This window comes from Streptomyces sp. CBMA152 (assembly GCF_014596475.1).
In the GTDB taxonomy this organism is placed as follows: Bacteria; Actinomycetota; Actinomycetes; order Streptomycetales; family Streptomycetaceae; genus Streptomyces.
Map to the genome: position 1 here is coordinate 1 of NZ_MECJ01000024.1, position 115,343 is coordinate 115,343.

Annotated in this window: 30 protein-coding genes (1 of these 30 running past the window's edge); 7 read left to right on the plus strand and 23 right to left on the minus strand. The window is 71.7% G+C overall.

Annotation, left to right across the window (positions count from 1 at the left end):
* From BG418_RS20320 to BG418_RS20345, 6 genes are all read right to left on the minus strand, one after another.
* Positions 1–9,591, minus strand: a 9,591-nt coding sequence (locus tag BG418_RS20320; RefSeq protein ID WP_398999697.1) for an SDR family NAD(P)-dependent oxidoreductase, incomplete at its 3' end; no start/stop codon positions are given.
* Between the two features lie 91 nt (positions 9,592–9,682).
* Positions 9,683–25,165: a type I polyketide synthase gene (locus tag BG418_RS20325; protein WP_188275357.1), complete on the minus strand. Its 15,483-nt coding sequence runs from the start codon at positions 25,163–25,165 to the stop codon at positions 9,683–9,685.
* A gap of 330 nt (positions 25,166–25,495) precedes the next feature.
* On the minus strand, positions 25,496–30,424 hold the full coding sequence (locus tag BG418_RS20330; protein WP_188275358.1) for a type I polyketide synthase: 4,929 nt from the start codon (positions 30,422–30,424) through the stop codon (positions 25,496–25,498).
* Between the two features lie 98 nt (positions 30,425–30,522).
* On the minus strand, positions 30,523–50,655 hold the full coding sequence (locus BG418_RS20335; RefSeq protein WP_188275359.1) for a type I polyketide synthase: 20,133 nt from the start codon (positions 50,653–50,655) through the stop codon (positions 30,523–30,525).
* 24 nt (positions 50,656–50,679) lie between these two features.
* A complete protein-coding gene (locus BG418_RS20340) occupies positions 50,680–60,873 on the minus strand; it encodes a type I polyketide synthase (protein WP_188275360.1) in 10,194 nt (3,397 codons plus the stop codon).
* 89 nt (positions 60,874–60,962) lie between these two features.
* The gene (locus BG418_RS20345; RefSeq protein WP_188275361.1) at positions 60,963–85,484 is read right to left on the minus strand and encodes a type I polyketide synthase; all 24,522 of its coding nucleotides are present in this window, start codon (positions 85,482–85,484) and stop codon (positions 60,963–60,965) included.
* Between the two features lie 248 nt (positions 85,485–85,732).
* On the opposite strand from BG418_RS20345, the gene BG418_RS20350 reads away from it, so the two are divergent.
* Positions 85,733–86,863 carry a nucleotide disphospho-sugar-binding domain-containing protein gene (locus BG418_RS20350; RefSeq protein ID WP_188275362.1) on the plus strand — a complete coding sequence of 377 codons (1,131 nt, stop codon included), beginning with the start codon at positions 85,733–85,735 and terminating at the stop codon, positions 86,861–86,863.
* Between the two features lie 215 nt (positions 86,864–87,078).
* Here the strand turns inward: BG418_RS20350 and BG418_RS20355 are convergent, their stop codons facing one another.
* The 3 genes from BG418_RS20355 to BG418_RS20365 all read right to left on the minus strand — a co-directional run bounded on the left by BG418_RS20355 (position 87,079) and on the right by BG418_RS20365 (position 89,737).
* Entirely contained in the window at positions 87,079–88,623 is a 1,545-nt protein-coding gene (locus tag BG418_RS20355) for a PH domain-containing protein (RefSeq protein WP_188275363.1), read from the minus strand.
* A complete protein-coding gene (locus BG418_RS20360) occupies positions 88,620–89,111 on the minus strand; it encodes a PH domain-containing protein (protein WP_188275364.1) in 492 nt (163 codons plus the stop codon). Before BG418_RS20360 ends, BG418_RS20355 begins: the two co-directional genes overlap by 4 nt.
* 65 nt (positions 89,112–89,176) lie before the next feature.
* Complete coding sequence (locus BG418_RS20365) at positions 89,177–89,737, minus strand: hypothetical protein (protein ID WP_188275365.1); 561 nt, start codon at positions 89,735–89,737, stop codon at positions 89,177–89,179.
* A gap of 272 nt (positions 89,738–90,009) precedes the next feature.
* Between BG418_RS20365 and BG418_RS20370 the strand changes: the two genes are divergently transcribed.
* Positions 90,010–91,260 (plus strand): sensor histidine kinase, encoded by a 1,251-nt coding sequence (locus BG418_RS20370; protein ID WP_317453704.1) that lies wholly within the window; start codon positions 90,010–90,012, stop codon positions 91,258–91,260.
* Positions 91,250–91,891 (plus strand): response regulator transcription factor, encoded by a 642-nt coding sequence (locus BG418_RS20375; RefSeq protein WP_188275366.1) that lies wholly within the window; start codon positions 91,250–91,252, stop codon positions 91,889–91,891. The genes BG418_RS20370 and BG418_RS20375 overlap by 11 nt, the downstream gene beginning before the upstream one ends.
* Positions 91,892–91,910: 19 nt before the next feature.
* Here BG418_RS20375 and BG418_RS20380 read toward each other — a convergent pair whose 3' ends face one another.
* From BG418_RS20380 to BG418_RS20420, 9 genes are all read right to left on the minus strand, one after another.
* Complete coding sequence (locus BG418_RS20380; protein ID WP_317453705.1) at positions 91,911–94,787, minus strand: AAA family ATPase; 2,877 nt, start codon at positions 94,785–94,787, stop codon at positions 91,911–91,913.
* Positions 94,788–95,021: 234 nt separating this feature from the next.
* Positions 95,022–95,897: a thioesterase II family protein gene (locus BG418_RS20385; protein ID WP_398999556.1), complete on the minus strand. Its 876-nt coding sequence runs from the start codon at positions 95,895–95,897 to the stop codon at positions 95,022–95,024.
* A 451-nt stretch (positions 95,898–96,348) separates the two neighbouring features.
* On the minus strand, positions 96,349–97,896 hold the full coding sequence (locus BG418_RS20390) for an MFS transporter (RefSeq protein ID WP_188275367.1): 1,548 nt from the start codon (positions 97,894–97,896) through the stop codon (positions 96,349–96,351).
* A gap of 133 nt (positions 97,897–98,029) precedes the next feature.
* Complete coding sequence (locus BG418_RS20395) at positions 98,030–98,740, minus strand: GntR family transcriptional regulator (protein WP_188275368.1); 711 nt, start codon at positions 98,738–98,740, stop codon at positions 98,030–98,032.
* A gap of 61 nt (positions 98,741–98,801) precedes the next feature.
* Positions 98,802–99,734: an ornithine cyclodeaminase family protein gene (locus tag BG418_RS20400; RefSeq protein WP_317453706.1), complete on the minus strand. Its 933-nt coding sequence runs from the start codon at positions 99,732–99,734 to the stop codon at positions 98,802–98,804.
* A complete protein-coding gene (locus BG418_RS20405; RefSeq protein ID WP_188275369.1) occupies positions 99,731–100,732 on the minus strand; it encodes a proline racemase family protein in 1,002 nt (333 codons plus the stop codon). The genes BG418_RS20400 and BG418_RS20405 overlap by 4 nt, the downstream gene beginning before the upstream one ends.
* A 38-nt stretch (positions 100,733–100,770) precedes the next feature.
* Complete coding sequence (locus BG418_RS20410) at positions 100,771–101,700, minus strand: dihydrodipicolinate synthase family protein (protein ID WP_188275370.1); 930 nt, start codon at positions 101,698–101,700, stop codon at positions 100,771–100,773.
* Between the two features lie 112 nt (positions 101,701–101,812).
* The gene (locus BG418_RS20415) at positions 101,813–102,946 is read right to left on the minus strand and encodes an FAD-binding oxidoreductase (protein ID WP_188275371.1); all 1,134 of its coding nucleotides are present in this window, start codon (positions 102,944–102,946) and stop codon (positions 101,813–101,815) included.
* A 79-nt stretch (positions 102,947–103,025) separates the two neighbouring features.
* Positions 103,026–105,383 carry a collagenase gene (locus BG418_RS20420; protein ID WP_188275562.1) on the minus strand — a complete coding sequence of 786 codons (2,358 nt, stop codon included), beginning with the start codon at positions 105,381–105,383 and terminating at the stop codon, positions 103,026–103,028.
* Between the two features lie 241 nt (positions 105,384–105,624).
* Between BG418_RS20420 and BG418_RS20425 the strand changes: the two genes are divergently transcribed.
* Positions 105,625–107,010 (plus strand): aminopeptidase P family protein, encoded by a 1,386-nt coding sequence (locus BG418_RS20425; RefSeq protein ID WP_188275372.1) that lies wholly within the window; start codon positions 105,625–105,627, stop codon positions 107,008–107,010.
* Between the two features lie 55 nt (positions 107,011–107,065).
* Here the strand turns inward: BG418_RS20425 and BG418_RS20430 are convergent, their stop codons facing one another.
* Together BG418_RS20430 and BG418_RS20435 are read right to left on the minus strand one after the other, a co-directional pair.
* Entirely contained in the window at positions 107,066–107,464 is a 399-nt protein-coding gene (locus BG418_RS20430; RefSeq protein WP_188275373.1) for a RidA family protein, read from the minus strand.
* A 31-nt stretch (positions 107,465–107,495) separates the two neighbouring features.
* Positions 107,496–108,605, minus strand: coding sequence for an acyl-CoA dehydrogenase family protein (locus tag BG418_RS20435; protein ID WP_188275374.1), 1,110 nt, complete (start codon positions 108,603–108,605; stop codon positions 107,496–107,498).
* 154 nt (positions 108,606–108,759) lie between these two features.
* Between BG418_RS20435 and BG418_RS20440 the strand changes: the two genes are divergently transcribed.
* From BG418_RS20440 to BG418_RS20450, 3 genes are read left to right on the plus strand one after another with little or no spacing between them, the layout of a single operon-like run.
* Positions 108,760–110,379 (plus strand): AMP-binding protein, encoded by a 1,620-nt coding sequence (locus BG418_RS20440; RefSeq protein ID WP_188275375.1) that lies wholly within the window; start codon positions 108,760–108,762, stop codon positions 110,377–110,379.
* Between the two features lie 4 nt (positions 110,380–110,383).
* A complete protein-coding gene (locus BG418_RS20445) occupies positions 110,384–111,292 on the plus strand; it encodes a PaaX family transcriptional regulator C-terminal domain-containing protein (RefSeq protein WP_188275376.1) in 909 nt (302 codons plus the stop codon).
* Positions 111,289–111,678, plus strand: a complete 390-nt coding sequence (locus BG418_RS20450; protein ID WP_188275377.1) for a BlaI/MecI/CopY family transcriptional regulator — start codon at positions 111,289–111,291, stop codon at positions 111,676–111,678. Before BG418_RS20445 ends, BG418_RS20450 begins: the two co-directional genes overlap by 4 nt.
* 172 nt (positions 111,679–111,850) lie before the next feature.
* On the opposite strand, the gene BG418_RS20455 is transcribed toward BG418_RS20450, so the two are convergent.
* The 3 genes from BG418_RS20455 to BG418_RS20465 form a co-directional block, all read right to left on the minus strand.
* The gene (locus BG418_RS20455; RefSeq protein WP_188275378.1) at positions 111,851–112,306 is read right to left on the minus strand and encodes a tellurite resistance TerB family protein; all 456 of its coding nucleotides are present in this window, start codon (positions 112,304–112,306) and stop codon (positions 111,851–111,853) included.
* Between the two features lie 123 nt (positions 112,307–112,429).
* Positions 112,430–114,760, minus strand: a complete 2,331-nt coding sequence (locus BG418_RS20460; RefSeq protein ID WP_188275379.1) for a bifunctional salicylyl-CoA 5-hydroxylase/oxidoreductase — start codon at positions 114,758–114,760, stop codon at positions 112,430–112,432.
* On the minus strand, positions 114,745–115,343 hold the 3' portion of the coding sequence (locus BG418_RS20465) for an enoyl-CoA hydratase family protein (protein ID WP_188275380.1). Its footprint extends 229 nt past the window's final position; only the last 599 of its 828 coding nucleotides appear in the window; the start codon falls outside the window, past its right edge; it ends in the stop codon at positions 114,745–114,747. The genes BG418_RS20460 and BG418_RS20465 overlap by 16 nt, the downstream gene beginning before the upstream one ends.

Here is a 115,343-nt window from a genome sequence, read left to right on the forward strand (position 1 = left end):
AGCACCCTCAGCCGCAGCACCCCGACGACTCACCAACAACAGATGACGCACACCCCACACCGACACCAAATGACGCGCAAACAAACCACCCAACGCACCACTCGCACCCGTCACCAACACCGTGCCATCAGAGGCGAGTTCGATGCCCGCGGTCTCCTCGACCACGGCACGGGCCAGCCTCGGGGCGAGAACAGCGCCGCCGCGCGCCAGGAGCTCGGGCTCTCCGGCGGCCAGGGCCGCCGTCACCGCCTGCTCCGGCAGACCGTGGTCGTCGATGTCGAGCAGGGCGAACCGGCCGGGGTGCTCGGTGCCGGCGGACCGGACCAGCCCCCATACCGCCGCACCCGCGAGATCACGGACGGCCTCGGCGGGGCCGGTCGACACCGCGCCCCGGGTGACGAACACCAGCCGGGACGAGGCGAATCGCTCCTCGGCCAGCCAGTCGTGTACGAGAGCGAGGGCATCGGCGGCACGTGCGTGCACCGCGCCCGGCAGGGCGTCGTCCGTGGCGTCGTCCACCGTGAGGAACACCAGCTCGGGCACGCCGTCGTCCATGGCCGCCAGGGCAGCGAGGTCGGCGTGGACCGGGACACCCGTCCCCTTCACCGCGGTGCCGACCACGGCGTGGCGCGGACCGGCCGATCCGTCCGTACGGTCGGCCGGAAGCTCCGTCCAGTCGATCTGGAACAGCGACTCCTGCCGACCACCACGCGCCGCACCGATCTGCTCCGGCGAAACCGACCGCAGAACAAGCGAATCAACCGAAGCAACCGGCACACCAGCCACATCAGCCAGCTCCAACGACACCGCATCCCGACCAGCCCGAGCCAACCGCACCCGAACCACCGACGCACCCACCGCATGCAACCGCACACCACCCCAGGCAAACGGCAACCTGGCGCCGCCCTCATCGCCGTCGGCACCGGTGAGGATGCCGCCGAGCGCCAGGGTGTGCAGCACCGAGTCGAGCAGCGCGGGGTGCAGCCCGAACGCCTCCGCGTCCGTCCGCACGTCCATGGGCAGGGCCAGCTCGGCGAAGAGCTCGTCGTCGCGCCGCCAGGCCGCGCGCAGGCCCTGGAACACCGGGCCGTACGCGAGCCCGGCCGCGCCGAGGGTCTCGTACGCGCTGTCCACCGGCACGGCGGTCGCGCCGGTCGGCGGCCACACGGTGAGGTCGGCTTCGGTGCTCCGCACCTCGTCCGACAGCAGGCCGTCGGCGTGCTGGAGCCAGGGCGCGTCATCGTCCGGGCGGGAGTGGACGGCCACCGGGCGACGGCCGGAGGCGTCGGGTGCCCCGACGGCCAGTTGCAGCTGGACGGCGCCCTGCTCGGGCAGGATCAGCGGCGCCTGGAGCGTCAGGTCGTCCAGGGCCCGGCAGCCGACGTGCTCGCCCGCGTGCAGGGCCAGTTCGACGAGGGCCGCGCCGGGCAGGAGCACGGACCCCATGACGACGTGGTCCGCCAGCCAGGGGTGTGTCCGCAGCGAGAGGCGGCCGGTGAAGACGTGACCGTCGGCGTCCGCCAGCGCAACCGCCGCGCCGAGCAGCGGGTGCCCGGCAGCGGCCAGTCCGAGCCCGGCGGCGTCGCCGGGCAGGGGGATGCCGGTCGTCGGCCAGTAGCGCTCGCGCTGGAAGGCGTACGTGGGCAGGTCGACGCGGCGCGCGCCGGTCCCCGCGAAGAACGCCTCCCAGTCGGCGGCGAGGCCCCGGACGTGGCCCTGCGCCAGGGCCTTGGTGACCGCTTCGACTTCGGAGCGGTCCTTGCGGAGCACGGGCACGAAGACCGCGTCCTCACCGGTCACGCACTCCTGCGCCATGGCGGAGAGAACCCCGCCGGGGCCCAGTTCGAGGTACGTGGTGACACCGGCCGCTTCGAGCGCGCGGATGCCGTCGAGGAAACGAACCGCCTCACGGACGTGACGTACCCAGAAGTCGGGAGACGCCATCTCATCCGAGACCAGCGCGCCGGTCAGGTTCGAGACGACCGGGATACGCGGGGTGCCGTACGACAGCCCCGCGACAACCTCGCGGAACGCGTCCAACATGCCGTCCATGTGCGGCGAGTGGAACGCGTGACTGACCGTCAACTGCTTGGACTTGCGGCCTTCGAAGTGCGCGACGACCTTAAGCGCCGCGTCCTCGTCGCCCGCGATGACGACCGACTGCGGACCGTTGATGGCCGCGATGGACACACCGTCGGTGAGATGCGGCAGGACTTCGTCCTCTGACGCCTGCACGGCGATCATCACGCCGCCCGTCGGCAGCGCCTGCATCAGACGGCCGCGCGCGGAAACGAGCGCGCACGCGTCCTCCAGTGAGAACACCCCGGCCACATGGGCGGCGGCAATCTCACCAATGGAGTGACCGGCCACGAAGTCGGGCTTCACACCCCACGACTCCACCAACCGGAACAACGCCACCTCAACCGCGAACAACGCAGGCTGAGTGAACTCCGTACGGTCAAGAAGATCACGGTCGTCGCCGAACAGCACATCCTTCAACGGCAGTTCCAGACGCGAACACACCGCATCCAACGCCTCCGCGAACACCGGGAAGGCGTCATACAGCTCACGCCCCATCCCCAACCGCTGACTCCCCTGACCCGTGAACAGGAAGGCGGTCCGGCCGCCCCTGTCGACCGTGCCTGTCACCAGGCCGGAGGTCGGGCGACGGTCCGCCAGCGCGTCCAGTGCGGTGGTGACCGAGTCGGCGTCCGTCGCGAGGACGACGGCACGGTGGTCGAACGCGGCGCGGCCGGTGGCCAGGGAGTACGCCAGGTCCAGGAGAGCGGTGTCGGGGTGGGCCGTCAGGTGTTCCCGCAGGGTGCGGGCCTGGGCGGCGAGGGCGTCCGCGCTGCGGCCGGAGAGCCGCAGGGGCAGCACGCCCGGCGCGGACCCGGGTGCGGTGCCGGCCGCCTCGGGCAGCTCCGGCGCCTGCTCGATGATGGTGTGGGCGTTGGTGCCGCTGATGCCGAAGGACGACACGCCCGCGCGGCGCGGACGGCCCGTCTCGGGCCACTCCACCGCGTCCGTCAGCAGCGAGACCGCGCCCTGCGACCAGTCGACGTGGGGCGACGGCTCGTCGGCGTGCAGGGTCTGCGGCAGCACGCCGTGGCGCATGGCCATGACCATCTTGATGATGCCCGCGACACCCGCCGCCGCCTGCGTATGACCGAAGTTCGACTTCACCGAACCCAACCACAACGGACTCTCGTCCGAATGCTCCCGGCCATACGTCGCCAGCAGCGCCTGCGCCTCGATCGGGTCGCCGAGGGTCGTACCGGTGCCGTGCGCCTCGACCGCGTCCACCTCGGCGGCGGTGAGGCCGGCGCTCGCGAGAGCGGCGCGGATCACGCGCTGCTGGGACGGACCGTTCGGAGCCGTCAGACCATTACTCGCACCGTCCTGGTTGATCGCCGAACCACGCACGATCGCCAGGACCGGGTGACCCTTCGCCCGCGCGTCCGACAGGCGTTCCACGAGCAGCATGCCCGCGCCCTCGCCCCAGCCCGTACCGTCGGCATCCGCCGAGAAGGCGCGGCAGCGGCCGTCGGCCGACAGACCGCGCTGACGGCTGAAGCCGACAAATGTGCCGGGGGTCGCCATGACGGTGACACCGCCCGCCAGGGCCATGTCGCACTCGCCCGTGCGCAGTGCCTGGACCGCCATGTGCAGGGCGACCAGCGACGAGGAGCAGGCGGTGTCGATGGTGACGGCGGGGCCTTCGAGGCCGAAGGCGTACGAGACCCGGCCGGAGGCGATACTGCCGGTGCTGCCGGAGCCGAGCGAGCCGTCCGCGCCGTCGGCGGAGTTCTCCAGCAGGGCGGCGTAGTCGTGGTACATGACGCCGGCGAACACGCCGGTGCGGCTGCCGCGCACGGTGGCCGGGTCGATGCCCGCCCGCTCGAACGCCTCCCAGGTGGTCTCCAGGAGGAGCCGCTGCTGAGGATCGGTGCCGACGGCCTCGCGCGGGCTGATCCCGAAGAAGGTCGGGTCGAACGCGGCGGCGTCGTGCAGGAATCCGCCGTGGCGGGTGTACGAGGTCCCCCGGTTGTCCGGGTCGGGGTCGTACAGCGACTCGACGTCCCAGCCCCGGTCGCCGGGGAAGGCGGAGATCGCGTCGGTGCCGCTCTCCAGGAGCCGCCACAGCTCCTCGGGGGTGGTCACACCGCCGGGGTAGCGGCAGCTCATCGCCACGATGGCGATCGGGTCCTCGGCGACGGCGGAGACGGGGCCGCCGGATGCGACCTCGGCCGTCCCGGCCGTGAGTTCGCCGACCAGGTGGCGGGCGAGGACGAGCGAGGTCGGGTAGTCGAAGACGAGCGTGGCGGGGAGGCGCCGGCCGACCGAGGCGCCCAGCCGGTTGCGCAGTTCGACGGCCGTGAGGGAGTCGAAGCCCAGCTCGTTGAAGGCGTGTTCGGGGTCGATGGCGTCCGGTGACCCGTGGCCGAGCACATCGGCGACATGGCCGCGGACGAGGTCCACGAGCAACCGCTCGCGCTCGGGTGCGTCGAGGCCCAGGAGCCGCTGTTCGAGGGCCGAGAGGGCGGTGGGGTCCGTGGTGCCGCGCCCGGCGGAGGCGACGCGACGCGCGGGGGTGCGCACCAGCCCGCGCAGCAGCGGGGTGACGTCGGCGCCCGGGGCGGGCAGGGTGAGCCGCATCGGTACGAGCAGGGCGTGGCCTGCCGACTCGCCGTCCCCTTGGCCGGAGAGGGCGTCGGCGAGGTCGAACAGTGCGAGGCCTTCGGCGGCGGTGAGGCCGTGTACGCCGCCGCGCTTCATCCGGTCGATGTCGGCCCGGCCGAGGGTGCCCGCCATTCCGTCGGCGTCCTCCCACAGGCCCCAGGCCAGCGACTGGGCGGGGAGCCCCTGGGCGCGGCGGTGCTGGGCGAGGGCGTCCAGGAACGTGTTGGCCGCCGCGTAGTTGCCCTGGCCGGGAGCGCCGAAGACGCCGGCGGCCGAGGAGAACAGGACGAAGGCGGACAGATCGAGGCTGCGGGTCAGCTCATGGAGGTGGAGGGCTGCGTCGACCTTGGGCCGCAGGACGGTGTCCAGGCGCTCGGGGGTCAGCGAGTCGATGATCCCGTCGTCCAGCACACCGGCCGTGTGCACGACCGCCGTCAGCGGACGGTCCTGCGGTACGGAGTCCAGGACCGCGGCCAGCGCGTCCCGGTCGGCCGCGTCACACGCGACCCACGCCGCCTGCGCACCCAACTCCGCCAGTTCCGCGACCAGTTCGGCCGCACCCGGCGACCGCTCGCCACGACGGCTGAGCAGCAGCAGGTGCCGGGCGCCGCGCTCGGCGACGAGATGGCGGGCGAGGAGTCCGCCGAGGGTGCCGCCGGCGCCGGTGATCAGGACGGTGCCGTCCCGGTCGTACGGCGGGGTCTCGGCCGGGGCTGTTGCAGGGGCCTTCGCCAGGCGCGGCGCACGGGCGGCGCCGGAGCGCAGGGCGAGTTCGGGTTCGCCGGTTGCGAGTGCGGCGGCGAGTACCCGCAGACGGTCCTCGGTGTCGTGGGGCTCGTCGGTGTCGATGAGGACGAAACGGCCCGGGTGCTCGGACTGCGCGGAGCGCACCAGTCCCCGGACGACCGCGTGGACGGGGTCGGGCACCGGCTCCCCGGATGCCGTGGCGACCGCGCCCCGGGTCAGGAACACCAGGCGGGTGTCGTCGAGTCGCGGGTCGGCCGGCCACTGCCGCAGCAGGGCGAGCGTGTGGTGGGCGGCCTCGTGGACCGCTTCCGCGGTGAGCTGGGGTGCCGCGGGGTGGTGTACGAGCACGGCGCCGGGCGCGGGCTCGCCCGCGTCGAGCGCCGCGATCAGCGCGGCGGTCGGGTCGACGGCGGACGCTGCCGACCGGTCCGGGCCGGCGGGGTCACCGAGCACCGCCCAGCGCTCCTCGGCCGCGTCGGGCAGGGCGAGCGGGGCCCACTCCACCTGGAACAGCGCGTCGTGGTGCCCGGTCCGGCCGGCGTCGAGCCGCTCGGCGACGGTGCGCAGCGCGAGCGAGGCGATGTCGGCCACGGGCCGACCCTCACCGTCGGCCAGGGCCAGGGAGACCGCGTCCGGCCCGGCCTGGGTCAGGCGCACGCGCAGCACCGAAGCGCCCACGGCGTGCAGGGCGACCCCGTTCCAGGAGAACGGCAGCCTGCCCCGGCCGGTGTCCTCGACCAGTCCGGCGAGGCCGATGGTGTGCAGGGCCGCGTCGAGCAGCGCGGGATGCAGCCCGAACCGCCGGGCCTCGTCCTGCTGTCCGGCGTCGAGTTCGACCTCGACGTACGTCGTGCCGTCCGCGTGACGCCAGGCCTCGCGGACGCCCTGGAAGGCGGGTCCGTACGCCAGCCCCGCCTCGGCGAGTCCCGCGTACAGCGTCTCCACGGGCAGCGGGGTGGTGTCGGCCGGGGGCCAGACGTCCGGGGCGAAGAGAGGCTGCGGGGCTCCGGCGGCGAGGACGCCGTCGGCGTGCCGCGTCCACGGCTCGTCGGCGGTGGCGTCCTGGGTCGTGGGCTCCGGGCGGGAGTGGACGCCGAGGGTGCGACGGCCTGTGGCGTCGGGGGCGCCGACCCACAACTGGAGCTGCACGCCTCCCTGTTCGGGCAGGACGAGCGGCGCGTGGAGGGTGAGCTCTTCGAGCAGGTCGCAGCCGACCTGGTCGCCCGCGCGGATCGCCAGTTCGACGAAGGCGGTGCCGGGCAGCACGGCCGATCCCATGACGGCGTGGTCGGCGAGCCAGGGGTGGGTGTCGAGCGAGAGACGGCCCGTGCAGAGGAAGCCGTCGATGTCGGCGAGCTCGACGGCCGCACCGAGGAGCGGGTGGCCGGCCGCGCCGAGACCGGCCGACGAGACGTCCCCGCTGGGCCGCCCGGCGTCGAGCCAGTAGGTGTCACGCTGGAAGGCGTAGGTGGGCAGGTCGACGCGCTGGGCGCCGGAACCGGCGTAGTACGCCTGCCAGTCGATGCTCAGACCACGGACGTGCAGCCGGGCGAGGGCGCCGGTCAGGGTCTCGGTCTCGGTCCGGCCCTTGCGCAGGACCGGCACGAAGGCGGCGTTGTCACCGGTGGCGCACTCCTGGGCCAGGGCGGAGAGCACCGCGTCCGGGCCGAGTTCCACGAAGTGCACGACATTGCGGTCGGCGAGGGCGCGGACGCCGTCGAGGAACCGTACGGTCTCGCGGACGTGTCGCACCCAGAAGTCGGGGGACGCCATCTCGTCGGAGACGAGGGCACCGGTCAGGTTGGAGACAACCGGGATGCTCGGGGTGCCGTACGACAGCCTCGCGACAACCTCGCGGAAGGCGTCCAACATGCCGTCCATGTGCGGCGAGTGGAAGGCGTGACTGACCGTCAGCCGCTTCGACTTGCGGCCTTCGAAGTGCGCGAGGACCGCCTTCGCCGCGTCCTCGTCACCGGCGATGACCACCGACTGAGGGCCGTTGATGGCCGCGATGCTGACCCGGTCGGTGAGGTGCGGCAGGACCTCGTCCTCCGACGCCTGAACGGCGATCATCACGCCGCCCGTCGGCAGCGCCTGCATCAACCGGCCCCGCGCGGCGACCAGTTCGCAGGCGTCCTGGAGCGAGAACACCCCGGCCACATGCGCAGCAGCTATCTCACCTATCGAATGGCCCGTCAGGAAGTCGGGCTTCAGACCCCACGACTCCACCAGACGGAACAACGCCACCTCAACCGCGAACAACGCAGGCTGCGTGAACTCCGTACGGTCCAGCGCCTCCGCGTCCGAGCCGAACAGCACGTCCTTCAGGGGACGTTCGAGGTGCGGGTCCAGTGCGGCACAGGTCTCGTCCAGGGCGCCGGCGAAGGCCGGGTACGTGTCGTACAGCTCCCGGCCCATGCCGAGGCGCTGGCTGCCCTGGCCGGTGAACAGGAACGCCGTCTTTCCGGCGACCGGGCGGCCCTGGGTGATGCCCGGTCCCGTCGCGTCGGTGCCGAGTGCGGCAAGGTTCCCGAGTGCCTGGAGGAGTCCGGCGTCGTCGGCGGCGGTGAGGACGGCGCGGTGGTCGAAGTCGGTGCGCCCGGCCGCGAGCGAGTGGGCGACGTCCCCGGCGCGCAGCCCGGGGTGGGCGGCCAGGTGGGTGCGGAGCTTGTCCGCCTGGGCGCGCAGGGCGGCCGGGGTCCTGGCCGAGAGGTTCCACAGCGGCGGCACGGCCGGGGCGACGGCTGCGGGGCTCTCGTCCTCAGTACCGGGGGTGGCCTCAGGGGCCTGTTCGAGGATGGTGTGGGCGTTGGTGCCGCTGATGCCGAACGAGGAGACGCCCGCGCGGCGCGGGTTGCCGGTCTCGGGCCACGGGATGCTGCTGGTGAGGAGGGAGACGGCGCCGTCGGTCCAGTCGACGTTCGGGGTCGGCTCGTCGACGTGCAGGGTCTGCGGCAGCACGCCGTGGCGCATGGCCATGACCATCTTGATGATGCCCGCGACACCGGCGGCGGCCTGGGTGTGGCCCATGTTCGACTTGATGGAGCCGAGCCACAGCGGGCGGCCCTCGGGGCGGTCCTGGCCGTAGGTGGCGAGGAGGGCCTGGGCCTCGATCGGGTCGCCGAGGGTGGTGCCGGTGCCGTGCGCCTCGACCACGTCGACCTGGGTGGCCGACAGGCGGGCGCCGGCCAGTGCCTGGCGGATGACGCGCTGCTGGGACGGACCGTTCGGGGCCGTGAGGCCACTGCTGGCACCGTCCTGGTTGACGGCGGAGCCGCGGACGAGCGCGACGACGGGGTGGCCGTTCTTCCGGGCGTCGGACAGCCGCTCCAGGACGAGCATGCCCGCGCCCTCGCCCCAGCCGGTGCCGTCGGCGGCGCCCGCGAAGGACTTGCAGCGGCCGTCGCCGGCGAGGCCGCGCTGGCGGCTGAACTCGGTGAAGGTGCCGGGCGTCGACATCACGGTGACACCACCGGCCAGGGCCAGCGTGCACTCGCCGTTGCGCAGCGCCTGGGCGGCCAGGTGGACCGCGACCAGCGAGGACGAACAGGCGGTGTCGATGGTGACGGCCGGGCCCTCAAGACCCAGGGTGTACGCGATCCGGCCCGAGGCGATGCTGCCGGAGCTGCCGTTGCCGAGGAAGCCCTCGATCTCCTCGGGGACGCTGAACAGCCGGGCGGCGTAGTCGTGGTACATGAGGCCGGCGAAGACGCCCGTACGGCTGCCGCGCAGCGACGAGGGGGCGATGCCCGCCCGCTCGAACGCCTCCCACGAGGTCTCAAGCAGGAGCCGCTGCTGCGGGTCCATCGCCAGGGCCTCGCGCGGCGAGATCCCGAAGAACGCCGCGTCGAACTCGGCCGCGTCGTGCAGGAAGCCGCCGACCTTCTCGTACTCCTCGATGCCGCTCTCGGGGTCGGGGTCGAACAGGACGTCGTCGTCCCAGCCCCGGTTCACCGGGTACGGGGAGGCCGCGTCGCCGCCGCGGGCCACGAGCTCCCACAGCTGCTCCGGGGTGTCGACGCCCCCGGGGTAGCGGCAGCTCATCGCCACGATGGCGATGGGCTCCTGCTCCCGCTCCTCGACCTCACGCAGCCGCCGTCGGGCCTCGCGGAGATCGGTCGTCGCCCGCTTGAGGTAATCGAGGTACTTCTCCTCGTTCACCATTTACGCCATCCCCGTGATCAGAGTCGGAAAGCTCGCGCGGAGCCTGTGGGTCGGAAAGTGGGAACCGGACCGGCTGGACCGGTGCGGCTCAGGACAAGCCCAGCTCGTCGTCGAGGAGATCGAAGATCTCGTCGGCCGTGGCGGACTGGATTTCCCGCTCTTCTGCGGCGCTGTCCTGTGCACTGTGCGTTTCATTCCACTTCGCCAGAAGGTCTCGCAACCGAGCAGTGATGCCCGCGCGTTCGACGTCGTCGGAGCCGACCGTCGAGAGGATCGATTCGAGCTTGTCGAGTTCTGCATGGACGGACTTGCGGGCCGGGTCGCCCTGGCCGAGCTTCTCGCCGAGGTAGTCGGCGAGCGCGGCGGGCGACGGGTAGTCGAAGATCAGCGTGACGGGCAGCCGGAGTCCGGAGCTCGCCGTGAGCCGGTTGCGCAGGTCGACCGCGGTCAGGGAGTCGAATCCCAGGTCGAGGAAGCCGCGTGCGGCCTCGACGTCGTCCGGTCCGCCGTAGCCGAGGACCGCGGCGACCTGGGTACGGACCAACTCCATGAGCAGCTGGGCGCGTTCGGCGGACGGGAGACCCGCGAGCCGTTCTTCGAGCGGCTGGGCGCTCCCGGTGCCGGGGCGCGCCCCGGTCCGGGTGCCGGAGTCGACGGCCCGGCGCGCGGGCGTACGGACCAGTCCGCGCAGCAGCGGAGGCAGGGTGCCGTCCGCGGCCTGGGCGCGCAGCGCGCCCAGCTCGACCCGCATGGGCACGAGGACCGCGTCGTCCAGGGTGCGGGAGGCGTCGAACAGCGCCAGCCCCTCCTCGGGTGCGAGCGCGGCCACGCCGGAGCGGGCCATCCTGGTCAGGTCGGCGTCGTCGAGGGCGCCCGCCATGCCGTCGGTGGTGCCCCACAGGCCCCAGGCGAGGGAACTGGCGGTCAGACCACGGGCCGTGCGGTGCTGGGCGAGGGCGTCCAGGAAGCTGTTGGCCGCCGCGTAGTTGCCCTGGCCCGCCGCGCCGAACGAGCCGGCGACGGAGGAGAAGAGCACGAAGGCGGAGAGTTCGCTGCCCTCGGTCAGTTCGTGCAGGTTCCAGGCCGCGTCGACCTTGGGCCGCAGGACGGTGTCCAGGCGCTCGGGGGTCAGCGAGTCGATGATCCCGTCGTCCAGCACACCGGCCGTGTGCACGACCGCCGTCAGCGGACGGTCCTGCGGTACGGCGGCCAGGACCACGGCCAGCGCGTCCCGGTCGGCCGCGTCGCACGCAACCCACGTGGCCTGCGCGCCCAACTCCGCCAGTTCCGCGACCAGTTCGGCCGCACCCGGCGACCGCTCGCCACGACGGCTGAGCAGCAGCAGGTGCCGGGCACCGTGGGCGGCGACCAGGTGGCGGGCGAAGAGCCTGCCGAGGGTGCCGCCGGCGCCCGTGATCAGGACGGTGCCGCCGGCGTCGATGCCCCGCAGGGCTGTCTCCGCGCGGCCCGCTCCGTCCGTGGACTGCGCGGACGTGTCGCGGGCGACGCGGCGCAGCCGGAAGGCGTGTGCCTCGCCCGACCGCAGCGCGAGCTGTGGCTCGTCGGTGGCGAGCGCGGCGGCCAGTGCCCCGAGGGAGGCGTCGGTGCCGTCGGTGTCCGCCAGGACGAACCGGCCGGGGTTCTCCGACTGCGCGGAGCGCACCAGACCCCATACCGGGCTGTGCGCCAGGTCCGTGACCGGCTCGTCCGGCCCGGCCGCCACCGCGCCCCGGGTGACGAACACCAGGCGCGCGTCCTCCAGGCGTTCGTCGGCCAGCCACTCCTTGAGGAGGGCGAGCGCGTGGTGGGCGGCGGCCCGGGCGGTGGCGGCCCGGCCGCTGTCGGAGGCGGTGGAGGAGAGCGGTACGAAGACCACGTCCGGCGTCGGCGCCCCGGCCGTGAGCGCGTCGCGCAGCGCGGTCAGACCGGCGTACGCGTCCAGCCGCTCGCCGGCGATCCGCAGGTCCGGCCCGTCGTCGCCGAGGACCGTCCAGCGCTCGCCGGAGGGCACCGCGTCCGCCGCGACGGGCAGCTTGGCCCACTCGACGCCGAACAGGGACTCGTGGTGTGCGGCCCGGTCACCGCCGAGCTGCTGTGCCGAGACCGGACGCAGGACCAGGGAGTCGACGGAGGCCACCGGGGCACCGGTGGAGTCGGCCACGTCGAGGGCCACTCCCCCGGACGCGGCGGCGGTCAGCCGGACCCGGATGCCCGCGGCACCGGCCGCGTACAGCCGCACACCGGTCCAGGCGAAGGGCAGCCGCGCACCCTCGGGCTCGTCCTCGCCGCCGGGGGCGCCGAGACCGATCGCGTGCAGGGCGGCGTCGAGCAGGGCGGGGTGCACGCCGTAGGCGGCGGCGTCGCCCTCGTACGCCTCGTCGAGCGCGACCTCGGCGAACAGCTCCTCGCCGCGCCGCCAGGCGGCGCGCAGGCCCCGGAACACCGGGCCGTAGCCGAGTCCGGCCGACGCCGCGGCCGGGTAGAAGCCGTCGGTGGGTACGGGCACCGCGTCGGCCGGCGGCCACTGGGCCAGGTCGAACGCGGGCAGTTGCGCGGCGGGCGCGAGGACACCGGTGGCGTGGCGGGTCCACGGCTCGTCGGTGGGGGCCTCGGCGCGGCGGGAGTGCAGGGTCAGGTTGCGGCGCCCGGCCTCGTCGGCCGCGTCGACGCTCACCTGGAGCTGGACGGCGCCCTGTTCGGGCAGGGTGAGCGGGGCCTCGATGGCCAGCTCCTCGACCGTGTCGCAGCCGCACTGTTCACCGGCGCGCAGGGCCAGTTCGACGAAGGCCGTGCCGGGCAGCAGGACGGTGTCCATGACCGTGTGGTCGGCGAGCCACGGGTGGGTGGAGAGCGCGAGACGTCCGGTCAGGACGTACCCGTCGGACGCGGGCAGTTCGACGGTGGCGCCGAGCAGCGGGTGGTCGGCCGAGTCGAGGCCGGCGGCCAGCACGTCCTCGACGGAGACGCCGACGTCGAGCCAGTAGCGCTTGCGCTGGAAGGCGTACGTGGGCAGGTCCACCCGCCGGGCGGCCGTGCCGGAGAAGCAGGCCTCCCAGTCCACGGGCACGCCCTGGACGTGGGCCCGTGCGAGGGCGGTGGTGACCGTCTCCGCCTCGGGGCGGCCGTCGCGCAGGACCGGCACGAAGGCGGCGTCCTCGCCGCTCACGCAGTCCTGCGCGAGGGCGGAGAGGATGCCGTCGGGGCCGAGCTCGACGTACGTGGTGACGCCCGCGGCCTCCAGGGCCCGGATGCCGTCGAGGAACCGTACGGCCTCACGGACATGACGCACCCAGAAGTCGGCGTCGGTCATCTCGTCGGAGACCAGGGAACCGGTCAGGTTCGAGACGACCGGAATACGCGGGGACGCGTAGACGAGCCCTTCGGCGACCTTGCGGAAGTCGGCGAGCATGCCGTCCATGTGCGGCGAGTGGAAGGCGTGACTGACCGTCAGCTTCTTGGACTTGCGGTCCGGGAACTGCGCGACGATCTTGACCGCCGCGTCCTCGTCCCCCGCAATGACGACCGACTGAGGACCATTGATGGCCGCGATGGACACACCGTCGGTGAGGTATGGAAGCACCTCGTCCTCCGACGCCTGCACCGCGATCATCACGCCACCACCAGGCAGCGCCTGCATCAACCGGCCCCGGGCGGCGACCAGTTCACAGGCGTCCTGGAGCGAGAACACACCGGCGACGTGCGCGGCGGCGATCTCACCGATGGAGTGGCCCGCCAGGAAGTCCGGCTTCAGGCCCAGGGACTCCACCAGACGGAACAGCGCGACCTCGACGGCGAACAGAGCAGGCTGCGTGAACTCCGTACGGTCGAGGAGATCACGGTCGTCGCCGAACAGCACGTCCTTCAGGGGACGTTCGAGGTGCCGGTCCAGCTCGGCGCAGATCTCGTCCAGGGCCCCGGCGAAGGCCGGGTGGGTGTCGTACAGCTCGCGGCCCATGCCGAGGCGCTGGCTGCCCTGCCCGGTGAACAGGAACGCGGTCTGGCTGTCGCGGGCCGAGCCGCGCAGCACTCCCGCCGTCTCCTCGCCGCGCGCCAGGGCGTCCAGGCCGCGCAGCAGCTCCTCCCGGTCCCCGGCGACCAGCGCGGCCCGCTGTTCCAGGGCCGAGCGGGTGGTCGCCAGCGACAGGCCAAGGTCGGCGGTGCGCAGCGCGGGGTCGGCGTGCACATGGGCGTGCAGGCGCCGGGCCTGGGCGCGCAGGGCCTCCTCGCTGCGGGCCGAGACGACCAGCGGGACGAGCGCCGGGCCCGCGGGCTCCGGCTCGCCTTCCCGGGCGGCGGGCTCCGCCGCGTCGGGGGCCTGCTCGATGATGGCGTGCGCGTTGGTGCCGCTGATGCCGAAGGACGAGACGCCCGCGCGGCGCGGGCGGCCCGTCTCGGGCCACCGCACCTGCTCGGTGAGCAGGGACACCGCGCCCGCCGACCAGTCGACGTGCGGGGTGGGCTCGTCGACGTGCAGGGTCTTCGGCAGGACGCCGTGCTGCATCGACATGACCATCTTGATGACTCCGGCGACACCGGAGGCGGCCTGGGTGTGACCGAGGTTGGACTTCACCGAGCCGAGCAGCAGGGGCCGGTCGTCGGTGTGCTCCTGGCCGTAGGTGGCCAGGAGGGCCTGGGCCTCGATGGGGTCGCCGAGGGTGGTGCCGGTGCCGTGCGCCTCGACCGCGTCGACCTGCCCGGCGGGCAGACCGGCGTTGGCGAGTGCCTGGCGGATGACGCGCTGCTGGGACGGGCCGTTGGGAGCGGTCAGGCCGTTGCTCGCGCCGTCCTGGTTGACGGCGGAGCCCCGCAGGACCGCGTGGACCTGGTGGCCGTTGCGGCGGGCGTCGGAAAGGCGCTCCAGGAGGAGCACGCCCGCGCCCTCGCCCCAGCCGGTGCCGTCGGCGGCGGCCGCGAAGGACTTGCAGCGGCCGTCCGCGGCGAGACCCCGCTGGCGGCTGAACTCGATGAAGGTGCCGGGCGTGAACATCACGGTGACACCGCCCGCCAGCGCGAGGTCGCACTCGCCGTTGCGCAGCGCCTGCGCGGCGAGGTGCAGGGCCACCAGCGACGACGAGCACGCCGTGTCGACGGTGACCGCCGGGCCCTCCAGGCCGAAGGTGTAGGCGACGCGGCCGGACACGATGCTGCTGGAGCTGCCGGTGCCGAGGTAGCCCTCGACGCCCTCGGGCACGGCGTGCAGGCGCGCGCCGTAGTCGTGGTACATGACGCCGGCGAAGACGCCCGTACGGGTGCCGCGCACGGCGGACGGTGCGATGCCGGCCCGCTCGAAGGCCTCCCACGTGGTCTCCAGGAGGAGACGCTGCTGCGGGTCCATCGCCAGGGCCTCGCGCGGCGAGATCCCGAAGAAGGCCGCGTCGAACTCGGCGGCGTCGTGCAGGAAGCCGCCGTCCCGGGCGTAGCTGGTGCCCTGGCTCTCCGGGTCGGGGTCGTACAGCGCCTCGGTGTCCCAGCCGCGGTTCTCCGGCAGACGGGTGATGCCGTCGGCGCCCGCCGTCAGGAGCTGCCACAGGTCCTCGGGGGTGCGGACACCGCCGGGGTAGCGGCAGCTCATGGAGACGATGGCGATGGGGTCGCCGTCGGCCGTCACCGTCACCGGTTCGGCCACGGCGGCCGTCGTGTCGTCGCCGATCAGCTCGGAGCGCAGATGGCGGGCGAGGACGGTCGGGTCCGGGTAGTCGAAGATCAAGGTCGCGGGCAGACGCAACGCGGTGGCCGCGTTCAGCCGGTTGCGCAGCTCGACCGCGGTGAGCGAGTCGAAGCCCAGTTCCTTGAAGGCTCGGGCCGACTCGACGGCCGCGGGGCCCGCGTGGCCGAGGACGGCCGCGACCTCGGTACGGACCAGGTCAAGGAGCGCACGGTCCTGCTCGGGCGCGGAGAGGGCGGCGAGCCTGCCACGCAGCTGGGACTCCGCCGCACCGGAAGCGGCCGACGCGTCCACGGACCGCCGGGCCACACCCCGTACGAGAGAGCGCAGGAGCGGCGCGACGGTCCCCGCGGCCGCCTGGGCGCGCAGGGCCTCGGTGTCGACCCGCATCAGGGCGAGGGCCGGGTCGGGGAGGGCGAGTGCCGCGTCGAAAAGCCCCAGGCCGTCCGCCGCCGTGAGCGGGGGCAGTCCGGCCCGGCGCATCCGGTTGACATCGGCCGCGTCCAGGGCGCCCGCCATGCCGTCGGCCACGGACCACAGGCCCCAGGCCGTCGAGGTTGCCGGCAGCCCGTGGGCGTGCCGGTACTCGGCGAGGGCGTCCAGGAAGGAGTTGGCGGCGGCGTAGTTGCCCTGCCCGGGACCGCCGAAGACGCCGGAGGTGGAGGAGAAGAGCACGAACGCGGCCAGGTCCAGATCCCGGGTCAGCTCGTGCAGGTTCAGGGCCGCGTCCACCTTGGGGCGCAGGACCTTGGAGAGTCGCTCGGGGGTCAGCGAGGAGATGATCCCGTCGTCCAGCACACCGGCGGTGTGCACGACGGCGGTCAGCGGGTGCGCGGCCGGCACGGCTGCCAGGAGCGCGGCGAGCGCGTCCCGGTCCGCCACGTCGCACGCGGCCCAGGTCGCCTCGGCGCCCAACTCGGCCAGTTCGGCGACGAGTTCGGCGGCGCCGGGCGCCGCGGCCCCGCGCCGGCCGACGAGGAGCAGCCGCTCCACGCCGTGCTCGGTGACGAGGTGCCGGGCGACGAGGCCGCCCAGCGCACCCGTGGCACCGGTGATCAGGACCGTGCCGCCGGGCCGGAAGGCGCCGACGGTGGTGCCGGGCTCGTCCTGCCCCTTCGCCACGCGGGCGAGCCGGGGCACGAGCACGGTCCCGGCGCGCAGCGCGAACCGCTCCTCGTCGGAGCCGAGCGCGGCGCGCAGGGCCTGCTCGGCGCGGGCGTGGCCGTCGGTGTCGACGAGCGCGACGCGGCCGGGGTTCTCCGACTGCGCGGACCGCAGCAGACCCCAGACGGTGGCGGCGGCGAGGTCGCTCACCTCGTCGTCCGGGCCCGCGGCGAGCGCGCCCCGGGTGACGACCACCAGGCGGGAGGCGGCGAACCGGTCCTCCGCCAGCCAGGTCTGGACGAGCGCCAGCGCGTCGTGCGCGGCACCGTGGACGGCGGGTGCGGTGCCGGCGACGGGGGCGAGGGCGACGACGACCTCGTCGGGCACCGTCGCTCCCGCGTCGACGGCGGCGGTCAGCGCCGACAGGTCGGCGTAGCGGTCGGCGTTCGCGACGGTGTCACCGTCGCCGAGGAGCGCGTACCGGACGTCGGCCGGAGCGGCGAGGCCCGGCAGCTCGGTCCACTGCTTGCGGAAGACGGACTCGTGATACGTGGTGCGCGCCGCACGGAGCTGATCGGCCGTCACCGGGCGCAGGCCGAGCGACTCCACGGCGGCGACGGGCGCGCCCGAGGCATCGGCGATCTCCAGCCGGACGCCTTCGGCACCCGCCGGGGCGAGCCGGACGCGCAGGGCGGCGGCGCCGGCCGCGTGCAGGGACACGCCGGTCCACGCGAAGGGCAGCCGTCCCTGGCCGTCGTCGGCGCCTATGCCGCCGAGTCCGATGGCGTGCAGGGCCGCGTCGAGCAGCGCCGGGTGCAGGCCGAACCGTCCGGCCTGGTCCTCGGTGCCCTCGGGCAGCCGGACCTCGGCGAAGATCTCGCCGGCGCGCTGCCAGGCGGTGCGCAGGCCACGGAAGGTGGGCCCGTAGGCGAATCCGATGTCGGCGAGCCCGTCGTAGCGCCCGTCCAGCGTCACCTCGGTGGCGTCGGCCGGGGGCCAGGCCGTCAGGTCGAAGGCGGCCGGCGGCCGCCCGCCCTCGGCGAGCACACCGCTGGCGTGCCGGGTCCACGGCTCCTCGGCGGCCAGCCCTTCGGCGCGGGAGTGCACGGCGAGGGGGCGGCGCCCGGCCTCGTCGGCGGCGCCGGCCCACACCCGCAGCTGTACGCCGCCGTGTTCGGGCAGGACGAGCGGCGCTTCGAGGGTCAGCTCCTCCAGGTAGTCGCAGCCGAGCTGGTCCCCGGCGCGGGTCGCGAGCTCCACAAAGGCCGTACCGGGCAGCAGGACGCTGCCGAGGATGGCGTGGTCGGCGAGCCAGGGGTGCGTGGAGAGCGCGAGTCGTCCGGCGAACACCATGCCGTCGGACTCGGGCAGCGCGACACCGGCACTGAGCAGCGGGTGGGCGGTGTCGTCCAGGCCGATGGCCTCGACATCGCCGAGATAGAGCGAGGAGACGGCGGGCCAGTAGCGCTGGCGCTGGAAGGCGTACGTCGGCAGGTCGACGCGCTGGGCGCCGGTTCCCCCGTAGTACGCCTGCCAGTCGACGGCAGTGCCCCGGACGTGTGCCTGCGCAAGGGCGAGCGTCGCCGTCTCGGCCTCGGGACGGTTCTTGCGGAGCACGGGTACGAAGGTCGCGTCCTCGGTGACGCACTCCTGCGCGAGGGCGGACAGAATCCCGTCCGGGCCAAGCTCCAGATACGAGGTGACACCAGCCGCTTCGAGGGCACGGATGCCGTCGAGGAAACGAACCGCCTCACGGACGTGACGCACCCAGAAGTCGGGCGACGCCATCTCGTCGGAGACCAGGGCACCGGTCAGGTTGGAGACAACCGGGATACGCGGGGACTCGTACGACAGCCCCGCCACCACCTCGCGGAAGGCGTCCAACATGCCGTCCATGTGCGGCGAGTGGAAGGCGTGACTGACCGTCAGCCGCTTCGACTTGCGGCCTTCGAAGTGCGCGACGACCTTGAGCGCGGCGTCCTCGTCACCGGCGATGACCACCGACTGCGGGCCGTTGATGGCCGCGATGGACACACCGTCGGTGAGGTACGGAAGGACCTCGTCCTCCGACGCCTGCACCGCGATCATCACGCCACCCGTCGGCAACGCCTGCATCAACCGACCACGCGCGGCAACCAGTTCACACGCATCCTGGAGCGAGAACACCCCCGCCACATGCGCCGCAGCGATCTCACCGATCGAATGACCCGCCAGGAAGTCGGGCTTCACACCCCAGGACTCCACGAGGCGGAACAACGCCACCTCAACCGCGAACAACGCAGGCTGCGTGAACTCCGTACGGTCCACCAGACCCGCATCGTCCCCGAACAACACATCCTTCAACGGGACTTCAAGGTGCGTGTCGATGTGCGCGCACACCGCGTCCAGCGCATCCGCGAACACCGGGTAGGTGTCGTACAGCTCACGGCCCATGCCCAGCCGCTGGCTGCCCTGGCCCGTGAACAGGAAGGCGAGCTTCCCGGCGTTCACGGCGCCTGCCACCAGACCTGCCGCCGAGCCGCCCTCGGCCAGGGCTTCCAGCCCGGCCAGCAGGCCTTCTCGGCCGTCGGCGACCACGGCCGCGCGGCGCTCGAAGGCCGAGCGGCCGTCGGCCAGCGAGAGGCCCAGGTCGGCGGGGCGCAGTTCGGGGTGCAGCTTCGTGTGGGCGAGCAGGCGGCGGGCCTGGTCGCGCAGGGCGTCGTCGGTCTTGGCGGAGAGCAGCCACGGCAGGGGGCGGTCGGCCGGCGTTCCGGCCGGCTCGCTGTTCCGTACGGGCTCGGGCTCGTCGGGGGCCTGCTCGATGATGGTGTGGGCGTTGGTGCCGCTGATGCCGAAGGAGGAGACACCGGCCCGGCGCGGGCGGCCGGTCTCGGGCCACGACACCGCTTCGGTCAGCAGGGTCACCTCGCCGGCCGTCCAGTCGACGTGCGGGGTCGGCTCGTCGACGTGCAGCGTGGGGGGAAGGATCCCGTGCCGCATGGCGAGGACCATCTTCATCACGCCGGCGACACCGGCCGCGGCCTGCGTGTGGCCGAGGTTGGACTTGATGGAGCCGAGCAGCAGCGGCCGGTCGGCCTCGCGGTCCTGACCGTACGTGGCCAGGAGGGCCTGGGCCTCGATCGGGTCACCGAGCTTCGTGCCCGTGCCGTGCGCCTCGACGGCGTCGACGTCCGCGGTGGTCAGGCCGCCGCTGGCGAGGGCCTGGCGAATGACGCGCTGCTGGGAGGGGCCGTTGGGGGCGGTGAGGCCGTTGCTGGCGCCATCCTGGTTGATGGCCGAGCCGCGCACGATCGCCAGGACGGGGTGGCCCTTGGCCCGTGCGTCGGAGAGCCGCTCCACGAGGAGCATGCCGACGCCCTCGCCCCAGCCCGTACCGTCCGCGCCCGCCGCGAACGCCTTGATCCGGCCGTCCTCCGCGAGCCCGCGCTGACGGCTGAAGTCGATGAAGGAGGCGGGTGTGGACATCACGGTCACGCCACCGGCCAGGGCCATCGTGCACTCGCCGCTGCGCAGCGCCTGGATCGCCCAGTGCAGGGCCACGAGCGACGAGGAGCAGGCGGTGTCGACCGTCACGGCCGGGCCCTCAAGACCGAGCACGTAGCTGACGCGGCCGGAGACGACGCTCGCGGCGTTGCCGGTGCCCAGGAAGCCCTCGACGCCGTCGGGGGCGGCCAGGATGACGTCGAGGTAGTCCTGGCCGTTGGTACCGGTGAACACGCCGATCTGCTCGCCGCGCACGACGGCGGGGTCGATCCCGGCGCGCTCGAACGCCTCCCACGAGGTCTCCAGGAGGAGACGCTGCTGCGGGTCCATCGCCAGCGCCTCACGCGGCGAGATCCCGAAGAACGCGGGGTCGAAGTCAGCGGCGCCGTCCAGGAAGCCGCCTTCCCGGACGTAGCTGGTGTTCTCGGCGGCGGACTCGGGGTCGTACAGCCCGTCGAGGTCCCAGCCGCGGTCGGCGGGGAAGCCCGAGATCGCGTCGCGGCCGGTGACCAGGAGCTGCCAGAGGTCTTCCGGGGTCTGTACGCCGCCGGGGAAGCGGCAGCTCATCGAGACGATCGCGATGGGGTCGTCGTCGCCGTCCCGCCCGGCCGACGCGAGGGCGGGCAGGGCCGGGTCCGTCGCCCGGGAGCCCAGGATCTCGTCCTGGAGATGGGCGGCCAGGGCCAGGGAGTTGGGGTAGTCGAAGATCAGTGTGGCGGGCAGCGGCAGGCCCGTACGGGAGGTGAGGAGATTGCGGATCTCCACGGCCGTGAGCGAGTCGAAGCCGAGGTCGCGGAAGGCGCTGGCCGGGTCGACGGACTCCGGTCCCGCGTGCCCGAGGACGGCGGCGACCTGGGTGCGGACGAATTCCAGGGCGAGCTGCTCGCGTTCGTCCGCCGGGGCGGCGGCCAGCCGGTGCCCGAAGCTGTCGGCGGCGGCGCCGGGCGTGGTGGCCGCGGCGGCCGCGGCGAGCGCGTGCGCGGCCTCGGGAAGATCGGCGATCAGCGGGCAGGGGCGTACGGCGGTGAGGCCGGGGGCCAGCTTCTCCCAGTCGATGTCGGCGACCACGGACGCCGTCTCGTCCTGGGTGAGTGCCAAGTGGAGGGCGGACAGGGCCAGTTCCGGCGCGAGGGCGGGCAGTCCCGCCTGGCGCAGGCGCTCGGCGACGAGTTCGTCGGTGGCCATGCCGCCGTCTCCCCAGGCACCCCAGGACAGGACGGTGGCGGGCAGCCCTTCGGCGCGGCGCTGCTCGGCCAGGGCGTCCAAGAAGGCGTTGGCAGCCGCGTAGTTGGCCTGTCCGGCGGCGCCGAAGACGGCGGCGACGGAGGAGAAGAGCACGAACGCCGACAGGTCGAGGTCGCGGGTCAGCTCGTGCAGGACCTGTGCCGCGTGGGCCTTGGGGCGCAGGACACCGGCGAACCGCTGCGGCGTCAGGCTGTCCAGGACACCGTCGTCGAGGGTTCCCGCGGCGTGGACGACGGTGGTCAGCGGATGCTCGGCGGGGATGGCGGCGAGCAGCGCCGCGACCGCGTCGCGGTCGGCGACGTCACAGGCCGCGAAGGTGACCTCGGCGCCCAGAGCGCGCAGTTCCGCGGCGAGTTCCTCGGTGCCCTCGGCGCCCGGGCCGCGCCTGCTGACCAGCAGCAGGTGGTCGGCGCCGGTGCGGGCGAGCCAGCGGGCGACGTGTCGGCCGAGCGCGCCCGTGCCGCCGGTGACCAGCGCCGTACCGCCGGACGTCCACTCGGTGGCGGGACGCTCGTCCTGGGTGGCACGGGTGAGCCTGCGGACGAAGACGCCGGTGGAGCGGACGGCGAGGTGGTCCTCGCCGCCGAGGCCGCCCAGGATGTCGGCGAGCCGGCCCGCGGCCCGCTCGTCGGGAGCCTGGGGCAGGTCGACGAGACCGCCCCAGCGGCCGGGCAGTTCGAGGGCGGCGGTGCGGCCGAAGCCCCAGACCTGTGCCTGGGTGGCGCTGGTGAGGCGGTCGGAGCGGCCGGTGGAGACCGCGCCCCGGGTGGCGTTCCACAGCGGGGCGTCGACGCCGGCGTCGCCGAGCGCCTGCACGAGGGCGGCGGTGGCGGCGAGCCCGGCGGACAGGGCCGGGTCCTCCGGGTGGGGCCGCTCGTCGAGCGCGAGCAGGGAGAGCACCCCGGCGGGCGCCTCGGCGTCCGCGAGGGCTTCGCCGATCCGCCGGGTGACGGCGGCGCGGTCGTCGAGGGTCGCGTCGAGCACGAGGGTGCCCACGGTGACGCCGCGTGCCGTCAGAACCCGCTCGGCGGCCGACACCCAGGGGTCCTCGGCGTGCGCGGCGGGTACGACCAGCAGCCAGTGGCCGGTGAGGGGCGCGGGCGCGGTGTCGGTGAGCGGCTTCCAGGTGACGCGGTAGCGCCAGCCGTCGACGGTGTCGCGGTCGCGGTGGCGGCGGTGCCACGCGGAGAGCGCGGGCAGCACACTGCTGAGCGGCTGGTCCCCGTCGACCCCGAGCGTCTCGGCGAGCGCGGCGAGGTCCTCGCTGTCGACGACCTCCCAGAACTTCGCGTCGGTGGCGCCGAGTTCGCCGCCCTCGGCGACATCCGCCAGGTCGGTGAAGGGGTCGCGGGGCCAGTACAGCTCGCGCTGGAAGGCGTACGTGGGCAGGTCGACGCGGCGGGCGCCGGTCCCGGCGAAACGGGCGGCCCAGTCCGGGGAGAGGCCGCGCACATGGGCGCCGGCGACGGCGGCGTTCAGCGACCGCGCCTCGGGGCGGCCGGAGCGCAGCGCGGGAAGGAAAGCGGCGGCGCGGGGGCCGGTGGCGGTCTGGCAGTCCTGACCGAGGGCGGACAGGACACCGCCGGGGCCGAGTTCGACGTACGTGGTGACACCGCGGCTCTCCAGCCAGCGGATACCGTCGAGGAACCGTACGGCCTCACGGACGTGACGTACCCAGAAGTCGGGGGACGCCATCTCGTCGGAGACCAGGGCACCGGTCAGGTTGGAGACAACAGGGATACGGGGCGACTCGTACGACAGCCCCGCCACGACCTCGCGGAAGGCGTCCAACATGCCGTCCATGTGCGGCGAGTGGAACGCATGACTGACCGTCAACTGCTTCGACTTACGGTCCGCGAACTGCGCGACGATCTCAAGCGCCGCGTCCTCCTCACCCGCGATGACCACCGACCGCGGACCGTTGATGGCCGCGATGCTGACCCGGTCGGTCAGGTACGGAAGCACCTCGTCCTCCGACGCCTGCACCGCGATCATCACGCCACCAGCGGGCAGCGCCTGCATCAACCGGCCACGCGCGGCAACCAGTTCACAGGCGTCCTGGAGCGAGAACACCCCGGCGACATGCGCCGCGGCAATCTCACCGATCGAATGACCCGCCAGGAAATCGGGCTTCAGACCCCACGACTCCACCAGCCGGAACAACGCCACCTCGACGGCGAACAACGCAGGCTGCGTGAACTCCGTACGGTCGAGACGATCGCGGTCGTCCCCGAACAACACATCCTTCAGCGGTACTTCGAGATGCGTGTCGATGTGCGCACAGACCTCGTCCAGCGCCTTCGCGAAGACGGGGTAGGTGTCGTACAGCTCACGGCCCATGCCGAGCCGCTGGCTGCCCTGACCCGTGAACAGGAAGGCCAGCTTGCCTTCCGTGGCGCTGCCCTCGATCACATCGCCGCCGGGGTTCCCCTGCGCCAGTGCGGCGAGTCCGGTCAGGAGGCCGTCACGGTCGTCGGCGACGACGGCCGCACGGCGGTCCAGGGCGGCCCGGGTGAGGGACTGCGAGAGGGCGAGGTCGGCGAGCGCGAGGTCGGGGTGGGCGGTGACATGGGCGTGCAGCGCGGCGGCCTGGGCGCGCAGGGCGGCCTCGGTCCTGCCGGACAGCACGACGGGCAGGACGGTCGCCCCGGCGTCCGGGACGGCGTCGGTCTGCGGCTCGGCCGCGGGTTCCGCGGCGGCTTCCAGGATGATGTGGGCGTTGGTGCCGCTCATGCCGAACGAGGAGACACCGATGCGGCGCGGCTGGTCGCCCTGCGGCCAGGGGCGCGCCTCGGTGAGCAGGGCCACGTCACCCGCGCTCCAGTCGACCTCCGGGGTCGGCTCGTCCACGTGCAGGGTGCGCGGCAGCACGCCATGGCGGATGGCCATGACGCTCTTGATGACACCCGCGACACCGGCCGCCGCCTGCGCGTGACCGATGTTGGTCTTGAGGGAGCCGAGCCACAGCGGGCGGCCCTCGGGGCGGTCCTGGCCGTAGGTGGCGATCAGGGCCTGGGCCTCGATCGGGTCACCGAGGCCCGTACCGGTGCCGTGCGCCTCGACCGCGTCGACCTGGTCGGGGGTGAGGCGGGCGTTGGAGAGCGCCTGGAGGATGACGCGCTGCTGGGAAGGGCCGTTGGGGGCCGTGAGGCCGTTGCTCGCACCGTCCTGGTTGACGGCGGTGCCCCGCACGACGGCGAGCACGGGATGCCCCTTGCGGCGGGCGTCGGAGAGCCGCTCGACGAGCAGGATGCCGACGCCTTCGGCGAGGCTGAAGCCGTCGGCGTCCGGCGAGAACGCCTTGCAGCGGCCGTCGGTGGCCAGGCCCCGCTGCTTGCTGTAGTCGATGAAGGTGCCGGGCGCGGACATCAGCGTCGCGCCGCCCGCGAGGGCGAGCGAGCACTCGCCGTTGCGCAGCGCCTGCACCGCGAGGTGCAGGGCGACCGAGGAGGAAGAGCAGGCGGTGTCGACGGTGACGGCGGGGCCTTCGAGGCCGAAGGTGTACGACAGTCGGCCGGAGGCGACGCTCGCCGCGTTGCCGGTGCCGAGGTAGCCCTCCACGTTCTCGGAGGAGCTCAGCAGCGCCGTCAGATAGTCGTGGTTGCTGGTGCCGACGAAGACGCCGACCTGCTTGCCCCGCATCGAGGTCGGGTCGATACCGGCCCGCTCGAACGCCTCCCAGGAGGTTTCGAGAAGCAGTCGCTGCTGCGGGTCCATGGACAGGGCCTCGCGCGGCGAGATGCCGAAGAGCGAGGGGTCGAACCGCGCGAAGTCCTGGACGAAGCCGCCCTGGTTCGCGTAACTGGTGCCGGGGTTCTCCGGGTCCGGGTGATAGACCTTCTCCATGTCCCAGCCACGGTCGGCGGGGAAGCCGGAGATGGCGTCACCACCGTCGGCGACCAGCTGCCAGAGCTCTTCCGGCGACGTGATCCCGCCGGGGTAGCGGCAGCCCATGCCGACGATGGCGATGGGGTCCTGGTTCTTCGCCTCCACGTCGCGCAGCCGCTGACGCGTCTGATGCAGATCCGCTGTCACCAGCTTCAGGTAGTCCCGCAGCGTCTCTTCATTCGCCATTTAACGCAACCACCCATTTGCAGCAGACGGCACCGGAAAACTGTTTGCAAAAAACCGAGAAATACATCGGGAATACAGCCGGTTCGATTCCCGACGGAATCGGTGGCTCAGCGGCAGGCTATTCGCCGCGTAATCTCCCCGACAACCCCTAACTGCCCCCTACGCACCCCTGACTGACGGGGCGCACAGGGGGCAGTGACCCTACGCGAAAATATCGGGGGGCAGATCATCGTGGCCGATAACCAGTACGCCGTCAATAACCTCATTCACGCGTACTGATACGGGAATTGGTGACGGCCGTGGCCGGCCCCCGCGGGGGCCGGCCGTGGTTCAGGCGCGGCCGAGCCCCTTGTTGATGAAGGCGAAGAGTTCCTCGTCGCTCGCCTCCTGGAGCTGGTCGACGTCGTCGAGCACGTCGTCGGCCGAGCCGGCTCCGGTGCCGTCCGCGAGGGCCGTCCGCTCCCCCGCGCCCGCCGGATCCCCGCTCTCGTTCCACTTGGAGAGCAGCGACTGGAGCCGCATGGTCACCCGGGCGCGTACGACGTTGTCGGTGGTACCCCGGTCCAGCGCGGTCTCCAGCTTGTCCAGTTCCTCCAGCAGGGGCGCCCCGCCCGCGGCCGCGTCGGGCACGATCCCGGCGCGCAGGTAGGCGGCGACGGCAGCCGGCGTCGGGTGGTCGAAGACCAGGCTGGCGGGCAGCTTCAGCCCGCTCACCGCACCGAGGCGGTTGCGCAGTTCGACCGAGGTGAGCGAGTCGAAGCCCAGCTCCTTGAACGCCCGGCCCGCCTCGACGGCCGCGAGGTCCGCGTGACCGAGGACGGCCGCGACGGCGGTACGGACCAGTTCCAGGAGCAGCCGCTCCTGCTCGACCTCGGGCAGCCCGGCGAGCTGTTGCGTGAGGGGCACCCCGCCGGCCAGGTCGTCGGCGGACTCCCGCTCCGCGCTCTCGATGATCTGCCGGGCCTCCGGCAGTCCGAGCAGAAGCGGCCGGTCACGGTCGGCGGTGAAGGCGAGCGTGAACCGCTTCCAGTCCATGTCGACGATCGTCAGGGCCGTCTCGTCGCGGTCCAGCGCGTGCTGGAGCGAGGCGAGGGTGCGCTCGGGCGACATCGTGAGGATGCCGTGGCGACGCATCCGGTCGCCCGCCGCACTGTCGTCGCCGTCCGCGCTGCCCCAGGGTCCCCAGGCGAGGGAGGTGGCGGGCAGCCCTTCGGTGCGGCGGTACTCGGCGAAAGCGTCCAGGAAGGCGTTGCCCGGGGCCTGGTTGCCCTGGCCCGGGGCGCCGAACGTGGCGGAGAACGAGGAGAAGAGGACGAACGCGGACAGGTCCAACTCCCGCGTCAGCTCGTGGAGATGGAGGGTCGCGTCCATCTTGAGGCGCAGCACGGCCTCCACCTGCTCGGGCGTGAGCGTCTCGATGACGCCGTCGTCGATGACGCCGGCCGCGTGGATGACGGCGGTCAGCGGGTGCTCGGCGGGTACGGACGCGAGCAGCGCGGTGACGGCGTCGCGGTCGGCGGCGTCGCAGGCGGCGATGGTGACCTGAGCGCCCAAGGCGGTCAGTTCGTCGCGCAGTTCGGCGGCACCGGGCGCATCCGGGCCACGGCGACTGGTGAGCAGCAGGTGCTCGGCACCGTTCTCCGCGAGCCAGCGGGCGACATGCGCACCCAGCGCACCCGTACCACCAGTCACCAAAGTCGTACCGGCGGGACGCCATTCCCGTACGGCGGCGGTGTCCGCGAGACGCGCACGGACCAGTCGGCGGCCGAGGAGACCGGAGGCCCGGAGGGCCACCTGGTCCTCCGCCCCGTCACCGGCGAGCACGCCCACGAGCCGGGTCAGCGCCCGGTCGTCGAGGTCGACGGGCAGATCGATCAACCCGCCCCACCGGCCCCCCTGTTCCATGGACGCGACGCGCCCGAGGCCCCAGACGAGCGCCTGAGCGGGGTCCGTAACCCGCTCGGTGCGGCCGGTGGCGACCGCGCCACGCGTGACACACCACAGCGGTGCGGCGACGTCGGCATCACCGAGGGCCTGGGACAACGCGAGTTCGCGGGCGAAGGCCCCCTCGCCGCCGAGGGCGAGGAGGGAGAGGACACCACCGGGAGCGGTCTCGGCCGTCTCGGCCTTGAGCACGGTGGCGAGAGCGTCACGATCGGCATCGGCGGGGACCACGATCGTACGGACGTCAGCGCCACGCTCACCCAGCGTACGGGCCACAGCCTCGGCCCACTCAGCAGCAGGACCGGTCGGCGCCTCGGGAGTGACAACCAGCCAAGTACCCGACAGACGCGCGGTCGTGGCCTCGGCCAACGGCTTCCAGGTGACGCGGTAGCGCCAGCCGTCGACCGTGGACTGCTCGCGGCTCTGCTTGCGCCAGGACGACAGCGCGGGCAGCAGCGCGGCCAGCGACTGGTCCTCGTCGACGTCCAGTTCGGCAGTCAGCGCTTCAAGGTCCTCGCGCTCGACCGCCTCCCAGAAGCGCGCGTCGATCGCATCGCCCGCCGACACCGCCACAGCCTCGACCGGCGCGGCCTCCGGCCAGAACCGCTGACCCTGGAAGGCATAGGTGGGCAGGTCCACGCGCCGGGCACCGGTGCCGGAGAAGACGGCGTCCCAGTCGACCTTCACACCACGGACATACGCCTCACCCAACGACAGCCAAAAACGCTCCAGACCACCCTCATTACGGCGCAACGAGCCCAGCACAGCCGCCTCGCGGCCCGCGTCCTCGACCGTCTCCGCGACACCCACCGTCAGCACCGGATGCGGACTCGACTCGATGAACACACCAAAGCCCTGCTCCAGCAAAGTCCGGGTCGCCTGCTCCAACTCCACCGTCTGACGCAGATTCCGGAACCAATACCCGGCGTCGAGTTCCGGGCCCTGGATCCACTCGCCGGTCACCGTCGACAGGAACGGCACCTCACCCGCACCCGGCTTCACCGGAGCAAGCAGGTCCAGCAACTCCTCACGCAGCAGCTCCACCTGCGCCGAATGCGAGGCGTAATCCACCGCGATACGCCGGGCGCGCACGCCCTCGCTCTCGCAGGTGGCGAAGAACTCATCAAGCGCGGCCACCTCACCCGACACCACCACAGAGGAAGGACCGTTCACGGCAGCGACCGAAATACGGCCATCCCAGCCGGCAATCCGCTCCCGCACGTCAGCAGCCGGAAGCGGCACCGAGATCATCCCGCCCAGACCCGCCAGCACCCGCCCGATCGCCTGCGAACGCAACGCCACCACACGCGCCGCATCCTCCAACGACAAGATCCCCGCCACACACGCAGCAGCAATCTCACCCTGCGAATGCCCGATCACCGCACCCGGCACCACACCCGCAGCACGCCACACCTCAGCCAACGACACCATCACCGCGAACAGGGCAGGCTGCACCACATCGACGCGCTCCAACGACGCAGCGCCCTCGACGCCGCACAGCACATCGCGCAGCGACCAGCCGGTAAACGGCTCAAGCGCCTTCCCACACTCATCCACCCGCGCAGCAAACACCGGTGAAGAAGCCAGCAGTTCCTGCGCCATACCCACCCACTGCGACCCCTGACCCGGGAAGACGAAAACCGTCTTGCCCCCGACCACCGAACCGCTCACCACACCCGCAGCCAGGCCGCCGGAAGCCACCGCCTCCACACCCGCCACGTGATCACCCAGAACCACCGCACGGTGATCCAGAGCAGAGCGCGACGACGCCAACGACCAACCCACATCCAGCGCACGCACATCACCAGCGCCCGCCAGCCACCCCGACAACCGCTCCGCCTGCGCCCGCAACGCACCCGCACTCTTACCCGACAACACCCACGGCACCACCGGAGCCTCAGCCGGCTCAACGGCCTCCGCAGCCTCAACCACCGGCGCCTGCTCCACAATCACATGCGCATTCGTCCCACTGAACCCGAACGACGACACACCCGCACGACGCACCCGACCCACCTCGGGCCACGGCACACTCTCACCGACCAACGCCACCGCACCCGACTCCCAATCCACATGCGGAGACGGCGAATCCAGGTGCAGGCTCTTCGGCACGACACCGTGCTGCATCGCCAGCACCATCTTCATGACACCCGCGACACCCGCCGCCGCCTGCGTATGACCGATGTTCGACTTGACCGACCCCAACAGAAGGGGCTGGTCAGCCGGACGGTCCTGCCCGTAAGTGGCGATCAGGGCCTGCGCCTCGATCGGGTCGCCGAGGCTGGTGCCGGTGCCGTGGGCCTCGACCACGTCCACCTGGTCGGCGGAGAGCCGGGCGTTGGCGAGAGCCTGGCGGATCACCCGCTGCTGGGACGGGCCGTTCGGAGCGGTGAGACCGTTGCTCGCGCCGTCCTGGTTGACGGCCGAGCCGCGCAACACGCCCAGCACCGGACGACCGTTCTTCCGGGCGTCGGAAAGCCGCTCCAGGAGGAGGACGCCGACACCCTCCGCCGGGCCGAACCCGTCGGCGTCGGCCGAGAACGCCTTGCAGCGCCCGTCCGCGGACAGTCCGCGCTGGCGGCTGAACTCGACGAAGAGGCCCGGTGTCGACATCACATGCACACCGCCGGCCAGCGCCATCGTGCACTCGCCGTTGCGCAGGGCCTGCGCCGCGAGGTGCAGGGCGACCAGCGAGGCCGAGCACGCGGTGTCGACGGTGACCGCCGGGCCTTCGAGACCGAACGTGTACGACAGGCGGCCGGACATGACGCTGGCCGCGTTGCCGGTGCCCAGGTGCCCGGCGTAGTCCTCGGCCGCCTCCAGGAGCGGGGTGAGGTAGTCCGAGCCGTTGATGCCGACGAAGACACCGGACTGGCTGCCGCGCAGGGCCGACGGGTCGATCCCGGCCCGCTCGAACGCCTCCCACGACGTCTCCAGCAGGAGACGCTGCTGCGGGTCCATCGCCATCGCCTCACGCGGCGAGATCCCGAAGAACCCGGCGTCGAACACGGACGCCGTATCGAGGAAGCCGCCCTCCCGGGTGATCGACGTGCCGTGCTCGTCGGGGTCGTCCGAGAAGAGGTTGTCGAGGTCCCAGCCGCGGTCGGCGGGGAATTCGGTGAGGGCGTCACCGCCCGCGCGCAGCAATTCCCAGAATTCCTCCGGCGTCCGCACGCCCCCGGGGAAGCGGCAGCTCATCGCCGTGATGGCAATGGGCTCGTGAGCCTGGCTCTCGATCTCCCGCAACCGTCCGTATGCCTCGTCGAGATCCGTCGTGACCTTCTTGAGGTACTCGCGGAGCTTTGCTTCGTTCGCCACTGACGCTTCCTATTCGCCTGATCGAGATCGTGGAGGTATTCGCACGTGCTCGGAATGTCTCGGGTCTCAGAACTCTGGGGCCGGGGTGCCGGATCGGCTCAGCCCTGGCCGAACTTCTTGTCGATGAGGGCGAACAGCTCGTCGTCGCTCGCCTCGTCGATCTCGTGGGCTCCGGACTCGCCCTGCGCCTGACGGGCGTCGTTCCACTGCGCCAGCAGGGTCTGCAGGCGCACCGCCACCCGCGCATGAGCGGCCTCGTCGCCGGCCGCCGCGGACAGTTCCTCCGGAGCCAGCGAGGAGAAGGTGCTCTCCAGCCGGTCCAGCTCCTCCAGTACGGAGAGCCTGCGCTCCGTCTGTTCCGGGCCCACCTCGCTCAGCAGGTGCTCGGCGAGGGCGGCCGGGTTCGGGTAGTCGTAGATGAGCGTGGCGGGGAGGCGCAGACCGCTCGCCGCCCCCAGCCGGTTGCGCAGCTCGACCGCGGTGAGCGAGTCGAAGCCCAGCTCCTTGAACGGCTGCCCGCCGCCGACGAGTTCGGCCGACTTGTACCCGAGTACGGCGGCCACCTGGCCGCGCACCAGGTCCAGTACGGTCCGCTCCCGCTCGGCGGCCGACAGCTCGGCGAGCCGGTCGGCGAGCGTCCGCTCGCCCGCGCCGTCCGTGGCCACGGCGTCCGGTGTGCGGCTCGCGCTCTGCACGGACCTGCGTACCGGCGTCCGTACCAGACCGCGGAACATCGGCAGGAGCCCGCCGTCCGCGGCCCGTGCCCGCAGGGTCGCCGGGTCGGTCCCGACCGGCAGGAGGACGGGCTCGTCGGCGGTGAGGGCCGCGTCGAAGAGCGCGAGCCCGTCGGCCTGTGACAGCGGTACGACCCCGCCGCGCGCGGCGCGGCCCCGCTCCGCCTCCGTCAGCCGGCCCGCCATGCCGCGCTCCTCGGCCCACATGCCCCAGACCAGGGACAGCGCACTGAGGCCGCGTGCCCTGCGGTACCGGGCCAGCGCGTCGAGGAAGACGTTGGCGGCGGCGTAGTTGGCCTGCCCCGCGCCACCGAGCGTACCGGCGGCGGCGGAGAACAGGATGAACGCCGACAGATCCAGCTCACGGGTCAGCTCGTGCAGGTGGAGCGCCGCCTCGGCCTTGGGACGCAGCACCCGGTCCACCCGCTCCGGGGTGAGCAGGTCCACGACTCCGTCGTCCAGGACGGCCGCGGTGTGCACGACGGCCGTCAGCGGACGCTCGGCGGGTATGGCCGCCAGGAGCGCGGCGAGCGCGTCCCGGTCGGCCACGTCGCAGGCCTCCCACACCGCCGTCGCGCCCAACGCACCGAGCTCTTCGGTGAGTTGCGCCGCGCCCGGAGCATCTGCTCCCCGGCGGCTGGTGAGCAGCAGGTGCCGCACACCGTGCTCCGCGACCAGGTGCCGGGCGAAGAGCCCGGCCAGTCCGCCGCTCGCCCCGGTGATCAGGACGGTGCCCTCCGGGTCGATACGGCGGCCGGTGTCGCCCGTCGTCCGCTCCGTGCCCGCCCCGGCCAGCCGGGGCGCGTACACCGCTCCCCCGCGTACGGCCAGTTCGGGCTCGGCGGCGGCGAGGGCACCCGGCAACGCCCGGTAGGACGCGTCGGATCCGTCGACGTCGACGAGGACGAACCGGTCGGGGTTCTCGGTCTGCGCGGCGCGCACGAGACCCCACACCGGTGCGTGCACCAGGTCGGCGACCTCGGCGTCGTCGCCCGCGGCCACCGCGCCCCGAGTGACGAACACCAGCCGGGTTGCGGCGGACCGGCCGCCGTCCAGCCAGCCCTGTACGGTCGCGAGCGCACGGTGCGTGGCCTCGCGTACCTGCTGGGCGAGGTGCGCGACCTCCTGTGCCGAGTCGGCCGTGGCGGACTGCGCGTCCGGGGCCACGACGAACGGCACGAGCAACGTGTCCGGTACCGGGTGCCCGGCCGCGACGGCCGCGTCCAGGGCGGCCAGGTCGTCGTAGGACTCGGCGGTGGTGCCCGCGGCCGCCAGCGCGGCGACGAGCGAGTCGTCGGCGGCGAGGCCGGGAGCCCGTACGACCGCGAGGGTCGCGGCGGACGGCGTCGGCGTCGCTGTCGGTACCCAGTCGAGCCGGAACAGCGACTCGTGGACTCCGGCGGGAGCCACGGCGAACCGCTCCGTGTCGACCGGCTGCATCACCAGCGCCTCGACCGAGGCGACCGGAGCGCCCTGCTCGTCCGCCAGGACAACGGACACGGTGTCGGTGCTGTCGGTGTCGCCGACCGGGGTGATCCGCAGGCGAAGGACGTCCGCGCCGACCGCGTGCAGCCGCACCCCGCGCCAGGCGAGCGGCAGCCTGCCTCCCGCGGTGGATCCGGTGGCGCCGGCCGCGAGTGCCTGCGAGGCGGCGTCGAGCAACGCCGGGTGCAGGGCGAACCGGGCGCCGGACATGCCCACCTCATCGGACAGCCGCGCCTCGGCGAACACCTCCTCGCCCCGTGCCCACACCTGGGTCAGCGTCCGGAACGCGGGCCCGTGGAAGAGCCCGGCGGCCGTCAGCCGATCGTGCAGCGTGTCGACGGCGACCGGTTCGGCCCCGGCGGGCGGCCACTGCGCCGACCCGTCGGCGACGGCGGTCTCGACCGCCGAGGAACCTCCGCCGCAGGACAGGACTCCCCCGGCGTTACGGGACCAGGCCCCGTCCGACGCCTCGATACGGCTGTGCACCTGCACCGAACGGCGCGAGCTCTCGTCCAACCCACCGACGGTCACGCGCAGTTGTACGGCCCCGTGCTCGGGAAGAACGAGCGGCGCTTCGAGCGTCAGCTCCTCCACCACGTCGCACCCGACCTCGTCACCGGCGCGCACGGCCAGCTCGACGAAGGCCGCACCGGGCACCACGACGGTGTCCGCCACCACGTGGTCGGCGAGCCAGGGGTGCGTGCGGAGCGAGAGCCGCCCGGTGAACAGGAACCCGTCCGAGTCGGGCAGCTCGACCGCAGCCCCCAGCAGCGGGTGCCCCGCCGCGCCGATCCCAACCGAGGTGACGTCATCGGCCTCGGCGAAGGAGTCGATCCAGTAGCGCTGGCGCTGGAAGGCGTACGTCGGCAGATCGACGCGGCGGGCGCCGGTCCCCGCGTAGTACGCCTGCCAGTCGACCGTGACACCGTGCGTGTGAGCCTGGGCGAGCGCGGTGGTCACCGTCTCGGCCTCGGGACGGTTCTTACGGAGCACGGGCACGAAGACCGCGTCCTCTCCGGCCAGGCAATCCTGCGCCATGGCGGAGAGAACCCCGTCGGGGCCGAGTTCGAGGTAGGTGGTGACACCGGCCGCTTCGAGGGCGCGGATGCCGTCGAGGAAACGAACCGCCTCACGGACATGACGCACCCAGAAGTCGGCCGAAGCCATCTCATCCGAGACCAGCGCGCCGGTCAGGTTGGAGACGACCGGGATACGCGGCGACTCGTACGACAGCCCCTCGGCGACCTTGCGGAAGTCGGCGAGCATCCCGTCCATGTGCGGCGAGTGGAACGCGTGACTGACCGTCAGGCGCTTCGACTTGCGGTCCGGGAACTGCGCGACAATCTTGACCGCCGCATCCTCATCACCGGCGATGACCACCGACTGGGGACCGTTGATCGCGGCGATGGACACACCGTCGGTGAGGTACGGCAGCACCTCGTCCTCCGACGCCTGGACTGCGATCATGACACCGCCCGTCGGCAGCGCCTGCATCAACCGGCCACGCGCGGCGACCAGTTCACAGGCGTCCTCCAGCGAGAACACCCCGGCCACATGCGCCGCAGCTATCTCACCAATGGAATGACCCGCCAGGAAGTCCGGCTTCACACCCCACGACTCCACCAGGCGGAACAAGGCCACCTCGACGGCGAACAACGCAGGCTGCGTGAACTCCGTACGGTCCACCAGACCCGCATCGTCCCCGAACAGCACATCCGCCAGCGGGACTTCGAGGTGCGTGTCCACGTGCGCACAGACCTCGTCCAGCGCCTTCGCGAAGACGGGGTAGGTCTCGTACAGCTCACGGCCCATCCCCAGCCGCTGGCTGCCCTGACCCGTGAACAGGAACGCCGTCTGCTGCTCGGCAGCGGCGACGCCCTGGATCACCTGCGCCGTGGAGTCCCCCGTGGCCAGTGCGGTGAGCGCCTGGAGGAACTCCTCGCGCTCCCCGGCGACGAGTACGGCACGGTGGTCGAAGGCCGCCCGACCTGTCGCGAGGGAGTGGCCGACGTCCACGGGACGCAGCTCGTCGTGGGCGACGAGGTGGGAGCGCAGGCGCTGGGCCTGATCACGCAGAGCGGCCTCGGTCCTGCCGGACAACGGCCACGCCGATGTCGCGGGGCCGTCCTCCGGCCGGTCGGAGTCGGCTCCGGCCGACTCCTGGTCCTGCGGCGCCTGTTCCAGGACGGTGTGGGCGTTGGTGCCGCTCACGCCGAAGGACGAGATGCCCGCCCGGCGGGGGCGGCCGGTCTCCGGCCACGCGCGCTGTTCGGTCAGCAGGGCGATGTCGCCCGCCGACCAGTCCACGTGCGGGGTCGGCGCGTCCACGTGCAAGGTCTGCGGCAGCTCACCGTGCTGCATCGCGAGGACCATCTTGATGATGCCCGCGACACCGGCCGCGGCCTGGGTGTGGCCGATGTTCGACTTGATGGAGCCGAGCAGCAGAGGCTGGTCAGTCGGCCGGTCCTGGCCGTACGTGGCGAGGAGGGCCTGGGCCTCGATCGGGTCGCCGAGCTTCGTACCCGTACCGTGCGCCTCCACCACATCCACCTCAGCAGCCGACAGACCCGCACTCGCCAGAGCCGCACGGATCACCCGCTGCTGCGACGGACCATTCGGAGCCGTCAGACCATTACTCGCACCATCCTGATTGACGGCGGAACCACGGACCACGGCAAGCACCGGATGGCCGTTGGCCTGCGCATCGGACAGCCGCTCCACGAGCAGCATGCCGACACCCTCACCCCAACCCGTACCGTCCGCCGAAGCAGCAAACGCCTTGATACGGCCATCCGCCGCAAGACCCCGCTGACGACTGAACTCGACGAACGCGCCCGGGGTCGACATCACCGTCACACCACCGGCCAGCGCCAACGAGCACTCGCCCTGCCGCAGCGCCTGCACAGCCAGGTGCAGGGCGACCAGCGACGACGAGCACGCCGTGTCGACCGTGACCGCCGGGCCCTCCAGGCCGAAGACGTAGGAGAGCCGGCCGGAGACGACGCTCGCGGAGTTGCCGGTGCTCATGAAGCCGTCACCTCCGTCGGCGGAGTTCAGCACGAGGGAGAGGTAGTCCTGGCCGTTGGTGCCGACGAACACACCGGCCTGGCTGCCGCGCACCGACGAGGGGTCGATGCCCGCCCGCTCGAACGCCTCCCACGAGGTCTCCAGGAGCAGCCGCTGCTGCGGGTCCATCGCCAGGGCCTCACGCGGCGAGATCCCGAAGAACGCCGGGTCGAACTCCGCCACGTCGTACAGGAAGCCACCCTCACGGGCGTACGAGTCCTCCTGCTCGGACTGCGGGCCGAACAGCGACTCCGCGTCCCAGCCACGGTCGGCGGGGAAGTCGCCGATCGCGTCACCACCGGTCGAGAGAAGCTGCCAGAGGTCCTCCGGGGTGCGTACGCCGCCGGGGAACCGGCAGCTCATCGCCACAATCGCGATCGGATCGTCGTCCACGACCGTGGACGCGACCACCGGACCGGCCACCGCCGACTGCGTGCCGAGCAGTTCGCCGCGCAGGTACTCCGCGAGCGCGGCCGACGTCGGGTAGTCATAAATCAACGTGGCCGGAAGCTTCAACTCCGTGGCCGCGCCCAAGCGGTTACGCAGCTCGACAGCCGTCAGCGAATCGAAGCCCAACTCCTTGAACGCGCGCCCCGCGCCGACGGTGTCCGTCCCCGCGTGGCCGAGCACAGCAGCCACTGCCGTACGTACGAGGTCCAGCAGCATCCGGTCCTGCTCGGCAACGGTCAGCTCCGCCAACCGCCGGGCCAGCGACTGGCGATCGTGGACGGCACCGTCGGCCTGGTCGTCCTCGCCGCCGCTCGTGGCGAGCGCACGCTGGGCCTCGGGGAGTTCGGCGAGGAGGTTGCTCGCCCGCACAGCGGTGAAGCCGGGCGCGAACCGCTCCCACTCCACATCCACGATCGTCAGAGCCGCATCGGAAGAACCGACCGCGCGCCCCATGACCTCGATGGCGAGATCCGCGTCCATGGGCGGCACACCACCCCGACGCATGCGAGCTTCCAGCGCCTCGTCGGCCGCCATGCCGCCCTCGGCCCAGGGGCCCCAGGCCAAAGACGTCGCCGTAAGACCATCGGCACGACGCTGCTCAGCCAGAGCGTCCAAATAGGCATTCGCGGCGGCGTAGTTGGCCTGCCCGGCCGCACCGATGCTGCCACTCATCGAGGAGAAGAGGACGAAGGCGTCGAGTTCGATGCCGAGCTCGCCGGTCAGCTCGTGCAGGTGCCGGGCGGACACCGCCTTCGCCCGCAGCACCCCCTCAATACGCTCCGCCGTCAGAGCGCCGAGCACACCATCGTCCAGCACACCCGCCGTATGCACTACGGCGGTCAACGAATCGGCAACAGATGCCAGCAGGACCCGCAGAGCATCCCGATCGGCCACGTCGCACGCGACCACCGACACCTCAACACCCATGCCGGTCAGCTCATCAACCAGCTCAGCAGCACCAGGGGCATCCAGACCACGACGGCTCGTCAGAACAATGCGCTCCGCACCAGAGACCGCCAGCCAGCGGGCAACACGGCCGCCCAGAGCACCCGTACCACCCGTCACCACCACCGTGCCACCAGGAGACCAACCCGCAGCACCCTCCACACCCGCAGCACGCACCAGACGGCGCCCGAACACCCCCGACGAACGCACCGCAACCTGGTCCTCACCCGAACCAGCCACCAACACCGCGGTCAACCGCGACAGCGCACGCCCGTCCAACACCGACGGCAGATCAACCAGACCACCCCAACGCTCAGGAACCTCCAAAGCCGCAACCCGGCCCAGACCCCACACCTGCGCCTGCACCGCAGACACCAGACGATCCCAACGCCCCACCGACACAGCACCACGCGTCACACACCACAACGGCGCCACAACACCCGCATCACCCAACGCCTGAACCACACCAGCCGTCAGAACAAGCCCAGAACCCTCATCCAACGCCAGGAGCGACACCACACCGGCACACTCACCAGCCTCAGCAAACAGACCAGCCAACGCGGCACGATCCGCACCCGCCCCGACCACGATCCGGCGAACCTCAGCACCACTGGCGCCCAGACCACGGACCACATCCGCGACCCAGTCGTCATCCTCGGAACCGGCAGGCACCACGACCAGCCACGAACCCGACAACCGCACCCCGGCCTCGACACCTACCGGCTTCCAACTCGCCCGATAGCGCCAGCCGTCAAGCAGTGTCTGCTCCTGGCCCTGCTTGCGCCAGGCCGCCAGCGCGGGAAGCACGCTGCCCCACGCACTGGGGTCATCAAGACCCAGCATGGCCGCCAGGGACTCCTGATCCTCACGCTCGATCACATCCCACAAACGGGCATCCGCGGCATCGACAGTTCCACCGACGGGGGCACTCTCCGCCAGTGTGTTCTCGGGCCAGTAGCGCTTGCGCTGGAAGGCGTACGTGGGCAGGTCGACGCGCTGGGCGCCGGTACCGGCGTAGAACGCCTCCCAGTCCACGGTGACACCGCGCACATGAGCCGCGCCAAGAGCCGAGAGCAACGTCTTGGCCTCATCACGCCGGGCCCGCAGAACGGGCACGAACGCGGCACCTTCGCCGGTCACACACGCCTGGGCCATCGCCGAAAGAACCCCATCAGGGCCGAGTTCGAGGTACGTGGTGACACCGGCCGCTTCGAGCGCGCGGATGCCGTCGAGGAAACGAACCGCCTCACGGACATGACGCACCCAGAAGTCGGCCGACGCCATCTCGTCCGAGACCAGAGCGCCGGTCAGGTTGGAGACGACCGGAATACGCGGCGACTCATACGACAGCCCCGCCACAACCTCACGGAAGGCGTCCAACATGCCGTCCATGTGCGGCGAGTGGAACGCGTGACTGACCGTCAACTGCTTCGACTTACGGTCCGCGAAGTTCGCGACGATCTCCTGCGCGGCGTCCTCGTCACCGGCGATGACCACCGACCGAGGACCGTTGATGGCCGCGATGCTGACCCGGTCGGTGAGGTACGGCAGGACCTCGTCCTCCGACGCCTGCACCGCAATCATCACGCCACCGGCGGGAAGCGCCTGCATCAACCGGCCACGCGCGGCGACCAGTTCACACGCGTCCTCCAGTGAGAACACCCCCGCCACATGCGCGGCGGCAATCTCACCAATGGAATGACCCGCAAGGAAGTCGGGCTTCACACCCCACGACTCCACCAGACGGAACAACGCCACCTCAACCGCAAACAACGCAGGCTGCGTGAACTCCGTACGGTCAAGAAGATCACCGTCGTCCCCGAACAGCACATCCTCCAGCGGCAGTTCCAGACGCGAACACACCGCGTCCAACGCCTCCGCGAACACCGGGAAGGCGTCATACAGCTCACGCCCCATCCCCAGCCGCTGACTCCCCTGACCCGTAAACAGGAAGGCAGTCTTCCCACCCACCGGCGAACCCGTCACCACACCAGCAGCAGAACCACCCTCCGCCAACACCCCAAGACCCGCCAACAGACCATCCCGGCCCCCGGCCACCACAACCGCACGATCCTCGAACGACGCACGCCCCACCACCAACGAACGAGCAACGTCAGCCATACGCAGCTCGGGGGCTGCGAGGAGCCGGGCGTGCAGGTTGGCGACCTGCTCGCGGAGCGCGGTGTCGTTCTTGGCCGAGAGGACAAGAGGAAGGACGGCCGGTGCGGGGGCCGTGTCGTCGGCCGGGGCCGTCTCCACCGCCTCCGGGGCCTGCTCGATGATCGTGTGGGCGTTCGTGCCACTGAAGCCGAACGAGGACACACCGGCCCGGCGCGGGCGGCCCGTCTCCGGCCACTCCATCGCCTCGGTCAGCAGCGCGATGTCCCCGGCCTCCCAATCGACCTGGGGGGTCGGAGCGTCGATGTGCAGGCTCTGCGGGAGGAGGCCGTGTTGCATGGCCAGCACCATCTTGATCACACCGGCGACACCGGCGGCAGCCTGGGTGTGGCCGATGTTCGACTTGATGGAGCCGAGCAGCAGCGGCCGGTCCGCCTCGCGGTCCTGACCGTACGTGGCCAGCAGCGCCTGTGCCTCGATCGGGTCACCGAGCTTCGTGCCCGTACCGTGCGCCTCCACCACGTCCACGTCCGCAGCCGACAGGCCCGCGCTCGCCAGAGCGGAACGAATCACCCGCTGCTGCGAGGGGCCGTTCGGAGCCGTGAGGCCGTTGCTCGCACCGTCCTGGTTGATCGCCGAACCACGGACCACCGCCAACACCGGGTGACCGTTCTTCCGCGCGTCCGACAGCCGCTCCACGAGCAGCATGCCGACGCCCTCGCCCCAGCCCGTACCGTCCGCCGAAGCGGCGAACGCCTTGATACGGCCATCCGCCGCCAAGCCGCGCTGCCGGCTGAACTCGATGAACGTGCCCGGAGTCGACATCACCGTCACACCACCGGCCAGCGCCAGGGAGCACTCACCGTTGCGCAGCGCCTGGATCGCCCAGTGCAGCGCGACCAGCGAGGACGAGCAGGCCGTGTCGACCGTGACCGCCGGGCCTTCGAGGCCGAAGACGTACGAGAGCCGGCCGGACACGACGCTCGCCGCGTTGCCCGTGCCCAAGTGACCCTCAAGGCCCTCGGGCTCCTCCAGGAGCACCGAGAGGTAGTCCTGGCCGTTGGTGCCGACGAATACACCGGCCTGGCTGCCGCGCAGCGTCGCCGGGTCGATGCCCGCCCGCTCGAACGCCTCCCACGAGGTCTCCAGCAGCAGCCGCTGCTGCGGGTCCATCGCCAGGGCCTCACGCGGCGAGATCCCGAAGAAGTCGGCGTCGAAGTCGGCGGCGTCGTAAATGAACCCGCCCTCACGGACGTACGACGCGCCCTGCACGGAGGCGTCGGCGTCGTACAGCGACTCGACGTCCCAGCCACGGTCCTGCGGAAGGTGCGATATCGCGTCGTCACCGTTCGCGAGCAGGCGCCAGAGGTCTTCCGGAGTCCGAACGTCGCCGGGGAACCGGCAGCTCATCGCCACGATCGCGATGGGGTCGTCGTCCACGGCCGTGGCAGCGACCACCGGGCCGGCCACGGCCGCCTCGGTGCCGAGCAGTTCACCGCGCAGATACTCCGCGAGCGCGGCCGACGTCGGGTAGTCATAGATCAACGTGGCCGGGAGCTTCAACTCCGTGGCCGCACCCAGCCGGTTGCGCAGCTCGACCGCGGTCAGCGAATCGAAGCCGATCTCGCGGAACGCACGCCCCGCCTCGATGTCCTCGGCACCGGAGTGCCCCAGCACCTCGGCGACCTGCGTGCGGACGAGATCCAGGAGGTACGGCTCACGGTCCGCGTCGGCCAGCCCTCGGAGCAGCTGTACCAGGGACGAGCCCGTCATCTGCGCAGAGCCGGTCGCATCCTGCGGAGTCCTGACGAGGGACTGCACCTCGGGCAGTTCGGCCAGGAGGTTGCTCGCCCGCACAGCGGTGAAGCCGGGCGCGAACAGGTCCCAGTCGAAGTCCACGATCGTCAGGGCCGCGTCGGGGGAACCGGCCGCCTGCTCCAGGGCCGTGATCGCGAGATCCGCGTCCATGGGCGGCACACCACCACGGCGCATACGGGCTTCCAGCGCCTCATCCGCCGCCATGCCACCCTCGGCCCAGGGACCCCAGGCCAGAGACGTCGCCGCAAGACCATCAGCACGACGCTGCTCGGCCAACGCATCCAGGTAAGCGTTCGCAGCCGCGTAGTTGGCCTGACCAGCAGCACCCAACGTGCCACTCATCGACGAGAAGAGGACGAAGGCGTCGAGTTCCGTGCCGAGCTCAACGGTCAGCTCGTGCAGGTTCAGCGCGGAGTCCGCCTTGGCCCGCAGCACGCTGTCGATGCGGTCAGGAGTCAGAGCGTCGAGCACACCGTCGTCCAGCACACCCGCCGTGTGAATGACAGCCGTCAGCGACTCGGCGACGGACGACAACAGGCCACGCAGCGCGTCACGGTCAGCCGCGTCACACGCCACCACCGATGCCTCAACACCCATGCCGGTCAGCTCGTCAACCAGCTCAGCGGCACCAGGGGCTTCCAGACCACGACGGCTCGTCAGAACAATGCGCTCCGCACCCGAGACCGCCAGCCAACGAGCAACACGGCCACCCAACGCACCCGTACCACCCGTCACCAACACCGTGCCACCAGGCGCCCACCCGGCAGCACCCTCCACACGCGGGGCACGCACCAGACGGCGGCCGAAGACACCCGACGACCGCACCGCAACCTGGTCCTCACCAGAACCAGACCCCAGCACACCCACCAGACGCGACAACGCACGCTCATCCAACACACCAGGCAGATCAACCAGACCGCCCCAACGCTCCGGAACCTCCAAAGCAGCAACCCGGCCCAGACCCCACACCTGCGCCTGCACCGCAGACACCAGACGATCCGAACGCCCCACCGACACCGCACCACGCGTCACACACCACAACGGTGCAGCAACCCCGGCATCACCCAACGCCTGAACCACACCAGCCGTCAGAACAACACCAGACACCTCGTCCAATGCGACGAGCGACACCACACCAGCACACTGACCGGCCTCAGCAAACAGACCAGCCAACGCGGCACGATCCGCACCCGGCTCCACCACAACCCGGCGAACCTCAGCACCACTGGAGCCCAGACCACGCACCACATCCGCAACCCAGGCGTCCTCCTCAAACCCAGCAGGCAGGAGCACCAACCACGCCCCGCCCACCACACCGGAAGACACCACCGGCTTCCAGCTCACCCGGTAACGCCAGCCGTCCACCTCCGACTGCGTACGGCGCCGACGACGCCACGCAGACAGAGCCGGAACAACCTCACTGAGCGGCTGGTCACCGTCGAGCTCCAGAGCGGCAGCCAGCGAAGCGACGTCCTCGTGCTCGACGGCCTCCCAGAAACGGGCGTCCACGGCGTCGACGACGCCCTCGGCGACCGGACCGGTCGTCGACAGGACGGTCTCCGGCCAGTAGCGCTGCCGCTGGAAGGCGTACGTGGGCAGCTCGATCCGGCGCGCACCGGTCCCCGCGAGGAACGCCTGCCAGTCCACGGCAATGCCCCGGACGTGCGCCTGCGCGAGAGCCGTCGTGACCGTCTCGGCCTCGGAGCGGCCGTTGCGGAGCACCGGTACGAAGGCCACGCCCTCACCGGTCACGCACTCCTGGGCCAGCGCCGAGAGAACCCCATCCGGGCCCAGCTCCACGAACGTGGTGACACCCTCGGCTTCGAGGGCACGGATGCCGTCGAGGAACCGTACGGCCTCGCGGACATGACGCACCCAGAAGTCGGCCGACGCCATCTCGTCCGAGACCAGGGCACCGGTCAGGTTGGAAACGACCGGGATACGCGGCGACTCATACGACAGCCCCGCAACAACCTCACGGAAGTCCTCCAGCATCCCGTCCATGTGGGGCGAGTGGAACGCATGACTGACCGTCAACCGCTTCGACTTACGGTCCGCGAACTGCGCGAGGACCTTAAGCGCCGCGTCCTCGTCACCGGCGATGACCACCGACTGAGGGCCGTTGATGGCCGCGATGGACACACCGCCGGTGAGGTACGGAAGCACCTCATCCTCCGACGCCTGCACCGCGATCATCACACCACCAGCGGGCAGCGCCTGCATCAACCGGCCACGGGCAGCGACCAGTTCACAGGCGTCTTCCAGTGAGAACACCCCGGCCACATGCGCAGCAGCTATCTCACCGATGGAGTGACCCGCCAGGAAGTCGGGCTTCAAGCCCCACGACTCCACCAGCCGGAACAACGCCACCTCGATGGCGAACAGCGCGGGCTGCGTGAACTCCGTACGGTCCACCAGACCCGCATCGTCCCCGAACAGCACATCCTTCAGCGGGACTTCAAGATCCAGCTCGGCGCAGACCGCGTCCAATGCCTCCGCGAACACCGGGTAGACGTCATACAGCTCCCGGCCCATCCCCAGCCGCTGGCTGCCCTGGCCCGTGAACAGGAACGCCAGACCGCCACCGGTCACCGTCCCACGGACCAGGCCCGTCGACGGCTCATCGGCTGCCAGGGCGTCCAGCTGCGCGAGCAGTCGGGAGGCCGACGCGTCACCGTCGGAAGCGTCCCCGATCAGGACCGCGCGGTGCTCCAGCGCGGCTCGGCTCGTGGCCAGGGAGTAGCCGAGGTCGAGGGCGCCGAGGGCTCCGGGAGCCGTCACGGCGGCGTTCGCCGCCGGGCGCAGGCGCTCCGCCTGGGCTCGCAGGGCTGTGGCCGTACGGCCGGAGACGAGCCACGGGAGCACCGGCAGGGCGCGGGTCGCGGGCGTACGCTCCGGCGCGTCGTCCACGCCGGACGGGGCGCCCGGGATCCCGGCGTCCACCGGGGCCTGCTCGATGATGGCGTGCGCGTTGGTGCCGCTGTAGCCGAACGAGGAGATGCCCGCGCGGCGCGGGCGGCCCGTCTCCGGCCATGCCACCTGCTCGGTCAGCAGGGCGATGTCGCCGGCCGACCAGTCCACGTACGGAGTGGGTTCGTCGATGTGCAGCGTCTGGGGCAGCACGCCGTGGCGCATCGCCATGACCATCTTGATGACACCGGCCGCACCGGCCACGGCCTGGGTGTGGCCGATGTTCGACTTCACGGAACCGAGCCACAGCGGCCGGTCCGCCGAGCGCCCCTGGCCGTAGGTGGCCAGCAGGGCCTGCGCCTCGATCGGGTCGCCGAGGGTGGTGCCGGTGCCGTGCGCCTCGACCGCGTCGACCTCGGTGGCCGACAGCCCGGCGCTCGCTAGGGCCTCACGGATCACGCGCTGCTGGGAGGGGCCGTTGGGGGCCGTGAGGCCGTTGCTGGCGCCGTCCTGGTTGACGGCGGTGCCACGGAGCACCGCGAGCACCTGGTGGCCGTTGCGACGGGCGTCGGAGAGGCGCTCGACGAGGAGCAGGCCGACGCCCTCGGACCAGCTCGTCCCGTCGGCGCCCGCCGCGAACGCCTTGATCCGGCCGTCGGCGGCGAGCCCGCGCTGGCGACTGAACTCGGTGAACGCGCCCGGCGTGGACATGATGGTCACCGCGCCCGCGAGCGCCATCGAGCACTCGCCGCGCCGCAGCGCCTGGGCCGCGAGGTGGAGGGTGACGAGCGAGGAGGAGCAGGCGGTGTCGACGGTGACGGCCGGGCCCTCCAGCCCGAAGGTGTAGGAGAGGCGGCCGGAGACGACGCTGGCCGCGTTGCCCGTGCCGAGGTGGCCTTCGAGCCCGTCGGAGTCGTTCAGCCAGAGCTGGAGGTAGTCCTGGGCGTTGGAGCCGATGAAGACGCCCGTACGGCTGCCGCGCAGCGTCGCCGGGTCGATCCCGGCCCGCTCGAACGCCTCCCAGGAGGTTTCGAGCAGCAGTCGCTGCTGCGGGTCCATCGCCAGGGCCTCGCGCGGCGAGATCCCGAAGAAGGCGGCGTCGAAGTCGGGTGCGTCGTGCAGGAAGCCGCCCTCGCGGGCGTAGCTGGTGCCTTCGCGGTCCGGATCGTCGCTGTAGAGGGTGTCGAGGTCCCAGCCTCGGTCGGCGGGGAAGCCGGTGATGCCGTCACGACCGGCGGCGAGGAGTTGCCACAGCTCCTCGGGGGAGGTGATCCCTCCGGGGAAGCGGCAGCTCATCGCCACGATGGCGATCGGGTCGTCGTCGGCCGCGGCCGGGGCGCCGGCCGGTACGAGCCGCGGAGCCGTCACATCGTCCGCAAGGTCGCCGATCAGCTCCTCGCGCAGGTATCCGGCGAGCGCCGTCGCGGTCGGGTAGTCGAAGACGAGGGTGGCGGGCAGGCGTCGGCCGGTGGCGTCACCCAGGAGGTTGCGCAGTTCGACGGCGGTGAGCGAGTCGAAGCCCAGTTCCTTGAAGGAGCGGCCCGGCTCGACGGCGGACGGTCCGGGGTAGCCGAGTGCCGTGGCGACCTGCCTGCGGACGATGTCGAGCAGCGCGCGGTCCCGTTCGGCGGCGGAGAGCCCGGCCAGGCGCTCGCGCAGTCCCGCTTCGCCGCCCGCTCCGGCCACGCCACCGGCCGTGCGGCGCGCGGGAACCCGTACGAGTCCGCGCAGCAGCGGCGACATGGCCCCGGCCTGAGCCTGGGTGCGCAGGGCGGCGAGGTCGGCGTGCATCAGGACCGGTGCGGCCTCGTCGATGCGGTGGAGGAGGCCGAAGAGGTCGAGGCCCTCCGCCGTGGTGAGCGGGGGCAGCCCGTTGCGCCGCATGCGGTTGATGTCGGCCTGGTCGAGGCTTCCGGCCATGCCCGCGCTGTCGGCCCACAGGGCCCAGGCCGGCGAGGTGGCGACGAGGCCCTGGTCCCTGCGGTACTGGGCGAGGGAGTCGAGGAAGACGTTCGCCGCCGCGTAGTTGCCCTGCCCCGGGCCGCCGAAGACGCCGCCGATGGAGGAGAAGAGGACGAAGGCAGAGAGGTCGAGGTCCCGGGTCAGCTCGTGCAGGTTGAGTGCCGCGTCCACCTTCGGGCGCAGCACGGCCGAGAGTCGCTCGGGGGTGAGGGAGGCCAGCACGCCGTCGTCCAGCACACCGGCGGTGTGGACGACCGCGCCGAGAGGGTGCTCGGCGGGGACGGCCGCCAGGACGGCGGCGAGCGCGTCCCGGTCGGCCACATCGCACGCCGCCCAGCTCACCGAGGCGCCGGCGGCGGCGAGTTCGGCACCGAGCAGTTCGGCCTCGGGAGTGGTACCGCCCCGGCGTCCGACCAGCAGGAGGTGGCGTACGCCGTGCTCGGCGACGAGCCGCCGTGCGATCAGACCGCCCAGCATGCCGCCGGCACCGGTGACCAGAACGGTCGACCCGGGAGCGTACTCCGTGACCGGAGCGTCCTCTCGCGCGACCACCCGGGCGAGCCGAAGGGCGTACAAGCGGCCCTCGCGCACCGCGAGTTGGGGTTCGTCCGCGGCCAGCGCGACGGGCAGGGCGCGTGCCGAGACGTCGAGGCCGTCGGTGTCGACGAGAAGCAGCCGGTCGGGGTGTTCCGACTGCGCGGAGCGCAGCAGGCCCAGGACGGCGGCGTGCACGGGGTCGGTGACCATGTCGGCCGCGACCGCGGCGACGGTGCCCCGGGTGAGGACGACCAGGCGGGAGGCGGCGAAGGAGTCGCCCGCGAAAGGCTCGTCGCCGCACCACGTCTGGGCGAGGGCCAGAGCGTGGTGGGCGGCGTCGTGCACGGCCTGGGGTGTCGTCGCGGCGGCGGGGCCGTAGCCGACGAACACGGCGTCCGGTACGGCCGCTCCGGCTTCGACGGCCGCGGCCAGCTCGGCCAGGTCCGCGTAGGCGGCGACCTCGCCGGGCAGCGCGCCCGGCAGGGCCGCGACGGCGTCCGCGTCACCCAGTACCGCCCAGCGACCCTGGGCGACGGAGTCGTGCGATCCCGGCAGGGCGGTCCACTCCGTCCGGAACACCGACTCGTGGTACGCGGTACGCGCCGCCTGCACCTGCTCGGCCGAGACGGGGCGCAGCACCAGCGAGTCGACGGTGGCGACCGGTGCGCCGACCGCGTCCGCGATCTCCAGGCAGACACCGTTGGCGCCCGCCGGGGCGAGGTGCACGCGCAGCGCCTCGGCGCCGGCCGCGTGCAGGGTCACTCCGCTCCAGGAGAACGGGAGCCGCCCTTCGCCCTCGGAGCCGCCGGGCATGCCGAGGCCCAGGGCGTGCAGTGCGGCGTCCAGCAGGGCGGGGTGGAGGCCGAAGTCCTTCGCGGTGGAGGAGTTCTCCTCGGGGAGGGCCACCTCGACGTAGACGCTCTCGCCATGCCGCCACGCGGCCGTCAGGCCCCGGAACACCGGTCCGTAGCCCATGCCGACCTCGGCGAGGTCCGCGTACAGAGCCTCCGTCCCGATCGTCTCGGCGCCCGCCGGGGGCCACTGGGCCAGTTCGAAACCGGGACGGGCCGCGCCCTGGGCGAGCACACCGCTCGCGTGCCGCGTCCACGGCTCGTCGAAGACACCGCCCTGCGGACGGGAGGCGAGCGTGAACGTCCGCCGCCCGGAGCCGTCCGCGTCCGGCGGGCCCACCTGGATCTGCACCTGTACGGCACCGCGCTCGGGCAGCACCAGCGGCGCTTCGAGCGTCAGCTCCTCCACCGTGTCGCAGCCGACCTGGTCACCGGCGCGCACGGCCAGTTCCACGAAGGCCGTGCCGGGCAGGAGCACGGTGTCCATGATCGCGTGGTCCGCGAGCCAGCCATGGGTGTCGAGGCCGAGCCGCCCGGTGAAGAGGAAGCCCTCCGAGTCCGCGAGCGCCACGGTCGCACCCAGCAACGGGTGCCCGGCCGCCTCCAGTCCGGCGGCGGTGACGTCCCCGGCACCGGAGGTCGGCTCGATCCAGTAACGCTGGTGCTGGAAGGCGTACGTGGGCAGGTCGACGCGCTGGGCGCCGGTTCCCCCGTAGTACGCCTGCCAGTCGATGGCGATGCCGTGCGTGTGGGCGCGGGCGAGCGCGGTGGTGACCGCCTCGGCCTCGGGACGGCCCTTGCGGAGTACGGGCACGAAGACCGCGTCCTCACCGGTTACGCACTCCTGGGCCATGGCGGAGAGGACTCCGTCGGGGCCGAGTTCGAGGTAGGTGGTGACACCGGCCGCTTCGAGGGCACGGATGCCGTCGAGGAACCGTACGGCCTCACGGACGTGGCGTACCCAGAAGTCGGCCGAAGCCATCTCGTCGGAGACCAGGGCACCGGTCAGGTTGGAGACGACCGGGATGCTCGGGGTGCCGTACGACAGTCCTGCCACGACCTCGCGGAACGCGTCCAGCATCCCGTCCATGTGCGGGGAGTGGAACGCATGACTAACCGTCAGCTGCTTGGACTTGCGGTCCGCGAAGTGCGTGAGGACCGCGTTCGCCGCGTCCTCGTCACCGGCGATGACCACCGATCGCGGGCCGTTGATGGCCGCGATGCTGACCCTGTCGGTCAGGTACGGAAGGACCTCGTCCTCCGACGCCTGCACCGCAATCATCACGCCACCAGCGGGCAGCGCCTGCATCAGACGGCCACGCGCGGCGACCAGTTCACACGCGTCCTCCAGCGAGAACACCCCGGCGACATGCGCGGCGGCAATCTCGCCAATGGAGTGACCCGCCACGAAGTCGGGCTTCACACCCCACGACTCCACCAGACGGAACAACGCCACCTCAACCGCAAACAGAGCAGGCTGAGTGAACTCCGTACGATCCAGCGCCTCAGCGTCCGAGCCGAACAGCACATCCTTCAACGGCAGTTCCAGACGCGAGCACACCGCGTCCAGCGCCTCCGCAAACACCGGGTAGGCGTCATACAGCTCACGCCCCATCCCCAGCCGCTGACTCCCCTGACCCGTGAACAGGAAGGCGGTCTTCCCACCCACCGGCGAACCCGTCACCACACCAGCAGCGGAGCCACCCTCCGCCAACACCGCAAGGCCCGCCAGCAGACCATCCCGGTCCCCGGCCACCACAACCGCACGGTCCTCGAACGACGCACGCCCCACCACCAACGAACGAGCAACGTCCACCGGACGCAGGCCGGGGTTCTCCTCGATGTGCGCTTGCAGGCGGCGGGCCTGGTCGCGCAGGGCGTCCCGGCCCTTCGCCGAGAGCACCCACGGCAGCACCGCCGGGACCGCCGGAGCCGGCTCCAGAGCGGCGGACGTCGTCTCCTCCGGCTCCGGGGCCTGCTCGATGATCGTGTGGACGTTGGTGCCGCTGACGCCGAAGGCGGAGACGCCGACCCGGCGCGGGCGGCCCGTCTCCGGCCACTCCACTGCTTCGGTCAGCAGGGAGACACCGCCCGCCGACCAGTCGACGTGCGAGGTCGGCTCGTCGACGTGCAGGGTCCGGGGCAGCACGCCGTGCCGCATCGCCATGACCATCTTGATGATGCCCGCGACACCGGCCGCGTTCTGGGTGTGACCGATGTTCGACTTGAGCGAGCCCAGCCACAGCGGGCGGTCCGCCGACTTCTCCTGCCCGTACGTGGCGAGCAGGGCCTGCGCCTCGATCGGGTCGCCGAGGGTGGTGCCGGTGCCGTGCGCCTCGACCGCGTCGATGTCGGCCGGGGTGAGGCGGGCGTTCTCCAGGGCCTGGCGGATGACGCGCTGCTGGGCGGGGCCGTTGGGCGCCGTCAGGCCGTTGCTCGCGCCGTCCTGGTTGACGGCGGAGCCGCGGACGACCGCGAGCACCTGGTGACCGTTGCGGCGGGCGTCCGAGAGGCGCTCGACCAGCAGGACGCCGACACCCTCGCCCCAGCCGGTGCCGTCCGCCGCCTCGGCGAAGGACTTGCAGCGGCCGTCGGGCGACAGGCCGCGCTGGCGGCTGAACTCGACGAAGACGTCCGGGCCGGCGAGCACGGTGACGCCCGCGGCCAGCGCGAGCGAGCACTCGCCCTGGCGCAGCGCCTGGACGGCCATGTGCAGAGCGACGGAGGAGGACGAGCAGGCCGTGTCGATGGTGGCGGCGGGCCCCTCCAGACCAAAGACGTAGGCGAGACGGCCGGAGATCACACTGGAGGCGGTACCGGTGAGGAGGTGGCCCTCCACACCGTCCGGCAGGTCCTGCGAACCGGCTCCGTAGGCGTTGGCGGACGCGCCGACGAAGACACCGGCCCGGCTGCCGCGCAGCGACGCCGCGTCGATCCCGGCGCGTTCGAAGGCCTCCCAGGTGGTCTCCAGGAGGAGACGCTGCTGCGGGTCCATCGCCAGGGCCTCACGCGGTGAGATCCCGAAGAAGGCCGCGTCGAAGTCGGGCGCCTCGTGCAGGAAGCCGCCGTCGCGGGCGTAAGTGGTGCCCTCGTGGTCCGGGTCGGGGTCGTACAGCGACTCGATGTCCCAGCCGCGGTCGGTCGGGAAGCCCGCTATGGCGTCGCCGCCGCTCTCGACGAGTCCCCACAGCTCCTCGGGCGAACGGACGCCGCCCGGGAAGCGGCAGCTCATACCGACGATCGCGATGGGTTCGCGCGAGGCGTCGGTGAGCTCCTGGTTCCGGCGGCGCAGCCGCTCGGTTTCCTTGAGGGAGGCCCGCAGCGCTTCAACGACTTTTTCGTTGGGGGTTGTCATCACTTACTCCGCACTTCGGGCACGTCAGGAACGGTTGCTGTCGTCGAGGTCGTTGCTGTCGGCGCCGTCGAGCGCCAGGTCGAGAAGGTCCTGGAGGTCCATCGTGTCGATGGACTCCCCTTCGTCGGCGGGACCTGTGGGGGGTGTGGGGGAATCGGGACCGGCGAGCCGGAGCAGGGTGTCCAGCAGCCCGGCCTCGCGGATCCGGCCCAGCGGGATGGTCGCGAGCGTGCGGCGCAGCTCGGCGTCCTGGGGGTCGGTGTCCACACCGGGGGCGGTGGGGGCTCCGGTGCCCGCGGGGAAGAGGATCTGCGCCAAGTGCCGGGCCAGGGCGGTCGGGTTGGGATAGTCGAAGACCAGGCTGGAGGCGAGTCGCAGGCCGCACGCCGCACCCAGGCGGTTGCGCAGCTCGACCGCGGTCAGCGAGTCGAAGCCGAGGTCCTTGAAGGCCCGGTCGGCGGCGACCGCGTCGGCCGAGGTGTGGCCGAGGGCGGCTGCCGCGTGTTCGCGCACGAGGTCGAGCAGGGCCGCCTGGCGGTCGTCGCCGGTCAGCTCGTTGAGCCGCTGGAGTGCGGCCGGGGAGCCGTCGGCGGCCGGTCCCTGGGCGGCGGGCGCGTCGCCGCGCAGGGCGTCCCGCACCTCCGGCAGGTCACCGATGAGCGGACGGGGCCGGGCGGCGGCGAACACGGGCGCGAACCGGGCCCAGTCGACGTCGGCGACGGTCAGTGCCGCGTCCTTCCCCGCCACCGCGTGCCCGAGGGCCAGCAGGTTCGTCGCCGGGTCCATGGGCGGCAGCCCGCGGCGGCGCAGTTGCTCCTCCGCGTCGCCTTCGGTCGCCATCCCGCCGTCCGCCCAGGGGCCCCAGGCGAGGGCCGTGGCGGTGAGGCCGCGGGCCCTGCGCCGTTCGGCGAGGGTGTCGAGGAAGGCGTTGGCCGCTGCGTAGGCGCCCTGGCCGCCACTGCCCCAGACACCGGCGATGGAGGAGAAGAGGACGAACGCGTCGAGGGAGTCGGGCGCGTCGAACAGCGCGTCGAGGTGGACGGCCCCGGCGGTCTTCGCGGCCACGACGTGGGCGAATCCGGGCAGGTCCGTGCCGGTGCCGGGCGGCTGCGAAACGCCGGCCGCGTGCACCACGGCGCGTACCGGGGTGCCGTCGGCGGCCAGCCGCGCGACAAGTGCCTCAAGCGCGGTCCGGTCGGCGACGTCGCAGGCCGCGAAGGTCACGGTGGTGCCCAGCGCGGACAGCTCCGCCTCGGTCTCGGCCGCGCCGGGCGCGTCCGGCCCGCGTCGGCTGACCAGGACCACCTGCTCCGCGCCGTGCGTGGCGAGCCAGCGGGCGACATGCCCGCCGAGCGCGCCCGTGCCGCCGGTGACGAGTACGGTGCCGCGCGGGGTCCAGGCCGCGGTACGTGCCCCCTGAGGCGCGACGCGCACCAGGCGCCGTACGAGCGTGCCCGAGGCACGGATCGCCAGCTGGTCCTCGTCGCCGCTTCCGGCGAGCACGGCGAGCAGCCGGTCCACGGCCCGCTCGTCGGCGGAGCCGGGCAGGTCGACGAGTCCGCCCCAGCGATCGGGGTGCTCCAGCGCGAACGTCCGGCCCAGGCCCCAGGTCTGTGCCTGCGCGGCCCCGTCCAGTTCGTCGGACGCGACGGCTGCGACGGCGTCACGGGTGACACACCACAGCGGTGCCTCGATACCCCTGCCCGCCTCGGCGAGCACGGAGGTCAGGGTCGAGCCGAGGGCGAGGCCGACGGGGACGCCGGGGTGCTCGGGGTGCGCGCGTTCGTCCAGCGCCAGCAGCGACAGGACGCCGGCCGTCGACGCGCGCGTCGCCTCGTCCACGTGCTCGGCCAGGCGTGCGCCCAGCGCCGCCGGATCGCTGTCGGCGGTGTCGAGGACGAGCGGTACGAGCCGGGCGCCGCCCGCCTCCAGACGTGCGGTCAGCGTACGGACCCAGGGGTCGTCCGCGTACGGCGCCGGCAGGGCCACCAGCCAGGTACCCAGCGGCGTACCCCGGTCGGCCCCGGTCCACGGCTGCCAGACGATCCGGTAGCGCCGGGCGTCCGCCTGCGACCGCGACCGCTGGTTGTGCCGCCACAGCGACAGGGCGGGCAGCACGGCGCTGAGCGGCTGATCACCGTCCAGCTCCGGCCCGCCGTCCAGCGACGCGAGATCCTCGCGCTCGACCGCGTCCCAGAACCGGGCGTCCACCTCACTGCCGCCGAGCTCGGCCCCGGCGGTGCGCGGGGCGGCGGAGGCCTCGGGCCAGTAGCGCTGGCGCTGGAAGGCGTACGTCGGCAGATCGACGCGGCGGGCGCCGGTACCGGTGAAGTACGCCTGCCAGTCGACCGTGACGCCGTGCGTGTGGGCCTGGGCGAGCGCGGTGGTCACCGTCTCGGCCTCGGGGCGGTTCTTACGGAGTACCGGTACGAAGGTCGCGTCCTCGGTGACGCATTCCTGCGCCATGGCGGAGAGGACTCCGTCGGGGCCGAGTTCGAGGTAGGTGGTCACACCGGCGGCTTCGAGGGATCGGATGCCGTCGAGGAAGCGAACGGCCTCGCGGACGTGGCGTACCCAGAAGTCGGGGGACGACATCTCGTCGGAGACCAGAGCGCCGGTCAGGTTGGAGACGACCGGGATACGCGGGGACTCGTACGACAGCCCCTCGGCAACCTTGCGGAAGTCGGCGAGCATACCGTCCATGTGCGGTGAGTGGAAGGCGTGACTGACCGTCAGCTGCTTGGACTTGCGGTCCGCGAAGTGCGCCACGATCTCCTGCGCGGCGTCCTCGTCACCGGCGATGACCACCGACTGCGGACCATTGATGGCGGCGATGGACACACCATCGGTGAGATGCGGCAGCACCTCGTCCTCCGACGCCTGCACCGCAATCATCACACCACCGGCGGGCAGCGCCTGCATCAACCTGCCACGAGCAGCGACCAGTTCACAGGCATCCTCCAGCGAGAACACCCCGGCCACATGCGCCGCAGCGATCTCACCAATGGAATGCCCCGCCAGGAAGTCCGGCTTCACACCCCACGACTCCACCAGACGGAACAACGCCACCTCGACCGCGAACAACGCAGGCTGAGTGAACTCCGTACGATCCAGCGCCTCAGCATCCGAACCGAACAGCACATCCTTCAGCGGCAGTTCCAGGCGCGAACACACCGCGTCCAACGCCTCCGCGAAAACGGGATACGCGTCATACAGCTCACGCCCCATCCCCAGCCGCTGACTCCCCTGACCCGTGAACAGGAACGCCAGACCGCCGTTGGCCACCGTCCCCTGTGTCAGGCCCGGTGCCTCCGCACCGGCCGCCAGTGCCGCGAGGGCACGCTTCAGGCCCTCGAAGTCGCCGTCTCCCTCGTGCCCGTCGGCGACGATCGCGGCGCGGTGGCCGAGACCCGTACGACCGGTCGCCAACGAGTACGCGAGGTCGACCGGCCGGGGGCCGTCCTCGGCTTCGAGCACGGACAGGAGCTGCCCGGCCTGGGCGCGAAGAGCCTCGGGGGTCTTCGCCGAGAGGACGTACGGGAGGGCGCCGGGCGCCGTGTCGTCGGCCGGAGCCGTCTCCACCGCCTCGGGGGCCTGCTCGATGATCGTGTGGGCGTTGGTACCGCTGATGCCGAAGGACGACACACCCGCTCGCCACGGCCGCTCGGTGACCGGCCACGGCGCCGCCTCCGTCAGGAGGGCCACCTCGCCGACCGACCAGTCGACGTGGGGCGACGGCGCGTCGACGTGCAGGGTCTGCGGGAGCACCCCGTGCCGCATCGCGAGGACCATCTTGATGATGCCCGCCACGCCCGCGGCGGCCTGCGTGTGACCGATGTTCGACTTGATCGAGCCGAGCAGCAGCGGCTGGTCAGAAGGCCGGTCCTGACCGTACGTGGCCAACAGCGCCTGCGCCTCGATCGGGTCACCCAGCTTCGTACCCGTACCGTGCGCCTCCACCACATCCACGTCCGCAGCCGACAGACCCGCACTCGCCAGAGCCGCACGGATCACCCGCTGCTGCGACGGACCATTCGGAGCCGTCAGACCGTTGCTCGCACCATCCTGGTTGATCGCCGAACCACAGACCACCGCCAGCACCGGGTGACCGTTCTTCCGCGCGTCCGACAGCCGCTCGACGAGCAGCATGCCGACACCCTCACCCCAACCCGTACCGTCCGCCGCAGCGGCGAACGCCTTGCAGCGTCCGTCGGGTGAGAGACCGCCCTGGTGGCTGAACTCGCTGAAGGTGCCCGGGGTCGACATCACGGTCACGCCGCCTGCGAGCGCCATCGAGCACTCACCGTTGCGCAGCGCCTGGATCGCCCAGTGCAACGCGACCAGCGAGGATGAGCAGGCCGTGTCGACCGTGACCGCCGGACCCTCCAGGCCCAGCGCGTAGGAGACCCGGCCGGAGAGGACGCTGCCCGCGTTGCCGGTCATCACATGGCCGAGGACACCGTCCGCGCCGGCCTGCTCCAGCTGGGCGTCGTAGCCGCTGTAGGAGGCGCCGACGAACACCCCGGCCCGGCTGCCGCGCAGGGCGGACGGGGCGATGCCCGCGCGCTCGATCACCTCCCAGGAGGTTTCGAGCAGCAGTCGCTGCTGCGGGTCCATCGCCAGGGCCTCGCGGGGCGAGATCCCGAAGAAGTCGGCGTCGAAGGCGTCGGCGTCGTAGAGGAAGCCGCCCTCGAAGGCCGGGCCGTCACCGTCGCCGTCGCCGTACAGCTCGTCGGTGTCCCAGCCCCGGTTGCCGGGCAGGCCGGAGATCGCGTCGCCGCCGTTCGCGACGAGCCGCCACAGCTCCTCGGGGGTGCGGACACCGCCGGGGTAGCGGCAGCTCATGGCCACAATCGCGATCGGGTCGTCGGCCGGGACGACGCCCGCGGGCGCGGCGTGCGCGTCCTCGGCCGTTTCCCGTGGGTCGCCGAGGAGTTCGGCGCGCAGGTGCCGTACGAGCGCGGCGGGCGAGGGGTGATCGAAGACCAGGGACGTCGCCAGCCGCAGACCGGTGACGGCGCCGAGGCGGTTGCGCAGTTCGACGGCGGTCAGCGAGTCGAATCCGAGATCCTTGAACGCCCGCTCGGGATCGACGCGTTCGGCCGAGGCGTGGCCGAGTACGGACGCGACCTGGGTGCGTACGAGGTCGAGGAGCGCCCGGTCCTGCTCGGGGGCGGCGAGGCGGTGCAGCCGCTCGGCCAGCGGGGTGCCGCCGTCCGTGCGGGTGTGCGCGGTCCGCCGGCCGCCCGTTCCGAGGAGCGCCCGGAAGACGGGGGCGACCGGGCCGGGGCCCGCGGCGGTGCGCAGCCCGGCGAGGTCGAGGCGGGCCGGGACGAGGAGGGGCCGGCCGGCGGCGAGGGCCGTGTCGAGCAGGGCCATGCCCTCGGCGGCCGACAGGGCGCCCATGCCGTGCTGTTCCATGCGGCGCAGCTGGGCCGCGTCGAGTCCGCCGGTCATGCCGCTGGCGTCGGCCCACAGTCCCCAGGCGAGGGAGGTGGCGGGCAGGTCCCGGGCGTGGCGGTGCTGGGCGAGGGCGTCCAGAGTGACGTTGGCGGCGGCGTAGTTGCCCTGGCCCGCGCTGCCGAGGGTGCCCGCGATCGCGGAGAAAAGCACGAAGGCGCTCAGGGGCAGCTCTCGGGTCAGTTCGTGCAGGTGCAGGGCCGCGTCGGCCTTCGGCCGCAGGACGGCGTCGAGGCGGTCCGGGGTGAGGGAGGCGATCATGCCGTCGTCGAGGACGCCCGCCGTGTGGACGACCGCGGTCAGCGGGTGCTCGGCGGGAACGGCGGCGAGGACGGCGGCCAGGGCGTCCCGGTCCGCCGCGTCGCAGGCGGCCCAGGTGACCTCGGCGCCCAACTCGGCGAGTTCGGCGCCGCGTTCGGCGGCGCCCGGGGCGCCGCCGCCCCGGCGGCTCAGGAGCAGCAGGTGGCGGACGCCGTGGACGGTGACCAGGTGCCGGGCGACGATGCCGGCGAGGGTGCCGGATCCTCCGGTGACGAGGACGGTGCCGTTCGGGTCGAGCGCGGTGGTGGGGGTCACGGCCGCGGGGGCGGCGGGGCGGCTGCGGGTCAGCCGGGGCACGCGTACGGCAGCGGCGCGCAGCAGCAGCTCGGGTTCGCCGGTGGCGAGGGCGGCTGCCAGCGGCCCCTCAAGGACGTCCGCGACGGGGGCGTCCAGGTCCGCGAGGACGAATCGTCCGGGGTTCTCGGTCTCCGCCGAGCGCACCAGGCCCCACACCGCGGCATGCGTCAGGTCGTCGACGTCCTCGCCGGGCGCGGCGACCGCGCCCCGGGTCACGACGACCAGCTTCGCGTCCGCGAACCGCTCGTCGGCCAGCCAGGCCGTCACCAGGGCGAGCGCCCGGTGTGCGGCCTCGCGCAGGGCCTCCGGTGTGTTCCCGGCGCCGTGTTCCGTGAAGGGCGCGAAGACGTGGGCGGGGACGGGCGCGCCCGCCTCGACGGCCGCACCCAGCGCGGCCAGGTCGGCGTATCGCGCCGCCGGGCCGGATTCCGTGGATCCGAGGACCGCCCAGGCGTCGGTGGACGCGGCCGTGCCGTCGCCGGTCGGCAGCGGCACCCAGTCGAGCTGGAACAACGAGTCGTGCTGGACGGCCTGACCGTCCTGTACCGCCTCGGGCCCGCCCGTCCCGAAGGGGCGCGGGGTCAGCGCGCCGACGGTGGCCACGGGCTCGCCGAGGTCGTCGGCGAGTTCGAGCGCGAGGGATCCGTCGGCACCGGGGAACGCCCGTATCCGCAGGGCACCGGCGCCCACCGCGTACAGGGTCACGTCCGACCAGGAGCCGAGCCCGGCACCCGAACCGGTGTCAGGTCCGGCGAGTGCGGCGGCGTGGGCCGCGGCGTCGAGCAGTACCGGGTGCAGCCCGAACTCCTCGGCCTGCGGGCTTCCTTCGGGCAGGCGCACCTCGGCGAACAGTTCGCCGTCGCGCCGCCAGACCGCCTGCACGGCCCGGAACGGCGCGCCGCGCTCGGGTGCCGCCGCGGCCTGTGCGTACAGCTCGGTGATGTCCACGGCCTCGGCCGAGGCGGGCGGCCACTGCACCGGCTCGAACGACGCCGCGGGCGCGGCGGGCGCGAGGACGCCGTGTGCGTGACGGGCCCAGGGTGCGTCCGTCGGCGCGGCCTCCGTCCGGGAGGAGACCGTGAAGGGGCGTCGACCGGTGGCGTCGGGTCCTTCGACGAGCAGTTGGAGTCGTACGGCGCCTTCGGCGGGCAGGGCCAGGGGGGCGTCGAGCGTCAGCGCTTCGAGGTGCGCGCAGCCGGCCTGGTCCCCGGCGCGTACGGCCAGTTCGACGAAGGCGGCTCCGGGCAGTACGGCCGTACCTGCCACGGTGTGACCGGCCAGCCACGGCTGGTCCCGCAGCGAGAGCCTGCCGGTGAACAGCACGGTGTCGGAATCGGCCAGCGTGACGGCCGCGCCGAGCAGCGGATGCGCGGCCGGGTCGAGCCCCGCCCCGCTCACGTCACCGGCACCGGCCGCGCCGGGCTCCAGCCAGTAGCGCTCGCGCTGGAAGGCGTACGTGGGCAGCTCGACGCGCCGGGCACCGGTGCCGCCGAAGTACGCCTCCCAGTCCAAGGGCACGCCCCGGACATGGGCGTGGGCCACGGCCGACGTCAGCGTCTCGGCTTCGGGGCGGCCGGAACGCAGGGCGGACACGAAGACGGTGTTCTCGCCGGTCACGCACTCCTGAGCCATGGCGGAGAGGACTCCGTCGGGGCCGAGTTCGAGGTAGGTGGTGACGTCGGCGGCTTCGAGGGTTCGGATGCCGTCGAGGAAACGTACGGCCTCACGGACGTGGCGCACCCAGAAGTCGGGTGACGCCATCTCGTCGGAGACCAGGGCACCGGTCAGGTTGGAGACGACCGGGATGCTCGGGGACTCGTACGACAGCCGCGCGACTACCTCGCGGAAGGCGTCCAACATGCCGTCCATGTGCGGGGAGTGGAACGCGTGACTGACCGTCAGCTGCTTGGACTTGCGGTCCGCGAAGTGCGCGAGGACCTTAAGCGCCGCGTCCTCGTCACCGGCGATGACGACTGACTGCGGGCCATTGATGGCGGCGATGGACACACCGTCGGTGAGGTGCGGAAGCACCTCGTCCTCCGACGCCTGCACGGCGATCATCACGCCACCGGCGGGCAGCGCCTGCATCAGACGGCCCCGCGCGGAAACCAGCGCGCACGCATCCTCCAGCGAGAACACCCCGGCCACATGCGCGGCGGCAATCTCGCCGATGGAGTGACCCGCCAGGAAGTCGGGCTTCAGACCCCACGACTCCACCAGACGGAACAACGCCACCTCAACCGCGAACAGAGCAGGCTGCGTGAACTCCGTACGGTCAAGAAGATCACCGTCGTCGCCGAACAGCACATCCTTCAGCGGGACTTCGAGGTGAGCAGCGACCGCGTCCAACGCCTCCGCGAAAACGGGATACGCGTCATACAGCTCACGCCCCATCCCCAGCCGCTGACTCCCCTGACCCGTGAACAGGAACGCCGTCTTGCCCTCGGCGGCCGTGCCCGTGACCAGGCCGGCGGCCTCGCCGCCCTCGGCGAGTGCGGTCAGGCGCGTACCGAAGTCGTCCCCGACGCCGCCGAGCAGCACGGCGCGGTGCTCCAGAGCGGCCCGGGTGGTGGCGAGGGAGTAGCCGATGTCCGCCGGGGAGTACTCCGGGTGCGTCTCCAGGTGCGTGAGCAGCCGGGCGGCCTGGGCGCGCAGGGCGTCGGCGCTCCTGGCGGAGAGCGTCCACGGCAGGACTGCCGGAGCGACGGTGGGGGCTGCGGCTTCCTCGGTGGGCTCGTCGGCCTCGGGGGCGGGTGCCTGCTCGATGATGGTGTGGGCGTTGGTGCCGCTCACGCCGAACGCGGAGACGGCCGCGCGGCGCGGTGCGCCGGTCTGCGGCCACGGCATCGGCTCGGTGAGCAGGGCGACGTCGCCGGCCGACCAGTCGACGTCGGGCGTCGGCTCGTCGACGTGGAGGGTCTTGGGCAGCACGCCGTGGCGCATGGCCATGACCATCTTGATGATGCCCGCGACACCGGCGGCGGCCTGCGTGTGGCCGAGGTTGGACTTCAGCGAACCGAGGCGCAGGGGGCGGCCTTCGGGGCGGTCCTGTCCGTACGTGGCGAGCAGGGCCTGGGCCTCGATGGGGTCGCCGAGGGTGGTGCCGGTGCCGTGCGCCTCGACCGCGTCGATCTCGGCGACCGAGAGCCGGGCGTTCTCCAGGGCCTGGCGGATGACGCGCTGCTGGGCGGGGCCGTTGGGGGCGGTGAGGCCGTTGCTGGCGCCGTCCTGGTTGACGGCGGAGCCGCGGACGACCGCGAGGACTTGGTGACCGTTGCGACGGGCGTCGGAGAGGCGCTCGACCAGCAGGACGCCGACACCCTCGGACCAGCCGGTGCCGTCGGCGGAGGCGGCGAAGGACTTGCAGCGGCCGTCGGGCGACAGGCCGCGCTGGCGGCTGAACTCGACGAAGACATCAGGGGTGGGCATCACGCAGACGCCGCCGACGAGAGCGAGCGAGCACTCACGCTGGCGCAGCGCCTGGGTGGCGAGGTGCAGGGCGACGAGGGAGGAGGAGCAGGCGGTGTCGACGGTGGCCGCGGGGCCCTCCAGGCCGAAGACGTAACTGATCCGGCCGGACAGGACGCTGGTGGCGCCGCCCGTCAGCAGGAGCCCTTCGAGTCCTTCCGGGGCCTCCTTGAGATCGGCGGCGTATCCCATGGCGCCCGCGCCGACGTAGACGCCGGTGCGGCTGCCGCGTATCGCCGACGGGGCGATGCCCGCGCGCTCGAACACCTCCCAGGAGGTCTCCAGGAGGAGGCGCTGCTGCGGGTCCATCGCCAGCGCCTCGCGCGGCGAGATCCCGAAGAACCCGGGGTCGAATTCGGTGGCGCCGTCGAGGAATCCGCCGCCGGTGTTGTAGAAGGTGCCCTTGCGGTCGGGGTCGGGGTCGGCGAGCGACGCGATGTCCCAGCCTCGGTCGGCGGGGAATGCGGTAATGGCGTCACCGCCCTCGTCGACCAGTTTCCACAATTCCTCGGGAGAGCGCACACCGTTCGGGAACCGGCAGCTCATCGCGACGATGGCGATGGGTTCCTGGGCGTCCGACTCGACCTCTTGGAGGCGGCGGCGGGCATGCCGCAGCTCCGTGGTCATCCACTTCAGATTTTCGAGAAGCTTTGCTTCGTTCGCGCTGGCCACTGAAACGTCACCCCCTGGGGAACTGCGGAATACGTACGGACATCGACTTCGGATCGGTCGGCGGACCGGTCATCGGGGCGATCATCAGGTCAGGATTTTCCGAATTCGTTGTTGATGATGTCGAAGAGGTCGTCGGCGGAAGCCGATTCGATTTCGAATTCCTCGTCCTCTCCGATGGCCGCTCGCTCCACCCTGTTCCAGTTGGCCAGGAGCGATTCGAGCCGTGCGGTGACGCGGGCGCGTTCCGTGGTGTCCTCGGGGACCGACGACAGGAGGAACTCCAACTTGTCGATCTCCGCGAGGGCGGGGAGTTGCGGGGTGGCGTCCTCGCCGAGGAGTTCCGCCCGGATGTGGGCGGCCAGCGCGGCGGGGGTGGGGTGGTCGAAGACGAGACTGGCCGGGAGGCGCAGGCCGGTGGCGGAGCCGAGCCGGTTGCGCAGTTCGACGGCGGTGAGCGAGTCGAACCCCAGCTCCTTGAAGGCACGGCCGGCCTCGACCTTCGCGGACCCGTCGTGTCCCAGGACCACGGCGACCTGCGCGCGGACCAGGTCGAGCACGACCCGCTCCGCCTCCGGACCCGCCAGGCCCCGCAACTCGGCCTCCAGACCGGCGGCCTCCTCGGCCGCGCCGCCCTGCGCCTCCCGCTGGGCGGCGAACGCGTCGCGCACCTCGGGGAGGTCGGCGATCAGCGGGCGCGGCCGGGCGGCGGTGAAGGCCGGGACGAACAGGTCCCAGTCGACGTCGGCGACCGTGACCGTGGTCTCGTCCCCGTCCAGCGCCTGCTGCAGAGCGGCGATCGACAACTCCGGTGCCATGACGGGCAGTCCACGGCGGCGCAGCTGCTCGGCCGCCTCGTCGTCGGCGACGAGGCCGCCCTCGCCCCACGGGCCCCAGGCCACGGAGGTGGCCGTCAGTCCGCGTGCGCGGCGCTGCTGGGCCAGGGCGTCCAGGTGGGCGTTGGCCGCCGCGTAGGCGCCCTGGCCGCCGCTGCCCCACACTCCGGCGATGGAGGAGAAGAGGACGAAGGCGTCCAACTCGGTGTCGCCGAGCAGCTCGTCGAGGTGCGCGGCACCGGCGACCTTGGCGGCGACCACATCGGCGACCTCGCCGGGCCCGGTCTCGTCGAGCGGCGCGAACTGGCCGGCGCCCGCCGTGTGGAAGACGGCGGTGAGGGCGCCGGGGGTGCCGTCGGGGTTCCCGGGGGTGCTCCCGACGGTGTCCGTCCGCAGGTTCGCGAGCAGTTCACGAACGGCGGTCCGGTCGGTCACATCGCAGGCGACGGCCGTGGCGTGTGCGCCCAGCGCGCGGAGCTCCGCGACGAGGGCGTCCGCGCCGGGCGCCTGCGGCCCACGCCTGCTGACCAGGACCAGGTGTTCCGCGCCGTGCGCGGCGAGCCAGCGCGCGACATGGCCGCCGAGCGCGCCCGTGCCTCCGGTGACCAGGACGGTGCCCCGGGGCCGCCAGGCGCCGCGGTCCGCCGCGCCGCCGGGTACCGGTGCGGCGTGCCCGATGCGGCGGGCGAGGAGGCCCGCGGACCGGATGGCGATCTGGTCCTCGTCACCGGCACCCGCGAGGACGGCGAGCAGCGTGTCCACGGCCCGCTCGTCCGCAGAGGCGGGCATGTCCACCAGACCGCCCCAGCGCTCGGGGTGCTCCAGGGCGACGACCCGGCCGAGCCCCCAGACCTGTGCCTGCGCGGCGCTCCCGACCCGGTCGGACGGGGTGGCCGCCACGGCTCCGGCGGTGACGCACCACAGCGGGGCGTCGATCTCCGCGTCACCCAGTGCCTGTACGAGCGTTCCCGTCAGGAGCAGCCCGGCCGGTACGGCCGGGTGGGCGGGGTGCGGACCGTCGGCGAGCGCCAGCAGGGAAAGCACTCCGGCAGCCTTGTTGTCGGCAAGGGCCTCGCGGAGCCGCGCAGCGAGTGCGTGGCGATCCAACTGCGTTTCCTCGACGGCTACTTCGCGTACGTCCACACCCTGCGCCGTCAGAGCGGCGACGACGGCACGGCTTTCCGCGGCCCCCGACGTGGCTGCGGGCTTCACCAGGAGCCAGGTCCCGGACGGCCGTGCGACGGCGGGCTCGGCCATCGGCCGCCACGTGACCCCGTAGCGCCAGCCGTCGACGCGCGACTGCTCCTGCCGCTGCCGCCGCCAGGCGGACAGGGCGGGCAGCAGAGCGCTGAGCGGTTGGTCGGCGTCGATGTCGAGGGTGGCGGTGAGCGAGGAGAGGTCGGCGTTGTCGACGGCCTCCCAGAACTGCGCGTCCGCCGCCCCGAAGGATCCTCCGGTGGCCCCGTCGGCAGCCGCGCCGGAGCCCGCCTCCTCCAGCCAGTAGCGCTCGCGCTGGAAGGCGTAGGTCGGCAGGTCGACGCGCTGGGCGCCGGTCCCGGCGTAGAACGCCTGCCAGTCGACGGCGACACCGCGTACATGGGCCGCGCCGAGCGCCGAGAGCAGTGTCCCGGCCTCGTCGCGTCCGGTACGCAGGACCGGCAGGAACGCGGCACCGTCGCCGGTCACGCACTCCTGGGCCATGGCGGAGAGGACACCGTCCGGGCCGAGCTCGATGTAGGAGGTGACACCGGCCGCTTCGAGGGCGCGAACACCATCGAGGAACCGTACGGCCTCACGGACGTGGCGCACCCAGAAGTCGGAGTCCGCCATCTCGTCGGAGACCAGGGCACCGGTCAGGTTGGAGACGACCGGGATACGCGGGGTGCCGTACGACAGCCCCTCGGCAACCTTGCGGAAGTCCGCGAGCATCCCGCCCATGTGAGGCGAGTGGAAGGCGTGACTGACCGTCAGCCGCTTCGACTTGCGGCCTTCGAAGTGCGTGACGATCTCAAGGGCCGCGTCCTCGTCACCGGCGATGACCACCGACTGAGGACCGTTGATGGCCGCGATGGACACACCGTCGGTGAGGTACGGAAGCACCTCGTCCTCCGACGCCTGCACCGCGATCATCACGCCGCCCGTCGGCAGCGCCTGCATCAAGCGGCCACGCGAGGCGACCAGCTTGGACGCGTCCTCCAGCGAGAACACCCCGGCGACGTACGCCGCAGCGATCTCTCCGATGGAGTGCCCCGCCAGGAAGTCGGGCTTCACGCCCCACGACTCCACCAGACGGAACAACGCCACCTCAACCGCGAACAACGCAGGCTGCGTGAACTCCGTACGGTCGAGAAGATCACGGTCGTCGCCGAACAGCACGCCATGCAGCGGCACTTCAAGGTGTGTGTCCACGTGCGCGCAGACCTCGTCCAGCGCATCCGCGAACACCGGGTAGGTGTCGTACAGCTCACGGCCCATGCCGAGCCGCTGGCTGCCCTGACCCGTGAACAGGAACGCCAGACCGCCGCCGGCGGCTGCACCCTGCACCAGACCCGGTGCGGGCGAGCCCTCCTCCAGCGCCTTCAGAGCGCTCAGGAACTCGTCGCGCTCCTGGGCGACGACCACGGCGCGCCGTTCGAGGGAAGCCCTCGACATCGCCAGCGAGTAGGCCACGTCGGCGGGTTCCAGGTGCGGATCGACAGCGATACGTGCGCGCAGCCGCCCGGCCTGCACGCGCAGGGCCTCGTCGCTCTTGGCCGACAGCGCCCACGGGACGATGGCGGGCCGGTATCGCTCACCGGCCGCTTCGCCACCCTGGTCCTGCGGCGCCTGTTCCAGGACGGTGTGGGCGTTCGTACCGCTGAACCCGAAGGACGAGACGCCCGCCCGGCGGGGGCGGCCGGTCTCCGGCCACGCGCGCTGTTCGGTCAGCAGCGCGATGTCACCCGCAGTCCAGTCCACGTGCGGGGTCGGCTCATCCACGTGCAAGGTCTGCGGCAACTCACCGTGCTGCATCGCGAGAACCATCTTGATGATGCCCGCCACGCCCGCGGCGGCCTGCGTGTGGCCGATGTTCGACTTGATCGAACCGACCAGCAGAGGCTGGTCAGAAGGCCGGTCCTGGCCGTACGTGGCAAGGAGGGCCTGCGCCTCGATCGGGTCACCGAGGGTGGTGCCGGTGCCGTGCGCCTCCACAGCGTCCACGTCCGCAGCCGACAGACCCGCGCTCGCGAGAGCCGCGCGGATCACCCGCTGCTGGGACGGGCCGTTGGGGGCGGTCAGGCCGTTGCTCGCACCGTCCTGGTTGATCGCCGAACCACGGACCACGGCGAGTACGGGGTGCCCGTTGCGCTGCGCGTCCGACAGCCGCTCGACGAGCAGCATGCCGACACCCTCACCCCAACCCGTACCATCCGCCGCCGCCGCGAACGCCTTGATCCGGCCGTCCGCCGCAAGACCCCGCTGACGACTGAAGTCGATATACGCGCCCGGCGACGACATGACCGTCACACCGCCGGCCAGCGCCATCGAGCACTCACCGCTGCGCAGGGCTTGGACGGCCCAGTGCAGTGCGACCAGCGAGGCGGAGCAGGCGGTATCGACGGTGACGGCCGGGCCTTCGAGGCCGAAGGCGTACGAGAGCCGACCGGACACCACGCTCGCCGCGTTGCCCGTGCCGAGGAAGCCCTCGATGCCGTCCGGAACAGTCCGGAGCGTCGCTCCGTAGTCCTGGCCGTTGGTGCCGACGAACACACCGGCCTGGCTTCCGCGTACGGACGAGGGGTCGATGCCCGCCCGCTCGAACGCCTCCCAAGACGTCTCCAGCAGGAGCCGCTGCTGCGGGTCCATCGCCAGGGCCTCGCGCGGCGAGATCCCAAAGAAATCGGCGTCGAAGTCGGCGGCGTCGTAGAGGAATCCGCCCTCGCGGGCGTAGAAGGTGCCCTGCTTGTCGGGGTCGGGGCTGTAGAGCCGTTCCAGGTCCCAGCCACGGTCGGCGGGGAAGTCGCCGATGGCGTCACCACCGGTCGAGAGAAGCTGCCAGAGGTCTTCCGGGGTGCGTACGCCACCGGGGAACCGGCAGCTCATCGCCACGATCGCGATGGGGTCGTCGTCGACGACCGTGGACGCGACCACCGCACCGGCCGCTGTCGGCTGCGTACCGACCAACTCGCCTCGCAGGTACTCCGCGAGCGCGGTCGACGTCGGGTAGTCGTAGACCAACGTGGCCGGGAGCTTCAATTCGGTGACCGCGCCCAGGCGGTTACGCAGCTCGACAGCCGTCAGCGAGTCGAAACCGATCTCACGGAACGCACGTCCCGCCTCGATATCCCCGGCACCGGAGTGCCCCAGCACCTCGGCGACCTGCGCGCGCACCAGATCCAGGAGGTACGGCTCACGGTCCGCGTCGGCCAGGCCCTGGAGCAGCTGCGTCAGGGACGAACCAGCATGCTGCGCACGGTCGTCCTCGCCCCCGCTTGTGGCGAGCGCACGCTGGGCCTCGGGGAGTTCGCCGAGGAGGCTGCTCGCCCGCACGGCGGTGAAACCGGGCGCGAACCGCTCCCACTCCACATCCACAATCGTCAGAGCCGCATCGGAAGAACCGACCGCGCGCCCCATGACCTCGATGGCGAGATCCGCGTCCATCGGCGGCACACCACCGCGACGCATACGGGCCTCCATGGCCTCGTCGGCCGCCATGCCACCCTCGGCCCACGGACCCCAAGCCAAAGACGTCGCCGCAAGACCATCAGCACGACGCTGCTCCGCCAGAGCATCCAAATAGGCATTCGCCGCAGCGTAGTTGGCCTGCCCGGCCGCACCGATGCTGCCACTCATCGAGGAGAAGAGGACGAAGGCGTCGAGTTCGATACCGAGCTCGCCGGTGAGGTCGTGGAGATTCAGCGCGGAGACCGCCTTGGCCCGCAGCACGCTTTCGATGCGGTCAGGAGTCAGAGCGTCGAGAACACCGTCGTCCAGCACACCCGCCGTATGAACGACAGCCGTCAGCGACTCGGCGACGGACGACAACAGACCACGCAGCGCGTCACGGTCAGCCGCGTCACACGCCACCACGGACGCCTCAACACCCATACCGGTCAGCTCGGCGACCAGCTCAGCAGCACCAGGGGCATCCAGCCCCCGACGGCTCGTCAGAACAATGCGCTCCGCACCGGACACTGCCAGCCAGCGGGCAACACAGCCACCCAGAGCACCCGTACCACCCGTCACCACCACCGTGCCACGAGGAGACCAACCCGCAGCACCCTCCACACGCGGAGCACGCACCAGACGACGGCCGAACACACCCGACGAACGCACCGCAACCTGATCCTCACCAGAACCAGACCCCAGCACACCCACCAGACGCGACACCACACGCTCATCCAACACACCGGGAAGATCAACCAGACCGCCCCAACGCTCCGGAACCTCCAGCGCCGCAACCCGGCCCAGACCCCACACCTGCGCCTGCACCGGCGACCCGAGACGATCCCAACGCCCGACCGACACAGCACCACGCGTCACACACCACAACGGCGCGGGAATCTCGGCATCACCCAACGCGCCAACCACACCAGCAGTCAGAACAAGCCCAGAGCTCTCGTCCAATGCCAAGAGCGACACCACACCGGCACACTCACCGGCCCCAGCAAACAGACCAGCCAACGCGACACGATCCGCACCCGGCTCCACAACAACCCGGCGAACCTCAGCACCACGAACGGTCAAACCACCGACCACACCCGCAACCCAGTCGTCATCCTCGAAACCGGCGGGAACAACCACCAGCCACGAACCCGACAACCGCACCCCAGCACCGGCACCGGCCTCAACACCCACCGGCTTCCAGCTCACCCGGTAACGCCAGCCATCCACCTCCGACTGCACACGCCGACGACGACGCCACGCAGACAGAGCCGGCAGCACGCTGCCCCACGCGTTCTCGTCCTCGACGCCCAGAGTCGCGGCGAGCGACTCCAGGTCCTCACGCTCGACCGCGTCCCAGAAGCGTGCGTCCACCTCATCAGTGACGCCACCTCCCCGTACAGCACCAGGCAGTTGGAGCCAGTAGCGCGAGCGCTGGAAGGCATACGTCGGCAGATCGACGCGCTGGGCGCCAGTACCCGCGTAGTACGCCTGCCAGTCGACGGTGATGCCGTGTGTGTGGGCGCGGGCGAGCGCGGTGGTGACCGTCTCGGCCTCGGGACGGCCCTTGCGAAGCACGGGCACGAAGGCCGCGCCCTCGGTGACGCACTCCTGAGCCATGGCGGAGAGAACCCCGTCCGGGCCGAGTTCAAGGTACGTGGTGACACCGGCCGCTTCGAGGGCACGGATACCGTCGAGGAAACGAACCGCCTCACGGACATGACGCACCCAGAAGTCGGCCGATGCCATCTCGTCCGAGACCAGCGCACCCGTCAAGTTCGATACGACCGGGATACGCGGCGACTCGTAAGAGAGCCCCGCCACAACCTCACGGAACGCGTCCAACATGCCGTCCATGTGCGGCGAGTGGAAGGCGTGACTGACCGTCAGCTGCTTGGACTTGCGGTCCGGGAACTGCGCGACGATGTCCTGCGCGGCGTCCTCGTCACCGGCGATGACCACCGACCGAGGACCGTTGATGGCCGCGATGCTGACCCGGTCGGTCAGGTACGGAAGGACCTCGTCCTCCGACGCCTGCACCGCAATCATCACGCCACCAGCGGGCAGCGCCTGCATCAACCGGCCGCGTGCCGAAACCAGCGCGCACGCGTCCTCCAGCGAGAACACCCCGGCCGCATGCGCCGCGGCAATCTCACCGATGGAGTGACCCGCCAGGAAGTCGGGCTTCAGACCCCACGACTCCACCAGCCGGAACAACGCCACCTCAACCGCGAACAGAGCAGGCTGCGTGAACTCCGTACGATCCAACGCCTCAGCGTCCGAACCGAACAGCACATCCGCCAGCGGTACTTCGAGATGCGTGTCGATGTGCGCACAGACCTCGTCCAACGCCTCCGCGAACACGGGATACGCGTCATACAACTCACGCCCCATCCCCAACCGCTGACTTCCCTGCCCCGTAAACAGGAACGCGGTCTTCCCACCAACCGGCGAACCCGTCACCACACCAGCAGCAGAACCACCCTCCGCCAACACCCCAAGACCCGCCAACAGACCATCCCGGCCCCCGGCCACCACAACCGCACGATCCTCGAACGACGCACGCCCCACCACCAACGAACGAGCAACGTCCACCGGACGCAGTTCCGGCGCGGCGAGTACGTACGACTGGAGCTGACGCGCCTGCGCGCGCAGGGCGTCCTGTCCCTTCGCCGAGAGCACCCACGGCACCACCGGCAACGTCACCGGAGTCGCGGCCGGGGCCTCGGGAAGCGGCTCCGCCGCAGTCTGTTCGGGCGTCGGCGGCTGCTCGATGATCGTGTGGGCGTTGGTGCCACTGATACCGAAGGACGACACGCCCGCGCGGCGCGGACGGCCCGTCTCCGGCCACTCCACCGCGTCCGTCAGCAGCGAGACCGCGCCGTCCTCCCAGTCGATCTGCGGCGAGGGGGCGTCGACATGCAGGGTCCGGGGCAGCACGCCGTGCCGCATCGCCATGACCATCTTGATGATGCCCGCGACACCCGCCGCCGCCTGGGTGTGGCCGATGTTCGACTTGATCGAACCGAGCCACAGCGGCCGGTCCGCCGACTTCTCCTGCCCGTACGTGGCGAGCAGCGCCTGCGCCTCGATCGGGTCGCCGAGACGGGTTCCCGTGCCGTGGGCCTCGACCGCGTCGACCTCGGCGGCCGACAGGCCCGCACCGGCCAGCGCCTCGCGGATCACCCGCTGCTGCGAAGGGCCGTTGGGGGCGGTGAGGCCGTTGCTCGCACCGTCCTGGTTGATCGCCGAACCACGGACCACCGCCAGCACCGGGTGGCCGTTCTTCCGCGCGTCCGACAGCCGCTCCACGAGCAGCATGCCCGCGCCCTCGCCCCAGCCCGTACCGTCGGCTGCCGCCGCGAAGGACTTGCACCGGCCGTCGACCGAAAGGCCGCGCTGGCGGCTGAAGTCGACGAAGGTCTCGGGGGTCGCCATGACCGCGACGCCGCCGGCCAGCGCCATCGTGCACTCGCCGCTGCGCAGCGCCTGGATCGCCCAGTGCAGTGCGACCAGCGACGACGAGCACGCCGTGTCGACCGTGACGGCGGGGCCTTCGAGTCCGAAGGTGTAGGCGACACGGCCGGAGGCGATGCTGCCCGCGTTGCCGGTGCCGATGTAGCCCTCGACGCCCTCGGGCAGTTCGCTGCCGCCGTCGCCGATACCGGTCACGTAGTCGTGGTACATGACGCCCGCGAAGACGCCCGTACGGCTGCCGCGCAGCGTCGCCGGGTCGATCCCGGCCCGCTCGAACGCCTCCCAGGACGTTTCGAGAAGCAGTCGCTGCTGCGGGTCCATGGCGAGCGCTTCGCGCGGGGAGATCCCGAAGAACGCCGGGTCGAAGTCGGCCGCGTCGTGCAGGAATCCGCCTTCACGCGTGTACGAGGTCCCGGCGTGGTCGGGGTCGGGGTGGTAGAGGGATTCCACGTCCCAGCCGCGGTCGACCGGGAAGGCGGTGATGCCGTCGCCACCCGACGCGACGAGCTGCCAGAGGTCCTCGGGGGTCCGTACGCCGCCGGGGAACCGGCAGCCCATGCCGACGATGACGATCGGGTCGTCACCGGTCGCGCCTACGGCAACTACGGTGCCGCGTCCGGCCGTTCGCGTCGCGTCCGCAGCCGTGTGCGTCTCTTCGACGACCAGCTCCGTCAGGAGATGGCGGGCCAGCGCGGTCGGCGTCGGGTAGTCGAAGACGAGAGTCGCCGACAGCCGCAGACCGGTCTCGGTCTTCAGGACGTTGCGCAGCTCGACCGCAGTGAGGGAGTCGAAGCCGAGTTCCTTGAACGCGCGGTCCGCGTCGACCGCGTCGGCCCCGGCATGGCCGAGAACCGCGGCCACCCGCCCGCACACCAGGTCCAGCACCGCACCCTCGCGCTCGGCGAAGGGCAGGGCGAGCAGCCTGGCCGTCAGGGGCGAACCGCCGTCCGCCACCGCGCGCGGTTCGACCGCCCGCCGGGACGGCACGCGCACCAGAGCGCGCAGCAGTGCCGGGACCTCGCCCGTCGAGACGGCGTGCGCGCGCAGCACCGCGAGGTCGAGCCGCATCGGCAGCAGGAGCGCCGCGTCGACGGTGAGGGCGGTGTCGAAGAGCGCCAGGCCCTCGTCACCGGAGAGCGCGCCGACGCCGTCCCTAGCGATGCGCCGCAGGTCGACCTCGTCGAGCTGCTGCGCCATACCGCCCGCCTGCGGGGCCCACAAGCCCCAGGCGAGGGAGGTCGCCGCGAGTCCTTCGGCGCGGCGCTGCTCGGCCAGCGCCTCCAGGAACGCGTTGGCCGCCGCATAGTTGGCCTGACCGGCCGCTCCGAAGGCGGCAGCCGCGCCGGAGAAGAGGACGAAGGCCGCGAGGCCGAGGTCCCGGGTCAGCTCGTGCAGGTTGAGTGCCGCGTCCACCTTCGGGCGCAGCACGGCCGCGACCCGTTCCGGGGTGAGCGAGGAGAGCACCCCGTCGTCGAGCACACCGGCCGTGTGCACGACGGCGGTCAGCGGGTGCTCGGCCGGTACGGCCGCGAGCAGCGCGGCCAGGGCGTCACGGTCGGCGGCGTCGCAGGCGACGAGATCGGCCTCGGCTCCCAACTCTGCCAATTCGGCAAGGAGTTCGTCGGCACCGTCGGCCTCCGGCCCCCGTCGGCTGGTGAGCAGCAGGCGCTTGATTCCGTACGCCGTCACCAGGTGGCGGGCGAACAGCCGTCCCAGGTTCCCGGTGGCACCGGTCACCAGCACCGTGCCGGCCGGATCGGCGAGCGCTCCGAGCACGCCGAGGCCGTCGGGCGTGTCGCCGAGCGGCTCGCGTGTCACGTCGGCGGAGGGCACGCGCGCCAGGCGGGGCGCGCTGATCTCGCCGCGCCGGACAGCGGTCTCCGGCTCGCCGCAGGCCAGCGCGGCCGGCAGCACGGCGAGCGACGCCGCAGCCGATTCACTGTCGGCATCGAGGTCGATCTGGAGCAGCTGCCCGGGGTTCTCCGACTGTGCCGAACGCAGCAGACCGCGTACGGCACCGCCCGCCAGGTCCGCCACACCCGCACCGGCCTCCGTGGCGACGGCACCCGCCGTCAGCCACACCAGCCGCGTCCCGGCGAACCGCTCGTCCGCCGTCCATTCCTGCACGGCACTCAACGCGCCCTGTACGGCGGCGTGCACGGAGGCGACGGTGTCGGCGCCGTTCTCCGGCGCGCCGGCCGGCGGTACGAAGACGGCATCGGGCAGCGCCTCGCCGGCCTCCAGGGCGGCACCGAGCGCCGCCACATCGGCGTACTCCGTCACCTGCGCGCCCGTCACGGCCAGGCCCAGCGTGTCCCGGCCCAGTACGGCCCACCGCTGACCGGTCGCGGTGGCGCGCGGGGCCACCACGGGCAGCCACTCGACGCGGAACAGCGACTCCAGGTGCCCGCCGTCGGCCGCGCGCACCTGGTCGGCCGAGGCCGTGCGCAGGGTCAGGGACTCCACCGAGGCCACCGGACGCCCGGTCTCGTCCGCCACCAGCAGCGCCAGGGTGTGCGGGTCGCCGAGGGTGTGCGGGGTCAGCCGCATCCGGAGCGACGACGCTCCCGACGCGTACAGCGAGACACCGGACCATGCGAACGGCAGCAGCGCGCCGGTCTCTGTCTGCTCGCCGTCGCCGTACCCGATGGCGTGCAGGCCCGCGTCGAGCAGGGCGGGGTGCAGACCGAAGCGCGCCGCCTCGCGGCGTGCCTCGCCGGGGAGCGTCACCTCGGTGAAGAGCTCACCGTCCCGGCGCCAGGCCGCGGTGAGCCCCTGGAACAGCGGCCCGTACGCGACACCGCCTTCGGCCAGCTCCTCGTACAGCCCCCGCACGTCCACCGGTACAGCTCCGGCCGGCGGCCATTCGGCCAAGTTCTGCTGCGCGACCTCACCAGGCGCACCGGAGGCCAGCACGCCGGAGGCGTGACGCGTCCAGGGTTCCTCCGCGAGGGCGTCAGGTCGGCGTGAGTGCACGCTGAACGGCCGCTGTCCGGGCCCACTGGGTGCCTCGACGACCAACTGGAGCTGTACGCCGCCCCGCTCAGGCAGCACGAGCGGCGCCTGGAGCGTCAGCTCCTCCACCATGTCGCAGCCGACCTGGTCACCGGCACGGATCGCCAGGTCGACGAAGGCCGTACCGGGCAGCAGGACGCTGCCGAGGATGGTGTGGTCGGCCAGCCAGGGATGCGTGTCGAGCGACAGCCGCCCGGTGAAGAGCACCCCTTCGGAGTCCGCGAGAGCCACCGCGGCGCCGAGCAGGGGGTGCCCGGCGTCGCCGAGCCCGATGGCCTCCGGGTCGCCGGAGGCGAGAGCCGACACGCTGGGCCAGTAGCGCTGCCGCTGGAAGGCATACGTGGGCAGGTCGACCCGGCGGGTTCCGCTGCCGGAGAAGTACGCCTGCCAGTCCACGGCGGTGCCTCGGACGTGCGCCTGCGCAAGGGCCGTGGTGACGGTCTCGGCCTCGGAGCGCCCGGAGCGCAGGGCGGCCACGAAGACACCGTCCTCGCCGGTCACGCACTCCTGGGCCATGGCGGAGAGGACTCCGTCGGGGCCGAGTTCGAGGTAGGTGGTGACACCGGCGGCTTCGAGCGCGCGGATACCGTCGAGGAAACGTACGGCCTCGCGGACGTGGCGTACCCAGAAGTCGGGGGACGCCATCTCGTCCGAGACCAGAGCGCCGGTCAGGTTGGAGACGACCGGGATGCTCGGGGACTCGTAAGAGAGCCCCGCCACAACCTCACGGAAGGCGTCCAACATGCCGTCCATGTGAGGCGAGTGGAACGCGTGACTGACCGTCAGCTGCTTGGACTTGCGGTCCGGGAACTGCGCGACGATCTCCTGCGCGGCGTCCTCATCACCGGCGATGACCACCGACCGCGGGCCGTTGATGGCCGCGATGCTGACCCGGTCGGTGAGGTACGGAAGCACCTCGTCCTCCGACGCCTGCACCGCGATCATCACGCCACCGACGGGCAGCGCCTGCATCAACCGGCCACGCGCGGCAACCAGTTCACAGGCGTCCTGGAGCGAGAACACCCCGGCGACGTGCGCGGCGGCAATCTCACCGATGGAGTGACCCGCCAGGAAGTCGGGCTTCAGACCCCAGGACTCCACGAGCCGGAACAGGGCCACCTCAACCGCGAACAACGCAGGCTGAGTGAACTCCGTACGGTCGAGAAGATCACGGTCGTCACCGAACAGCACGCCATGCAGCGGGACTTCAAGGTGCGTGTCCACGTGCGCGCAGACCTCGTCCAGCGCGTCCGCGAACACCGGGTAGGTGTCGTACAGCTCACGGCCCATGCCGAGCCGCTGGCTGCCCTGGCCCGTGAACAGGAACGCGGTGCGGCCGTCGCCCACCACCCCGGTGGTGGTGCCGGGTGCGGGCTCGCCTGCGGCCAGCAGTGCCAGTACGTCGGCGAGTTCCTGCTGGTCGTCGGCGGTCAGCACCGCACGGTGGTCGAGGTGCGCGCGCGCCGTGGCGAGCGAGAAGGCGAGGTCGACGGCTCGGGGGGCGTTGCCGGGTACGTCCTGCTGGGTCTCCAGGTGGACGCGCAGCGCCGCCGCCTGGGCCCGCAGAGCCTCCGGGCTCCTGCCCGAGAGGAGGTACGGCAGGACGCCGGGAGCCGTGTCGTCGGCCGGGGCCGTCTCCACCGCCTCGGGGGCCTGCTCAATGATCGTGTGGGCGTTGGTGCCGCTGATGCCGAAGGACGAGATGCCCGCCCGGCGGGGGCGGCCGGTCTCCGGCCACGCGCGCTGTTCGGTCAGCAGGGCGATGTCGCCCGCCGTCCAGTCCACGTGCGGGGTCGGCGCGTCCACGTGCAAGGTCTGCGGCAACTCACCATGCTGCATCGCGAGAACCATCTTGATGATGCCCGCGACACCGGCAGCGGCCTGGGTGTGGCCGATGTTCGACTTGATGGAGCCAAGCAGCAGCGGCCGGTCTGCCTCGCGGTCCTGGCCGTACGTGGCCAACAGCGCCTGCGCCTCGATCGGGTCACCCAGCTTCGTACCCGTACCGTGCGCCTCCACCACATCCACGTCCGCAGCCGACAGACCCGCACTCGCCAGAGCCGCACGGATCACCCGCTGCTGGGACGGGCCGTTGGGGGCGGTCAGGCCGTTGCTCGCACCGTCCTGGTTGATCGCGGAACCACGGACCACGGCAAGCACAGGGTGCCCGTTGCGCTGCGCATCGGACAACCGCTCGACGAGCAGCATGCCGACACCTTCGCCCCAACCCGTACCGTCCGCACCCGCCGCGAACGCCTTGATACGGCCATCGACCGCAAGACCCCGCTGACGGCTGAAGTCGATGAAGTTCTCGGGCGTCGACATGATGGTCACGCCACCGGCCAGCGCCATCGTGCACTCGCCCTGCCGGAGCGCCTGGATCGCCCAGTGCAGCGCGACCAGCGACGACGAGCACGCCGTGTCGACCGTGACAGCCGGCCCTTCCAGGCCGAGCGCGTAGGAGACCCGGCCGGACATGACGCTGCCCGCGTTGCCGGTGCCCACGTGGCCTTCGAGGCCGTCCGCCTCGCGCGTGACGAGGGAGAGGTAGTCCTGGCCGTTGGTGCCGACGAACACACCGGCCTGGCTGCCGCGCAGGGACGACGGGTCGATCCCCGCCCGCTCGAACGCCTCCCACGACGTCTCCAACAGCAGGCGCTGCTGCGGGTCCATCGCCATCGCCTCACGCGGCGAGATCCCGAAGAACGCCGGGTCGAACTCCGCCACGCCGTCGAAGAAGCCGCCCTCACGGGTGTACGAGGTGCCCGGCTGGTCCGGGTCGGAGCTGTAGAGCCGCTCCAGGTCCCAGCCACGGTCCGCCGGGAATTCGGCGACCGCGTCCGTGCCGTCCGCGAGCAGGCGCCAGAGGTCTTCCGGAGTACGTACGTCACCGGGGAACCGGCAGCTCATCGCCACGATCGCGATCGGATCGTCGTCCACCGCCGTGGCCACACCGGGCAGCAGGGTGTCGGCGACCCGCACACTGCCGACCAACTCGTCGCGCAGGTACTCCGCGAGCGCGGCCGACGTGGGGTAGTCGTAGATCAGCGTGGCCGGAAGCTTCAACTCGGTGGCCACGCCCAGGCGGTTACGCAGCTCGACAGCCGTGAGGGAGTCGAAGCCCAACTCCTTGAACGCACGTGCCGCACCGACCGCGTCGGATCCGGCGTGGCCGAGCACGGCGGCGACGTGCGTACGGACCAGCTCCAGGAGCTCGCGCTCCTGCTCGGCGGGGGCGAGGGCGGCCAGGCGCCCGGCCAGGGAAACGGGACGCCCGACCTCGGGTGCCTCCGCGCCACGGGCCTGCGTCGCCCGAGCGGCTTCGCGCACCTCGCGCAACTCCGCGAACAACTCGCTGCGGCGTACGGCGGTGAAGCCCGCGAGGAACCGGTCCCACTCGACATCGGCCACGGTGAGCGCGGCCTCGTCGGCACCGATGGCCTGACGGAGGGCCTCGATCGCCAGATCCGCCCGCATCGGGGGCACGCCGTCCCGTCGCATACGGGCTTCCAGCGCCTTGTCGGCCGCCATGCCACCCTCGGCCCAGGGGCCCCAGGCCAGAGACGTCGCCGCAAGACCATCCGCATGACGCTGCTCAGCCAGAGCATCCAAATAGGCGTTCGCCGCAGCGTAGTTGGCCTGCCCGGCCGCACCGATGCTGCCACTCATCGAGGAGAAGAGGACGAAGGCGTCGAGTTCGATGCCGAGCTCGCCGGTCAGCTCGTGCAGGTGCTGGGCGGACACCGCCTTCGCCCGCAGCACCCCCTCAATACGCTCCGCCGTCAGAGCGTCGAGCACACCGTCGTCCAGCACGCCCGCCGTATGCACCACAGCGGTCAGCGAATCGGCAACAGATGCCAGCAGGACCCGCAGAGCATCCCGGTCGGCCACATCGCACGCGACCACCGACACCTCGACCCCGAGACCCGTCAGCTCGGCGACCAGCTCACCAGCGCCCGGAGCATCCAGCCCCCGACGACTCGTCAGAACAATGCGCTCCGCACCGGACACTGCCAGCCAGCGGGCCACACGGCCGCCCAGAGCACCCGTACCACCCGTCACCAACACCGTGCCACGAGGAGACCAACCCGAGCCGCCCTCCACACCCGCAGCACGCACCAGACGGCGCCCGAAGACACCCGACGAACGCACGGCAACCTGGTCCTCACCCGAACCAGACCCCAGCACACCCACCAGGCGCGACACCGCACGCTCATCCAACACACCGGGCAGATCAACCAGACCGCCCCAACGCTCAGGAACCTCAAGCGCCGCAACCCGGCCCAGACCCCACACCTGCGCCTGCACCGGCGACCCGAGACGATCCCAACGCCCGACCGACACAGCACCACGCGTCACACACCACAACGGCGCGGGAATCTCGGCATCACCCAACGCGCCAACCACACCAGCAGTCAGAACAAGCCCAGAGCTCTCGTCCAATGCCAAGAGCGACACCACACCAGCACACTCACCGGCCCCAGCAAACAGACCAGCCAACCCCGCACGATCCTCACCCGGCTCCACCACAACCCGGCGAACCTCAGCACCACGAACGGTCAAACCACCGACCACACCCGCAACCCAGTCGTCATCCTCGAAACCGGCAGGAACAACCACCAGCCACGAACCCGACAACCGCACCCCAGCACCGGCACCGGCCTCAACACCCACCGGCTTCCAACTCGCCCGATAACGCCAGCCGTCAAGCAGCGCCCGCTCCTGGCCCTGCTTGCGCCAGGCCGCCAGCGCGGGAAGCACCTCGCTCAGCGGCTGATCCCCGTCAAGGTCCAACTCCAGAGCAGCAGCGAGCGAAGCAACATCCTCATGCTCGACCGCCTCCCAGAAACCGGCATCCAGGGAATTTTCGAGCCCGCCGGCGACCGGTCCAGTCGTCGCCAGGGTGGTCTCGGGCCAGTAGCGCGAACGCTGGAAGGCATACGTCGGCAGATCGACGCGCTGGGCGCCGGTACCCGCGAAGAACGCCTCCCAGTCGACAGAAATACCCCGGACGTGCGCCTGCGCAAGGGCGACCGTCGCCGTCTCAGCCTCGGAGCGGTCCTTGCGGAGCACGGGCGCGAAGACCGCATCCTCGGTGACACACTCCTGCGCCATGGCGGACAGAATCCCGTCCGGACCGAGCTCCAGATACGAGGTGACACCGGCCGCTTCGAGCGCGCGGATACCGTCGAGGAACCGTACGGCCTCACGGACATGACGCACCCAGAAGTCGGGAGACGCCATCTCGTCCGAGACCACAGCACCGGTCAGGTTCGAGGCGACCGGGATACGCGGCGACTCGTAAGAGAGCCCCGCGACAACCTCGCGGAAGGCATCCAACATGCCGTCCATGTGGGGCGAGTGGAAGGCGTGACTGACCGTCAGCTGCTTGGACTTGCGATCCGCGAACTGCGCGACGATCTCAAGCGCCGCGTCCTCGTCACCGGCGATGACCACCGACCGAGGACCGTTGATCGCGGCGATGGACACACCGTCGGTGAGGTACGGAAGGACCTCGTCCTCCGACGCCTGCACCGCAATCATCACGCCACCAGCAGGCAACGCCTGCATCAACCGACCACGCGCGGAAACCAGCGCGCACGCATCCTCCAGCGAGAACACCCCGGCCACATGCGCGGCGGCAATCTCACCAATGGAGTGCCCCGCCAGGAAATCGGGCTTCAGACCCCACGACTCCACCAACCGGAACAACGCCACCTCAACCGCGAACAACGCAGGCTGCGTGAACTCCGTACGGTCAAGAAGATCGCGGTCGTTGCCGAACAGCACGTCATGCAGCGGAACTTCGAGGTGCGTGTCCACGTGCGCGCACACCTCGTCCAGCGCATCCGCGAACACCGGGTAGGTGTCGTACAGCTCCCGGCCCATGCCGAGCCGCTGACTCCCCTGACCCGTGAACAGGAACGCCAGACCGCCACCGGTCACCGCCCCCCGGACCAGGCCCGCCGACTGTTCACCGGCGGCGAGGCTCAGCAGCCCGGCCGCGAGGGCATCGCGGTTCTCGTGGCCGACGACGAGGATCGCGCGCTCGTCCAGCGCGGAGCGGCCGGTCGCGAGGGAGTAGGCGATGTCAGCGGCCGTGACGTCCGGGTGCGCGGCCAGGTGCGTCGTCAGGCGCTCGGCCTGTGCCCGCAGACCGGATTCGCTCTTGGCCGAGAGGGCGAGGGGCAGCACCGGGGGGACCGTCTTCCCGGCGCCCGCTGTCACCTCGGCGTCAAACGCCGGGGCTTCTTCGATGATCGTGTGGGCGTTCGTGCCGCTCAGGCCGAACGAGGACACACCGGCCCGGCGCGGGCGGCCCGACTCCGGCCATGCCACCTGCTCGGTCAGCAGGGACACCGCCCCCGCCGTCCAGTCGACGTGCGGGGTCGGGGCGTCCACGTGCAGGCTCTGCGGGAGCACCCCGTGCCGCATCGCGAGGACCATCTTGATGATGCCCGCGACACCGGCGGCAGCCTGGGTGTGGCCGATGTTCGACTTGATGGAGCCGAGCAGCAGAGGCTGGTCAGTCGGCCGGTCCTGGCCGTACGTGGCCAGCAGCGCCTGGGCCTCGATCGGGTCGCCGAGCTTCGTGCCCGTGCCGTGCGCCTCCACCACGTCGACCTCAGCAGCCGAAAGACCCGCGCTCGCCAGAGCGGAACGGATCACCCGCTGCTGCGACGGACCATTCGGAGCCGTCAGACCGTTGCTCGCACCGTCCTGGTTGATCGCCGAACCACGGACCACCGCCAACACCGGATGGCCCTTGGCCTGCGCGTCGGACAGCCGCTCGACGAGCAGCATGCCGACACCCTCGCCCCAACCCGTACCGTCCGCACCCGCCGCGAACGCCTTGATACGGCCATCCGCCGCAAGACCCCGCTGACGACTGAAGTCGATGAACGCGTCGGGCGTCGACATGATGGTCACGCCACCGGCCAGCGCGAGCGAGCACTCGCCCTGCCGCAGCGCCTGCACAGCCAGATGGAGGGCGACCAGCGACGACGAGCAGGCCGTGTCGACCGTGATCGCCGGGCCTTCGAGGCCGAATACGTAGGAGAGTCGGCCGGAGACGACGCTCGCCGCGTTGCCCGTGGCGACATGACCTTCGAGGCCGTCCGCCTCGCGCGTGACGAGGGAGAGGTAGTCCTGGCCGTTGGTGCCGACGAACACACCGGCCTGACTGCCGCGCAGGGACGACGGGTCGATCCCGGCCTGCTCGAACGCCTCCCAGGACGTTTCGAGGAGCAGACGCTGCTGCGGGTCCATCGCCAGGGCCTCACGCGGCGAGATCCCGAAGAAGTCGGCGTCGAAGTCGGCGGCGTCGTAGAGGAATCCGCCCTGACGCGTGTGTGAGGTACCGGGCTGGTCCGGGTCCGCGCTGTAGAGGCTCGCCAGGTCCCAGCCACGGTCGGCGGGGAATTCGGCGACCGCGTCCGTGCCGTCCGCGAGCAGGCGCCAGAGGTCTTCCGGGGTGCGTACGCCACCGGGGAACCGGCAGCTCATCGCCACGATCGCAATCGGATCGTCGTCCACGACCGTGGACGCGACCACCGGACCGGCCACCGTCGGCTGCGTGCCGACCAGTTCGCCGCGCAGGTACTCCGCGAGCGCGGCCGACGTCGGGTAGTCGTACACCAGCGTGGAGGGCAGGCTCAGTCCGGCCGCCGAGCCGAGTCGATTACGCAGCTCGACGGCGGTAAGGGAGTCGAACCCGAGCTCCTTGAAGGCACGGTCCGCGCCGACCGCATCCGAGCCGTCGTGGCCGAGTACGGCGGCGACCTGCGTACGCACCAGGTCGAGCAGCTCACGCGTCTGCTCGGTCTCGGTCAGGCCCGCCAGTTGCCCGACCACGGTGCCCGCGACATCGGCGCCCGTGACGACGGAGCCCTGGCCGGTGAGGGCGGCGCTGCCCTCCGAGCGGGCGACGAAGTCGCTGATCAGGGGGCTGGGGCGGACTGCGGTGAAGCCCGCCAGGAATCGATCCCAGTCGATGTCCGCGACGGTGAGCGCCGCTTCGCCCGCGCCGACGGCCTGCTCCAGCGCGGTGATGGCGGAGTCGGGGCCCATGGGAGGCACGCCCTCCTGCCGCATACGGGCCACCATGGCCTCGTCGGCCGCCATGCCACCCTCGGCCCAGGGACCCCAGGCCAAAGACGTCGCCGCAAGACCATCCGCACGACGCTGCTCAGCCAAAGCATCCAAATAGGCGTTCGCGGCGGCGTAGTTGGCTTGCCCGGCGGCACCGATGCTGCCACTCATCGACGAGAACAGGACGAAGGCGTCGAGTTCGATGCCCAGCTCGCCGGTCAGCTCGTGCAGGTGCTGGGCGGACACTGCCTTCGCCCGCAGCACCCCCTCGATACGCTCCGCCGTCAGAGCGTCGAGCACACCGTCGTCCAGCACACCTGCCGTATGCACCACAGCGGTCAGCGAATCGGCAACAGATGCCAGCAGGACCCGCAGAGCATCCCGATCGGCCACATCGCACGCGACCACCGACACCTCGACCCCGAGACCCGTCAGCTCGGCAACCAGCTCAGCGGCACCAGGGGCTTCCAGACCACGACGGCTCGTCAGAACAATCCGCTCCGCACCCGAGACCTCCAACCAACGAGCAACACGGCCACCCAGAGCACCCGTACCACCCGTCACCAACACCGTGCCACCAGGAGACCAACCCGCAGCACCCTCCACACCCGCAGCACGCACCAGACGACGGCCGAACACACCCGACGAACGCACCGCAACCTGGTCCTCACCCGAACCAGACACCAACACCGCGGTCAAACGCGACAGCGCACGCCCGTCCAAAACCGACGGCAGATCAACCAGACCACCCCACCGCTCAGGAACCTCCAAAGCAGCAACCCGGCCCAAACCCCACACCTGCGCCTGCACCGGCGACCCAAGACGATCCCAACGCCCCACCGACACAGCACCACGCGTCACACACCACAACCGCGCAACAACCCCGGCATCACCCAACGCCTGAACCACGCCAGCCGTCAGAACAAGCCCAGACACGTCGTCCAATGCGACGAGCGACACCACACCGGCACACTCACCAGCCTCAGCAAACAGACCAGCCAGCCCCGCACGATCCGCACCCGGCTCCACCACAACCCGGCGAACCTCAGCACCACGAACGGTCAAACCACCAACCACACCCACGGCCCAGTCGTCATCCTCAAAACCGGCAGGAACAACCACCAGCCACGAACCCGACAACCGCACCCCGGCCTCGACACCGGCACCCACCGGCTTCCAACTCGCCCGGTAACGCCAGCCATCCACCTCCGACTGCACACGCCGACGACGACGCCACGCAGACAGAGCCGGAACCACCTCACTCAGCGGCTGATCCCCACCGAGATCCAACTCCAGAGCAGCAGCGAGCGAAGCGACATCCTCATGCTCGACCGCCTCCCAGAAGGCGCTGTCGGCCGGGTCGGCGCCGTGTGCTGCCGGGGCGGAGTTCGCGGCGGGGGCCTGCGCGTCCATCCAGTAACGCGAGCGCTGGAAGGCGTACGTGGGCAGGTCGACCCGACGCGCGCCGGTACCCGCGAAGCAGCCGGCCCACTCCACCTCTGCTCCACGCACGTGCGCGCGGGCGACTGCGGTGAGGAGCGTGGCCGCTTCGGGGCGGCCGGAGCGCAGGACAGCGGCGAAGGCCGCGTCCTGGGAGGACACACTGTCCTGTGCCATGGCGGTGAGCACGGCGTCGGGGCCGAGCTCCAGGAAGGTGGTGGCGCCGCGCTCCTGGAGCGTGCGTACGCCATCGAGGAAACGCACGGCCTCTCGGACGTGCCGCACCCAGTAGTCGGGGGTGGCCAGTTCGGCGGGGCCGGCGGCTCGGCCGGTGAGGAGGGAGACGACGGGGAAGGCGGGCGTGCCGTAGTCGATGACCTGCGCGACCCGGAGGAACTCCGCCAGCATCCCGTCCATGTGCGGCGAGTGGAACGCGTGACTGACCGTCAGCCGCTTCGACTTGCGATCCGCGAACTGCGCCAGGACCGCGTTCGCCGCGTCCTCGTCACCCGCGATGACCACCGACTGCGGGCCGTTGATCGCCGCGATGCTGACCCGGTCGGTGAGGTACGGCAGGACCTCGTCCTCCGACGCCTGCACCGCGATCATCACGCCACCGACGGGCAGCGCCTGCATCAACCGGCCACGCGAGGCGACCAGCATGGACGCGTCCTCCAGCGAGAACACCCCGGCGACATGCGCGGCAGCGATCTCACCGATCGAGTGGCCCGCCACGAAGTCCGGCTTCAGGCCCCAGGACTCCACCAGCCGGAACAACGCCACCTCGACCGCGAACAACGCGGGCTGGGTGTAGGCCGTCTGGTGCAGCAGTTCGGCCTCGGGCGTGCCCTCGTCGGCGAACATGACGTCGAGGAGGGGGATTTCGAGCTGCTCGTCGAGGTACCAGCACGCGTCGTCGAGAGCGTCGGCGAACACCGGGTAGGTGTCGTACAGTTCGCGGCCCATGCCGAGCCGCTGGCTGCCCTGGCCGGTGAAGAGGAACGCGAGCTTGCCCGTGGTGGGCGCACCCTGGACGACCGAGGGTGTCTCGGTGCCTTCGGCCAGGGCGTGCAGGGCGCGCAGGAACGACTCCCGGTCGTCGCCGAGGACGACGGCACGCTGGTCGAAGAGGCCTCGGGTGGTCGCCAGCGAGTGGCCGATGTCGAGGGGGGTGGCGTCCGGCCGGGCCGTGAGATGGGCGCTCAGGTTACGGGCCTGGGCGCGCAGGGCCTCGGAGGTCTTGGCGGACAGCGTCCAGGGCAGGAGGCCGGGAGCCGTCGCGGTGTCCGGGGCGTCGCTCTGCGGGCCCGCGGTGTCCGTCGCGTCGCTGTCCGGCTGCGTCGCGGTGGCCGCCCGGGTGCCCTCGCCGTCCGCGGCGGACGTCCGCCCTGCGCCCTCGCGGTCCTCGACGGGCGGCTCTTCGATGATGGCGTGCGCGTTGGTGCCGCTCATGCCGAAGGAGGAGATGCCGGCCCGGCGCGGGCGGTCGCCTTCCGGCCACCGGACGGCCTCCGTGAGCAGGGAGACGTCGCCCGCCGTCCAGTCGACGTGCGGGGTCGGCTCGTCGATGTGCAGGGTGCGGGGCAGCACGCCGTGGCGCATCGACATGATCATCTTGATGATGCCCGCGACACCCGCGGCGGCCTGGGTGTGGCCGATGTTCGACTTCAGGGAGCCCAGCCACAGCGGCCGGTCCGTCTCCCGGTCCTGGCCGTAGGTGGCGAGCAGGGCCTGCGCCTCGATCGGGTCACCGAGCTTCGTGCCCGTGCCGTGCGCCTCGACGACGTCGACCTCGGCGGTCGCCAGACCCGCGTTGGCCAGCGCCTGGCGGATGACACGCTGCTGGGCGGGGCCGCTGGGGGCGGTGAGACCGTTGCTGGCGCCGTCCTGGTTGATCGCCGAACCACGCACCACGGCCAGCACCGGGTGGCCCTTGGCGCGTGCGTCCGACAGGCGCTCGACGAGGAGCATGCCGACGCCCTCGCCCCAGGCCGTACCGTCGGCGGCGGCCGCGAACGGCTTGCACCGGCCGTCGGTGGCGAGCCCGCGCTGGCGGCTGAAGGCGATGAACGAGCCGGGGCTCGCCATCACCGCGGCGCCGCCCGCGAGGGCGAGGGAGCACTCGCCGGTGCGCAGCGCCTGGACGGCGAGGTGGAGGGCGGCGAGGGAGGAGGAGCAGGCCGTGTCGACGGTGACCGTCGGGCCCTCGAAGCCGAACGTGTAGGCGATACGGCCGGAGGCGACGCTGGCCGCGTTTCCGGTGACGAGGTATCCCTCGAATCCGTCGGTGGCGTCCTGGAGCCGGGGGCCGTATTCCTGGGTCTCGGCGCCGACGAATACGCCGACCTGTCCGCCGCGCAGTCCGGCGGGGTCGACACCGGCCCGGTCGAATGCCTCCCAGGACGTTTCGAGAAGCAGTCGCTGCTGCGGGTCCATGGCGAGCGCTTCGCGCGGGGATATTCCGAAGAATCCGGCGTCGAACTGGTCGGCGTCGTGGAGGAATCCGCCCTCGCGGGCATAACTGGTACCGGCCTGGTCGGGGTCGGGGTTGTACAGCGCGTCGAGGTCCCAGCCGCGCCCGGTGGGGAATTCGGAAATGGCGTCGGTGCCGGCCGCGACGAGGTCCCAGAGGGCTTCGGGGGACTCCACGCCGCCGGGGAAGCGGCAGCCGATTCCCACGATGGCGATGGGTTCGTCGCTGGCGACGGCGGCGGTGACGGGCCGCTCGTCGAGGTCGCTCAGGCCCAGGATCACGGCGCGCAGATGGCGTGCGAGGTGGGCGGGCGTGGGGTGGTCGAACGCCAGGGTGACGGGCAGTCGCAGGCCGGTACCGGCGGTGAGCCTGGCGTGCAGGTCGACGGCGGCGAGCGAGTCGAAGCCCAGCTCCAGGAAGGGGCGGTGCGGGTCGAGGACGGCGGGGGCGGAGTCCCGCAGCGCGGCGGTGACCAGCGAGACGACCCACTCCAGCAGCGCGGCGTGCTGTTCGGCCTCGCCGAGGCCGGTCAGGCGCTGCGGCCAGGACAGGGCGTCCGCCGGGCTCACGCCCGGCGTCCCATCGGCTTCGGGGGCGACATTGATTTCCGCCGTGAAATCCTCGGACTCATTCAACATCGCGCGCTCCAGTACCCCGAATAAGAACCCAAGACCAGGGGTAACTCTTGCACGCGGGAGAAGCGCGAGAAACCCCTAACAAACCCCTACGGCCCCCTAGCAATGGGCCGGGTAAAGCGCTTGACTCCGCGTGCGCGACTCCATCAGGATGCGCCGAGAGGGCCGGTGATGGCAAGAATATCGACGTTAATTAATCGACGGATTTCCAGCCCGGAAAATATACCGCCACCCGATAGGAGCGCGTCCCCATGCGCGTGCTTTTCGTCTCGTATCCGGCCATTGGCCATGTCTTCCCCACCGTTCCGCTGGCCTGGGCGCTGCGCTCGGCCGGCCACGAGGTACTGGTCGCCAGCGCGGGTGACGCGCTGGAGGCGGCCAACGCCGGTCTTCATGTGGCGGATGTCTCCCCGGGGTTCCAGCTGGAGGACTTCCTCCAGTCGACCGCCGGTGAGCTGATGTCACGCCTGCGCAATCCGGGCCCCGACGGCGTGGACCCGATGGACGGGCTGCGGCTCTTCCAGCACCTCAACGACCACCTGGCGGACGGCATCGTGCGGACCGCCGACGCCTTCCGGCCCGATCTGATCGTCTTCGAGCAGATCTTCGTCTCGGGTCTGATCGCCGCCGCCCGGCTGGGTGTTCCGGCCGTGCAGCACAACTTCGGCTTCGCGCGCGGGACCGGTCTGCGGGAGCTGACGCTGTCGATGCTGACCGAGACGATGGCCCGGCACGGCGTGGAGCAGGTGCCCGACCGGGTTCCGGTCCTCGACATCGCGCCGCCGAGCATGGTGGAGCCCGAGCGCGACGGGTGGTCGATGCGCCCGGTCCCGTACAACAGCGGTGCGGTGCTGCCCGATTGGCTGCTGGAGCAGCCGCGCCGCCGCCGGATCGGGGTCACGCTGGGTACGGCGACGGTGCACATCAACGGCCTCGGCCCGGTCCAGCGGCTGCTGGCCGCCGCCTCCGAGGTGGACGCGGAGTTCGTGCTGGCACTGGGTGAGGTCGACACCGCCGCGCTCGGCACGCTTCCCGGCAATGTGCGGGTCGTGGGCTGGGTGCCGCTGACGGCGCTGCTCCAGACCTGTGACGCGGCGGTGCACCACGGCGGTGCGGGGACGACGCTGGCGGCGCTCAACGCAGGGGTGCCGCAGTTGGTCCTGCCGGACGGGGCGGACCGTTACATCAACGCCGAGGCGGTACGGGACCGGGGCAACGGCCTGTTCGGTACGGCCGACGATCTGAGCGCGGAGGTGCTCGGGGGGCTGCTGTCGGACGACAAGATGACGGCGGTGGCGCGCGAGGTGCGCGAGGAGATCGCCACGATGCCCACTCCGGCGTCGCTGGTGCCGCGCCTGGAGGAGCTGGCCGCCGGGCGCTGACGCGGACCGGCACGCACCAAGACGTACGACAGGGGCCGTGACCGGAGGGTTCTCCGGTCACGGCCCCTGTTTCGTACGTGTTTTGTACGCGAGGCGGTCGGGGTGCGAGGTGGAGGGACGGCACGGGGGTTGCCGCCCCTCCACCTCTCGGGGGATCGCCAGTTGGTCTTGGGTGGTGCACCGGGTCCGGGTGGTGTGCCCGGCCCGGTGGTCCGTCAGCTGCGGGGGACCCGCTCGATGAAGGGGGCCAGCAGCCCGGGTACGGCCTCCTCGGCGAAGACGAGGCCGTGACCGACGGAGACGTCACGGACCTTGTAACTGCCGTCGCCCGCCGCGGTGGTGGCGCCCAGGGTGAGCAGTCCGTTGCGGCGCTGGAAGTAGGAGCGGGTGATGTTCCAGCCGACGACTCCGTCGCGCTGGAGCGCCGCCGTGCGGTGGGCGAAGGTTCCGGCGCGCACGATGAGGTAGCGGTCGTGGATGCCGTGCCCGAGGGTGCGGTAGGCGTCGTCGGCGAGGGCGAGGACGATCGGCAGTCCGGCGAGCGCGGTGATCCAGGCGGCGTGCACCAGGACGGGGGTCAGCCACAGGCCCAGCCCCAGCAGGATCGCCACGACGGGCCCGAGGACCATCAGACCGCGGTTGACACGGCGGCGGCGGGCCGCGCGCGGGTGCCTGGTCAGCCTGGTGGACTCGGTGGGGGACTCCGCCTCGGCGAGGACGTCGGCGGCGACGCGCAGAGCCTCGTCCCTGGGCACGGGCGGGGTCAGGGCGCGGCGGCTGCGGTTCTCCTCGGCGGTGCCGAGGCCGCTGGCGATGGCGTTGAGGCGGGCGCCGCCCGCCCAGCGCAGCAGCATCGGTTCGACGATCTCGACGCCGCGCAGCCGGCGCTCCTCCATGGTGACCGAGCGGGAGATCAGCAGCCCGCGCCGGACCCGGAAGACACCGTCCTGCTCGCGTTCCAGGCGGAAGTTCGCCCAGGAGTCCACGAAGGCGGCGGTGGAGACCGCGACGCCCACGACGGCGGTGAGCACGATCGCGACGATGATGCCGAACCACAGGGGTACGGAACCGAAGCGGTGCTCGATGTCCTTGACGAGGGAGAGGTCGAGCGGGTCGATCTTCATCTCGTGCAGGGTGCGGTAGGCGGTGCCGACGCCGAGGAAGACGGTGCCGACGCCCCAGACGGTGAGGGGCGCGTACCGCAGCCAGGCCCAGTCCATCTGCACGATGGTGGTGTCCTCGTCCGGGCCGGTGACGGCACCGGAGCCGCGCCGGTCGAGCAGCAGCCGGCGCAGTTCCGATGCCTGCTGCTTGGTGATGCCGTCCAGCGAGAGCCTGCGGCTGGAGGAGGAGACCTGCTCGCCGGTGCCGATGGCCAGCGAGGTCAGCCCGAAGACGCGGTGCACCGGCTTGGCGTCGAGGTCGATGCTCCGGATGCGGTCGACGGGGACCGAGCGGTGGCTGCGGAAGAGCAGCCCGGAGCGCAGTTCGATGCGTTCGCCGTCGACCCGGTAGCGGGTGGTGAGCAGCCGCATCGTGCTGATCCCGGTGATCACGAGGAAGGTGATCACCAGGGAGCCGAGGGTGATGACCGCCTGGAGGTTGGCGCCGGTCAGGATGGTGGTGATGACGAAGAGGGCGACGGGCCCGCCCAGCATGCTGAGGTTGACCGCCAGCAGACGGGGGCTGAGCCTGCCCCACTCGGCGGCGTCCGCGGGGCCGGTGCCGGTGGTCTCCCGCCGCTCGGTGTGCTGGCTCATGTCGCGTCTCCCGGCGTGGCCTGGGTGGACTTGGTGAGGTGTTCGACGACGTCCTGCGCGGTGCGGTGGTCGATGCCCTTGATCTTCACGGCACTGGAGGAGGAGGCGGTGGTGACGGTGATCCCGGAGAGGCCGAAGAGCTGCTGGAGCGGGCCCCGCAGGGTGTCCACGGTCTGGACGCGGGAGAGCGGTACGACCCGCCAGCGCTGCCAGAGCCAGCCGGATGCCGAGTAGACGGCGTCTTCGGTGGTCTCCCAGCGGTGCACCCGGTAGCGCCAGGCCGGCATGATCGCCATGTAGGCGAGGCCCGGTACGAGCGAGATCAGGAAGGCCCAGCCGAAGAAGGGTCGAGCGGGCGGGATGGTGAGGTACAGCACGCCGAAGACGATCGGCAGGGGCAGGGCGAACATCGCCGACTGGAGCGTCCACCAGCCGAGTGCTCGGCGTTCGACACGATTACGGGGGGGCCTGAGCCTCACATCATCCATGCACTGCACTGCTTCACCCTAGCTTTGAGATGATCACACACCGACCGGGCCTGACGGCCGTCGCCTCAGTGCGTCCTGGCGGAACTTCCCTGGGCCGGAGCGGTGTTGCCGGCGGCCGGGGCGCCCTCGGCGAGCAGCCGGCGGCGCCTGGCGAGCAGCACGGCGGTCCGGGTCAGCACCATGGACAGGGACATGAAGACGAAGGCGTTGGAGTAGACGTCCTGGCCGCTGAGCTTCTGGTCGATGCTGAAGCGCATGATGCCGTCGGCGAACCAGTGCTCCGAACCGTAGGCGAAGGCCACCCGCCCTGCGGAGAGCACGATCCACACCAGCGCGTAGCCGATGCCGCCCTTGGTGACGATGTCGCCGGCGGAGTCCCGGTGGGCCGGGAGCAGCGCGGCGGCGATCAGACCGGAGATGACGCCGACTCCGATGCCCGCCAGCTGGAGCGAGGGGTCGTTGCCGTCGAGCGGCAGCGAGTGCACGAAGGCCGCGATGACGATGACGACCGCGAGGATCGAGCGCAGCACCCGCATGTTGGTGACCTTGCGGGTGCCGAGGTCGGTCGAGAGAATAATGATCAGAATGGTTCCGCTGGCGATCAGTGCGATCAAGAACTGGCTCATGGGGCGGGCCTCTTCCTCTTCCTGTCCCTTGGCAGTGCCCGTCGGTGCTGATCCGGTGCGGCCGCTGCTGGTCGGTACTCCTGGTGCGGTGGGGCTCCGCGCCGCTGGGCGCCGCCCCTTTCCTCTGCCTTCAACGCTAGGTGCGGGGCAGGGGCCGTGGCGCCAACTGACCGGTGGGACCGGCTGTCAACCGACCGGTGGACACGGCGTACGCCGCCGCCCCGCACCTCCGCCGTCGTGAAGCGGGCCGCAGGGGTGATAGGACTGGTCCGGTGAGCACTGCAAACCGGCCGGACGAAACGGCCGTTGGCCTGGATTCTCCCCCTGAGGCGGGTGACCGCTGGTTCGGCCTGTGGGACGCCTTCTTCGCCGTCTCCTACGCCATCACCACCATGCTGCTGTTCACCTCCGCGGGTGAGCAGGTCCACCGTGCCGTCGCGATGGCGGCGCTGACCCTGTCCGTGCCCTGGTACGCGGCCCTCGGGCGTACCGCGATGCGCCGGCAGGGCGAGGGAGACAGCGTCCCCAGCATCGTCTTCTCCATCGGCCTCTTCCTGCTGTTCACGGTGGCCGTCTTCGGCGACCTGGCCGCGTCGTTCGCCCTGTTCGCCGTCGTTCCGATGCTGATGATGAGCCTCGCGATCTCCCGGGCGATCCCCGTGGTCATGCTGGCCAACCTGATGCCGGCCATCGTGGTCTGGCTGCACGGGGGCACGCTGGACAGCGAGATCATGGCCGTGCTGCCCACCTCGCTGCTGGGCATCGCCCTGTCGGTCATGCTCGGGCTGTGGATCACCCGGGTGACCCGGCAGAGCCGGGAACGGGCGGGGCTGATCGAGGAGCTGCACCGCAACCGCGAGCGCGTCGCACGGCTCTCGCGCGAGGCCGGGGTGTCCGCCGAGCGCGAGCGGCTGGCCCGGGAGATCCACGACACCCTCGCCCAGGGGCTCACCAGCATCATCAGCCTCATCCAGGCCGCGGAGAGCGACTTCACGGCCGAACCGGAACGAGCCAGGTCGCACCTGGGGCTGGCGGGCCGCGTGGCGTGGGAAAGCCTCGCCGAGGCCCGGGAGTTCGTCGCCGAGCTCACCCCGCCGGCACTGCGCGAGTCCTCTCTGGTCCAGGCGGCGCGCAGGCAGGCCGAGGGCCTGACCGCCCAGACCGGCATGCGCGCGGACGTCACCGTCGAGGGCCCCGAGCGGGAACTGCCGATGGCGCTCAGCGTCGTCCTCCTGCGCTCCCTGCAGGAGGCCATCTCCAACATCCGCAAGCACGCGAGCGGCGCGCGCACGGCCGAGATCCGGCTGCTGTACGCACCGGACACCGTGCGGCTGCTCGTCCGCGACGACGGCCCCGGCTTCACCGCCGCCGAGGACCAGCAGGGCTTCGGGCTGCGCGGGATGCAGGCCCGCGCGCAGGAGATCAGCGGAGTGGTGACCGTGGACAGCTGCCCCGGGAAGGGCACCACCATCAAGATCACCGTGCCGGTGCCCGCGAACGGAGAGGAAGCCGATGCATTCTGAAGCGCCCCGGAAGGAGATCACCGTGATGCTGGTCGACGACCACCCGGTGGTCCGCGAGGGGCTGAGCTCGATGCTCCAGTCCGCCGACGGCCTGAGCGTCGTGGGGCAGGCGGGCTCGGGCGAGGAAGCGGTCGCGATGGTCGACAAGCTCACTCCCGACATCGTTCTGCTGGACCTGCGGATGGGCGGCATGGACGGCGTGGAGACGACCGGTCACCTGCTGCGCGTCTCCCCGGACACCAAGGTCGTGATCGTGACGACGTACGAGAGCGACACCGACATCCTGCGGGCCGTGGAGGCGGGCGCGGCGGGCTACCTGCTCAAGGGCAGCTCACGCGACGACCTTGTCAACGCGGTGAAGGCGGCGGCCCGCGGCGAGACGGTCCTGACCCCGTCACTGGCCCCCAAGCTCTTCCGCGCCCGGGTGGTGGAGCCGCCCGCGCTCTCCGACCGCGAACGCGAGGTGCTCCAGTTGGTCAGCCTCGGCCTGACCAACGCGGACATCGGCCGCCGCCTGTTCATCAGCGAGGCGACGGTGAAGACCCACCTGCTGCGGTCCTTCAAGAAGCTCTCGGTCTCGGACCGGACGGCCGCTGTGATCACCGCGCTGGAGCGGGGTCTGCTGAGCTGAGGCGGCGACCGCCCCGGTATCAGGCGACGCCCGGCAGGCTCATGTCCGACAGCCTGGCGGGCAGATCGCGCCGCCGCTTGACCGCCAGTTTCCGGTAGATCCGGGTCAGATGCTGCTCGACCGTCGAGACGGTGACGTACAGCTTGGTCGCTATCTCACGGTTGGTGTGCCCGCGCGCCGCGAGGAGGGCCACCCGGGTCTCCGCCTCCGAGAGGACCTCGGTCTCCTTGGCGGGCTCCGCCTCCCGGCCGCCCTGAGCGGGCAGCTCGCCGTCGCCCTGCCCCGGCATGAACTGCTGGCACAGCGGTTCGGCGCCACAGGACTTGGCGATGTGCCACGCCCTGCGCACCAGCATCCGGGCCCGGTTGAAGTCACCGGTCGCACGATAGCCGCGCCCCAGCTCGCCCAGCGCGGTGGCGAGTTGCAGCCGGTCCTCGCCCTCCTCCAGTGTCTCCACCGCCTCGGTGAGCCGCTTGAGCCGGTACTTGAGGTCTCCCCCGGTGCGGGCGAGCAGGAGCAGCAGGGAGCCGTGCGGGCGGTTGCCCACGTCGCCCCCCTCGCGCCGCGTCTGCTCCTCGACGTACTCGCGGGCGCGCTCGCGCTTGCCCAGGGCCAGCCAGGCCTCGGCGGCGTCCAGGCGCCAGGGCAGCAGCTGCACGGCGTCCATGTCCCACGCCTGCATCAGCTCGCCGCAGGTCAGGAAGTCGCGCAGGGCGGCGTGGTAACGGCCGGTGGCAAGGTGGCAGCGACCGCGGGCCCGGAGGTACTGCAGCCCCGGGAGGGTGTCGAACATCGCCTCGGGAACGGGCTGTTCGAGCAGTGCCATGGCCTCCTCGTGGTTGCCCATGTGCAGTGCGGCCTCGATCCGGATGGCGAGCGGCAGCGCGATTCCCACGCCCCAGCTCTGCGTCGAGATCCGTTCCATGGCCTGCCGGGCCTGGCTCGCTGCGCCGGGCAGGTCGCCCCGGCGCAGCGCGATCTCGGCCCGCACGACACCGAGGGCGCCCTGCCAGGTCGGCGCGTTGCGGGCGGCGCACTCGTCCAGCAGCCGCTCGCACCAGGCGAGGGCGATGTCGAGGCGCCCGGCGTAGACGAGGGCCAGCAGTGCGAAGACGAGCGGCTGGAGGGTGCCGTCGCTGAGGTGGAAGCGCTGGAGGACCCCGATGGCGGCGCGGACGGCGGCCTCCGCCCCGGCCCGGTCGCCGCGCAGGGCGCTGCGCATGGCGGCGGCGGACTGGACGTAGGCGCTGTCGGCCATGTCGTACGGGGCGGCGAGCCCGGAGGCGGTCGGCGCACCGGCGGTGGCGAAGGCCGTCCCGCCCGCACCGGTCGTCCCCGCCGGCAGCGTCCCCGGCACGTCGAAAGCCTCGAACAGGGCGCTGAGTGGCGGGTTGACCATCGTCAGCCAGCTCTGCGCGGCCACGAGCGCGGACGGTGAGTACGACGGGCTCCGCTCCTGCCGCAGCCGCAGCAGGGCCTCACCGGCCGTACGCGCCTCCCCCGCCCACACCAGCAGGGACACGGCCTGGACGAGGTCGCGGTCGGAGAGCCCGCCGACGGCGAGTTCGCGCGAGAGCTGGCGCAGATGACCTTCCGCGGCGGCCGGGCAGCTGCGCCACGCGATGCTGACCAGGCGGGACTTCAGAGCGGCGTGCCGGGGCCCCTCGGGGCAGGAGGCGACGGCGAGTTCGCCGCAGCGCAGGGCGAGTTCGTGGTTGTCGTCGACGAGGGCGTACTCGGCCGCCTCCTGGAGCACGGGGATCGCCCAGTCCTCGACGTTCCTGCGGACGGCCAGGAGGTGGCGGGCCACGACGAGGGCGGGCGCCCCCTCCTGGTGCAGCAGTTTCGCGGCGCGCAGGTGCAGGGCCGACAGCGCGGTGGCCGGGACCGCTTCGAGGACGGCGGTGCGCGCCGACGGGTCACGGAAGGCCCGGTCGTGCAGGACCCCGCACCGGTTGAGGTCCTGGATGGCCTGTTCGGTGGCCTTGACGTGCAGGCCGACGATCCGGCTGAGCAGGACCGCGGAGCAGGAGTCGCCGAGTACGGCGATTCCCCGGGCGACGGTGAGCAGTTCGGGGTCGCCGCGGTGCAGGCAGTCGAGTACGGCCTGCCCGTAGGTCTCGGCGGGGACGAGCCGCTGGAACGGTTCGCTGTCGCCGAGCGCCGCGAGCCCGTCCTCCAGGAGCGCCCGCACCAGCAACGGGTTGCCGCCGGTGGTCTCCAGGCACTCGGCGGACAGACGCTGCGCCGTCGACGCCGAGAAGTGGTCGCCGAGGACGCGGGCCGCACCGTGCGCGGTGAGCAGCGGCAGCCGGAGGCTGGTGCAGTTGGGCTGGCGCTGGAGCTCGGCGTGGAAGGCGAGTTGCGCGGGCCGCAGCCGGACGGCCTCGGTGAGGACGATCAGTACGCCCGCCTGCCGCACCCGGCGGGCCAGGCACAGCAGGAAGTGGAGGGAGAGCTCGTCGCCGTGGTGGACGTCGTCGACGGCGATGACGACGGTGCGGTCCCGGGCGACCCGCAGCAGCGCGGTGGAGACACTCGGCATGATCCGCATGCCCGCCTCAAGCGCGCCCTCGGCATCGGTCGCCTCGGCCTGGACACGGTCGAGCAGTGCGGCCACGTGGTCGTGGAGCTCCGGCGACAACGGGGCAACGTTGTCAAGGATCCTGCGCAGAATTCCGAAGGGAAGATAGCCCTCCGCTCGGGAGCCCGCGGCTTCGAGGACCAGCGCGCCCGCGGCGATCGCCTCTTCCGTGATGCTTTCCAGCAGACTCGTTTTCCCGCTGGCGACAGGACCGCTGATGACGGCGACCCGCCCCCGGCCGCGCATCGCGCTGCCGAGCAATTCATTGAGTGTGCTGAACTGCTTCTCACGCTCGACCAGCCTTGCCGTCACCGACAGACTCCCTTTCCCCCGTGCTGTATGACTTCCGAGGACTTTTCGAGGGTCCTCGGCCCGCGCTTCACACATCCGCGATCCATGAGCAGTGCGTGGGCACCCCGAACGCACCGCCGGGCCGTCACCGCGGCCCGCCCTGCTCATCGGCCCGTACGGCCGCCCGGTCCGGCGTCCGTACGGGGCACCCAAAAGACCGGGCGACCGGTTTTTCCTGGCTTTCCGCGACCTTGGTCAGCCCTTCCGGGCGGCCTTGGAGAGCTCTTCGGAAACTATCTTCAGTATCTCCGGCTGATGATTCGCCAAAAAGAAGTGGCCACCGTGGAAACGGTGAATTTCGAATTCACCGGTGGTGTGCTGCTCCCAGGCGTCCGCCTCTTCCCGACTGGTCCTCGGGTCGGCTTCCCCGGTCATGACCGTGATGGGGGTTTTCACGGTGTCCTCGATCGCGGCACGGTAATTCTCGATCGCGGTGTAGTCGGTGCGGATGGCAGGCAGCACCATACGAAGGATTTCCTCGTCACCGAGAATCCTCGAATCGGTTCCGCTCAGTTCCCGCATTTCCGCCACGATGCCGTCGTCGTCGCGCAGATGGACGGTCTCGGGCCGATGGCTCGACGGAGACCGGCGCCCGGACGCGAAGACCCGTACGGGCTGGATGCCGTGGTCGCGCTCCAGCCTGCGCGTGACCTCGAAGGCCAGGGCCGCGCCCATGCTGTGGCCGAAGAAGGCCGTCGGCCGGTCGAGCCACGGCAGGAGCGCCGACGTCAGCGCATCGGCGAAGGCGCCGAGGTCGGTGAACCCGGGTTCGTCCCGGCGGTCCTGCCTGCCCGGGTACTGCACCGACAGGACGTCCACGGCCGGCGCCAGCGCCTGGGACATGGGGAAGTAGAAGGGAGCCGATCCACCGGCGTGCGGCAGACAGACCAGCCTGATCGGACTCGCGTCCGAGGCGTGATAGCGGCGGATCCAGCGGCTGGTGTTTTGCTGTTCAATCAACAGACTAAAACTTCCTGTTAAGTTCCAGGACGCAGTCGCAGCGTTCGGAACCCTCGAACGCTTTCGTACGTACTCACGTTTCGGTGAGTCCATGTCTAGCAGATCGGTCAAACTAGGGGGTACCCCTACCTTGACCGGACCCCTCCTCCCCGGAAGCGGCGTAGGGGGTACCCCTGCTTTGGCCGAAACCCTCGCCCAGGACGATGACCAGACCTGCCCGGGTCGGGTGCCGATCGGGGCGCTACCCCGCGGATCCAGCCGTTCCGGTCGGTTGTTCCCGCGCCGCTCCGGACGTGGCCGGACTTCCGCACCGGTGGCTTGAAGCGGACCATCACGGTTTTCCGGTCGGCGTGTTTTTTTGCCACCACTTTGCGTTCTTAACACAATTCCGCCACTCCGCGTTAGCAATCTTGTCGGGATGCTGACGGGGCGTGGCGTGGATGGTTGGCCGGAAGTCGGCGGAGCGGTCCGGGTGTCAGGGGTTGGCGCGATGTCGATGCGTCCGGAAAGTTCGGTCGGGTTCGCGGTCCCCGGCCCCTGAGATCGTCCCCGCCGGGCGGCCTCAGGGGCCGGGGGTCATTCCGCCCTGGAGGCGGGCCAGGTCCGAGGGGCGGACCTGGATGGCCAGCAGGGCGATCAGCGCGGCGACGACCGCGAAGATCGCCGCCACGATGAAGGCCGTGGAGATGCCGGACGCGAGCACCTGGTCGCTCCACGGGCGCGGCAGCTGGTGCGTCCGCGCGAACGCCAGGCGCTGGGCCGGAGTGGCCTGGGCGAGGAACTTCGGGACCTGGTCGGTCGCCTCGTTGCGGCTCGCCGTGCCGAAGACCGTGACCAGGATGGACAGGCCCAGCGAACCGCCCACCTGCTGCGTGGTGTTGAGCATGCCGGTCGCCGCACCCGTCTCGTGCACCGGCACACCCGAGACGGCCATCAGCGTCAGCGAGACGAAGTTGAGGCCCATGCCGAGGCTGAAGACGAGCATCGGACCCAGGATGCTGCCCGCGTACGTGGAGTGGATGTCGGTGAGGGTCAGCCAGGACAGTCCCGCCGCGGCCAGGAGCGAGCCGGTCACCATGAACGGCTTCGGCCCGTACTTCGGCAGCAGCTGGGAGGCGATGCCCGCGCCCACCGCGATCACCGCGCTGATCGGCAGGAAGGCGAGACCCGTGCGCAACGGGCTGAAGCCGAGGACGTTCTGCACGAAGAGCGTCAGGAAGAAGAACATGCCGAAGATCGCGGCGGCCAGGCTCAGCATCATCCCGTAGGTGCCCGCGCGGTTGCGGTCGGCGAACATGTGCAGCGGGGTGATCGGCTGCTCCGAACGCCGCTCCACCAGCACGAACGTCACGAGCAGCACCACCGCCGCGCCGAACGACGCCAGGGTGAACGGGTCGCGCCAGCCTTCCTGCGCGGCCCGGATGAAGCCGTAGACCAGCGCGACCATGCCGAGCGTCGCGGTCAGTGCTCCGACGATGTCGAAGTGGCCCGGGTGGCGCTCGGACTCCTTGATGTGCCGGGGCGTGGCCAGCACGATCAGCAGGGCGATCGGCACATTGACGAAGAACACCCAGCGCCAGTCGAGCCATTCGACGAGGATGCCGCCCGCCAGCAGACCGATCGCGCCGCCGCCCGCCGAGACCGCCGCGAAGACGCCGAACGCCCGGTTGCGTTCCGGGCCTTCGGTGAACGTCGTGGTGATCAGGGCCAGCGCGGTCGGCGAGGCGATGGAGCCGCCGACGCCCTGGAGGGCGCGCGCGGCGAGCAATTCGCCGCTGTTCTGGGAGAGTCCGCCGAGCAGGGACGCGAAGGCGAAGAGCAGCACGCCGAACATGAAGACCCGGCGCCGGCCGAGGATGTCACCGGTGCGCCCGCCGAGCAGCAGCAGCCCGCCGAAGGTGAGCGTATAGGCGCTGACCACCCACGACAGGCTGGTGGTGGAGAAGTTCAGGGCGCGCTGGATGTGCGGCAGCGCGATGTTCACGATGGTGATGTCGAGGACCACCATCAGCTGGCACGAGGCGATGACGAGCAGTGCGATTCCCTTGCCGTCGCCTCCTTTGCCGGGGGCGGCGGTATGGGTCGTGGGTGTCGGCTGCGCACTGGTCATGGCTGACCCGCCCTCGTACGAGGACAGAAGGGAGAGAGGGACGAACGGCGGTGGGCCGTGCCGTCCACCTATCGACCCTAAGCCCGGGCCCCGGGCCCCACCAGTCGATCAAGCACAGCCGACCGCGTACAGCTCAGCGGCCGCCCAGCGTGCGCTTCGGCCTCGGCTCCACCGGCTCGTCGCGGGCCTGGGCCCACAGTGAGCGGACATGGCTGAGATGGCGGGCCATGCACTCCTCGGCGGCCTGGTGGTCGCCCGCCACCATCAGGTCGAGGAGCTCGATGTGCTCCTCGGCGGACGAGATCAGCTGGCCGCGCTCGTCGAGCCGGGTGAGGCCGTAGAGACGGGAGCGCTTGCGCAGATCGCCGACAGTCTCTACCAGCCGTTCGTTGCCCGCGAGGCCGAGGAGCTGGAGGTGGAAGCGGCGGTCGGCGTCCAGATAGCCGATGAGGTTGTGGTCGCGCGCGTGGGCGACGATCTCCTCGGCGACCGGCCGCAGTTCCTCCAGCTGCTCCACGGTGGCCAGCTGCGTGACCTTGCCGACCGTGGGCACCTCGATCATCGCGCGCAGCTCGGTGTACTGGTCGAGGTCGCGCTCGCTCACCTCGGTGATGCGAAAGCCCTTGTTGCGTACGGGCTCGACCAGGCCCTCGCGCGCGAGGTCGAGCATCGCCTCGCGCACGGGGGTGGCCGAGATGCCGAAGTCGGCGGCGAGTCCGGGCGCGGAGTACACGGAGCCGGGCCGCAGTTCACCGGCGACCAGGGCCGCGCGCAGGGCGTGGGCGACCTGGTCGCGCAGGCGTTCCTGCGCGGTGATGAGATTGCGCTGCTTCAGGTCGCCCATGGCACTTCCTCCGTGAATCCGCGGAGGCTCAGCGTACAATGTCACGTTGCTCTGCCGGGGCTCAGAGCGCACGGTGCACTGCCGCCGCCACGGCCAGATCCTCCCAGGCCATCCCCACGCTTTTGAAGAGGCGGGGGCGATCCGGCGGCGGTGAGATGCGCCCGGTGACGAGTTCGGCGAGCGTGCCCGCCGGATGGTCCGGCCCGATCGCCCCCTCGGCGAGCGGCACGAGCAGATCGCCCGCCTCGCGCAGGGCCGCCGCCCGCGACTCCACGTACACCGCCGCGCGCCGCACCAGCGCCGAGTCGGTCTCGCGGGCGTCCACCTCGTGCGAGCCGACCGCGACCACGGTGGCCCGCTCCCCCACCAGCGACCCGTCGAACAACGGCTCTCGCGCGGTGGTGCAGCAGATGACGAGGTCCGCGTCCGCGACGTCGGCCGGGGTGCCGCCGCATGCTTCGACACCGAGCGTACGGGCGTACGCCACCAGCGCGTCGACGGCCTCCGCGCGCCGGGCCACCACGGCGAGCGAGGTCAACTTACGTACAGCCAGGGCGGCTTGGAGATGCCCGTACGCCTGCGGCCCGGCACCGAACAGGACCAGGCGCTCCGCGTCCGGCTCCGCCAGGTGGTCGATGGCGACGGCGGAGACGGCCGGGGTGCGCAGGGTGGTGAGGGCCGCGCCGTCGAGGAGTGCGAGCGGCAGCAGGGTCGCGCCGTCGAGGAGCAGATAGCTGCCGGTGATCCGGGGCAGTCCGTGCGTCGGATTGGCCGGGGCGACGCCCGCGATCTTCACCCCGGCGTACGCACCCGATGCGGCGGGCATCAGCAACAACTGCCCTGCGGGCACCGGGACATGGGTGCGCGGCGGGTCCGACTCGGGGTCGAAGCCCTCGCGGAGCACGGAGGCGACCGCCTCGGCGGCTGCGGCCGGATCGATCAGCCGCGCGATCTCGTCGGCGCCGATCGAGGGCAGCGGCACGGACCGGCTCACAGCAGGAATCCGGCCGGGAACGGGTCGGACGGGTCCAGGAAGTACTGGGCCGTCCCGGTGATCCACGCCCGTCCGGTCACCGTCGGCACCACCGCGGGAAGGCCGCCGACCGTGGTCTCGTCGACGAGGCGGCCGGTGAACTCCGTACCGATGAAGGACTCGTTGACGAAGTCGCGGTGGAGCGGAAGCTCGCCCCGGGCGTGCAGCTGCGCCATCCGGGCCGAGGTGCCGGTGCCGCACGGGGAGCGGTCGAACCAGCCCGGGTGGATCGCCATGGCGTGCCGGGAGCGGACGGCGTCCGAGCCGGGAGCGGCCAGATAGACGTGCTTGACGCCGCCGATCCCGGGGTTGTCGGGGTGCACCGGCCGGTCGGTCGCGTTGATGGCGTCCATGATCGCGAGCCCGGCGGCGAGCAGGTCGTCCTTGCGGGCCCTCTCGAAGGGCAGACCGAGGTCGTCGAGCTGGACGAAGGCGTAGAAGTTGCCGCCGTACGCGATGTCATAGGTGACCGTGCCGTACCCGGGCACCTCCACCTTGCGGTCGAGCCCGAGGCAGAAGGCGGGGACGTTGGTGAAGGTGACCGACTTCGCCTCGCCGTCCTCGACCCGTACGTCCACGCTCACCAGGCCCGCCGGGGTGTCGAGCCGGACCGTGGTGACCGGCTCGGTCACCACCACCATGCCCGTCTCGACCAGCACCGTCGCCACCCCGATCGTGCCGTGCCCGCACATCGGCAGCAGCCCGGAGACCTCGATGAAGAGGACCCCGTAGTCGGCGTCCGGCCGGGTGGGCGGCTGGAGGATCGCGCCGCTCATCGAGGCGTGGCCGCGCGGCTCGTACATCAGCAGGGTGCGCAGATGCTCCATGTGCTCGATGAAGTGGAGCCGGCGTTCCGCCATGGTGGCGCCGGGGATGACGCCGACCCCGCCGGTGATGACCCGGGTCGGCATGCCCTCGGTGTGCGAGTCGACGGCGTGGTAGACGTGGCGCGTGCGCATGAAGTGCCCTTTCTTTTATGGAGAGTACGGAACTGCGGCTACCGAAGGCCCTCCGCCAGTGCCTTCTCGGTGGCCGCGCGGACGACCGACTCCTGCTCGCCGGTGAGGGCCGCGCGCGGCGGTCGGGTCGGGCCGCCGGGCCGTCCCGCGATGTCCATCGACAACTTGATGGCCTGCACGAACTCGGTCTTGGAGTCCCAGCGCAGCAGCGGGTGCAGCGACTTGTAGAGCGGCAGCGCCGCCTCCAGGTCACCGGCGACGGCGGCGCGGTAGAGGGCGGCGCAGGAGCCGGGCAGCGCGTTGGGGTACCCGGCGACCCAGCCGACCGCGCCCGCGAGGGCGAGTTCGAGGAGCACGTCGTCGGCGCCGACCAACAGGTCGAGTTCCGGCGCGAGTTCGGCGATCTCGTACGCCCGGCGGACATCCCCGCTGAACTCCTTCACCGCGACGATGGTGCCGTCGCGGTGCAGCTGCGCGAGCAGCGCGGGGGTGAGATCGACCTTGGTGTCGTACGGGTTGTTGTACGCCACGACCGGCAGCCCGGCCCGGGCCACCTCGGCGTAGTGGGCGCGGACGGCCGGCTCGTCGGCGCGGTAGGAGTTCGGCGGGAGCAGCAGGACCGAGCCCGCGCCCGCCTCGGCGGCGTGGTCGGCCCAGCGGCGCGCCTCGGCGCTGCCGTACGCGGCGACCCCGGGCATCACCCTGGCCCCGTCGCCCGCCGCCTCGATCGCCACCTCGACGACGCGGGCGCGCTCCTCGCCGCTGAGGGTCTGGTACTCGCCGAGGGAGCCGTTGGGCACGACGCCGTCGCAGCCGTTGTCGATCAGCCAGCGCACATGCGCCGCGTAGGCGTCGTAGTCGACGGACAGGTCCTCGCGCAGCGGCAGGGCGGTGGCGACCATGATCCCGCGCCAGGGCAGCCGGGCGGCGGACGAGCGGGCGGACTCGGCGGTCTGGGCAGACGTCATCGATGACTCCCTCGTGTGGTGTGTGACATTTTACTGGCGCCTGCACGGCGGCCACAAGGGCTGTACGGGGGTCATCGGACACTGCTCCCCGTCGCGCTGCGGGCGGACAGGCTCAGCGCACCGATGCGGGCAGTCCGTCGACGTCCACGCGCGCGAAGCGGTCGGGACGGAACGGCCGCAGGTCGAGGGCGGGTCTCTGGCCCCGCAGCGCAGAGGCGATCAACAGGCCGGTACCCGGCGCGAGCCCGATGCCCGCGCCCTCGTGACCGCAGGCGTGCAGCAGCCCCGGCACCCGGGGATCCGGGCCGATCGCGGGCAGCCGGTCCGGCAGGCAGGGCCAGGAACCCCGGTACGTACGGATGGTGCGCACCCCCGCGAGGAACGGGAAGAGCGCGGCAGCCCGGCCGGATAGGCGGTGCAACCCCTCGACGGACAGGGACCGTTCGGAGCGGGTGGCGCCGATGAGGACCTGGCCCGATGCCGCCGCCTCGACCGCCGTCGCCCCCGATGCGCAGTACACCCGCTGCCGTACGACACGCGGCAGCGGTTCGGAGACCAGGACGAAGCCGCGCCGGGGGCGTACGGGCAGAGTGGTGCCGGCGAGCGCGGCGAGCTCGCCGCCCCGGACTCCGGCGGCGTTCACGACGGCCGGGGCCGACAGGTCGCCCTGCGCGGTGCGCACTCCGCGCACCCGGCCGTCCGGGCCGAGAAGGATCTCCTCGACCTCCTCGCCGAGTCTGATCTCCGCGCCGAAATGGCGTGCCGCGCGCAGGAGTTGGGCCGCCGCCTGGGTGGGGGCTACCTGGGCGTCCTGCGGGTAGTGGACGGCGCCCGCGAGGTCCGGGGCCAGATACGGCTCCAGGTCGTACATGCGGTCGCGCGTGATCTCGCGCGCGTCCACGCCCGCTTCGCGCTGGCGGGCGGCGAAGGCGCGCAGCGCCGCGAGAGCGGTCTCGTCGGGCGCCACGACGAGACCGCCCCTGCGTTCGTACGCCGTCTCCGGTGGGAGGACATGGGCGAGGTCGCGCCAGAGTCGGGTGGACAGCAGCGCGAGGTCGAGCTCGGGACCCGGCTCCTTGTCGGAGACGAGCAGATGGCCTTCCCCCGCACCCGTGGTGCCGCCCGCGACGGGAGCGCGGTCGACCACGGCGACACCGAGTCCCGAGCGACTGGCGTAGTACGCGCAGGCCGCCCCGACGACTCCGGCGCCGACGATCACGGCGTCCAGGGGGTGTCTCTTGGGCACCACAGTAATATGTCACATTCTTCTGGCGCGGCCAAGGGCCGGAGCGGTCGGTGTCGCCCCGGCCCCTGGGATCACGGCGTCAGCTGCGCAGCGGACCCTCACAGGTGTAAGTGGACGTACCGCCCTGCTTGTTGGCCCAGATGTCGACCGTCCCGAAGAAGCAGTTCATGTCGGCGAAGTTGTTCGCCGCGTCACCGGCCCGGTCGAGGATGAAGGAGTCGACGGTGTCGGACATGTCCTCGAAGACCTGGTCGGCGTCGTTGGCGTCGCCCAGGCGCGCGGTGATCCGGCCCGTACAGATGAAGCGGTGCTTGCCCGGGTCGCCGTTGTCGACGCAGTCGGGGTTGCTGTAGGTCGCCTTGGCGAACGCCGCGCGGACGTCGGACGCCTTGGAGTACCGGAGCTTGGCGTTGGGGGTGTACTTCGTGTTGGGCACGTAGAGCGTGTCCACCTTGGCTATCTGCTCGTCCAGGAACTTGTCGTACTCCTTCTGGATCCCGGCGTCGTGGCCCATCCGCTCGCGCCAGGCGTCGAAGCCCTTGGGGTCGTCGGCGCGCTCGTAGCCGTACATCTCCCGCAGCAGCGACGGGTGTTCGTTCCACAGGAACTCGAAGAACGTGCCCGCGTAGTTGTAGAAGCGGAAGCCGTCACCGTCGTACGTGGCGTGCAGCAGCTGCTCGACGCTCATGCGCGGGCCGCCGCCGGCGGTGTCGGCGATGACGCCCTTGACCAGAGACTTGCGCACGGCTATGCCGTCGTCGCGGGTGCCGCCGTCGAAGAACTCGGCGGTTCCCTCGTCCATGGCGGTGGTGCGGTCGCCGGTGAACCAGGCGCCCTGCCCGAACAGCCCGGGCACCGCCCAGCGGCCGTTGAGGTAGTGCGTGTACTCGTGCCGGAAGAGCTCTTCGAGGGTGAGCGAGGAGTCCTGCGGGACCCGGCGCTGATAGGTGTAGAAGGTGGCGCCGTCCTCGATGTACATACCGCCGTTGGCGGTCGAGAAGCCGGTGAGGAACGGCTGGTAGACCTCGTAGTCGGCGCGCGAGGCGTACAGGTGGATGTGGAGCGTGCTGTTGGTGTCGCCCGCGAGCGGCTTGTCGGTGCCCAGCACCCGGAAGAACTGCGTCTTGACCTGCTTGCTCGCGTAGTAGAGCTGGTCGACGGTGGCCTGGTCGAGGGCGGTGCGGACCTGGATGGCGCCGTTGTCGTAGGAGTACGTGTGGGTGAAGAGCTGCTTCTCGATCTGGTCCTTGCACACGTTGAACGTGGCGCAGTCGCCGTAGAAGTTGAGCCAGGTGGCGAGCGACATCCAGGGCGCGCTCATCTTGCCGAAGCTCTTCTCGGTGGCCGGCAGCAGCGCGCCGAGGTCTGCGGCGATCTGGCTCTTGAGCGAGTCGATCTGGCCGAAGCGGCCGTACTCCGACAGGGCGTCGCGCGGCGCCCACTCGTTGGCCGTGCCCTTGAGGTGGGTGTAGCCGGAGAAGACGCGGAAGGCGGCGCGGTAGGTGGGGTCGGCGGCCACGGCGGTCCGGAACGCGGTGTCGTTGTTGCCCGGGTAGATGCCCAGGTAGTTGACCGAGAGCGCGGCGAGCACGGGACCGGACCAGTCCGCGTTGGTGGCGGTGGGGGCTCCGGGCGCCATCGTCGCCAGGACCTTCTGGATCAGCGGCAGTTGGTGCTGGCGCAGCCCCGGGGCGCTCGCGGCGTACAGCGCCTCGCGCAGGGTCTGGGCGTTCGTCGCGGTGACGTCGAAGGTGTGCGCGGCGGAGCCGAGGGCGGCGACGGCCTGGCGCATCGCCTCGACCGTGGGCGCGTCGGTGACGTCGATCTCGTCGTGCCCGTAGTCCTGGTACGCGACCGCGTGGAGATAGGTGAACAGCTCAAGGAGATGGCTGCTGTTCTTGCCGTCGTGGGTGGCGGCGAGGCTCGCGGCGCGGTTGGCGACGGCCTGGACGTGGGCCCGCGACATGACCGGCGCCAGGCGCGCGTCCCAGGTCCAGACGAGCCCGCGCAGACAGCCGTCGGCGGTGACGGCCGGGTCGGTGAGGAAGTCGGCGAGGCCCTGCGGGGACAGACCGGTGATGCCGTCGAGGGTGCAGGCGACTCCGGCCGCGCGCAGGGGGGTCCGGGTCGGGGCGGCCGCCTTGGTCTGCGGGCCCGCGACGCGGCCGTCCTTGAGGCCGCCCGGGGCGGGCAGCGGCTTGGCCGTCTGCTTAGGTGCCTTGCCGAGGTGCTGCACCTCGTCGAAGGGGTTGGCGCCCTGGTTCGTGGAGGGAGCGGTGCGCCCGGCGAACGCGGCGGGGAGCGCCTGCGAGGCGTCCGCCTTGGCGGGGTTGGGCTGCGCGTGGGCGCTCGGCGCGAACTGTCCGGCGGTGACGAGCAGGGTCGCCACGACGGCGGCGGAGAGCAGGGGCTTGCGCACGGATCTGAGCTGGGACAGCTGGGACACCGAAGTCTCCTGTGTGGGAGGTGGAGTGGGGGTGGTGCTGCGGTGCGGGGAATGCGGCGCTGCGGCTCGCAGCGATGGTGCGGTCAGGCCGTGCCGCGTGAAATTCCAGAGCTCATACGGCACTTGGGGGACTGACGAGCCGTAACGTGAGCTGTAACATAGTAATGTGAAATTGCACTGACAACCCCTGTGCACCACTCCTTTCCCCGCCCGTTACTCCAGGGAGCCGCTGATGACCGCGACACCGGCCCGCCCGAACACCCCTACCGGCCTGCACACCGGCAGCCATGACCTGCCCGTTTCCCCGGAGTTGGCCGCCTTCATGGCCGCCGACTGGGCACCTTCGCCGCTGCCCGCCGACACGCGCGTGGCGGGGTTCGCCGTCACCCCGGCCCGCCGTGCGCGACTGTCGGCCCGCTTCCCCGGGGAGCGGCTGATCGTTCCCGCGGGCGAGTTGAAGGTCCGCTCCAACGACTGCGACCACCGCTTCCGGCCGCACAGCGCGTACGCCTGGCTGACCGGCCTGACCGGCGAGGACCAGGTGGGCCACGTCCTGGTCCTGGAGCCGTCCGGGCCGCACGGCCATGAGGCGGTGCTGTATCTGCGCCCGCGCTCGCCGCGCGACGGCGTCAGCGACGAGTTCTACCGCGACCGGCGCTACGGCGAGTTCTGGGTCGGCCGCCGCCCCGACCTCGCCGAGACCGAACGCCTCACCGGACTGCGCTGCGCCCACCTCGAGGACCTCGGCCCCGCCGGCCGCAACGCCGCCACCGACCCCGAACTCGCGACCGCGCTCTCCGAGTTGCGCCTGGTCAAGGACGTATGGGAGGTCGAGCAGCTGCAACTCGCGGTCGACTACACCACCGACGGGTTCGAGGACGTGGTCCGCGCGCTGCCGAAGGCCTTCGCCCACGCGCGCGGTGAGCGCTGGCTGGAGGGCGTCTTCGGGCTACGCGCGCGTGCCGAGGGCAACGGCACGGGATACGACACGATCGTCGCGTCCGGCGCCCACGCGTGCGTGCTGCACTGGATCCGCAACGACGGGCCGCTGGACCCGTCCCGGCTGCTGCTGCTCGACGCGGGCGTGGAGACGGACACCCTCTACACCGCCGACATCACCCGCACCCTCCCCCTCTCCGGCCGCTTCTCCCCCGTACAGCGCCAGGTGTACGAACTCGTGCTCGCCGCCCAGGAGGCAGGCATGGCGGCGCTGCGGCCCGGCGCGAGCTTCCGCGACTTCCACCGCGCGGGGATGCGGGTCATCGCGGAGGGGCTGACCGAGTGGGGCGTCCTCAAGAGCCCGGACGGCGATCTGCACCGGCGCTATACCCTGTGCAGCAGCGGCCATATGCTCGGCCTCGACGTCCACGACTGCGCCAAGGCGCGTACGGAGACGTATCTGGACGGCGTCCTGGAGGAGGGCCAGGTGCTCACCGTCGAGCCGGGCCTCTACCTCCAGCCCGACGACGAGACACTCCCCGCCGAACTGCGCGGTATGGGTGTCCGCATCGAGGACGACCTGGTCATCACGGCGGACGGCGCCCGCCTGATGTCGGGCGCGCTGCCGCGCACGGTGGCGGGGATCGAGGAGTGGATGGGGACGTTGCTGGAGGGGTGACGGGGTGGGCGTGAGGCTGGAGTTGCGTGTGGGTCGGGGTGTGAACCCACACCCTTCACTCCAGCATCGCGAACCCGTCCAGCTCCACCATCGCCTGCTCGTCCCAGAGCCGTACGACCCCGATCACGGCCATCGCCGGATAGTCGCGCCCGGCCAACCGGCGCCAGATGCGGCCGAGTTCATGGGCCTGGGCGCGGTACTCGGCGACATCCGTGGCGTACACGGTGACCCGGGCCAGGTCGGCGGGGGTGCCGCCGGCGGCGGCCAGGGCTGCCAGGAGGTTGGTGAGCGCGGTCCGGAACTGCTCGGGCAGCGTCTCGCCGACCACCTTGCCGTCCGCGTCGAGCGCTGTCTGCCCGGCCAGGAAGACCAGTCGGCTTCCGGTCGCGGTGACGGCATGGCTGAAGCCGGTGGGCGGGGAGAGTTCGGCGGGGTTCACCCGGTGCAGGCTCATCGGTACGGCTCCTTGTCCACCCGGTGACGGCTCATCGGTACAGCTCCTTCGCGATGATCGTGCGCTGCACCTCGGTCGCGCCCTCGTAGATGCGCGGCGCGCGCACCTCCCGGTAGAGGTGTTCGAGCAGATGGCCGCGTTGCAGCGCCCGCGCGCCGTGCAACTGGACGGCCGCGTCGACGACGTACTGCGCGGTCTCCGTGGCGAACAGCTTCGCCATCGCCGCGTACTTGGGGACCTCCGCCGCGCCCCGGTCGTACGCGGCCGCCGCCCCGTACACCAGCATCCGCGCGGCCTCCGTGCGCGTCGCCATCTCGGCGACCTGGTGCGCGACCGCCTGAAGGTCTTTGAGCGGACCGCCGAACGCGGTGCGGCGCGCGGTGTGCGCGACGGTCGCGTCCAGCGCGGCCTGCGCCATGCCGACCGCGAACGCGCCGACGCTCGGCCGGAACAGGTTCAGCGTGCCCATCGCGACCCTGAATCCCCGGTCCGGCTCGCCGAGGACGTCGTCCGCGCCGACCGGCACCCCGTCGAAGGTGAGCGCCCCGATCGGATGCGGCGAGAGCATGTCGAGGGCGGCGCCGTCGAGCCCGGGCCGGTCAGCGGGGACCAGGAAGGCGGTGACGCCGCGCGCCCCGGCCCCGTCCGTCGTCCGGGCGAACACGGTGCAGAAATCCGCCTCGGGCGCGTTGGAGATCCAGCGTTTCTCGCCGCTCAGGCGCCAACCGGCGCCGTCCGGCTCGGCCTTGAGGGCGAGGGCCGCCGCGTCCGAGCCCGCGTCCGACTCGCTCAGCGCGAAGGCGGCGACGGCCCGGCCACTGGTGACCTCGGGCAGCCAGCGCTCGCGCTGCGCCTGGCTGCCGTGCGCGGCCACGGGGTGGGCGCCGAGGCCCTGGAGGGCGAGCGCGGTCTCGGCCTCCGTGCACGCGTACGCCAGTGACTCGCGCATCAGACACAGGCCGAGCGCGCCGGAGGTGAACAGCCGCTCCAGCAGACCCAGCTCGCCGAGGGCGGCGACGAGTGGCCGGTTCACGCGCCCCGGGTCACCCTTGTCGGCGAGGGGGCGGAGCCGCTCCTCGGCCGTGGTGCGCAGCCGTGCGCACCACTCCAGCTGTTCGGGCTCCAGCGCGAATACGGGCATGGCGGCCCCTCTCGTCTCGCGTCCAGTCTCGCTGTCGTCCCGCCGTCTGCCCCGCTCTTACCGCGAGTGTTCCCACTGCTCGACTCTTATCGCGAACCGTTGACTGTCGTCATCCAAACGATACGCTCCAGATGCGACAAGGGGGCGATCCCGTATGGAGCTGAAGACCTCAGCGCATGCCGACACGTTTTCCCGCGACCATCTGCCGCCCGCCGATCAGTGGCCGGAACTGGTCTTCGACCTCCCCGAGCTGCGCTATCCCGAGCGGCTCAACTGCGGCGCCGAGCTCCTGGACCGCACGATCGAGCGCTTCGGCGCGGACCGGCCCGTCTTCCGCACCGCCGAGGGCGGTCTGTGGACGTACGGGGAGCTGCGCGGCCGGGTCGACCGGATCGCCCACACCCTCACCGCCGCCCTCGGCGTGGTCCCCGGCAACCGGGTGCTGCTGCGCGGGCCCACCACGCCGTGGCTGGCCGCCTGCTGGCTCGCGGTGATGAAGACGGGTGCGGTGGCCGTGACCGTACTGGCCCAGCAGCGGGCGCACGAGCTGGCCACCATCTGCGAGATCGCCCGGATCGAGCACGCCCTGTGCGACGCACGCTCGCTCGCGGAGCTGGAGCGGGCTGCCGTGCCGGGCCTTCACGTCACCCCCTACGGGGGTGACAGTGCCGACGACCTCCTGCGGCTCGCCGACGCGCGCGGAGCCGACGTCCCGTACACAGCAGTGACGACGGCGGCCGACGACGTCGCCCTGATCGCTTTCACCTCGGGCACCACCGGCCGCCCCAAAGGGTGCATGCACTTCCACCGGGACGTGCTGGCCATCGCGGACACGTTCGCCCGCCATGTGCTGCGGCCGGAGCCCGACGACGTCTTCGCGGGCAGCCCGCCGCTCGGCTTCACCTTCGGCCTCGGCGGTCTCGTCGTCTTCCCGATGCGGGCGGGCGCCTCGTCTCTGCTGCTCGAGCAGGCCGGGCCCAAGCAGCTGTTGCCCGCGCTCGCCCGCCACCGGGTCTCCGTCCTGTTCACCGCGCCGACCGCCTACCGGGCGATGCTGGACGAGCTCGACGGATACGACGTGGGGGCGCTGCGGCGCTGTGTGTCGGCCGGCGAGAACCTGCCCGCCGCGACCTGGCGCGCCTGGCGGGAGCGGACCGGGCTGCGCATCATCAACGGCATCGGCGCCACCGAACTGCTGCACATCTTCATCTCGGCGGCCGACGACGACATCAGACCCGGCGCCACCGGAAAGCCCGTACCGGGGTGGCACGCGCGCGTAGTGGACGCCAAAGGTCAACCTGTCGTTGACGGCGAGCCGGGCCTGCTCGCCGTGCGCGGCCCGGTCGGCTGCCGCTATCTGGCCGATGACCGCCAGTCGGAGTACGTCAAAGGAGGCTGGAACCTCACCGGCGACACCTATGTACGCGAGCCCGACGGCTACTTCCGCTATGTGGCCCGCGCCGACGACATGATCATCTCGGCGGGCTACAACATCGCGGGCCCCGAGGTCGAGGACGCCCTGCTGCGCCACCCGGACGTGGTCGAGACCGCCGTGATCGGCCGCCCCGACGAGGCACGCGGGCAGGTGGTCGTCGCCTACTGCGTGCTGCGCGAGGGCGTCGTGGCGGGCGAGGCCACGGCCGGGCTGCTGCGCGACCATGTGAAGGCCGAACTCGCCCCGTACAAATGCCCGCGCGAGGTGGTGTTCCTGGACGCGCTCCCCCGGACACCGACCGGCAAGCTGCAGCGCTTCCGGCTGCGGGCCCTAGAGTGATCACGTGGCCGAGCAGCACACCCCCCGATCCCTGATCGTCACCCTCTACGGCGCGTACGGACGCGAGAAGGAGGGCTCCCTCGCGGTCGCCGAGCTGATCCGACTGCTCGCCGCCGTCGGCGTCGACGCGCCGTCCGTGCGCTCCTCGGTGTCCCGGCTCAAACGGCGCGGACTCCTCGTGCCCGAGCGGACCACGGCGGGCGCCGCCGGGTACGCGCTCTCCGCCGACGCGCGCCAGCTGCTCGACGACGGCGACCGCCGGATCTATCCGCACCCGCGGCCACGCGCGCGTGAGGGCTGGGTGCTGGCCGTCTTCTCGGTGCCCGAGTCCGAGCGCAACAAGCGCCATGTGCTGCGCTCCCGCCTCGCGGGGCTCGGCTTCGGCACGGCCGCGCCGGGCGTGTGGATCGCCCCCGCGCACCTGTACGAGGAGACCCGGCACACTCTGGAACGGCTCCAACTCGCCCTGTACGTCGATCTGTTCCGGGGCGAGCACCTGGGCTTCGCACCGACGGCCGAGGCGGTCGGCCGCTGGTGGGACCTGGCGGCGATCGCCAAACAGCACGAGGAGTTCCTGGGCCTGCACGAGCCGGTGCTGCGGGGCTGGGAGACGCGCGCGCACTCCGCGCCCTCGGCCGAGGTCCCGCCCGAAGAGGCCTACCGGGACTATCTGCTGGCCCTGGACTCCTGGCGCCGCCTGCCGTACGCGGACCCTGGCCTGCCCACCGCACTGCTGCCCCCCAACTGGCCGGGCGAACGCTCGGCGGAGGTCTTCCGCCGCCTGCACGCCCGCCTGCGGGACGCGGGCGCGGCGTTCGTGCAGGGACCTTCCTCCACTGAGCGGGGCCCTGCTGCCACCGCGCCGGAACCCGACTCCACCGTGCAGGGACCTTCCGCCACGGAGACGGCGTGACGGATCAGGGCGGGCGCGCCCGCAGGCGGGGACAGGGCGAATTGGAAGCCCAAGTCCTTGCCGCCCTGCGGCGGGCGGCCGAGCCGGTGACCGCCGGATGGGTGCGCGAACGCATAGGCGGACCGCTCGCGTACACGACCGTCGTGACGATCCTGTCGCGGCTGCACGCCAAGCAGTCGGTGACCCGGGAGCGCTCGGGCCGCTCGTTCGTCTGGGCCCCGGCGGCCGACGAGGCCGGGCTCGCGGCGCTGCGGATGCGGCGGGTGCTGGACGGCGAGCCGGACCGGGGCGCGGTGCTCGCCAGCTTCCTCACCACGCTCTCGCCGGACGACGAGCGGCTGTTGCGCACGCTGCTGTGGGCGGCAGGTCAGGGGGCCGGGGCCTAACGGGGTCGCGGTTCGCGAGCGGGCGCGACCGCCACGCTCGCCGTCGTGCTGCGGGTCACGACGACGCTGCGACGGTCCGCCCCCTTACGGACAGCCCGGCTTCACGGGCAGGCCGCTGTCACGCGCGCGGCCCGGCTGCCCCGAAGAGGCGCCCTGACAGGAAAGGGCGTCCCTAGAGGTCGAACTCGGCAGGCGGCAGGTCCAGCGCGTAGCAGGCCTCGCGGACCACGGCCTGCTCGGTCTTGTCGAAGTCGCCGTCGGCGCCGCCGATGACGATGCCTATCTGGATCACCGCGCGCGCCTCGGCGGGCTTCTTCTTCGCCTTGGCGACCTCCTGGAGCACGCTGACCTTGCCGAAGTCGAAGTCGGCGGTGAGCTTGTTCAGGTAGTCGTCGAAGCGGCGCTGAAGGTCGTCGGCCGGGAAGTTCTGCAACACCTCGTTGGTGGCGATGAGCTGGGCCACCCGGCGCCGCTCGGAGGGGTCGACGGTGCCGTCGGCAGCCGCGACGAGGGCGCACATCGCCATGCTGGCGTCCCGGAACGCCCCGCTCTTCAGGTCGTTCTTCTTGGCCACGAGCTGCGTCTGCATCGTCGACGCGGACTCCTTGAAGCGGTCCCACAGGGCCATCGGTTCTCCATCTGCTTTCGCTGGTCACTTCTACAACGCTGTAGAAACTCATGGCGCGGCCGAATGGTTCCCAGGTGTGTCGCTCGGCTCGTGACGTGGCGATCTGGCTCGTGGCGTGGCGCGTCAGTTCAAGGTGAGCCTCGGCCGGGGCGCGTCGGTACGCCCCGTCGGCGGCTTGCGGCTGCCCGCGCGGTACGGCTGCGGCCAGGGCGCGCCGGGGCCGGTGTAGCCCTGCTCGGCCGCCGCGTGCAGGGTCCAGTTGGGGTCGTAGAGATGGGGGCGGGCCAGGGCACAGAGGTCGGCGCGGCCCGCGAGCAGCAGGGAGTTCACGTCGTCCCAGGAGGAGATCGCCCCGACCGCGATGACGGGGATGCCCAGCGTGTTGCGGATCCGGTCGGCGTACGGCGTCTGGTACGAGCGGCCGAACTCGGGGCGCTCGTCCGCGACGACCTGCCCGGTGGAGACGTCGATCGCGTCGGCGCCGTGCGCGGCGAACGCGCGGGCGATCTCGACGGCCTCCTCGGCGGTGGTGCCGCCCACCGCCCAGTCGGCGGCGGAGATCCGCACCGTCATGGGCTTGTCGTCGGGCCAGATGCCCCGCAGCGAGTCGAACACCTCCAGCGGAAAACGCAGTCGGCCCGCGAGGGAACCCCCGTAGATGTCCGTGCGTTGGTTGGTGAGAGGGGAGAGAAACCCCGAGAGCAGATAGCCGTGGGCGCAGTGCAGTTCCAGCAGGTCGAAGTCGCAGCGGGCGGCCCGCCAGGCCGCCGCGGCGAACTGCTCGCGGATGTCGGTCAGCCCCGCGCGATCGAGCGCGTGCGGGACCTGGTTGACACCCGGCTGGTAGGGGATCGGTGAGGCGGCGACAACGGACCAGTTGCCGTCGTCCAGCGGCTCGTCGATGCCCTCCCACATGAGCTTGGTCGAGCCCTTGCGCCCGGAGTGACCGAGCTGGACACCGATAGCCGTCCCCGGGGCTTGTCGGTGGACGAAGTCGGTGACCCGGCGCCAGGCCTTGGCCTGCTCGGGGGTGTAGAGGCCGGTGCAGCCCGGAGTGATCCGGCCCTGCGCGCTCACGCACACCATCTCGGTCATCACCAGACCCGCACCGCCCAGGGCCCGGGCGCCGAGGTGGACGAGATGGAAGTCGCCGGGGACGCCGTCCACGGCCGAGTACATGTCCATGGGAGAGACGACGACACGGTTGCGCAGCTCAAGTCCGCGCAGCCGGAAGGGGGTGAACATCGGAGGCGTGTCGGGCGGGCAGTCGAAGGCGCGCTCCACCGTGCCGGTGAACGCGGGATCGCGCAGGCGCAGATTGTCGTGGGTGACCCGGCGGCTGCGGGTGAGCAGGTTGAACGCGAACTGCCGGGGCGGCTGGTCGAGGTAGAGCCCGAGCTCCTCGAACCAGCGCAGGCTGGCCACGGCCGCGCGCTGGGTCGACTCGACGACGGGCTTGCGCTCGTTCTCGTACGCGGCGAGGGCGGCCGTCAACGTGGGCTGCTCCTCGACGCGGGCGGCCAGCGCCAGGGCGTCCTCGACGGCGAGCTTGGTGCCGGAGCCGATGGAGAAGTGCGCGGTGTGGGCGGCGTCGCCGAGCAGGACCGTGTTCGCGTGCGACCAGTGCTCGTTGACGACCGTACGGAACACGGTCCAGGCGGATTTGTTGCCGCGCAGGGACCGGCCGTCCAGGGCGTCCGCGAAGATCTTGGCGCAGCGGTCGGCCGACGCCTGCTCGTCGAGCTCGGCGAACCCGGCGGCCCGCCACACCTCTTCGCGCATCTCGACGATGACGGTGGAGGAGTCGGCGCTGAACGGGTAGCCGTGCAGTTGCATCACGCCGTGCTCGGTCTCGGCGATCTCGAAGCGGAAGGAGTCGAAGGCGAAGTCGGCGGCGAGCCAGATATAGCGGCAGCGGTGGCCGGTGACGCGCGGAGCGAAGTGCGCGGCGTGCGCCTCGCGGGTCGGGCTGTGCACTCCGTCGGCGGCGATCACCAGGTCGTACGCGGCGGCGAGTTCGGCGGCGGGCGGGGCCTCGGTCCGGAACCGGAGCTCCACGCCGAGCGTGCGGCAGCGCTGGTGCAGGATCTCCAGGAGCCTGCGCCGGCCGAGTGCGGCGAAGCCGTGTCCGCCGGAGGTGAGCGTGCGGCCCCGGTGGACGATGTCGATGTCGTCCCACCGTACGAACTCGGCGCGCAGTGCCTCGTACACCACGGGGTCGGCGTGTTCGATCCCGCCGAGGGTCTCGTCGGAGAGGACGACACCGAAGCCGAAGGTGTCGTGCGGGGCGTTGCGTTCCCAGAGGGTGATCTCTCGGTCGGGGCCGAGCCGTTTGAGCAGGGCCGCGCCGTAGAGCCCGCCGGGGCCGCCGCCGACGACGGCGACCCGCAGCGCTCGCGCGGCGGGGTCGGGGCCGTCGCCCGGGCGGCCCGGCACGGTCAGCGCCCCTGCCATTTCGGGGGCCGCTTCTCGCTGAACGCGGCGTGGAACTCGGCGTAGTCCTGGCCGTTCATCAGCAGGGCCTGGGTGGCGGCGTCGAGTTCGACGGCGGCCGCGAGCGGCATGTCGAGCTCGGCCGTGAGCAGGGCCTTGGTCTGCGCGTACGCGAGGGCGGGGCCGGCGGCGAGGTGCCGGGCGAGCTCGCCGGCGCGCGCGTCGGCCTGCCCTTCGTCGGTCAACTCGCTGATCAGGCCGATCCGTTCGGCCTCGGGGGCGCGAACCGGTTCGCCGAGCATCAGCAGCCGGGTGGCGTGTCCGAGCCCGACGACGCGCGGCAGCAGATAGGCGGCGCCCATGTCGCCGCCGGAGAGGCCGACCTTGGTGAACAGGAAGGAGAACCGGGCGGAGGGGTCGGCGATACGGAAGTCGGCGGCGAGCGCCAGGACCGCGCCCGCTCCGGCTGCCACGCCGTGGACAGCGGCGATCACCGGGAAGGGGCATTCGCGTACGGCCCGGACGACCTGTCCGGTCATCCGGTTGAAGTCGAGCAGTTGGGAGGTGTCCATCGACAGGGTCGCGCCGATGATCTCGTCGACAT

What these genes read in the sequence shown, in the direction of transcription:
- BG418_RS20390 (WP_188275367.1), bottom strand. Translation starts at nt 97,896, where the DNA reads ATGACCAGTGCGCAGCCGACACCCACGACCCATACCGCCGCCCCCGGC.
- BG418_RS20360 (WP_188275364.1), bottom strand. Translation starts at nt 89,111, where the DNA reads ATGGATGATGTGAGGCTCAGGCCCCCCCGTAATCGTGTCGAACGCCGA.
- BG418_RS20460 (WP_188275379.1), bottom strand. Translation starts at nt 114,760, where the DNA reads ATGGCAGGGGCGCTGACCGTGCCGGGCCGCCCGGGCGACGGCCCCGAC.
- BG418_RS20365 (WP_188275365.1), bottom strand. Translation starts at nt 89,737, where the DNA reads ATGAGCCAGTTCTTGATCGCACTGATCGCCAGCGGAACCATTCTGATC.
- BG418_RS20325 (WP_188275357.1), bottom strand. Translation starts at nt 25,165, where the DNA reads ATGGCGAATGAAGAGACGCTGCGGGACTACCTGAAGCTGGTGACAGCG.
- BG418_RS20440 (WP_188275375.1), top strand. Translation starts at nt 108,760, where the DNA reads ATGGAGCTGAAGACCTCAGCGCATGCCGACACGTTTTCCCGCGACCAT.
- BG418_RS20375 (WP_188275366.1), top strand. Translation starts at nt 91,250, where the DNA reads ATGCATTCTGAAGCGCCCCGGAAGGAGATCACCGTGATGCTGGTCGAC.
- BG418_RS20455 (WP_188275378.1), bottom strand. Translation starts at nt 112,306, where the DNA reads ATGGCCCTGTGGGACCGCTTCAAGGAGTCCGCGTCGACGATGCAGACG.
- BG418_RS20405 (WP_188275369.1), bottom strand. Translation starts at nt 100,732, where the DNA reads ATGCGCACGCGCCACGTCTACCACGCCGTCGACTCGCACACCGAGGGC.
- BG418_RS20345 (WP_188275361.1), bottom strand. Translation starts at nt 85,484, where the DNA reads ATGTTGAATGAGTCCGAGGATTTCACGGCGGAAATCAATGTCGCCCCC.
- BG418_RS20435 (WP_188275374.1), bottom strand. Translation starts at nt 108,605, where the DNA reads ATGCCCGTATTCGCGCTGGAGCCCGAACAGCTGGAGTGGTGCGCACGG.
- BG418_RS20410 (WP_188275370.1), bottom strand. Translation starts at nt 101,700, where the DNA reads ATGACGTCTGCCCAGACCGCCGAGTCCGCCCGCTCGTCCGCCGCCCGG.
- BG418_RS20395 (WP_188275368.1), bottom strand. Translation starts at nt 98,740, where the DNA reads ATGGGCGACCTGAAGCAGCGCAATCTCATCACCGCGCAGGAACGCCTG.
- BG418_RS20425 (WP_188275372.1), top strand. Translation starts at nt 105,625, where the DNA reads ATGACCGCGACACCGGCCCGCCCGAACACCCCTACCGGCCTGCACACC.
- BG418_RS20350 (WP_188275362.1), top strand. Translation starts at nt 85,733, where the DNA reads ATGCGCGTGCTTTTCGTCTCGTATCCGGCCATTGGCCATGTCTTCCCC.
- BG418_RS20430 (WP_188275373.1), bottom strand. Translation starts at nt 107,464, where the DNA reads ATGAGCCTGCACCGGGTGAACCCCGCCGAACTCTCCCCGCCCACCGGC.
- BG418_RS20355 (WP_188275363.1), bottom strand. Translation starts at nt 88,623, where the DNA reads ATGAGCCAGCACACCGAGCGGCGGGAGACCACCGGCACCGGCCCCGCG.
- BG418_RS20335 (WP_188275359.1), bottom strand. Translation starts at nt 50,655, where the DNA reads ATGACAACCCCCAACGAAAAAGTCGTTGAAGCGCTGCGGGCCTCCCTC.